The sequence below is a fragment of the Granulicella mallensis MP5ACTX8 genome, assembly GCF_000178955.2.
In the GTDB taxonomy this organism is placed as follows: Bacteria; Acidobacteriota; Terriglobia; order Terriglobales; family Acidobacteriaceae; genus Granulicella; species Granulicella mallensis.
Map to the genome: position 1 here is coordinate 461,372 of NC_016631.1, position 115,343 is coordinate 576,714.

Sequence of the window (115,343 nt, forward strand, 5' to 3'; positions counted from 1 at the left end):
TCTGCACCGGCTGCATGAAGAGTTGAATGCCGTCTACCTTGCTCAAGCTCGACTGGAGTCTGCGGATGACGTCCGAAGCGCTCAGGTTGCGCTGCTCGAGTGGCTTGAGGTTGATCGACATGCGGCCGCTGTTGAGCGTGGTGTTGGTGCCGTCGGGGCCGATAAAGGAAGACAGGCTCTCAACCGCGGGGTCCTGAAGAATGATGTTGGCCAGGTCCTGCTGCTTCTTCGCCATGGCCTTTGTGCCGATGGTGGGAGGAGCCTGCGAGATGCCCTGGATGACGCCGGTGTCCTGTACAGGGAAGAAGCCCTTGGGAATGATGATGTACAGGTAGATCGTGAGCATCAAAGTGGCGAGCGCAACGAAGAGGGTGATCGTCTGAAACCGCAGAACGAAGCTCAGCGTGCGTCCGTAGAACGCGATCATCCACTCGAAGACACGCTCTGAGGCCTGGTAGAAGCGTCCCTGGGTGGCTTCGGGATCGTGTTTCAGGATGCGCGAAGCCATCATTGGCGTGAGCGTCAGCGAAACCACGGCGGAGATCACGATGGTGACGGCCAGGGTGACGGCGAACTCGCGGAAGAGACGGCCGACGACATCGCCCATGAAGAGCAGTGGAATCAGCACGGCGATCAGCGAAACCGTCAGCGAGAGAATGGTGAAGCCGATCTGCTCGGCGCCCTTCAGCGCGGCCTGCATCGGCGAGTCGCCCTCTTCCAGGTAGCGCGAGATGTTCTCCACCATGACGATCGCGTCGTCGACGACGAAGCCCGTCGAGATGGTCAACGCCATGAGCGACAGGTTGTCGAGGCTGTATCCCAGGGCGTACATCGCCGCGAAGGTGCCGACCAGCGACAGGGGCACGGCGACGCTCGGAATGATGGTGGCGTACAGATTGCGCAGGAAGAGGAAGATGACGAGGACGACCAGTCCGATCGTCAGCATGAGTTCAAACTCAACGTCATCGACGGACGCCTGGATGGGAGTGGTCAAATCGGTGAGCGTGGTGACCTGGATGCCCTTGGGCAGGTTCGCTTCCAGTTGCGGCAGCAGGGCCTTGATGCTCTTGACGACGCTGATGGTGTTGCCGCCGGGCTGTCGCTGCACGTTGAGGATGATGGCCGGCGTCTGGTTCATCCAGGCTGCCTGCGTGGTGTTTTCCACCCCATCCACGATGGTAGCGACGTCGGTCAGCATGACCGGTGCGCCATTGCGATACGCCACTACAACTTTCTTGTAGTCGTCGCTGGTCACGAGCTGGTCGTTCGCGTCGATCTGGTAGTCCTGCCGGGGCCCATCGAAGTTGCCCTTGGCGGCGTTGACGCTGGACTGCGAGACCGCCGTGCGGAGGTCTTCGAGGTTGATTCCGTAGGAAGACAGCGCGGTCGGATTGACCTGGATACGAACGGCCGGCTTCTGGCCGCCGCTGATGCTTACAAGGCCTACACCGCTGAGCTGCGAGATCTTAGGCGCCAGCCGGGTGTCGACGAGGTCTTCCACCTGCGAGAGGGGAATCGTGTTGGAGGTAACCGCCAGCGTCAGTACGGGAGCGTCGGCGGGGTTCGTCTTGCTGTAGATCGGCGGTGCCGGCAGGTTCGCGGGGAGGAAGCTCTGCGCGGCATTGATCGCCGACTGTACTTCTTCTTCCGCGATATCGATGTTCAGGCTCAGGTTGAACTGCAGCACGATCACCGAGTTGCCGCCGGCGCTCGTGGAGGTCATCTGGCTCAGGCCCTGCATCTCGCCGAACTGCCGTTCAAGCGGAGCGGTGACCGTGGTGGCCATGACGTCCGGGCTGGCGCCCGGATAGAACGTGAGCACCTGGATCGTCGGATAATCGACCTCCGGCAACGCGGAGACGGGGAGCTGCGTATAACCGACAATGCCAACCAGCAGAATTGCCGCCATGAGCAGCGCCGTCGCAACAGGACGGAGAATAAATGGGCGTGAAGGACTCAAGGAGCGGTACTCCCAGTGGTGCCGCTGGTCGGAACCGGTTGTTTGGAGATGACGACCTTGGCCTTGTCCTGGAGCTTGTCGAAGCTGCTGTCAGCCAGAACATCTCCAGGATTGATGCCGGTGACTTCGGTAGTATCGCCGTCGGTCACACCTGCCTTGACGTTCTTCAGGTGGGCGACGTTGTCCTGGATGACATAGACAAACGCCACCTGGCCGTTATGCTGAATGGCCGAGGTCGGCACCAGCGTAGCGTTCTGCAGGGTGTTCACGAGCAGGCGGGTATTCACGAACTCGTTGGGATAGAGAACAGAGTCCTTGTTGTCGAACGAAGCGCGGGCCTTTACGGTTCCGGTCGTCGTGTCGATCTGGTTGTCCAGGGTCAGCAGGCTGCCGCTCGTAATCTGCTTCAGGCCGGTCCGGTCATAGGCATCCACGTCCAGCTTGGCCTTCTTGCGCAGCGCAGGCTGTACCTGTCCGAGATAGTCTTCGGGGATGGTGAAGATGACGGTGATCGGCTGAATCTGCGTGATCAGCGCGAGGGTCGTGCCGCCGGTCGATTGAACGACATTGCCCGGATCCACCAGCCGCAAGCCAACCCGCCCGGTGAAGGGGGCGACAATGTGGCAGTAATCTACCTGGATCTGGTCGAACTGGACCGTTCCCTGGTCGTTCTTGACGGTTCCCTGATCCTGCAGAACGATCTTTTCCTGATCGTCCAGTGTCTGTTTGGGAATGGCGTTCTTGGCCCAGGCAGCCTGATAGCGCTCCAGGTCCATCTGCGCCTGCGCGAGAACGGCCTGATCCTTCTCCAGGGTGCCTTGTGCTTCCAGCAGGGTGGCGCGATAGATCCGCGAATCGATATCGATTAGCGGATCGCCCTTGCGCACGAGCTGACCCTCTTTATAGTGCACCGCCGTGACGATGCCGTTCACCTGGCTGGTGATGGAGGAGGTGTAGACGGGCGTGACGGTTCCAATGGAATCAAGATAGACCCCGATGTTGCCCTGCCGTGCCGTGACGGTGGTGATCGTCGCGGTTCCGCCGGCGGCATGACGCCCGGTTGCTGGCTTCGGCTCATCGTGGTGACGCAGAACCAGAAAGAATCCCACACCGAAGATGAGGAGTAAAAGGACCCATACGATCAACCTCACCACTCCGCTTTGTTTGGGCTTCTCTGGTGGGGGGGCGGGTAGTTGATGATCGGTGCCGATAATCGGGCGCTCATTCGAATCAGATTGCAACGGTGTCTCCTGACCAAGGACGAAGGATCATATCGTACTACGCAGTTTTGTCTCTCATGTGAAAGACGAATGAGCCCTTTCAGCAGTTGCAAAGCCTGAATCAGTCTCAATCCGAGATTGCCAGACACCTGAGACAGGAAGCAACTTTTATCACTGACTACTGCTTCATAGGGTTGAGTTACAACGAAGGACGGTCATTCCGTGTACGTCACGACTGCGGTGGATATTTCTTAAAATGCGGGGTGAAGCAGGTTGTGGTTGCGCCAGTGCCGAAAAGCTCTTAAGAGTTGCCTGTTTTGGGCCAGCCTGCAACACTTTGATCATACTGGCAGGTATAGTGACGCAGAGGGGTAGCTGAAGGTTTCCAACGCGAAATTGCAGGAAATCGATAATCGGGCTGCGGCAATGCCTCAAGACAGGGAGCGTGGCGAAGAAGTGACGAATCAGGGAGGCAACAGGGATACGCCCCCGGTTCTGTCCGCCGGGTTGCCAGTGTGCGTCGATCTGGACGGCACGTTGGTCAGGTCTGACACGCTTGTTGACTCGGTGCTGGCCATTGCGCGCCAGCGCCCTCAGGATCTATGGCGCATTCCTGGCTGGATCGCCCAGGGAAAAGCCGCCTTCAAGCGGCAGGTGACCTCGGCGGTGGAGCTCGATGTCGAGCACCTGCCCTACAACCTTCCTCTCTTGGAGTGGCTCCGCCAGCAGGCGGCTGAAGGCCGTGAGCTCTATCTGGCTACGGCGGCCGACCGTGCCCTGGCCGATCGTGTCGCAGCGTATCTCGGGATCTTCCGGGGCGTCCTGGCCTCGGATGGCGCAACGAACCTCGCTGGCGGCAACAAGCTGGCGGCGTTTCGTGACAGCTTCGGCAGCCATTTTTGCTATATCGGCAACGCCCGGCCCGACGCCGAGGTGCTGGCAGCCTGCGAGTCGCCGATGGTCGCCAACCCGGACAGCGCCCTGGTCTCCGCGATGCGGCGAGCGGGAACCGTTCCGGTAGCAGTCTTCGACGACCGCACGCCCAGGTTCAAGAGCTGGCTGAAGGCCATACGGTTGCACCAGTGGGCCAAGAACACCTTGATCTTCGTCCCCCTGCTGCTGGCGCACGCCTGGAACGCGGATAACTTCGCGAGCACCTTCGCCGGGGCCGTTACCGCTTTCCTGAGCTTTGGTCTGTGTGCTTCCGCGACGTACATCATCAATGATTTATTGGATATAGAGGCCGACAGGAAGCATCCTCGCAAACGCCGCCGTCCCTTTGCGGCGGGTGATCTATCGGCGATCTCCGGCGCCGCGATGGTCGTGCTGATGCTGACAGCAGGATTGGCGCTGGCGATTGCCTTGCCCTTTATCGTGGACGCGGCCCCCGGGCCTTACTCGTTGGCGCAGCCCTACAGGTTTCTGGGATGGCTGATTCTTTACACGGTCACGACCCTGACGTACTCCCTGTATTTGAAGCGCAAGCTGCTCTGGGACGTCTTCGTGCTGAGCGGGCTGTACACGATCCGTATTCTTGCCGGAAGCGGTGCAACCGGAGTTCCGGTCTCGGCGTGGCTGGCGGGATTCAGTGTCTTCTTCTTCCTGTCGCTGGCCTTCGTCAAGCGCTTCAGCGAACTGGAAGGCCTGCAGGCCAGCGGGAAGGTGGTTCCCAACGGTCGAGGCTACTTCGTCACCGACCTGGAGCAATTGCGCGCGTTGGGAACTGGCGCGGCGTATGCGGCGGTTGTCGTCATGACGCTGTACATCAATAACCCTGAGAGCAAGCTGCTCTACAACCATCCCATCCGTCTCTGGCTGGTGGTTCCGGTGTTGCTGCTTTGGCTAAGCCAGGTATGGATGCTCGCCAGCCGCGGCGAAATGCACGACGATCCCGTGGTTTTTGCGATTACGGACAAGCGAAGCCTGCTGCTGGGCGTGCTGATGGCCGCCGTCATCTGGTGGGCACTATAGTGCCGGTTTAGAATGAGAGTTCGACGTAAGGAAAACCGTTGAATATTCCGCAACTTACAGATTTCACTGAGGCATCTCTGGATGCCGCCTTCGCCGCTGTTCGCAGCGAAGCTGACGCCACGGTAGCCGCTCCCGGCTTCGACGCCGAGCAGTTCCGTCTGGAATGGCTGGGCCGCAAGCAGGGTCACCTGAAGGCGATCTCCGATGCGTGGCTCAAAGCCGCGCCACCCGAGGCGAAGAAACTCATCGGCCAGCGCTTCAACGCGCTCAAGGAGCAGATCGAAGGCTCCCTGGCTTCGGCCGGCACGGCGGAGACCAAGCCTGCAGCAGCGGGGCTGGACGTCACTCTGCCCGGCAGCGCACAGCGCCTCGGGGTTGAGCATCCGCTGGTCAGGACAATGGCCGAGATCGTCGGAGTCTTCCAGCGCATGGGCTACTCCGTGGGCCTGGGGCCGGAGGTCGAGAGCGACTTCTACAACTTCGAGAGCCTGAACTTTCCGCCGAACCATCCGGCCCGCGATACGCAGGACACCCTGGTCGTCGCCGAGCAGGAGGGCAAGCCGCTACGCGAGCGTCTGCTGATGCGCACGCACACCTCCCCGGTACAGATTCGCTCCATGCTGGAGCAGGCTCCGCCGCTACGGCTGGTGATTCCGGGCAAGGTGCATCGCAACGATGCCGCCGACGCCACACACTCGCCGGTCTTCCACCAGGTCGAGGGTCTGTGTGTGGATACGAACATCACCTTCAGCGACCTGAAGGGCACGCTCGACCACGCGATGAAGGCCTTTTTCGGCTCCGCGGTCAAGACGCGCTTCTTCCCGTCGTTCTTTCCGTTCACCGAGCCCAGCGCGGACGTGCAGATCTCGTGCATCTTCTGCGGTGGCAAGGGCTGCCGCAAGTGCAAGCACTCGGGCTGGATCGAGCTGCTGGGCTGCGGCATGGTGGACCCTGCGGTATTCGAGGCAGTAAATAAGCGCCGCATCGAACTGGGCCGCGACCCGGTCTATGACACGCGCCGCATCAGCGGCTTCGCCTTTGGCATGGGCGTCGACCGCATCGCCATGATGAAGTACGGCATCTCAGACATCGGTCTCCTGTACTCCGGAGACATGCGCTTTTTGGAGCAGTTCGCTTGAGAGCGAGTCAGCGAGTCAGCGAGTCAGCAAGTCAGCGAAGGACACGGCACTTCAGAGACTTGATTGCCTGGCAGAAGGCAATGAGCCTGGCGAAGAATGTCTATACGCTGACCGCAGTCTTTCCGGACTCTGAACGATACGGCCTCATCTCTCAGATGAGACGAGCTGCTGTCTCAGTGCCAAGTAATATCGCGGAAGGCCACGGGCGTTTGACAGATCGCAGTTTTCGACTCTTCCTCGCGCAGGCGCGTGGGTCCTTGTTTGAATTAGAGACACAGTTGGAACTCGCAATCGATTTGAAGTTTTGTGTTCGGGAAGTGGCCGCCGCCCTGCTTGCAGACTGCAATGAAGTGGCACGCATTATCAATGGGCTACTGAAAACACTGGAGGAAGAAAACGGCGCAGCCGCAAACAGCTGACTTGCTGACTTGCTGACTCGCTGACTCGCTATTTATGAATATCCTGACGAAGTGGTTGCGGTCCTATCTTCCTGAACTGCCTGTTGACGACAGGCAGCTCGCTGAAGACCTTACGCTACGCGGTATTGCTGTTGAAGGTGAGTTCGACGCCTCTTGTGGCGGTGCGCGCTACGAGATGGACATCACGACCAACCGTGTCGATGCGATGAACCATTACGGCGTCGCACGCGAAGCTGCGGCAATCTACGATGTGGCGCTTGCACCGCTGAATGAAGGAACTGCCGCCCCCATCGTTGAAACCGTTGCAGGTGAAGGTTTCCCGGTACGTATCGAGGCGCGCGACCTATGCGGACGCTTTACCGCTCGCGTGATTCGCGGCGTTACGGTTGGTCCTGCAAAGGGTCTTGTCGCCGAGTACTTCGCCGCGCTGGGGCAGAAGCCGATCTCCGCTCCGGTGGATGTGACGAACTTCGGCTGGCTCGCGATGGGGCAGCCTACGCACGTATTCGATCTCGACACCCTTGAGGGCGGCATCGTCGTCCGCCGTGCGAAGGCCGGCGAGAAGCTGCGGCTGCTCGACGGCACCGAGCGCACGCTCGTGGCGGACGACCTGGTGGTTGCCGACGAAAAGAAGGCGCTGGGCTTGGCGGGTGTGATGGGTGGATGGGACTCGCGCGTAACCGAGACCACGAAGAACATCCTCGTCGAGGCCGCCTGGTTCGATCCGGCGACGATTCGCGCGAGTTCGCGCCGTCACGGGCTGCATACCGACGCGAGCCATCGCTTTGAACGCGGGGCGGACTTCAATGCCGCGCCGCTGGGAAACCATCTGGTTACACGCCTGGTCGTCGAGCAATCGGGCGGCGAGGTTGTTGGCCCGCTTGTGGATGTGATCGTCCCGGAGCTGCAGGCAAAGACCTCCGAGCGCGCTCCGATTGTGCTTCGCGTCAGCGAGGTGCAGCGGCACCTGGGCACGACACTTGAAGATGCCACGTGGAGCGGTGGTGAGAACACCTCGGGGCTAAGTGAAAACGTCGTCGAGCAATATCTCGGAGCCCTGGGTTGCGTGCTTACGCCGACGGGTGCGGTCGCAGGCGAGTACGGCGTCCAGCTGCCGAGCTGGCGTCTCGACCTCGAACGCGAGATCGACCTCATCGAAGAGGTGGCGCGCGTCTACGGCTACAACAAGTTTGCCGACACGCTGCCCACGTTTGCCGGCACGGTCGTCGAACAGCCGCACGCGGAGCAGGAGCACACGATTCGCGAGACCCTGCGCTCGCTCGGCTTCAGCGAGGCGATCTCCAGCACGTTTACCTCCGCCGAAGAGGCCGCGACGTTCGGCGATGCGAAGACCGGTGCGGTGGCGATGGGCAACCCTCTCAGCGAAGAGGCCGGAATGCTGCGGCCGTCGCTGGTGCCGGGTATGGCCACGATGCTGGCTCACAACCTGCATCGCGACGTAACGGATGTGCGGTTGTTCGAGATGGGCACGGTCTTTACCGGATCGACCGCCGAGGTGAGGGAACACACAGGACTCGCTCTGGGCGCGACCGGAGCGGCTGTTGCTACTTCGTTATACGGCGCGCAGGATGCGTTGTTCTACGAGATGAAGGGCGCCATTGAGCGTCTGCTCGCAAAGTTTGCAGGGTCTGTGCGGTTCGACGCCGAATCGCTTCCGGCATGGATCGAGCCCGGACGCGGAGCGCGAGCTCTGCTGGAGGGCGAAGTCGTCGCGGTCTTCGGAGAACTGAGCGCGGCCGAGTCGCAGCGCCGCAAGCTGCGCCAGACCTGCGTATTTGCCGAGGTCCGCGCGGAACTCCTCTTGCTCCGTACGCTGCGCCAGCCGGTCTCGCGGGAGATCTCGCGCTACCAGGCTGTCGAGCGGGACTTCTCGTTTGTCTTCCCGGACGCCGTGCGCTGGGAGCAGATCGCGGAAGCCTTGCGTGGCCTGAACATCGCCGAGACGCAGCGCATCGCGCCGGTGGAGATCTTCCGCGACGCCAAGGGCAAGGCGGTTGCTGCCGGACACTACTCGGCCCTGGTGCGAGTGGTGTTCCAGTCGAACGAGCGCACGCTGACCGAGGAAGATCTTGGCGGTTGGTCGGAGAAGACGGTGAGTGCGTTGGTTGGTTTGGGTGGAGCACAACGCGCGTAGAGGGCATAGCGCTTTTAGCTTTTGTCGTTGCCTGTTTTTCGTCGTCATCCTGAGCGGTACGCGAAGGACCCCCGCATTGCGGGTTGCCACAGAAGATCGTACCCACCAAGAATGTGCGGGTACGATCTCGTGGCCGTCCCATGCGCCTTGGTGCCACCACAAAATGTGGGGTTCCTTCGCCTACGGCTCAGGATGACGACGAAAAACGGACAACAGCTAAGGCAAATACAACATAAAGGCATTCAAAAAGGTTCCCCCTCGAATTCCATGCCTCAAATCCACTACGCAAATCGCTATACTTCGACCTGATTTACTGTAAGTTCGGAGGCAACGGAAAAGATGAGTTCATCGACCATCAGCGTGGACGAGTTCCAGGCGCTGGAACAGAAGGTACTGCAGACCGTCGAGCTCATCAAAAAAGAGCGTGAAGCTCGCGCTGTTGCCGAATCCGAACGTGACGCAGCGCGTACCGAGGCAGCTTCACTCCGCGAAAAGCTGGCTACTGCCAGCGGCGCGCAGGCCGAAGTGGAGAGCCTGAACCGCGAGCGTGAGGCTGTGAAGCTGCGCGTGGAGAAGATGCTCGCACAGATGGATGAACTTCTTTAGGAAATAAGGGTAGGAGTAGCGTTGGCGGAGATGCAACAAAGAAGTGCGGCGGAGGTTTCACGGTCCGAACTGGCGGCGCAGGCTGCAGGCGCGGTCGTGGTTGAAATCTACGACCAGGTCTATCAACTGCGGGGAACCGACCCTGCCTATATCGAGAAGCTTGCGGGCATCGTCGATGCCAAGATGCGTGCCGTATCCGCGCATGGCGCGACGGTCGATTCGTTGCGCGTAGCCGTGCTGGCGGCGCTGAACATCGCCGATGAACTGGTGGCCTTACGCGCGCGGTTCGACACCCTGAACAGCAGCCTGAACCAGGCGCAGAACTCGACGCGAACCCGCGCGGGATCGCTGATGGGCATGCTGGATGAAGTGCTGACCGAGCGCAAGGCCGGCTAAACAGCTCTTCTGTTCTCTCGTATCACACCAGAATGATCAACGGGGGAGACTCATCTCCTCACCGTTGACCTCCAGGCATCGGTATTCAGCTTCTTCGCATGATTCCGTCGTTAAAGTTGGGGCTCGAACTCGGAGCGCTCCTTTGTCGGCTTATAGGCGCTCCAGGCGTCCTTCCATTTTTTGACGGCTCCTGTTTCCGTGCCGCCCTTCGATGAGGGCATGGTCGTTTCTCTGACCGCATCATCCCAGGGCGCCCCACAAGGCAGAATTGTCCCAGCAGTATTCGACAACCAGAATTGGACGCCCTGACTTACCAGAGGATTTTTGCGGTTGCGATAAACCCATCGGAGCTCCGAATGAGTGATCGTTCGCTCTTTGTCTATGCCTCCTGGCGCTTTACCTCTTGGATCATCTTCAGCAAGAACTTTGCCGGCGGCATCAGTAAATTTGTGAGTCTTTGTCACGACTGCAGCCATATCGATATCGTCCAGAACGAAATGGATGTGACCCACATTGTTCCTCAGGGCCCAGTCCAATCCAAACTTCGATTTCGCACGCCATGCAGCGTTCAACTCCACGTCAGTCGCTTGCGGGTCATTGGCAAAACTTTCGTCGTCGAAGCCGTATTTCGCTATTTTCGAGTAGTAATCCTTATATTGGGGGTGCTTTTTATTTTTCGCCAGAAACTGCTGCCAAGAGGCCTTTGCTACGGTTGGCGCCCCCTCCGCTATAGCTACACTCTTCTTGAACATGTCGACGGTTACAGCTCGACCATCCCCAGTCGAGATCTCATTCACGAACTTCATGATAAGTCTTCTGCGCGACGGGGAAAATCCATAAACTAGATCTCCTGACGTGTAAGTGTTTTTGAACGGCGAGTTAAATGGCATAGATCTTCCTTGCTTCGACTTTCACCTGGATTGCACCCATCTTCTGGCTGCGAACGGTGTGAATATCCGCGTTATACCCGCTTCTCCATGGAAGCGATGTACGACCTCTAGCAATTGGTCACGGTCTCCTGCCAGCCGCTGCACAACTGTCCCGCCTGGAATCACTCTTGCCTCGGAACGTTGTCGACATTGTTCGTACTGTCCACCTCAGTTTGCGTGCTGAAAGTGATAACACTCGCTGCTCAGATTTATTCCTGATGACCGGGTGTGCAGGTGCAGGTCGGTAAGACGAGACGGCTCAAATCCATAAAATTTAGCTCTGACAACGAGCCATTCTGAAGAGTTCGAGAATATTCAGGAAAGTTTCTTGCGAATCGCATTCCAACGCGGGATGATGCTCACACACGGAGAGTATGTGATGAATCGGATGTTGCAAGGTCTTGTCTTGTTGTTTGCCGTTGGAACGATCTCCGCGCAGGTGCCGGACGCCGCGCAGAAACCCTTTGCCGACGGTGGAAAGTACGAGCAGGGCAAGCAGCTCTCTGCTGCCATGGACAGCTATCACGCTGCCTTGAAGGCCTCCGGTGGGCATTGCCTGCCGTGCCTGGATGCGTTGGCGCGCGTGCAGATGAACATGGAGCTGTACAAGGATTCGGCGGGCACAGCCGCGCAGATCGCAGCGCAGTCGCCGGATGCGAAGTCGAAGGCTGAAGCGGAGTTTCGCGAAGGTCTGGCCTGGTTCCGGCTGTATTTTGCCCAGACCGAGGGCGAAGGCGCGATCGACAAAGATCCCAAACACGCGGCGAATTCGTTGAAGCAGGCCGAAGCGGCATTGAAGCAGGGAGAGACGGACGATCCAGGCGATGAGGTCGTGCGCATGCTGCACGGCCACGTGCTGGCCGAGATGAAGCACGACGAAGAGGCAAGCCGCGAGTTCACGGCCTGCGCTGCCGCCAGCGGAACCAGCCCGGAAGAGTGCGCCCGCGCCCAGCGCTTTGCGAAGGACGTATCGCTGGCCCGCGGAGAGCCTGTCCCGGCCTTTGAGGCGAAGACGATGGACGGCAAGACCGTATCGCTCGACTCGCTCGCGGGCAAGGTCGTCCTGGTGGACTTTTGGGCGACGTGGTGCACCTACTGCAAACGCGACTCCGACTACATCCAGTCGATGCTCGACTCCTTCGACGACGGCCGCTTCGTGCTGTTGGAGGTCAACGTGGACGAGAGCGAAGCGGCCTGGAAGCATTACGTGGAGGACGAACGCCTGCATGGCGTGCAGACGCGCGACGACAGCAAAGAGCTGCGCTCGCTGTTTCACGTGAGCGGCTATCCGACGTACGTGATCTTCGACGGCGACGGCATCGTGCGAGAGCGTGCCGTGGGCATTGAGGGCGATCTGCGAGGCACAGTACGCAAGCTGCTGGCGACGGTTCCAGCCGTGCCTGCGGACGCGCGTACGCTGCTTCCAAAGCCGGCGGCTGAGTAAGCTCAATACCGACGAATCACATATTTCGTCCCCCACACAGAAACGTCATCCTGAGCGGAGCGCCTCGCGTTTTTTGCGAGGTGCGCAGTCGAAGGACCCCGAAGGACTTGATCTCACCCATGATCTCGGGACCTTTTCCAGCACGAAGATCCAGACTCGAACGTTCGGGGTAGAAAAGGGGCGAAGGACATGGGCAGGATTGCAACCCTCGGGGTCCTTCGACTCCGCGTCCCCAAAGGCGGGACGCTGCGCTCAGGATGACGCTTCTGTGGAAGGGGCAAGGCAAAAGCTATGTTTGGAAGAAAACATAGCCCTTCCTTCATAAATAGCGATAAAAATCAACCGGCGCGGCGCAGTTGCACATTGCCGCGCCGACCATTAGCATCCATCAGAGAGACCGGCCTGCAAAGCAGGTACACGAACAACGCAGGTTGAACCAATAATCATTGAACAGGGGTCCAGCTCGTATACATGGCTCGGTGTGCTAGGTCCGCCAGTCCGGAAAGCCTAAAGAGCCACGGCCGGGTCCCACCGTCTTAGACGGGTTCACCTGCGCTTCGATGTACGGCCCCGTGGGTCGGTCTTTGCTTTACTTCCAGCCTCCTTACGCCAATCGACCGTTGTAGACGCGTATCCTCAAGAGTGATGAATTTTCTGTTCCATGCGACGGCGATGCTCGTGCCGGGATTTCTGCGTCTCGGGCGGCTGCACCTGCCGGTCTACGGCCTCTTTGCCGCGGCAGGGCTGGTCGCGGCCCTGGCCCTGAGCCAGCGCACGGCTCGTCAGGTAGGAATTCCTGCGGAAAAGCTGTGGGACGCGGGCCTCTTCGGGATCGTCGCGGCGTTTATCGCCTCGCGGGCGCTGCTGGTGGCGATGGACCCGCATGCGTTCCTGAAGTATCCGCTGCTGGTGTTGGCGCTGCCTTCGCTGACCTATGGCGGCATGGCGCTGACCGGACTGCTGATGTTGGGCTATCTGCGCTGGAAGCGTCTGCCGCTAGGCGATGTGCTGGACGCCTGGGCTCCCTGCGCCGCGCTGCTGGCGGCGGTGCTCAGCCTGGGACACTTCGTCGAAGGCACGGAAGCCGGAATGCCGACACGGCTGCCCTGGGGCGTCATCACGCCGGGCGATACCGTGCTGGGGCACGTGCATCCGGTGCAGCTTTATGCCATGGCCATAGCGCTGGTGTTGTGCGTAGTGCTGCTGAGAGTGCTCGCACGCAGGCGTTACGCGGGTGAAGTTGCTGGTATCGGATTGCTGGTGGGCGGGGCTATCGCGTTTTTACTCGATATGCTGACCCAGCCGGTGGAAAGCCTTGGCGACGGTTGGCTCGATCCGGGACAGTGGATTGCGCTGGGCGCAATAGTCGTAGGCGCAATGATCTTCACACTGAGATCTCCTGCATCGCAGGAGAAGTTCGTTCTAGCTACTGAATCACGGATCGTCACGACGTCCGAAGGCTGAAGGCCCCGATATCGATGAAACAATCGATGAGTCGGGCTTTTAGCCCTTACAGATCTTCCCGGCCATTCTCCCTGGAGCGTCACCCCAGGCTGTATGAGCCGGGCCGTTGGCCCTGAAACATCCTGTGGCTTGGTTAGAAGCACACTTGGAATAGGGGACTCAACAGAAGGAGTTGGCCTCCATGCCATCGAAGAACATGCTGCCCAAGGGGCAGAGACGTCGCACTGTAAAACACGAGTACCGCGCACAACGCACCCTGGCCCAGGAGCGCGAAGCCGCCCTGCGCGCCGCCGGTGAGCTCGACGAGGAGGCCGCGCCCGCAACGTACGACACGGCGGAGTTCAACGCGCCCAGTTCGGCCCCCCTGCACACTTCTCCCTTTGCCAACGTGCCCGGGCTGGTGACAAGCGGCCCGAGCGGGGGCAAGCATCCGCAGGAGGAGCAATCCCCCCGGCGCTATCCCGCACCCTATGTATTCGAGGACGAGGCTCCCGAGATCCAGGTGCTCGACGACCTGGAGGCTGAAGACGGCGTACGCAGCTTCACGGTCGAGCCTGCGGCGAAGGAGATGCGCCTCGACGCCTATCTGGCAAAGGCCATTCCCGACATCAGCCGCGCCCGCGTGGTGCTGCTGATTGAAAAAGGCCAGGTGACCGTCGATGGCAATCCCGGCAAGGGCAAGCAGAAGCTCAAGGGCGGCGAGATGATCGAGATCGAAGGCGAGCCGCGTCCCGAGCCGCTGCACGCCCAGCCGGAAGATATTCCGCTGACCATCGTCTATGAAGACGACGATCTGGCCGTGGTCGATAAGGCCGCGGGCATGATGGTTCATGCGGGAGCGGGTGATTCCGAGCGCAATCGCGGAACGCTGGTCAATGCGCTGCTGTTCCACATGGGCAAGTCGCTGTCTCAGGTCAGCGGAGATCTGCGGCCGGGCATCGTGCATCGCCTGGACAAGCAGACCAGCGGGTTGATCGTCGTCGCCAAGAACGATTCGACGCACCGCAAGCTGAGCGAGATGTTCAGCGAGCGGCGGCTGCGCAAGGTGTACCTGGCGCTGGTGCATGGATGGATCGCACCCGCCACCGGAGCGCAGGACTCGGGCACGATCCAGTTGCCGATCAGCCGTGATCTCGTCCGCCGCATTCGCATGACCACACGCCGCTCGGGCGGCCGCAGCGCGGTCTCGCACTGGCGCGTGCTGGAGAAGATCTCCGGACCGTACGGCAAGTTCAGCTTGGTCGAGGTGCGCATCGAAACCGGCCGCACCCACCAGATTCGCGTTCATATGCAGGCGATCGGGCACCCGGTAGTCGGCGATTTCCTTTACGGAGCGCCGCACCGGATCAACCCGATTGGCGGCCCGCAGGCCGAAGTCGAGGGATTCGCCCTGGAGCGTAACTTCCTGCACGCCGCCGAACTGGAGTTCGTCCACCCTCGCACGGGGGAGAAGCTGGCCCTCGATGCAGCACTTCCCGAGGAACTGGTGCAGGTATTAGAGCGGGTTAGAGGCGCGAGTTGATACGATGGTTGGCATGAACATAAGCAGCAGAGCTCGCTGGGTCCTTCTTGCCCTGGCGTGCGTCACAGGCCCGCAGGCCGCAATCTCACAGACGACCACCCCGCAGCCCGCGGCTCCCCCCGTCACACCTTCCACGGCTCCTCAACAGCCGGCGACCACGCCTGCCACGACCCCGCAGTCTGCATCGCCCACACAGCCAAATTCCACAAGCCCCACAAGCCCGACAGGCTCCACGGCTGCCCCGCAGAGCTCCACGCCGACCCTGCAGCCGCGCTCCGATCAGGATGCCCAGGATGGCACCACGTTTACCCTTCACAGGAGCGTCAACGAAGTCGATCTGATCTTCACCGTGATGGGCAAGGACGGCCACTTCGTCTCCAACCTGCAGCAGCAGAACTTTGGTCTGCTCGACGATGGCAGACCGCCGCAGCACGTGCTTCGCTTCGCGCAGCAGACGAACCTTCCTCTGCGCGTCGGCATCATGCTCGACACCAGCAGCTCGATCCGGCAGCGCTTTGAGTTCGAGCAGCAGGCTGCGACCGACTTCCTGTTGCAGGTGCTGCATCCGGCTGATCGCGCCTTCGTCGAAGGCTTCGATGTGCAGATCAACATTGCGCAGGACTTCACCAACCGCATCGACATGCTGGACACCGGCATCCGCCGGCTCCGGCCAGGCGGCGGTACGGCACTCTTCGATTCGCTCTACCGGACCTGCAAGGACCAGATGCTGACGCTGCAGCAGGACGCCGAAGTGCGCAAGGCGATCGTGCTGGTGTCGGACGGCGATGACGATTACAGCCGCGTGCTCGAGACCGAAGCAATCAAGATGTGCCAGCGTGCGGAGACGATCGTTTACACCATCAGCACCAACGTCGGCCCCAGCAGGGACAAGGGCGACGATGTGCTGCAGCAGATCTCCGACGCTACCGGCGGGCAGTCGTTCTATCCCCAGCGCATCGACGATGTAGCGATCGGCTTCCGCAATATTGAAGAAGAGCTGCGCAGCCAGTATCTGCTGGTCTATGAGCCGGCGGACTTCAAACGCGACGGTTCGTTCCGCACCATCTACCTGCATTCGCTCGACCCGCGTTACGGCGTCCGCGCGAAGAAGGGGTACTTCTCTCCGCACGAGTAGTGCAGCGGCACCTGCGAAAAGGCTGAGTCCCAAAGGGGCTCAGCCTTTTCGTTTTGCTGTTGCTTTTCTTTGCCGTTATTTTTCGTGTTGTTGTTTTTCTTGTTGTCATTCCTGCAGGGAATCTGCTGTTTGCTCGTACCTGGCACTTCTTCGTGGGTGCAAACAGCTTGCGGCGGCATTGTTTCGTTAAGGGCATGGCTTCAGCCATGCCGTAAATAACAGGCCAAAGGCCATACCACTCTGCCGAAGGCGGGAGTGAAGCCCGCAGGGCGCAACGACTGAATTGCCTTCTTTGGTTGTGGCGAAACCAGTCATCCCTCGCTACGGATACATCCCTGTGAGCCTTGCACAGTCCTGGCCGCACAAATGAAAGCAATTCAGTCGTTCCGGCTGCGCCTCCACTTCAGCCTTCGGCAGAGCAGTAGGCTTTTCTGCCCAAACTTTACGGCATGATGCCCTTAACGAAACAAGCTGCCGCAAGCTATTCACATGGCTCAATCTTTATCTCGAACGGCAATTTGACGACACACCCTAGGTTGCCTCGCAAAATATCGGTCCTGCGCCGACAGAAAGCAGATTCCCTACGGGAATGACAACAAGAAGAACAAAACAGGTTAGGACATCTGTCTTGACTTCGCGCCTAGACAAGCCCCGTCAGCGCCAGCGCCTCATCCACTGTCGTCGCCACCAGCAATCTCTTGAGATTCCCCCGCAGCATGCCTTCCCGCTCGCACACATCGAGAAACTGCAGCATCGTGTCATAGAATCCCGCGACGTTCAGCAGGACGATAGGCTTCTCGTGCAGTTTCAGCGTCTGCCAGGCAAGCACCTCGAACAGCTCTTCAAACGTGCCGAAGCCGCCGGGCATCACGAGGAAGGCACTCGCCTTTTCGCCCATGAGCGCCTTGCGGGTGTGCATGGTGTCGACGACGTGCAGCTCCGAGATGCCCTCGTGTGCCACCTCGAGATCGACCAGCACATGCGGGATTACGCCAATCACGTGGCCTCCCGCAGCCAGCGTGGCGTCGGCGACCGCGCCCATCAGGCCGACCTTGGCTCCGCCATAGATCAGCCCCAGGTTGTGCGCTGCCAGTGCTCGACCCAGTTCTTCCGCAACCGCACGATACTCAGGCCGCGCGCCTTCAGCCGCCGCACAGAATACCGCAATACTTTTCTTCGCAACAGACTCCGTCATCGAGACAGAATACCGTTTTTGCAGTCGAGTATCATGGCTTTCTCGCCCTGCGGCGAGACTGGAGTCAGACGATGCGTACCTGCTTCTCTCGTTTTTCGTCTTGTGTCGTGATGCTGTTCTCCTTCGCCGCTCTGCTGGCCGCAACCAGCGCCGCAGCGCAGAACAAAGGCGAGCCGGGCAAGTTCGACTTCTATCTCATGAACCTCTCGTGGTCGCCGGAGTTCTGCTCGATACAGGGCGTCTCTCCGCAGTGCGCGGCGAAGCCCGGCTTCATTCTGCACGGACTGTGGGCGCAGAACAATGACGGCAGCTATCCTGTCTTCTGCAGCGAAGAGCACGGACCCGCAAAGCCGTCAGAGAATCTCGACCTTACGCCCGACCCCTCGCTGCTCGATCATGAGTGGGCCAAGCACGGCACCTGCTCCGCCGTTGGCCCGCAGCGTTTCTTCGCGATGGAACGCGAAGCCTATCACTCGTTGAAGATTCCGGCCGAGTTTGTCCATGTCGATCAAGAGATCAGCATGACGCCCGACAAGATTCTTGGTTTGTTTTATCGCGCCAACCCCGCGTATCCGCAAGGCAGCATTCTATTAAGCTGTGGGCGTAATCATCTGACGGCTATCGAAGCCTGCTTCAGCAAAGACCTGAAGCCGATTGTGTGCCAGGGGCTTCGCACCTGCCATGCGAACTCAGTCAAGATCACGCCACCGGGAACTGCAGCGCAATAGGAAATACGCTCCCGGCCCCTCGAAGAGCGGCGCCCAAATGGCGCACGCTCTTGCATCAACAGGATGCAACGGTATTGCAGGTTCAGTCTAGCGAAGTGCGAGTGTGGTGCCGTTCAACTGGTCCGAGACGGTCGTGATCACGGCACCGGCAGCGTAGCTGGACGAGGCTTCAACGGCAACGATCTGCTGACCTTCTGCAAGCTTTACATCCAGCGGCTTACCGGGCATCAGGGTCATCTCGCTGTCGCCGGCCTTCAGCTTCAGGGGGGCAGCGGTATCGTTGCGCAGCGTGAACTTTACGAGCTTGACCTTCGCGAAGATCGCGTTTACAGGCGTGTGGATTGCGGTGGGTGCGGCATACACAGCCTGCGCGGATACCAGCGAGGCTGCCATCAACATAACTCCAAATACAGAACGACGATTCATAACTGCTCCTTGAAAACACTTTGAGATTGGACCGTATTCTCTTGTTCAGGGAACCGGTCGCAAAGGTCAGTACGCAGCGGTTCCAGGAATGGTTCCGGTTTTTTCAGATAAAAGATCATCTTTTGCGATGCTGTCCCTTCTCCCTAACAAATAACGTTTGGCAACGGAAGATATTCCACTTCTGGGCGAAATGAAATATTGCGGCCCAGTGAATTCCTCAAGGGTGCCTCTAACGAACGATTCAATAGAGGGTCTAATTCGAGCGACAACCCCACCCCTGCAAAACTCAAAACCCCAGCCAGATAAAATAGAGATTGTGTCCGATCTTCTCGCCAATATGAATCCGCAACAGCGCGAAGGGATCACCTCGGTTGATGGGCCCGTACTGCTGCTCGCAGGCGCAGGTTCGGGTAAGACGAGGGTTATCACTCACCGCATTGCCTACTTAATCAAGGAGCGCGGAGCCGCGCCCGACAGCATTCTTGCCGTCACCTTCACCAACAAGGCCGCCAAAGAGATGGCCGAGCGCGTCGAGAAGATCCTCGGCCACTCCACGCTTGCCTCACCGACCCTCGCAACGTTCCACAGCTTCTGCGTGCGCGTACTGCGCCGCGATATCGAAGCACTGCGCGTGGGCAACGTTGGCCTCACACGTTCCTTCGCCATCTACGACGAGAACGATCAACAGGCCGTGGTGAAGCAGGCGCTCAAACGCCTGGGCATCGATGACAAGGCCTTGAAGCCGCGCGTGGCGCTGGGCCGCATCTCCTGGGCCAAGAACCACATGATCGACCCGCAGGAGTACTTCCTGGCCTCCACCAATCCGATGGAGGAGAAGATTGCGCATATCTTCGAGATCTACAAGAAGGAACTCGCCAAGGCCAACGCGCTCGACTTCGACGATCTGCTGCTTGAGACCGTGCGTCTGCTCAAGTCGTCTAGCGAGGTGCGCGAGCGCTACAACCGCAAGTACAAGTACCTGCTGATCGACGAATACCAGGACACCAACCGCCCACAGTATGAGTTGATGAAGCTGCTCGGCCGCCACGGCAACGTGTGCGTCGTCGGTGATGAAGACCAGTCGATCTACTCGTGGCGTGGCGCGGACATTCGCAACATCCTCGAGTTCGAAAAAGATTTTCCTGACGTCCGCACCATCCGGTTGGAGCAGAACTACCGCTCCACCCAGGTGATTCTCGAAGGTGCAAGCGCGGTCGTCGCGCAGAACACGCAGCGCAAGGGCAAGAATCTCTGGACGGCCCGCGAGGGCGGCTCGATGATCGGCTACTACGAGGCCCCGGACGGCGAGAACGAAGCGCTATTCATCGCCGACCGCATCAAGAAGTACCTCAAAGAAGCCGGCGCGAGCGAAGAGGAGCCTCGCTGTGCGGTGCTGTATCGCACCAACTCGCAGTCGCGACTGGTGGAAGAGGCGTTGCGCCGCTATCAGATTCAGTACCACATGGTCGGAGGCTTCAGCTTCTACGACCGCTCTGAAGTAAAGGACATCCTCAGCTACCTGAAGCTGGTGCAGAATCCGCATGACTCAGTAGCTCTCGGCCGCGTCGTGAACTCACCGCCGCGCGGCATCGGCAAGACCACGATGGACACGCTCGAGCGCATGGCGCTGACGGTGGGCATGAGCAGCTGGGATGCCATCGCGCGAGCCTCCGAGGAGAAGCTTTTGCCGGCACGAGCGCTGACAGCGCTCAACAGCTTTCGCAAGCTGATCGAAGACGCCAGGGCGATGCTTGGCCCGGACTTTGCTGCAGCCCTTACCGCGGATGCTGCAGGCTCAGAGCTCGCGACGGAGGACACACAACTGGAGGACGGAGACACAAGCTTCGATCCAGCCGCAACAGCCTCTGCCGACAGCGACACCAACTTCGACTTTGGCTTTGCCACCGAGGAGGGAACGCCGTCCACTATCGCAGCCAACGACGCGAACACCAGCTTCGATACAAGCTTCAACTTCGACTTCGACTTTGGTCCCAGCGAAGAGATCAGCACGGTCGCCCCGGAGAACGCTGCCGACTTCAATCCGTTTGCTCCCGTTCCGCTCAAGCTCTCTGCGAGCGACACGATCAAGGAACGCCTGCGTCAGCAGAACGCCGAAGCCCCGCAGGCGGAGGACGCACCCGCGCCCTTCCGCAAGCTTGGCGATCCGGCCACGCTGCCCGAGCTCATCAAGTTCCTCAACGAGCGCTCGGGCTACATCCGCGCCCTCGAAGACGAAGCCACGCCCGAGAGCTTCTCGCGCATCGAGAACCTGAAGGAACTCGCCAACGCCGCGCAGGATGCAACGTCGCGTGGCGAGACCCTGGCCGAGTTCCTGGACCACGCCGCGCTGGTCTCGGACGCCGACCAGTACTCCGCCGAGGCTCGCGTGACCCTGATGACGCTGCATGCGGCCAAGGGCCTGGAGTTTCCGCTGGTCTTTCTCACCGGCATGGAGGAGGGGCTCTTCCCGCACTCGCGTTCGGTCGTCGACCCGACGCAGATGGAAGAGGAGCGCCGGCTCTGCTACGTGGGCATGACCCGCGCGATGGACACGCTGGTCATGACGCGGGCACGCTATCGCCGCCGCTACGGCAACGACTCGCCGGAAGCCTCAATGCCGTCGCGCTTCCTCGAAGAAGTGCCCTCGAAGCTGGTCGAAGACCTCTCTCCGGCGGCCTACGGTGGAGCCTATGCAACGCCCTATCCTCAACGCGGCAAACGCTTTGGGGCAGGGGACGACGATTTTGGCGGCGAGCAGCACTATAGCTACGAGGATGAAGACCAATCAGGCGGCCGCGGTGGTTCGTCTGCGAAGTCCTATGCCTCCGAACGCTTTGGCGGCGCAAAACGAGGCACCGGCAGCGGCCCGCTGGACAACACCGCAGCCTTCTTCGGCAAGGGTGGAGCGGGCTTTAAACCGAGCGGATTGCAGTTCGGATTACGGCCCAAACCCGGGTCCGATGCCCCCGCTGGACGCACCGGAATGGGCAAAGGAGCCCGTGTGCGCCACCCCAAGTATGGGGAGGGTGTCATCTTTGCCCGCGAAGGCGATGGGGAAGATGCCAAGCTTACAGTACAATTTAGTAGCCACGGTATGAAAAAGCTGGTCGAGAAGTTCGCCCAGCTCGAGCGATTGTAAAAAGCAGGACCTCCTGTCTCGAGCGCCCGCGCCGGCAAAGATTCCAGAAAGTTCAGAGAGAAGAAGACAATTCATGGCAAACACCAAGTCCATCACCAATAAAGAAGAGCGCAAGGCCGTAAAGCGCACCGCTCGCAAGAAAGCCGCTCCCAAGGCCCCACGTACCGGAGCACGCGGCGAGAACAAGGCCAAGGTCAAGAAGGCAGCACGCGGCGCCTCCAAGCGCTAACGGCACAGAAATCAATCACGGCGGACGGAGCTTCGGCTCTGCCCGCCGTTTCTCTTGCGGAAATTCCGCGCACCTGTCCGGTTGCGCATAAAATCACCCTACGTTCATAATTTCCTGCCGATGAGGAACGAGCACCTGGCCCGCCAAATCTTCGCCACGAAGTCCATCGACAAGCTGATTCGCGAGTCGGAGCTCCCTGGGAGCGCGCTCAAGAAGACGCTTGGCCCCATCTCGCTTACGGCGCTGGGGGTCGGCGCGGTCATCGGCTCAGGCATCTTCACGGTCATCGGCACGGCCATCGGCGGCAATCCCGCCGCGCTGGCCAACTGGAAAGAATCTCCGGTCATCGATCTGCTTCTGCACCACGGGCACATCGCCGGACGCCCCGGCGCAGGCCCGGCGCTAGCGCTTTCGCTGGTCCTGGTGGCGATCGTCTGTTGCTTCACCGGCCTCTGCTATGCCGAACTGGCGAGCATGATCCCCATCGCCGGTTCGGCCTACACCTATACCTACGCGACGCTCGGCGAGCTGATCGCCTGGATCATCGGCTGGGACCTGATCCTCGAATACGCCTTCTCGAACATGAGCGTATCGGTGGGCTTTGCCGCGCACTTTGTCGACCTGCTCGACTGGCTGGGCTTTCGACTGAGCCCCAAATGGCTCTCGCCTGCGTATCTTCCGCTGGGCTTGCAGGACCTCGCGGGCAAGGACATCTACGCGCCCGGCTGGCACTTCGGCTTCAACATTCCGGCGTTCCTCATCGTCATCCTGCTGACGATGATCCTGGTGCGCGGCATCCGCGAATCGGCCCGCACCAACAACATCATGGTGCTGGTGAAGATGGTCGCGATCCTCGTGTTCATCTTCGTGGGACTGCACTTCATCCATCCTGCAAACTACGTCCCCTTCTCGCCGAACGGCTGGAGTGGCGTGCTCGCGGGCGGAAGCATCATCTTCTTCACGTACATCGGCTTTGACTCCGTCTCGACAGCCAGCGAAGAGTGCTGCAATCCGCAGCGCGATGTGCCGATCGGTATCATCGCGACGCTGATCGTCTGCACGATCCTCTACATTGGCGTGGCTCTGGTGTTGACGGGCATTGTGCCGTGGCAGACTGTCATCGGCGATGCCGCGCCGGTGGTTAACGCGCTCAAGCGGCTGACGCTCCAGACCGGCAGCCCCCTGCTGCACTGGACACGCCTCATTGTCTTGCTGGGCGCGATCATCGGCATGGTCAGCTCGATCCTGGTCTTCCAGCTTGGCCAGGCGCGCGTGTGGTTTGCGATGTCGCGTGACAGGCTGCTGCCGGACATCTTCTCAAGACTGCATCCCAAGTTTCGTACTCCGGCCTTTGCGACGTGGTTCGCGGGCATCCTCGTCGCGATCCCTGCAGGGTTGTTCGATGTGGGCACGCTGGCCGAGCTCTCGAACATCGGCACACTGTTCGCGTTTGTGCTCGTATCGATTGGAGTGCTGGTGCTGCGCCACAAACAGCCTGAACGCCGTCGCGGCTTCCGCGTCCCCGGCGGCCCGGTATTTCCTGTGCTGAGCGTGATCTTCTGCGTGCTGCTGATGGCGGGACTGCCTGTTCGGACCTGGGAACGCTTCTTTATCTGGCTTGTGATTGGGCTGGTGGTTTACTTCTTCTACAGCCGCAAGCGCAGTGAGTTCTACAAGGGCTAATAAACCACCCAAACCTTGTCATCTCGACCTTCGGTCGAGATGACAAGGTTTGGGTGATTACATCACGCCGGAATCAACTGCTCGGCCTTCAACCGCTCAAACAGATCGAAGAACGACTTCGGCGTGTCCTGGTGCGCCAGGAACCCGAGCTTCCGGCTCTTGCTCATATCGTTGACGCACTCGATCTTCCGTCCCAGGTCGCCATCCGTGTGCCACCATGAGGCCAGCCGGTTGACATTGCTCTCCACCAGCCCATACTTCGCGGCAATGGCCTTCCACGTCTCGGCCGCGCCGGACATCTTTCCTTCGAGCGGAGCGCCGCCTTCGGGTGGTCCACCAGCCTCGATTCCAAAGTAAGCGGCCAACTGCGGCCACAGCCAGCGCCAGCGGAACACATCGCCGTTGACGACATTGAACGCTTCATTCCGCGCCGCCGGAGTCGTTGCCGCCCACTCCAGGTGCTCTGCCAGCAGGCGCGCATCGGTCATATCGGTCAGCGCGTTCCACTGCTCTACCGAGCCGGGAAGATGAACTTCTCGCCACTCTCGCGGCACAGCGTCGCGTACACCGCGAGCGTCGATCCCATGTTCATCGCATTGCCCACCGCAAAGCCGACGATCGTATGCGGCCGATGCACACTCCACCCGAAGCCTCTGCGCTCTGCCGCGGCATACATCACATCTTCCTGGGTGTAGTAGAAGTTCAGCCCCGGCAGGCGCGGCGTGTCCTCGCGGAACGGAGTCTCCGCAGCCGTCTGCCCATAGGACTCGAACGGTCCCAGGTACTGCTTCGTCCCGGTCACCAGGGCTGCGTGCTGCAGGCTCTTCGCACCTTCCAGTCCGGCGAAGACGTTCTCGACGATTCCGCCGTTGACCCGCACATTCTCGGCTTCGGTATCGTGGCGCACCCACGCGCTGATGAAGACGTCCGTAACATCTACACCCTGCAGGGCCTTGCGCACGGCTTCGGCGTCGCGAAGGTCGGCCGCAAGTCCGCGCACGCCGTCTACCACCTGTGCTCCGCGAGAGAGCCCAAGGACCTCCCAGCCGTTACCGATCAATCTCTTCGCCAGGTTCTGTCCTACCACCCCTGTCGATCCCACCACCAAAGCCGTCCGCTTCTGCATTAATCCTCCTGCTCGCGAGCACTTCCGTTTGCTCCGCAAGCACTCCCTTTATAGATGCTCGACCGGGCTGGAAGCATCAGGAAGGGCGGCCTCGAAGTTCGCGACAGCCTATAACTGCGTCCAACAGAGGAGAATGCCGAAAACCTTCCTCACAGCCGAGTGGCGCAAGCTCATCATGGCGCAGTACGACGTCGCACCGGAGATGCTCGCGCCGTGGCTTCCACGCGGTCTGGAGCTCGATCTCTTCCAGGGACGGTGTTACGTCTCGCTCGTCGGCTTCCTCTTCGACCGCGTTCGCCTCAAGGGCCTGCCGATTCCTTTCCACACCCGTTTCGAAGAGGTGAACCTGCGCTTCTACGTCGCGCACACCGCGCCGGACGGCACACGCAGGCGTGGCGTCGTCTTCATCCGCGAGTTCGTACCCCGAGCGGCGATTACGTTCGTCGCCAACACCTTCTACGAAGAGCCCTATGTAACCCTGCCGACGCTCTCCAGCATCGTGAAGAGCCCGCAATCGCTCGATGTGCAGTACTCCTGGAAGCACCGCGACAGGTGGCACAGCCTTGGGGTTGAAGCTTCGTTTGCCGCCCAGCCTATCGCCGCTGGAAGCGAAGAGGAGTTCATCACCGAGCACTACTGGGGCTATACCCGTCGCGGGAATGGCAGCACGTCGGCCTACGAGGTCCAGCATCCACGCTGGGAGACCTATCCCATTCTCCGCCATACCCTTGACGTCGATTTTGGTGCGCTCTACGGCGAGGCCTTCGAGGCGCTCAATGGCCAGAAACCGGCCAGCGTGCTGCTGGCCGAAGGCTCCCCGGTGAGCGTGCTGTCGGGGAGTGGCGAAAGCATCGCCTAGCTGTAGCTATTTCGTAAGCGCGCAGCTTTTGCCTTGAAAGGGCGTGGCTTCAGCCCCGCCGTTGGGACAACCTCTAAAGCGGCTTTAGCCGCCGAGGGAATCCTCGCTCACCACCCCCAATGCGACCCCAGCGCTTTCCCAGCGTCTAATCCTGTGGAGGTTTAAGATTGTCATCATGAGAACCATCGACGCCTCACAGGGCATTCGCATCCTCGACAGCCGCACTACCGCAAGCCTTCTCAGCAAGGTGCTTTGGATCACGACTGCCGGATTTCTTTTTACCGCCTTCGGAGCCTACATCGCTCCCGACGTTCTGCCCGGCGCGGGCTTCTTCGCGGTCGTTCTGATCAACTTCGGCCTGATCTTCGGAATCAGGGCCGCCACGCGCCGCTCCACGGGGCTGGGTCTGGCGCTCTTCTACCTCTTCACCGTGCTGATGGGTGTTGAGATCGGCCCGCTGCTCAAGGCCTATCTGCATATGGCCGGCGGCCAGACCATCGTCTTCGAAGCCGCGCTGACCACCGCGATGGGCATGGCGGTCATGGCCATGATCGCGCAGATCGCCCGCTTCGACTACCGCAAGCTCGCCTCGTTTGCCTTCGCAGCCCTGATCGGGCTGGTCATCATTGGCTTCCTCTCGGCGTTTCTGCACTTCATTAGCCCCGGTGTCTATGCCTGGCTGGGCCTGGTGATCTTCAGCGTCCTGCTGCTGGTGGATTTCATGCGGCTCCGCGACAGCCCCGCAGGCACCACGCCGGTGATGCTCGCTCTTAGCATCTATCTCGACGCGCTCAACATCTTCATCTTCCTGTTGCAGATCTTTGGCAACGGCGGCGGACGGCGCGATAACCGCTGGAGTTGAGCCGGCTGACTGTCTCACGTTGTTTTTATCCCGCCATAGAATCGTCATCCTGAGCGAAGTAGCTCGCGCACTTTGCGAGCTACGCAGTCGAAGGACCCCGAGGGGTGTCATGTCGCCCATGCCTTTGGCACCTTTTCGACCTCAAGCGTTCGAGCCCGGACCTTCGTGTTGGAAAAGGTCTCGGCATCATGGGTGAGATTGCAACCCTCGGGGTCCTTCGACTCCGCATCCCCAAAGGCCGGGACGCTACGCTCAGGATGACGATTCGGGGAAGGGTCTGAACAAGAACATCTAGGGCCTCTACCTTGGTTTGTTCTAACCTACCGAACCGTTCCTCATGTGATGCGCACGAGAGTTGACTACACTACTTGAATGGCACGCCGCACCAACTCTGCGCAAGATTCGCCGACTCAACTCGATCCGCTCACCTGGCTTCGTGGTCTCCCCAAAGCCGAGCTGCATCTGCACCTCGAAGGGTCGATCACCCCTGAGACCCTCGTAGAGCTCTCGCGCACCAACGATGCCGCACCCCTGTCTCTCGAAGCGGCGAAACAGGTCTACAGCTACGCCGACTTCCCCAGCTTCCTGATGAGCTTCAAGGCAGTCACCGAGCGGCTGCACACGCCCGCCGACTACGAGACCATCACCTATGCCATGCTGCGCGATCTCGCCGCGCAGGGCGTGCGTCACGCCGAGGCTTATATCTCCATCGGCATTCTCTACCACTTCGCGCGGCTGGATGTGGACGAGGTGATGGCTGCCATCGAGCGCGGCCGCGTGCGCGGCGAAAAGGACTTCGGCGTCTCGCTGCTGTGGATCATCGACGCTGTGCGCCACTTCGGCATCGAGGAGTGCGAACGAGTCTTCCGCAAGGCCGCTGAACTGCAGCATCAGTATCCCAGCGTGGTCGGCATTGGTATCGGCGGAGATGAGGCTCGTGGGCCCGCTCAAGAGTTCCGCGAGCTCTATGCCGAGGCCAAGGACGCAGGCCTGCACCTGACCTGCCACGCGGGCGAATCGACCGGCCCGCAGAGCATCTGGGCAGCTTTGAATATAGGAGCCGAACGCATCGGCCACGCCCTCACGGCGGAGCAGGACCCTGACCTCATCGAAGTGCTGGCCCAGCGGCAGATTCCGCTCGAACTCAACATCACGAGCAATCTCCGCACCGGCTGCTGCCCGGCCCTGCCGGAGCATCCCGTGCGCCGCTACTTCGACGAAGGCCTGATGGTTACGCTCAACTCCGACGACCCGCCGTTCTTCGGAGCCAACCTGCTCGACGAGTACCTGCTCTCCCACACCCAGTTCGAGTTCACGCTGGACCAGCTTCGCGAGGTCGCGGCCAACTCCATCGAGGCCAGCTTCCTCAAGCCGGAGCGCAAGCTCGCGCTGCTCGGCGAGATCGAACGCTACGGCTGGTAGCCGCTATTCCGCATTTTGCCGGCGCCTTCTAAAGGCGGCTACCTTGTGGCGATTGCCGCAGGTAGCCATGCTGCACCATCTGCGCCGATGCGACTTCGTCTGATCGTAGAACCAGAGAACACACTCCTCGTTTTCACAGCGCCGGACCAGCTCAAAGTTGGCGGTGGTAAGAAACTCCGCCGCCGCTTCGGCGAGGGGCGCGAGAACTTCCTCGGCGCTGCGCTGCTTCCAGCGCCGCACCAGGCGTAGGCCAGTCTTCTCCGGGATGAGTTCAAGATGGCTTCGCGCCTCCGAGAGAAACTCGTTGAGCGTGGACAGTTCCAGGCGCTTCTCCGCCTTGCGCCTCTCGATCAGCGTGCGGATCGCTTCACGCAGCGTACGCGCGCCGTGGAGCAGGGAAGCGGGTTTGAGGCCGGAGAGCTCCTTTTCGACAGGCCAGCCCGCCTGGGCCAGCCACTGCCGTACGTCGCCATCACTCTGCAGAGCGTCCACCAGCTCCCCATCGACAGCCGAGACAGTGTTGAGCATCTGAATCGCGGGATGCTCGGTGAACTTGTTGGGCAGGTCTTGCAATCCTGTTCCTTCGTGCAAAACGGTTACTTTCTCCGACATTCTGGCGGCCTCCTCTTCGCTTTATTTATTGTAACCCCTAAATATCATATTGACAGGTTACCAATGCAGGGTGTAACCATTGAAGTGCGGGATAGGTGGTGTCTTGATCCGGCGAGCACTCGAGTACCAAGGAGAGAATGAAATGACACGTAGAGACTTTGTCGTACAGGGCGGCAGCCTGGTGGCTGCGGCAGGTGCAGCTTCTGCTGCTGCGGAAAAACCGTCGGTGGCAAAGACGAAGGCACTTGTTCCGGTGACGTCGATTCGCCGGGTCGAAGCGGATGGGGTTACGGTGTTCTACCGTGAGGCCGGTGCTCCGGACGCGCCGGTGGTTCTGCTGCTGCATGGCTTTCCGACCTCGTCATTTCAGTACCGCGAGCTGATTCCCCGCCTTGCCGACAAGTACCGCGTGATCGCGCCCGACTTGCCGGGATTTGGATTTACAGAGGTCCCTGAGGGACGGCAGTACAAGTACACGTTCGACGCTCTGGCGAAGACGATATTGGCCTTCACTGAGGCTCTGAACCTGAAGCACTATGCGCTGTATGTCTTTGACTATGGAGCACCCACGGGGTTCCGCCTGGCGATGGCGCACCCGGAACGGGTAACGGCCATCGTGTCGCAGAACGGCAATGCGTATGAGGAGGGCCTCGGCGACGCCTGGGCGCCCATCCAGCGCTACTGGAGAGAGCCGACAGCCGCGAACCGCGAGGTGCTTCGCGGAGCCCTGAGCCCGGAGGGCTTGCGTTCGCAGTACGTCGATGGCGTGCCGCACCCCGAGAGGATCGCTCCAGAGGGCTACACGCTGGACGCGGCGATGATCGCACGGCCGGGCAACATGGAGATCCAACTCGACCTGTTCCTCGACTATGCCAACAACGTGAAGCTCTACCCGGCATTCCAGGAGTACTTCCGGAAGTCGAAGCCGCCGCTGCTGGCGATCTGGGGCAAGAACGATCTGTTCTTCATTCCCCCAGGGGCAGAGGCCTTCCGCCGCGACAACCCCAACGCAACGGTCCAGCTTCTGGATACGGGACACTTTGCGCTGGAGACGCATGTGGAAGAGATCGCCGAAGCCATGCGGCAGCTTCTCGCCAAGACCAGCGTAGGCTGACGAAGACGCTGAACAAGAGAGTCCTGATCTTTAGGGCCAAAGGCCCGTTTCATACCAGCCTGGGGTGAAGTGCAGCAGCGAGCGTTTCTAGCTCGCTGCAAGCGTAGCCCCAGGTGAGGAGCCAACAAGAAAGCAGAGGGCTGTAAGCCCGATTCATAGGATTCTGCACAGGAGATAGGTCGGGCTTACAGCCCTCAACTTCTTCTACTGCACCTGACCTGGGGCTACGCTTCCTGAGCCACCACGCTGTCGCATGCCGGCTCGGGTTCGCTCCACCCCAGGCTGGTATGAGACGGGCTCTTGGCCCTAAACATCAAATACGAACTCTTCCGCAGCCTGTCTAGCCGCTGAGGGAATGACGCAGAGCGCGCCTCCAACATTGGTCTCGCGCTCTGCGTCCAACTCCTCCAGCCATCTCGCGCGCATACAATAAACAGAGAATGACGCTCGCGCACATCCCTCATCTTCACTACATCTGGCTGGTAGTCGCATCCACAATCGCCGGTGTAATGAATGCGATGGCCGGCGGGGGTTCGTTCGTTTCTTTTCCCGCGATGCTGGGCGTGGGGGTTGCTCCGGTACAGGCCAATGCGACGAATACCGTCGCCCTCTGGCCGGGACAGCTTACCTCGGTCGCAGCACTGCGAGATGATGTCCGTCGGGACCTGTTGCCGACGGTCGCGCTGACCTGTCTCATCGGTGGAGTAGCGGGCGCTGAAGTGCTGCTGAACACGCCGCAGAGCACCTTCTTCAGACTGGTTCCATGGTTGCTGCTGGGCGGAACGGTGCTCTTCGGCATCAGCGGGCCCATCTCGCGCCGGCTGCGGTCGCGCGCAGCGCATCCTCATGAGCAACGCCCGATCCCTAAGCTCGGTCTGGCCGCTGCGTTGTTTCCGGTGTGCTTTTACATCGGCTACTTCGGCGCGGGCGGCGGCTTTCTGGCGATGACGGTTCTTGCGCTCTTTGGCGTGGAGAACATGCATGAACTGAACGCGATGAAGGTGGTCGCGGCACTGCTGTCCAACCTGGTGGCGATCGTTACGTTTATCTTGAAGGGCGCCGTGGTGTGGCACTATTGCGTTATCTCGATGGTCTTCGCGGCGGCTGGCGGCTACGTCGGAGCGCGTTGGGCCAAACGCACCAATCCCAACGTGTTGCGAGCGGTGATCGTCGTGACCGGATGCACGATTGCGGCTTATTTTTTCTGGAAACAGGCATAAAAAGGACAACGAAACTGGTCCGGCCCAGCCCGGAGAAGCGCCGCGATAGGGATTTTGCCCTTAGGGATGAGGATATTTGTATGAGTCATGAAGGAATCCGTATCGTTAGTGCGGAAGAAGCAATGAGAGAAGAAGCCACACCGAAGCTGACGGGAGATGCGATCTCTCCCGCGAAGGTGCGTGTGGACAAGAGCGGCGGCACGGGGATGACGATCGAGTGGCGCGATGGCCACACGAGTTCGTGGAACTTCGCGTGGCTGCGCGCGGCCTGCCCCTGCGCAACCTGTCATGAAGAGCGCAACGCCGCCGATCGCGCTCCCGGCATCGCGAAGCCGAAACCCGCGTCGTTGCTGCCGATGTTCGAAGCTCCGCCGCGGCCCGTCGATGTAACGCCGGTGGGCAAGTACGCGCTGCGCTTCAAGTGGAACGATGGCCACGAGGCCGGGTTGTACTCGTGGGATTATCTGAGGAACGTGTGCGATGTCGAGGCCCGGAAGCAGTCGCAGAAGCTCTAAGAGGCGCAGAAGCTCTGAGAGCGTTCGAATTGGATCTGCGAATTCCGCAATATCGCATATGTCCTTGTTCAACTCCCCACAGAATCGTCATCCTGAGCGAAGCGCCTCGCGTTTTTTGCGAGGTGCGCAGTCGAAGGACCCCGAGGGGCCTGATCTCACCCATGATCTCCGGACCTTCTCCACCACAAAGGCCCAGGCTCGAGCGCTTGAGGTGGAAAAGCGGCGAAGGACATCGGCAAGATTGCAACTCTCGGGGTCCTTCGACTCCGCGTCCCCAAAGGCCGGGACACTACGCTCAGGATGACGTCTCTATGGCGAGATCAAGATAAAACACTTCAAGCCACCGGCAGCTCCGGTGTCGCCGCCAGCAACTGCTGCGTATAAGCCTCACGCGGCGTCTCGCAAACCTCGCTCCACGTCCCTGTCTCGACCAGACGTCCACGCTGCATCACCGCGACGCGATGACAGAGATACCGCACCAGCGGCATCGAGTGCGAGATAAACAAACACGTCAGCCCATAACGCTGCTGCAAATCCCGCAGCAGGTTGATGACCTGCGCACCCACCGAGACATCAAGCGCACTCACCGGCTCGTCGAGCACCAGCAGATCGGGCCGCAGAGCCAGGGCACGGGCGATATTGATGCGCTGCCGCTGCCCGCCGGAGAACTCGTGGGGATAGCGCCGCAGCGCGGAGCGGTCGAGGCCTACTTCACTCAACAACTCGTCGAGTCGCGCCTCCAGTCCCTGCGGAGGCCGCTCTCCATGGATGGCGAACGGCTCAGCCAGCGTCTGCTGTACCGTCATGCGCGGATCGAGCGCCGCGTAGGGGTCCTGGAAGACGATGGCGAGCCTGCGGCGCAGGCGGCGCATCTCGCGCGGAGGGATGCGCATCAGGTCGAGCGTGCGCTGCTGTCCGTCGGCCTCTGTCGCGTTGTAGAGGATCTCCCCGGCGCTGGGTTCGATCAGCCGCAGCAGCATGCGCGCGACGGTGCTCTTGCCGGAGCCCGATTCGCCGACGAGGCCCAGCGTCTCCCCGCGAAAGATCTGCAGAGACACGTGGTCGACGACGCGTGCGCTGCCGTAGTCCTTGATGAGGTCCCGGGCCTCGATAAGAGGTTCGGCTTCGTGGAGATCGTTTGACTGAAGACTCATGCCGTCCTGAATGATGATACGAGGTCAGCTACTTCGAGGGGGCGGCATCGGTGCTCGTCGAATCGTCGCGCACGATCTTCCAGCCCGCCGGAGTCTTCTCCATGACGACCATGAAATAGCCGTTCGCATTACCGACGGCAGCGCTCCGCTCCAGGTGAAAGTGCCCTGTAGCCGTTGCGAAATGCTCATCCAGTGGCTGCACTTCAAGATTGGAGAAGGTGAGCGTGCCCATCTTCTCGCGTGTGGAATAGCCCGTGCGATAAGCCTCAAGCATCTGCGCATAGCCGCGGCGTACGGTGCGGCCGATGAACAGAATATCCGGCGAGTTCTTGTAGCTTGTGGCAAAGGAGTCCAGGTCTCCGCGATTCCAGTCGGCGGCAGATTTCTGCAGCACCGCGATGATGGCAGCGTCTTCGTGCGAAGAGGCCGTCTGTGCACGAAGAGGCAGAACGAGCAGGTAAAGTGCAAGAGGCAGGGAAAGAAGACGAAGCAAACGCATAACGGGCTCCTGTAAATGAAGTGATGAAATTGTAGAACCTGCCGGCTGTTCCTGTTTCGCGATCCTCGCAGAGATACCTGTCTATTCGGTAATGTCTGATGACGCGACGATCACTCTTTTGCCGTTGTTTCTGAGATAGGTCCAGCCTTTACGGGACAGACACGAATCCCATACTTTATGCCCCCACAGGAACGTCATCCTGAGCGTAGCGCCTCGCGTTTTTTGCGAGGTGCGGAGTCGAAGGACCCCGAAGGACTTGATCTCACCCATAGTGCTGGGAGCTTTTCTACCTCAAGCGTCCAGGCTCAAGTGCTTGAGGTAGAAAAACTCCAAAGAGTCTAGGCAAGAGGTCAACCCTCGGGGTCCTTCGACTCCGCGTCCCCAAAAGCTGGGACTCTACGCTCAGGATGACGATTTTGTGGGGATACATAAAACAAAAGCCACGGGTGCAGCGAGCTTGATTTCACTCTAAACCCGGCCTTAACTCCAAGTCCTCAGACATTCTCTGGCCCAAAGCCTGCATCTCAAACTTGCAGACCCGCAAGGCGGGTGCTGGAGGATGTATGGCCAAAGATCTCTACACGCTGCAAGACCCGACGAAGCAATATCCTTTGCCCAAGTTCAAGCATCAGCCCCAGCGTGTTCCCGGGCTCGCCGCGAAGATGACGCCGAAGCCCGACCACGGCGAGACGAGCTATCGCGGCAGCGCACGGCTGCCCAATCGCAAGGCCCTCGTAACAGGCGGAGACAGCGGCATCGGCCGCGCGGCGGCGATCGCCTTTGCGCGCGAGGGTGCGGACGTCGCAATCAACTACCTGCCGAGCGAAGAGAGCGACGCGAAGGAAGTCATCGCGCTGATCGAAGCCGAAGGCCGCAAGGCCTTTGCGTTTCCGGGCGACATCAGCAACGAGAAGTTCGCACGCAAGCTGGTGAAGGAGGCGCACAGGAAGCTGGGTGGCCTCGATGTGCTGGCATGTGTCGCGGGCAAGCAGCATGCAGTGGACAAGATCGCCGACGTGACGACGAAGCAGCTCGAAGAGACCTATCGCGTGAATGTCTTTGCCCTGTTCTGGATATGCCAGGAAGCGTTGGCCTTGATGCCTCCGGGTGGCTCGATCATCACGACAGCCTCGATTCAAGCCACGCACCCCAGCCCGAGCCTGCTGGACTACGCGCCGACGAAGGCCGCGATTCTCGCCTTCACACGCGCCTTGGCGCGGCAGGTAGCGGAAGACGGTATCCGCGTGAACTGCGTGGCGCCGGGGCCGGTATGGACGCCCCTGCAGACCAGCGGCGGACAGCCGGACAAGAAGATTCCGGCGTTCGGTTCGGAGACGCCGATGAAGCGGCCGGGACAACCGGTGGAGATGGCTCCGTTGTATGTGTTGCTGGCAAGCCAGGAGTCAAGCTATGTGACCGGCGAGGTCTACGGCGCGACTGGTGGGCTCGAGGTGGGATAACGGTTGTACTTCGATCTCGCAACCGTAGAGAATTGAAGCTATGGATAGCGTACGGATGGACAAGTGGCTGTGGGCGGCGCGGTTCTTCAAGACCCGCGCCCTCGCTGCACAAAGCTGCGAGCTGGGCCGCATCACCTCGAACGATCATCAGGCAAAGGCAGCGCGCGACGTGCGCGTCGGCGATCTGCTGCGTGTGAAGAACGAAGGCGGATTATTTGAAGTCGAAGTACTTGGGCTGAGTTCCGTGCGCGGCCCGGCTGCGACGGCGCAGGCCCTCTATCGCGAGACGGAAGCCAGCAAGGTGGCACGAGCAAAGGCAGAGGAAGAGCGAAAGGCCATGGCGGAGTTCGAGCTGCCGACCGGGCGGCCGAACAAGAAGGATCGACGGACGATTAGTAAGTTTCGCGGTCGGGTGATTGGCTTTTAATACGTTTCCTCACATGTCCTTAGATTGAGGAGGACAGGCGGAGCCTTGGCCTTAGGCCCAGCCGTTTCAAGATCTTTGTACATCGGTGTCTTTCAGGTCAGATGTTGTGCCCTTTGCATACTCTGTCATCTCGACCGAAGCATGCATGACGGCTTTGTGTCATGCGTAGTGGAGAGACCTGCAGTTTGCCTATGGAGGCGATATCGCCCGTACGAGCAAACTGCAGGTCTCTCCACTGCGGCGGCAAAGAACGCCGCCTCCGGTTAAGATGACAATTCTGAGATAGGTTGGTCGCCGCGACCTCAAAGACCTTGAAGCCATTGACTTTCAGACCCTTGCTCCCCCCGCGAGAGTCAGGCCGACAAAGTCGGCGATGGTGGAATAAATTTACGCTTTGCGTGTCTTCTCATTAGACAAATATTCGGAGAGACTCCGCCTGATTTTCTAGAGCGTGACGTTGTCGCTCGCGGATAAAACATAGTCTCTCGCCAGCGGCGTGCCTCGTGAGGATAACTTCACTGCGCGAATTCGCGCAGGCATCGTCGTTCCGAAAACTGGATAGAAGCATCTTGAGCTCTCTGCTTTGTCCCACTAATTGAAGAAGGGCTTCGTAAACAGAACATGTCTTTTAGGGTTGCCGTAACAATAGTTATTCTTTTTTTCTGCTCTATCCCAACATTCGGAGAATCATGCGCAGCAGGGTTTCGTGTTGAAGGTACCGTACTGGATCCGGATGGTCTGCTGATCGAGGGCGCGCACATCACAGCGACCGATGGTTCAAGTACTCAGACCAATACCAAAGGCTATTTTGTACTGCCATGTGTCTCTTCGAGCGCAACCGATCTAACCGTAGAAGCGGGCGGCTTCGCCTCTTCGTCAGTACACGCCGAGAACACCGCAGCAGGGAGCGCTACTGTCACCGTCAAGCTTGCCCTCGCCCAGGTTGATGCAGACGTAAGCATCGCTGCCGATTCGGGGACGGACGCTCCCGTTCTGGGCAGCCAGACATTAAATACAAAACAGGTAGAGCAGCTTGCTGATGATCCGGATGATCTCACTCGCGAGCTTCAGGCACTAGCCGCAACGGCCGGCGGCGGCGCAGCCAATGCGACGATCACGGTCGATGGCTTCGAGAATGCCAGTGCTTTGCCGCCAAAGGACACCATCGCATCTGTCAATCTTGACCCGGACCTGTTTTCGCCCCAGTACGAGTTCCCACCTTTCGATGGCGGTCATATTGAGATCACGACCAAGCCGGGACTAGGCGATCTGCATGGCTCCGTGTTCTTTACCGACAGCGACGGCAGTTTTAATGCCACAGATCCTTTTTCGCTCACCGCGACCCCTGCGAGCAAGCGTCGCTATGGCTTCAGCGTCGGTGGCCCCATTGTCAAGAAGAAGAGCGGCTTCAATCTGTCTTTGGAAAAACGCGACATCAATGAGTTCAACGTCGTAAACGCCATCACGCTCGATGCCAACAACAATCAGGAAGCCCTTCAGCAGGCGGTACAGGCACCGCAGCGCCTATGGATCGCTTCGGCACGAGCAGACGCACAGATAACCCCAAGCGAGTCGATTGTCGTCTCCTTCGCTGCGAACGTAAATAATCTGGGAAATCAGGGAGTTGGCGGTCTTACTCTCGCGGAAGCCGGCTTCGACAGCCATGTGAGCGAGTTTGACCTGCGTATTGCAAATACCCTGGTTCTTGGCCCGCATCTGCTGGACCAGACCCGCATGGGTTACTCCTGGAAAGATACGGCACAGACGCCGCTCTCCACCGCGCCGCAGCTTCAGGTCGCCGGCTTTTTTACCGGCGGCGGCTCCACGGCGCAGGCCCTCAACAACCGCGAGCGCGATCTTGAGATTAATAACGATCTGTTCTACGACCACGGCAAACACACCATGAAGTTCGGCGTTCGCTCGTTGGCCTACTATGTGCACGACAATGACCCGGATACCTTCAACGGAGCATTCATCTTCGGTGGCGGAAGCGCTCCGGTGCTTGATGCCGACAACCAGCCGCTCCCGCAGACCACTAACATTACTGCGCTCGAACAGTATCGGCGCGCGAATCTAAACCTTGCAGGCGGTACCCCGACAGAGTTCCAGATTACGACTGGAGACCCATTGGTCGCCTTTACCCAGTGGAAAGTCTCAATCTTTGCCGAGGATGTCATCAAACTGACGCCACATCTGACCTTTACCACTGGCCTCCGTTATCAATTGCAGACCTCGCCCGATAACTCTCTCAACTTCGGCCCGCGAGCGGGACTTGCGTGGGCATTTGGCAAGAAGGATTCGACCGTATTGCACGCCCGGATCGGTCTTTTTAGTCAATCGTCCCCACTTAAGATTTCGACGGAAGCCTTTCGTCTCAACGGCATCCTTCAGGATCAGGCACTCGTCTACTCCCCGTCCTTTACCTCACCGTTGACCCCGACAGGGGGATCACTGCAGGTGAACACCATTCGTTCCCTACCCCACGCCTTGGGGCAGAACAGCGTCTATCTCTATCAGTTGGGGGGAGAACAAGGGCTCCCCTATGGATGGAGCGCAGAGGTCAGCTTTTTTGCGGGAGTGGGATGGAATTGGTTCCGTATACGGAATATCAATGCGCCGCTCGTTGCCGGCAGCAATGGTGTTCCGCCCGATCCTACCTCTGCACTGCTTGCGCCGCGCCCCCTCCAACCGAATCTCAATATCCTGCAGTTCCAGAACTCCGCTCACCTTTCCGGCAATGTTTTACAAGTGAGTCTCAGCCAGCAGAGTTACAAATATGCCAACTTCTCGCTGGCCTGGATTTATGAAACAACCAGGTCGGATGCCGGCAACTCTTTCGACTCGCCGCAATCCACCTACAGCGAGGCTGGCGAGGCATCCAGAGCCGACTGGCAGAACACGAATGACCTCATTCTTACCGGCAATCTGAACCTGCCGCGCAAAGTTCAGTTCTCAACAGAGATTGACGCCCAGACTGGCATCCCCTTTAACATCACCACCGGGACAGACTCCAACGGAGACGGTATCTTCAACGATCGTCCTTCATTCGCCACGGCTCCCGGCAACGGTGTCTTCGCCACGCGTTACGGTCTGCTCAGCACGAATACCGTGAATGGCAATGTTCCACGTAACTTCGGCACAATGCCCTCTACCGTGCACATCGATGCCAATCTCAGCCGGGCGTTTGCGCTCGACAGAGGCAAGGACACCCCTCGCACGCTCACGCTCAATGTTCGCAGCGCTAACCTGATCAACCATACGAACGTGACCGCCGTCGGCACAGTCGTCTCCTCTCCGAACTTTGCCCAGGGCGTTACCGCAGAAGCTGCGCGTCGCCTGGAACTGGGGGCCCGGGTCTCCTTCTGAGAAGACATCAACCTGGAGCAATTTACCCGATGTCCAGCATGGAGTCTCATCTCATGCAGGGCATCGGGCGCGCCGTTGTACCTATGGGAGAAACGTTCCAGAGCATTTTCCCTGTAGGTGTAGAGCGGCGCCTCGATCTTTATGGATGTTTTCCCCAATGAAAACACCGCTGCACGCCCGTTTCCGGATTCCCAGCAACAGGGAAAATGCTCTAAGTGCTACGCCGGTGCCTGGTGTTCGCAACGGTTAAGTTGCCTCTCGAAAACAAAAGCTACTATTTAGCCTGATAGGCCTTTAGGAAGACGTTGACTGCGGCATGGACGCGCTGGTTCTTTTCGCGAGTTGTTGCACGATCTCCAATACGCAGGACCTATCCGGGACACTCCACTCACGAATCGGCACACGCCTGGATCAGGGGACTGTCGACGGTGAAATGATGGCTCGAGTGAATGGCACGGATTTGCTCCGCCTGTTTATGGAATAAAACCTTCCGTCAGTTGTCTTTCCAACAGAGGGTTTGAATGTTTTTACCGTATTCGAAGTACGTGTGTGCAGGGGTAGTCTTTTTCTTAGCGGCAATCGCTGTTAGAGCACAAGTTCAGGTGACGGTCGAACAACATTCAGCAGATACCTACCCTGCATTTCGGTTTTCTAAAGTCCCACCTCCGCAAGCTCATGATGCAGCGGTAGATGCTGCGATCAGTGTCGTCGACGGAACGGCCGATCCACACTGCGGCGGCCTGTCTGTCCTGAAGGACGGGATTACACCGGTTCGCGCCGACCAACCTAACCTAAATTTCTTTTTTGCACCTGGAAGCAACGGAGGCAGGTTGCAGTTCGATCTCCATAGGCGTGTAAACATTCAGAACGTTAACACTTATTCATGGCATTCAAGCAGCCGAGCCCCCCAGATTTATACTCTCTACGGTAGTGACGGGCTAGGCGCGAACTTCAATCCCGAACCGAAGCGCCCTGTCGATCCATCTCGGGTTGGATGGCGAATGCTGGGCAAGGTGGATACACGCAAGACCAATGGGGCCGTGGGAGGCGCATATGGGGTCAGTATTCACGATCCTTCTCAGCCCGTTGGCCACTATCGCTATCTTCTGTTCGATATAGAAGCCGCCGAAACCAGAGATTCGATCGGCAATACCTTTTATAGTGAGATCGATGTTATTGAGACAGGCCAACCGCTCGCGGATGAGGTTGCACTGCCGGGTCTGACTTCGTATTCCATTGAAGGGGCAAATATCATTTCACGCTGGATGTTTCTCAAACGCCCGAATTGGCCGTCTGGGCCAGGGAACAATTAGTTCCAGTTGTGAAGCAGTGGTACCCGACGATCATTGCGATGCTCCCCAGCCCTCGCTATTCGCCACCACGAAGTTTCACTATCACTTTCTACAAAGATATGGGGGGTGTCGCGGTAACGTCTGGAACACACATCTCCGGCTCTGCTGCATGGTATCGAAACAACATGACTGGCGAGGGGGTTGGTTCAATCGTTCATGAAATGGTCCATGTGGTACAGCAGTTTGGTTCCGCGCGAGTGCCACTGTGGCTGACTGAGGGCTCGGCAGACTACGTACGTTTCTATCGTTTCGAACCCCAGACCCATGGAGCAGACATTCGTCCCGCCGACGCGGCCAAAGCTCGCTATGATGCCAGTTACCGCACGTCCGCCAATTTTCTTAATTGGGTGAGCAATCGGTACGATCCCAATTTGGTCCCGGAATTAAACAGTGCAATACGTCAAGGAGCATACAAGGACAATCTTTGGCAAAAATTCACTGGGCATTCATTGGAGAATTTGGGGGCAGAGTGGAAGAATTCGATTGGGCAATAGCAGAGTGCCAGAGCATGTTCACTATAGGTGTAGATTGAATCCCCGCGCTACATCCACAGGGAAAATGCTCTAGCTTAGGCCGGTGCTCTGCGCCTGTTCATGTGCGTGGTAGCTGGAGCGCACCAGCGGCCCGGACTCTACGTGACGGAAGCCCATCTGCAAGGCTTCGTGCTTGAGGAAGGCGAACTCATCCGGCGTGTAGAAGCGCGACATCGGCAGGTGATCGCGCGAGGGGCGCAGGTACTGGCCGACGGTGAGGATATCCACCTTGCGGTCCGCGAGGTCGCGGAACACCGCAAGCAGCTCGTGCATCTCTTCGCCCATGCCGACGATGATGCCGGTCTTGGTAACGATCGGGCCATCTACATGCTCAGCAGACTCGCGCTTGGCGTTGTCGAGGAAGGCCAGCGAACGTTCGTAGCGGCCGCCGGACTTGGCGACGCGGTACAGCCGTGGCACGGTCTCGATATTGTGGTTCAGAATCTCGGGCCGCGCGTTCACGACGAGGCGGCGAGCCTCATCCACGCCCTGAAAGTCGGGCGTCAGCACTTCCACCTGGCAGCCGGGGGCCTGCTTGCGAATCTCCTGGATGACGTTTACGAAGGCCCGTGCGGCGCCGAGGTTGTCGTCGTCGCGATTCACACTGGTAATGACGGCATGCTTCAGGCCCAGCTGTGCGACCGCATAGGCTACGCGCTCAGGCTCCTGGTGGTCGATCGGCTCAGGCTTTCCCTTGGGCACGGCGCAGAAGCCGCAGCGCCGCGTGCAGAGGTTGCCGAGCATCATGAAGGTCGCGGTCTTGTGGTTCCAGCACTCGCCGATGTTGGGGCAGTGGGCAGACTCGCAGACGGTGTGCAGGTTAAGCTCGCGGGCCAGCTTCTTCAGGTTGTGGAAGGTCTCGCCCATCGGCGCGCGCGCCTTGAGCCACTCGGGCTTGGGAGCGGGCTTGCGTGGAGTCAGGTCGATCTGGACGAGAGGTTCGGTCTGGAGCAGCGGGGCCATGAGCTTATTCGATTGTAGCCCTTTCAGAAAGGAGCGAGGAACGGGCGTTTATCGAGCGACGAACGGTGCACAGACGGTGTGCTGTGAAATGAATCACCCTGGAATTGTCATCTCGACCGGAGGCGGCGTTCTTTGCCGCCGTAGTGGAGAGACCTGCAGCTTGCCTGCGCAGGCGACACTGCCTCCACTAACAAGCCTGCAGGTCTCTCCGCTACGCATGACATAAAGCCGTCATGCTTCGGTCGAGATGACAAGGTATGGGTGGAGTGAAGAGCGCCACAGCACGGTTGTTACGAAAGGTGGTCCCTACCGCAGGCGCTCGCGTACTTCGGGGCGGCTCAGGTAGAGGAAGAAGACCATCGCGAAGAGTCCCTGGATGACGTATGGCGCGATGTGCGTGCGATGGAAGCCGTAGAAGTATCCGCCAGCCATCGCCAGGCAGCCGGCTGTGACCAGCGCCCAGCCCCAGCGCTGCAGGCGTAGCAGGCCGAAGACGCCGATGACCAGCAGCGTGCAGACGCCGAGGATGCTGTACTTCGCCGTGCTCAGGCCGAACTTGCCGCTCATGGCGGCGAAGGCATTGAGCATCGCCATCAGCAGCAGGTACATGCCGATCAGGGCCATGCCGGGCAGCATGCCCTTGGCCTCTCCCGCAGGAGTGCCGGGGAGGTGTCGTGAACGAAAGCCAAGATCTTGCGCCGGAGGTACGGAGGGGGTGCCGGTTGTCTGCGGATTTTCAGGGATGTCGGGCATGGTGTTCGATTTACAGCGTATGCAGATAGGCCAGCAGGTCGTAGAGATCCTGGGGGTCGGTATTGGGCTGCGCGGGCATCAGGTTGCGTCCGTGCAGAACGGTCGCGGTTACACGCTCATCGTTGGCCGGTGCGCCGCTCGGCAGGTACTGCTTCTTGAAGACGCCCCGCAGCGGCGGCCCATGCAGCGGGTCGGAGACTCGGTCGTAGTGGCACTGCGCGCAGTGAGCCTGATAGACCTGGTGACCCCGGGCCTGCTGCGGGTTGAGCTGGGTGAGCGGTATCGGGGGAGGCGTGGAGTCACACCCTGCGAGGCAGAGAAGAAAGGGCAGAGCGCAGAGGATAGAGAGGCCAAGGACCCGACGAAGCGTCTTCTTAGAATCGTTATTCACTTACTCTCTATCCTCTACTCTCTACGCTCTGTCTTTTACTTGGCTGCGCTTTGGAAGATCTGTTCCGCAAGGTAGTTTTCGACCTTGGCCTGGTCGCGGAGCATCTCCAGGTAGGAGGCCTTCAGCAACTGCGAGCGGCTCTCGTGGAGCTGCTGGCGAATGTTCTGCTGCACGCGCGGATCGTTCAGATCGCGCTGGCCCGCGGGCTCCTTGCTGATGAGCTTGTAGATCGAGTAACCGGCGACCTTGTGTGTGGTGCCGTCGAGCACCGGAAGGATGTCGGTAATCTGCCCGGCCTTGAGCTTCATGATCGCGGCATAGGCGGTGGGATCGGCCTTCATCTGTGACTCGGGGACAAAGCCTACGTCTCCGCCGTTAGGAGCGGTGTCCTGGTTCTCGGAGAAGTTCGACGCGATAGTCCCGAAGTCGTCGCCGGTATCGAGGCGATTCTTGAGCGCCTGGATCTTCTTGCGTGCTTCGTCGTCGGTGGTCGCCTTGGAGTTCTGCAGGTTGCTGGACTGCTGCGCGGGCTGGTTGGTCACCAGGATCTGCGCCAGGTGGTACCGGTTCTCGATCAGGTTGAAGCTGTCTTTGTGGGCGTTGAAGTAGTTGTTGACGTCACCGTCGGTGACGGTGATCTTGGAGTCGATCTCTTTATTGAAGAGCTTCGTCTGGGTGAGATTGCGACGGATATCGCGACGGAGTTCGTCGAGCGTCAGATTGGCCGTCTTGAGCCGTGCCTGGAACTGCTCCTCGGTGTAGGGAGCCTTCATCTCGGCCAGCTTGGCATCGACCTCGGAATCGGTTGCGATCAGATTCTGCTTGGCGGCGCGCTGCTCGACGATCTCTTCGACGATGAGTTCGTGCAGGATATTGAGGCGCAACGAATCGGCCTGGTCCGCCGACGGTGCCGTCTGCTGCGGGTTGCTGGCGAGCTGCGCGTTGTAAGCCTTATCCACTTCGGTGCGCAGGATCGGATGGCCGTTGACAGTGCCGACGACTCCATCCTGAGGGCCCTTATGGCAACCGGAAAGGAGGACGAGCGTGGAAGCGAACAACACGGCGGACGAGCGAAAGATCTTCGGCATTGGGGGAGGGTTCCTGGGCCACGCGCCTGGTATGCGCGGCTATCCGGTTCAGTTTACAGGAGGAGCAGGCTGATGGGCAGCGTTAGCGGGATCCCATGTAGCCAAACCTTCAGATTGGGCCGCCGCAAGCAGTCTTACGTCTGACCCAATGAAGATAAGATGGTCTCCCGGCATTTGAATCTAAAAAGTGAAAAATTAGTAGGAACCCCTATTGCGCAGGATGGTCTGGGACAAGGGTTCCCCTTCAATTGAGACGGGAGAAAACTTGAAAGGTTTTCTCCCGTCTCGGACAGCCTGACGAGCGTGATCAAGGAGATTGATTCGCAGCTCAGCCTTGCTGGTCAGTTCTGTTGTGGGTGGCGATGGTTTCGAATCAATGGCAGCCATAACATCCTTCCCCATTTGAATTACCTGTTCAACGGCGGACTGGTCGAGCTTTCAACTAAAGCTTTCCCAGCTCCACAATGTGCACGCTGGTAATGGACTCGACCTTCCGCAGCTCTGCAAGCGCCTGCTGCAGAGCGGGTTGCGCCTCCGCAGGCACATCGAGCTGGACGACCGCCAGGGCCTGGCTTCCGGGGAGACGCGTGCTGCGGCCCAGGGCAAAGTTGGCGATATTCAGCTTTGCTTCGCCAAGGATCGTGCCGATGCGTCCGATCACACCCGGTACATCCTGGTTGCGGATGACGACCAGCGTGCCGGTGAGCTCGGCTTCGACGTCGATGCCGTCATAGCTGAGCAGGCGGGGTGAGTGACCGTGGAGCACCGTGGCCGTCGCGGTGGAGTCGCCCTTGGCCGAGTGCAGCGCCAGCCGGAGAACCGCGCCCGTGCCGCCGGAGACGTGCTCGCGCTTGTCTTCCTGCAGACGGATGCCCCGATCGGCTGCCACCGAAGCGGCGTTGATGCGGTTGATGCCGTCCGAACCCGCGAGGACGCCGGAGATGGCAGCATTGCGGATCAGGTCGGTCTTGAGCTGGGCGAGCCGGCCGTTGTAGGTCAGCGCGATGCTTTCGATGTTGCCGCCCGTCTCCGAAGATCCGATCGCATGGGAGAGGAACTGCCCCAGCCGCGCGGCCATCTCAATGTACGGGGAGACCTCGGCGTACTCTTCCTCCGAGAGGGAGGCGACGTTAACGGCATTCTGCACGACACCGAGCTTCAGGTAGTCGCGCACCTGGTTGGCGAGCTGGATGCCGATGGCCTCCTGCGCCTCGTCGGTCGAACCGGCGATATGCGGCGAGAGCAGCACGTTCTCAAGCTCGAAGTACGGAGAGTCCTTAAGGGGCTCATGGCGGAAGACGTCCAGCGCGGCACCGGCTACATGGCCGGACTTGATCGCCTCGGCCAGCGCCTCGTCGACGATGAGCTCGCCGCGCGCGCAGTTCACGATGCGGATGCCCTTCTTCATGATCGCGAGCGAGGTCTTGTTGATCAGGCCCTCGGTCTGCGGTGTGAGGCCCACGTGCAGCGAGAGGAAGTCGGAGCTGGAGAAGATCTCGTCGATGGGAACCAGCGTAACGCCGTTCTCGCGGGCAATGACCGGAGCGACGAAGGGATCGTAGCCCAGCAGGTTCATGCCGAACGCCTTGGCGCGGCGCGCCACTTCCAGCCCAATGCGGCCCAGCCCGACGATGCCGAGCGTCTTGCCGCGCAGCTCCGAGCCCTGCAGAGACTTCTTCTCCCACTTGCCGACGTGCAGCGCGGCGTTCGCGCGGGGGATAGCGCGGCACATGGAGATCATCAGTCCAAGCGTGAGTTCGGCGACGGCGACGGCGTTTGCGCCCGGCGTGTTCATCACGACGATGCCGCGGCGTGTGGCCTCGTTGGCATCGATGTTGTCGACGCCGACACCGGCCCGGCCGATGATGCGCAGTTTGGGAGCGGCTGCGAGCAGGGCGGCGTCCGCCTGAACGGCAGAGCGCACGACCAGCGCGTCGGCATCGGCGAGTTCCGCGGGCAGGCCGCCGGGAGCGATCTTGTCAGCGGTGACGACGTTCCAGCCGGGCTCCTTCTGGAAGATGGCAAGCGTGGCGGGCGAGACTTTTTCGGCGAGAACGATCTTCAAGAGGATCTCCGGGGCGCAAATGGCGCAGCACTTTTAGTGTAGCTGTGAACAAAGGTTGAGGGGGAGCCGGGGCAAAGAGCGCGAGCGGTTACCGCTTGAGTTCGGCTACGCAGTGGTCGTCGAACTGCTGGACAAATTCTTTGAGGGTGGTGAACTGGATCTGAATGGAGGCGTTTTTTCTCAACAGGAGGACATATTCGTCGGCGGGGAGACTTCCGGGATCGTAGCCCATCTTAAAGGACGAGATTGCGTCGAAGTCCTGCACCCCAGCGGCGATCACGTTCTTGTTGACGAGGTCTTCCAGCATGTAGAGATCGGAGTACCGTTGCACTTCGTCATAGGGCATGAAGCCTAAGGCCCCGGTATCCCGCGCGGTACGCCAGGCTGCATCGTTCAGCGAGTCGAAGTTCATTGAGTTGTCGATGGACCCATGGAAGTTTTTGGGGTCGGCCATGAGCGCGTGAATAGCCTTGATATTGGCCTCCTGGCTGTCGACGTTTCGCTGCAAAAGTACAAGATCCTTTTGCGCGGCCTCATGATTGTGTTCAATCTCTTGCCGGATATTCTCCCGGGCCTCATGTACGAGATGGCGATGGTGCAGGTACTCGACGAAGGCCTCCAGGGTGAGCGCGATGAAGAGACCGATGGTCACGATCGTCAGGTGGGTAAAGAAATCTCGCCAGGTGTGAACAGGTTGGTGGGGTGCGTGGACGTCCATCAGCTTCTCCGGGGGAGGTGCGTTCTAGAGTTTTCCATTCGTGTGAGCATAGATCAGATCGAGACTGTGGCTGAGATCGCGGAGCTGATCGAGCTCTACCAACGTCTGTTGAGCGTTTGCGATCATCGTGTCGACCTCTGCCGGCTGTAGATCGGTGAGCTTGCGTCCGCCCTTCAGGGGTTCGGTAATTCTGTAAATGGAGCGGATGTAATTGCGGGCCTGATCGTTGACTACTCCCTGCTGGTTGTAGATGACGGAGTATGCCTGGGCGTACTCGTAGGACATCAGGGCGACGGCTCCGGTATCGCGCGCTGTGTTCCAGGCAGCGGAGTCCATACCGTTCCACTCCCAACCGTGGGCAAGCTGTCCGGAGGTTGGTTGATGTGTCTTTATCGCTGCGAGAAGGCTTAGATTAAACTCTATCTCCTGTTCGGTGCCGTCGAGTTGCTTCTCGTCACCCGCCAGAGTCTGCCGGTTGCTGCTTATCTCGGCGCGGAGGTTCATTTCGGCCTCGTGCAGCAGGTGACGATGGTGTGCGGCTTCGACCAGGCCTTCAAGTCCGAGTGCGATCAGCAGACCGATGGTGATGGTGGCCAGGTGGAGGAGAAAGTCCTTCCACGTGTGGATTGGTTCGTGCGGTGCGTGGACATCCATGTTTGTGCTGGCTCCGTGCAGTGAAAAGGATTATTCGCAGTCTACCGAAAGAAGTGCGGAACGAAGCTGCTGAGGTTGCCGGTAATAGGTCCCGCGTCTTCGCGAATGCCCATGCCGCAGCACTCCTGGTCGATCATCCAGAGTCCAAGCACAGGCCACCGTCCCGGATTCGGCCCGTCTGGAAAGACCGTGGCCGGCCCCAGGCGCTGGTCGATCTGCAGGCGGTTATCGTACGGCCCATCGGTAGAGATCTGCTTGCCTTCGAGGCTGGTAATCACGATATTGGAGCCCTCTCGCGAGTGCAGGGGCTTCCTCACCCAGCCGGGAGCGGGCTGCCAGTTGCTGGAGCCCGTGACGAAGTGCGCTTCCAGCAGCAGCTCGTGGTTCGGGTAGAGCTCCCACAGCACCGGCAAAATGCCCTTGTTCGAGAGCAGCATCTTCCAGATGGGTTCGATCCAGCGCATGTCTTTGTACGTGCGCAATCCCTGGGCGGCGAAGGCCTCTTCGAGCATCGTCTCCCACGGATAGAGCTTGAAGATCGTCTCGATCTGGTTCTCTTCCGGCGCAAGATCGACGAAGCACTGCCGGGGGTCGTTCCAGCCGATCTCCTCCATCAGGAGCTGGCTGGTGGGCAGCCCCGCCTGCTCGGCGGTATCGCGAAGGTAGGCGACGGTGAGCAGGTCTTCGGGATAGTCGGTGCTGGCAAAGTAGACGGGCTTGGCGAGATAGCTGTCGAGGTCTTTCCACTTGGCGATCAGCTTCTCGTGCAGCGAGTTGAACTGGTCGGCTTGCGGGTAGACGTCCTTGAGCCAATACCACTGGATGACCGCGGCTTCGAGCAGCGAGGTCGGGGTATCGGCGTTGTACTCCAGCAGCTTGGGCGCGCCCTGGCCGTTCCACAGGATGTCGAAGCGCCCATAGAGTGCCGGAGGCTCCTCGTTCCAGGCCCACTCGATCATCGGCACGGCCTCGGCTGGGATCTCCAGCTCGTCATAGCGCTGGTTATCGATGACGTTCTGCGCGGCGGCGAGGCACATCTCCTGCAGCTCGTTGCCGGCAGCCTCCAGGCGGTCGACCTCGGCTGCGGTGAACTCGTAGCAGGTGCTCTCGTCCCAGTAAGGCCGGGCGTTCGGCACGGAAGGATCGGCCTCGGGGGTATGGAAGGTGAGGCCCTGCTGTTCGACGGTCTGCTGCCAGTGGGGGCGAGGGGTAAGGGTATGGCGCTGCATGATCTATTCTCCCCCACTGCCGCCGTGCGAAGAAAAGCTGCTGCCAAAGCCTCCACGGCTGGTGCCGCTGAAGGAGTAGCTATGGCCTGAGATTGGCGAGTAACTGCCCCCGCCCACAATGCTGCCCAGGCCGAATCCTCCCCCGCCGCCGTAGTAATAGCGGTAGTAGTGCGGAATAAAGATCCCGTTGGTATAGGTGCCGCCATTGTTCAAAAGGCTTCCCGCTACGGGCTTTTGCGCGCCGGGCGGCAGGTTCTTGCAGAAGCTGGGGTCGACGACATGATTGGATTCATCGACGCAGCGCTCCACCTCGGTGTGGCGGCAACCGGTGAGCAGAGCCATGGCAGACGCAGCCAGCAAGGGGGCAATGACGTGGGTGGAACGACGCATGCTTCGAGTCCTTAGGGTTTCGAAACATGGTACCGCACCAGAACACGATGGCGACAGATCACCCTCCAGCGCCCTTACCTCTCGCTCGGATCGCCTCAACCTTGTCATCTCGACCGAAGGCGCGCTTTTGCGCCGAAGTGGAGAGGCCTGCAGCTTGCTCGTGCGGGCAATATCTCTATGGCGTGCAAGCCTGCACAGGAGACGCAACAAGATTAAATCAGGCGAGAGTCCAGCGCCAAAGGCGCGGCATATCCCAGCCTGGGGTGAAGCCCCAGGTTACGGACACACACAAATTCCAGAGGGCTGAAGGCCCGGCATATCTCGCTTGTGCAGACGAGATATGCCGGGCCTTCAGCCCTCTGGACCCTTATAGACCTTGTACCTGGGGCTCACGCCCCAGGCTGGGATATGCCGCGCCTTTGGCGCTGGACTCTCGCAGCCCCTTAAAACTGCTGCGACTTCAACCACTCGCGGAACTTCGGTCCCAGCTCATTGTGCTTCAGCGCGAAATCAACGGTCGCTTTCAGGAAGCCGAACTTATCGCCTGCATCATGACGTTTGCCTGTGTAGCAAAAACCATAGACCTTCTCATACTGCAGCAGCGCCTTGATGGCATCGGTAAGCTGTAACTCGCCGCCCGCACCGGGCTTGATATTTTCGATCATCTCGAAGATGCGCGGCGTCAGAATGTAACGGCCGATGATGGCGTTCAGGCTGGGAGCCTCTTCAGGCTTCGGCTTTTCGACCATGTCCCGAACGTCGAGCAGCCGTTTGTCCTCCGGGTCGGGCGTGCAGTCCAGGCAGCCATAGTGCGAGATCGCCTCGCGCTCCACAACCTCCGAAGCCAGGATGGAGGATTGCGTCCTATCGAAAGCCTCCACCATCTGCTTCATGCAGGGAACGGTGCAGTCCACGACATCGTCCGGAAGAATCACGGCGAAGGGCTCATCGCCGATCAGATCCTTGGCCTGCAGCACGGCATGGCCAAGCCCCAGCGGCTCGGCCTGACGGGTGTAGACGATACGCGCCAGCCGGGTGACCGATTGAGCGATCTCCAGCAATGCCGGCCGGTTGCGCGCGATCAGCGACGCCTCCAGCTCCGGTGACTTGTCGAAGTGATCCTCCATCGTCGCCTTATTGCGGCCGGTGACGATGATGATCTCCGTGCATCCGGCGGCCACAGCCTCTTCGACCGCATACTGAATCAGAGGCTTGTCCACCAGGGGCAGCATCTCCTTGGGAGTTGCCTTGGTGGCGGGAAGAAACCGGGTACCCATGCCTGCCGCAGGAATCACGGCCTTGCGGACCTTCAAGAAAGCCATCTACGCTCCAAATCCATTTGTTTCAAGCTCATAGAGCCTTGCCAATATGCTAGCAAGAGCAATTGCTCAAGCCGTGTGAACTACCTCAAAAAACCATTGCATGAATGGGGTGAAGAAGGAAACAGGCTTCAGGCCCCTGTGAGGCAAGGCGCAATTTCCGGTGGGAACACCCGAAAAATAAGATGCACAAATCCGCAAAAATACGGCCTCGGTCCGCAGTGGATAACTACTTTTTATTTGACCAGCTTTGTATTGCTCAAAGCATTTCTGGTACCGGTGTAAAGGATTTTCTCTAATACTACAGCTGTATTGATTGCAAACCTACCTCAGACCTGTCATTTCGACCGACCAACGGGAGTGGAGAAACCCCTGTATTCGCGGTTGCTCACGCTATCGAAGAAGCTAGAGCAAATTTCCTGTAGGTGTATAGCGGAACCGCGACATTTATGGCCGTTTTTCCCCAGAAAAACGGTACTGCACGCCCGATTCAACTTCCCAGTAACAGGAAATTTGCTCTAAGGGACAAGCTGTATTACCGAATAACCGTCGTCGAGGTCTAGCCTGCTTCTTGGCTTTGAAGGGGCGGGGCTTCAGCCCCGCCGTTATGTCAACACCTAAAGCGGCTTTAGCCGCGGAGGGAACGACGTCCATCCACCTGGCAGCTCTGCCTCTCCGGCGAACTGTCTATAGCACCGGAGAATCGTCATGCAGCATCGTCTTCCGGATAACCTTTACCGGGGCGAAGCCCTGGCGCATAAAGTCGTCGTGGAAGTGCTGCAGGTCGAATGCCGGACCCTGCTTCTTCTTTACGTCTTCGCGCAGCTTCATGATCTCGAGCTTGCCGAGCGTGTAGTAGAGATACAGCGCATCCGAGGTGCCGCGTTTTGTCTCCATCGTCCCGATGGCGCGCGACTGGTAGCCCTCTTTGACGAAGAAGTTCACCGCATCGTCGAAGCTCATCGCCCCGCCTGTGCCGGTGTGCATGCGGATGCTCACGACGAAGCGGGCATCGCGCAGCAGCGCGTCCTGAAGCTGGCCGAGGCGTATCAGCTTCGCTTCACGCTCCGTCTTGGCTCCGAAGCCCGGCTGGCCGTAGCCTTCGTCCAGCATCATCTGCTCGCAGTAGTGGGCCCAGCCTTCGATATTGGTATTCGCTCCGAGCAGCTTGCGGATCTTCGAGGGGAACTGCGGCTGCCAGAGGAACTGCACATAGTGGCCGGGATAGGCCTCATGCACGCCGGTCGAAACGATCGTGCCGATATTGAAGGCCGCCATATGCTCGGCGACGCGCTCCGGCGTCCAACCCTTCTCCGGCAGCGTGACATTGAAATAAGCCTTGGTGGAGTGCGTCTCGAACGCTCCCGGCGGATCCATCGAAGCCTGCGTCGTGGCGCGCATAAAGGGCGGCGTCTCTTCGAGCGTCGGCTGCACGTCGCTGGGGATCGTGATGATGTGGTGCGAGCGGATATAGGTGATCAGCGAATCGAACTCGCTGTGGAAGGCCCCCAGCAACTGGTCGGGCGCAGGATGGATCGTCGCCAGTTCGGCGAGCTCCTCCTGCGGCGTCTTTGCGGGATCGATCTCCTTGGCAACCCGTGCAAACTCGGCCTGGTTCTTGTGCAGGTCGTCCATGGCGATCTGCAGCAGGCGGTCGAGCGGGATATCGACCATCTCGTTATAGGCGAGCGCCTTCTGGAAGGTGTCTGCTCCGTAACGAAAGTCGCCATTGGAGCGGGGCAGCAGGTCGGACTTCATCCACGCGCCATAGCTCTTGAGCGCGTCGATGGCAGCCGCGTTGGTCTTGGCGAAATCGGCCTTGGCCTTGGCATCGTCGGCATCCTTGAAGGCTTCGGGCACGTCGCTCTGAAAGAAGCTGACGAGGCCGTCGATCTGTTCGAGGGCGATCTCGGTGTAGATATGCGGCGGGTTCTTGAGATTCTTGCGCGCCTCCAGCAGGGCCTGCGGAATCTGCCGCTCCCGCTCGACGGCAGCGCGCAGCCGCGTATTTACAGGGGCGTAGGGCCGTTCCATGATGCTGAAGATCGAGCTGGTCACGCCGCTGGAGTAGCTGTCGGGGTTCTTCTCCCAGCCGCGAATGACTTCGAGCTGCAACAGCGTAGCGTGGACGTTGTTCATCAGGATCTGGTAGTCCGCCGCGGGTTCCGCGTCGAGGGCTGTGGGGTCGATCTCGGCCAGCTTCTTCTCGAAGTCGTGCAGGGCCGCGGTCTCCTTCTGCACGTTCGCGGCGGAGTAGTCCTCCAGTTGGGTGTCGTACTGATGCAGCCCGGCGCCGGTGCCAGCCGTCGGCGAGAACTTGAAGTAGACCTGATCGAAGTATTGTTCGGTGAGGTAGTTGAACGTCTGCGACGCGCCGTCGGCGGAGAGGTGCTGGGCGGAGGCGGGAAGGGCAGTCAGCATGAGGGCTCCGGCGAGCGAAGCGGAGAGCAGGGTGCGCATGGGTGGAGTGTATCGAAACCGAAGGCTTCGCTGCACTTATCTGGTGTCTGTTTTTTGTCGTTGCCTGTTTTTGCCTTTCTAGTTTGTCATTCCCGTAGGGAATCTGCTTTTGTCTTTGCAGTTGCATTTGCTTTTCTGGTTGTCATTCCGACCCTCGAGCGAAGCGAAGGGGAGTGAAGGGGAGTGAACCTGCTTCCTCCCGCTCTTCGCCAGTGCTGCCACAAACATTACGCGTTAGCTCAACCAGGCCCAGCTCCAATCCCCATGCTTTCTGGGTGTTTACAGGAAATCTCCTGTTACCGGGTAGTTGAATCGGACGTACAGGCTTTGCGGAGTACCTCTTCTATGCCCGCAAGCAGGCCGGGAATAGGTTCGGGGCTGGTGTGCGTGAGATGGAGTGAGTCGTTGACTGTGACTGCTCCGAGGGTCTGCTCTCTGTCGATGCCACGCAGAGCACAGGGCGCCCAGAGGTCTGTGAGTTGTAGTGTGCCGAAGGTGCTGTCAAAGGGGAGACGGCCGAGATTCGTGAACATCACCTGTGCGTTGATCAGACTTCGCTTGAGCAGATCTGCCTGTTTGGCGGTGAGGTTCGTAGATACCACTTTAGTTTGCCGATCGATCATCATCGAGATACTCTCTGGGTTTTTAACGGTAGAGAGGCCATCTCTCGCGAACCGCGCGAGATCCCAGAATGTCATCGGACTCTCTGGCGGGATCGAGATCTCACCACTGGTGAGGGAAATCATGCATTGATCTTCGAGGCCGAGGATATCGCGAACCTCGGCGGGTGACAGGATGCGGAGCGGGTGATTACGCCAGCTTTCGTCGAGAGACCTGCCTGCAAAGGTGAGAGCCGCGGAGAGGGCGGCATGGATCGTAACACCTTCCAGACGGCTGCGGTCCTGGAGAGCGAGGGTCTGTTCCGGTGTGAATTTAATACCGTCTACATGGGGCATTGCCGGGCGCTGCGCAACGAAAGCTGGCAGGCCTGGCTCGGTGGATGTCCTCTGTTTTGCTCCGAAGAGAGTCTCGCGGGATGGCATCAATGGTAGCTTTTCGAGGTCATGGCCGCTAAGAGAGAGGAGCATGTCCCGGAGTAGAAAGATGCGGGACGAGCCATCGCAAACGGCGTGATGGGCGGAGAGGATGAAGATGCTCCGCTTCTCCTGATAGAGAAGGACTGCGCGGAAGAGAGGAGACTGATCGGGCGTGAAAGGCGCATTGATCTCTTTGGCAATCTCCTGCTGCCAGCGGGCATCGGTGGATGTGACTACACGGAGGGGGATGTGCTGGTGGGCAACGTGCCGAAAGTGTGGGACACGGTTGAAGGCTGTGTCGATGCAAACGGAGAGCAATGGGTGGCGTCGTTGTATCGCGTCCAGCGCATCGCGCCATTGCTGGACGGTTGTGTGTCCGGTGATCTCGGCGGCAAGGGCTCCGTTGACAGGAAAATGTTGGCCGAAGAGGCAGTAGAGCTCTTCAAAGGCACCGAGGGGACGGAGGAGATCGCTGGTTAGAGGATCGAGTGGTTGTATCTCCTGCGAAGTCAAAGGCATGATGCATTCCTTTCCGGTTTGCAGTAAGAGAGGTATCTCTCACTGCTGCGGAGTGAAGTGTGCGTGTCCGCAAGGAATGACACCTTAAAGAGTTGCAAAAGAGTTGCAAATGCAATATCCACTCGGTATCTAAAACACAAACAGCAACTATTTATTCCCAGAAAACATGTCGGAAATCTTGTGTCGGACCAGACGTCCGATCCTGGGTGGTCACGGGTCGAAGCCCCAAAGGGGCGGTATATCTCAGCCCAGGGTGGGGACGCAAAGCGCGTGACGAACGTTTGCGATGAAGGTAGAGACCTGAAGGGGCGACCTATTGTGGTTGCACGATATACCGCCCCTTCGGGGCTCGCTCATGCGGTCTGCAACGTGCTTTCGTTCTTGTCTTTGCCTTTGCTTTTCTGTTTGTCATTCCCGCAGGGAATCTGCTTCTGTCTTTGCTGTTGCTTGTTTTTCGTCGTCATCCTGAGGCGTAGCCGAAGGACCCCCGCATTTTGGATCACCGCAAACGGACGCCCTACGCCCCTGCGTCCAGCGCCGTCAACAACTCTCGCGTCTCCGCAATCACCACATCCGCCTGCGCACTCGTCAGCGGCCACTTCAAAATCCCCTGCGGCGTAAGCTGCGCCCCATTTTTCGCATTCCGCGAGACGAGCTTCATCAACGCCCCCACGTTGACGCCTTTCCCCTCCTGCGCCGGAGCCGTGTGCAGCTTGTCGCTGAAGGTGACATACAGCATATCGCGCATGGCCTTGATCTTTCCGGCCTGCGCCAGCGGCGCATTCGCCGGTCGCACCGCCGCCGTCTCGCGAACCGCACGCGCGACGTTGGACTCCGTGCGATTCAGCGCTGCCCGGCTGGAGAACTGCAGATTGGCTGTCTGTGGCGGCTGTCCATGACGTCCCGCCAATGGTGGCCGTGCCATCGTAGACGGAGCCCACGCTCCATAAGCAGGACGAGCCGGCGGCTTTGCCGGTGGCGCGGGCTTCTTCGCAGGCTCTTCGATCGCCGTGCGCTTGCGTTCGATCTGCGCAATGCCGAGCTGCTCGCAGGTCAGGCGGATCTCGCCCGCGGCGAGCAGGTGCAGCACATTCTCCGGCGGCGTTCCATAGCGGTCCTGCAGCTCGTCGCGAACCTCGGCCAGCTCCGCCTGGGTCTGCGATCCGGCGATGCGCTTGTACATGCGCAGCCGCTGATTCTCTTCCGCGATATACGCGTCGTCGATGCGCAGCGAGATGCCGAGGTTCACCGTCACTTGCGGCCGCTCCTCGCGTCCCTCGCCCTTCAGCCGGCTTACGGCCTCTTCAAGCATCGTCGTGTACATCTCGAAGCCGATGGCCTCGATGTGCCCGCTCTGCTCGCCGCCGAGCATGTTGCCCGCGCCGCGCAGCTCCAGATCCAGCGCCGCAATCTTGAAGCCCGCGCCGAGGTCCGAGAACTCCTTGAGCGCCGCCAGCCTGCGCCGTGCGATCTCCGTAAGCTGCTGCTCCGGCGGAATCAACAGGTACGCATACGCGCGGCGGTTGGAGCGCCCAACGCGTCCACGCAATTGGTAAAGCTCGCTCAAACCGTGCCGGTCCGCGCGGTTGATGATGATGGTGTTCGCCTTCGAGATGTCCAAGCCGTTTTCGATGATGCTTGTCGCGCAGAGCACGTCGTACTCGCCGTCCATGAACGCGAGCATCACGCGTTCCAGTTCGGCCTCGGGCATCTGTCCGTGGCCCACAACGACGCGGGCCTGCGGCACCAGCTCGCGAATCATCGAAGCCAGCTCGTAGATCGTCTCCACGCGGTTATGCACAAAGTACGTCTGCCCGCCTCGCTCCAGCTCCACCTCGACCGCAGTACGGATCAGCTTTTCGTCGAACTTCGCCACGACCGTCTGGATGGCCATGCGGTCCTTGGGCGGCGTCTCGATCACGCTCATATCGCGCAGCCCGACCAGCGACATATTCAAAGTGCGCGGGATCGGCGTTGCCGACATCGACAGCACATCGATGGCGGCGCGCATCTGCTTCAAACGCTCTTTATGGCGCACGCCGAAGCGCTGTTCCTCGTCGACGACCAGCAGGCCGAGGTCCTGGAATTGCAGGCTCTGGGAGAGGATCGCGTGGGTGCCGATCAGGATATCGACCTTGCCCTGCGCGGTGCGTTCGAGGACATCCTTCTTCTCTTTCGCGGTGCGGAAGCGCGAGATCATCTCGACGACGACTGGGAACTTGCTGAACCGCCGTTTGAAGCTCTCGAAGTGCTGGAAACAGAGCACCGTCGTCGGCGTGAGCACGGCGACCTGCTTGCCGTCCTGCACGGCCTTGAACGCCGCGCGCATGGCGACCTCGGTCTTGCCGTAACCGACGTCGCCGCAGAGCAGGCGATCCATCGGCTGCGTCGATTCCATATCGGCCTTGATGTCGGCGATGGCCCGCAACTGGTCGTCGGTCTCGTTGAAGTCGAAGGCGTCTTCGAACTCGTGCTGCATGTTGGTGTCGGGCGAAAACGCCGTGCCCACCGCGGCCTTGCGCTGCGCGTAGAGCTTCAGCAGCTCTTCGGCCATGTCCTGCATGGCCTTCTTGACCCGCGCTTTGGTCTTGGCCCACGCCGGATTGCCGAGCCGGTTCAACTGCGGCGCGGGGCCGGTCTCGGTCGAGCGATACTTCTGGATCAGGTCGAGCCGCGTGAGCGGAACATACAGCTTCGCGTCATCCGCGAAGTTGAGAATCATCAGCTCCAGCGGCGGCGCGTCGGGCTGGTCGAGCGTACGCAGACCCTCGTACCGCGCAATGCCGTGCTCCACGTGCACGACATAATCACCCACCGCCAGGTCGCGGAAGTCCGAGATAAACGCCGCCGTCTTCGACCTGCGGGCCGCGGGCCGCGCATGGACGTCGGCATCGTCGGAGAGATCGTTGGCCCCGATGACCACGAGCTGCCGCGCCGTCGCGCGGTCGAGATCGAGAATCTGCACGCCATTGGCGATAGCTGCGCGCACGATCACCGGCGTGCGCAGGTCTCCGGCCAGGTAGCTCGATTCCGAGTACACCGTCGTGGAGCCGCCCTGCTGGGGCCGCGACCCGATGCGGTAGGGCACACCGTACTCCTGCAGCAATCCCGCAAGCCGCTCGACTTCGCCCTGGTTCGCGGCGGCGATCAGCACGCGGGCCTCGTTCTCCATCAGCGACTTCAATTGGTCGACCAACGCGGGAATCGAGCCGTGGAAGCGCATGGTCGGCCGCGTCGCGAACTCGATCTCGCTGGCATCGCTGCGGTCCGCATCGAGCACATCGACGATGCCGATCTGGTCGAGCTCACAGCCGGAGTACGCGCGAACACGGTCCTGCAGCTCCCACGGCGAGAGATACAGATCTTCCGGTCGTACCAGCGAGCCGATGCCCGCGCGGTCATGCCGCTGTTCGACCTTATTCCACCAGCGCTCGCCCTGGTTGTCCACCATCGAGGGCTCTTCGATGAAGACGCGCGGGCCGTTGGCGGAGGGCGCTCCCATCAAATCGAGCAGAGAGGATTTAGCGCCGGCAACGGCTGCATAGAACTCCCAGCCGGGAAAGATGGTGGCCTCGCCGGTGCGGGTGGCCACGTGGGTGACCAGCTCGTTCGGCGTCTCGCCGCCTTCGAGCTCAGCGCCAGCAGCCGTTCCGCTGCGGGTGAGCCGCGCGTTGATGGCGGTCAGAAGCTTTTCAGTAACCGGTGTTTCGGTGAGCGGGAGCAGCAGAATCTCATCGAGCGCGGAGCTTGACCGCTGCGTATCGGGATCGAAGCGGCGCATCGACTCGATCTCATCGCCGAAGAAGTCGATGCGAACCGGCCGCTCCATCTCCGGCCCATAGACATCGAGGATGCCTCCGCGGACGGTGACCTGTCCGGGCATCTCGACGACATCTACGCGGGTATAGCCGACCGAGACCAGGTGCTCGATCAACATCTCGGGGATGTGCTCCTCGCCTGTGCGCAGGGTCAGTGCCAGGGCAGCGTAGAAGTCCCGGGCGAAGAGCTTCATGCAGACGGCTTCGACGGGCGCGATCACCAGCTTGGCGGCCCCGCTGGCGAGCTTCCATAGCGCCGCCGCGCGTTGCTCTTGAATTTCGGGATGCGGCGACAGGTTCTCGAACGGCAGCACGTCATGCGCGGGAAGCCGCAAAACCTCTTCGACGGCGAGCACGCCGGTCAGCTCGCAGGCCGCGAGCACCGCGGCGTGCAGGGCCTCGGCGGCCTTGTTGTCGGAGACGATCACCAGCGCCGGAGCCTGGGACGCACGGACGAAGTAGGGAAGATAGAGCGCTCGTGCGGTCGCGGTGAGTCCGGACACACGTCTCCGGCCCGTGCCGCCCGCCAAGTGGCGACGCGCACGCTCAAAAGCTGCGGAGTGCTCCATGTCCGCCATCAACTCGCGGACGAAGGGAAGAATCATGCAGGATTTAGTTTAGCAACCGATGCCGCTTTGGCCTCGCTCCACCGTGTTTTCAACCTTTAGGACGCCCACAAAGTGAAAGGAGTCGACGCGGTGAAAGGGGTGCCACGGGGTGAAAGAAGTGCCGCGGGATCTAGCCCCAAAGGGGCGACATATCCCAGCCCAGGGTGGAGGCGGCAGGCGAGCGCTTTTTGCTCGCCATGTCGCCGCAACCCTGGGTTACAGCCCCAATGAAGGTAGAGCCCTGAAGGGGCGCCCTATCGGTCGTGCCACAGATGTTCGAGCTTTCGGCCAGAACCGTTCGTTGAACAATGATGGTCAGTCCTCTACAGCGCGAAGCGCCAACCGTGACGCTTTAGCGTCGCGGGACGGTGGGTAAGGGAGGCAATCGCCTTTAGGCTACGGAGTAAGGGCCAAGCGAGAATGGGGCTTTAGCCCCGGGCCTTTTGATCGCAGCCGAAAGAAGGCCCGGGCCTAAAGGCCACATCTTTGCCAAGCCTCTATTTCCGTAGCCTAAGGGCTACGGCTCCCTCCGTCTCCTCGACGCTAAAGCGTCAACGAACGCGCTTCGCGCTATCCAGAACATTCTTTGTCGAAGGAACGATCCCCCACCCTTGGTAGAATCGTGGTGATTATGCCCGCAGCTACAGGTCTTTCTCCCGAAATCCTCGCCAAGTATCAGCCCGTCATCGGACTCGAGGTCCACGTCCAGCTGCTGACGCAGTCCAAAGCCTTCTGCGGCTGCCGCAACGAGTACGGCGGCGAGCCCAATACGCACACCTGCCCCACCTGCCTCGGTCTGCCCGGCGCCTTGCCTGTGCTCAACAAGCAGGCCGTGGAGTTTGCGGTGCTCGCGGCGAAGGCCATCGGGTGCGAGATTCGCGAGACCAGCATCTTCTCGCGCAAGAACTACTTCTACCCGGACTCGCCCAAGGGCTACCAGATCTCGCAGTTCGACAAGCCCATCGCGGAGAACGGCGTCATCGTCGTGCCGGACGCGCAGGGCAATCCCAAGCGCATCGGCGTCACCCGCCTGCACATGGAAGAGGACGCGGGCAAGAGCCTGCACGACGGCTTCGCCGACTCCGTCTCGCGCACCTACATCGACCTCAACCGCTGCGGCACGCCGCTGGTCGAGATCGTCAGCGAGCCCGACCTGCGCACCGCCGACGAGGTCTTCGAGTACCTGACCAAGCTCAAGGAGATCCTGCTCTACACCGCCGTCTCCGACTGCAACATGGAAGAGGGTTCGCTGCGCTGCGACGCCAACGTGAGCGTGATGCTCAAGTCTGACTGGGAGGCGCGCGGAGCCGCGGCCTACGGGACCAAGGCCGAGGTCAAGAACGTCAACTCGTTCCGCTACATTCGCTCGGCGGTGGAGTACGAGATCGAGCGCCAGATCGGTGTGATCGAAGAGGGTGGCCGCGTAGTGCAGGAGTCGCGCCTCTGGAACAGCGCCGAGGGCCGCACCTTCTCGATGCGTTCCAAGGAACAGGCCCATGACTATCGCTACTTCCCCGAGCCGGACCTTCCGCCGCTGGTCGTCGGACCGGAGTGGCAGAAGCAGATTCTCTCCGCGATGCCCGAGCTGCCCGAAGCCCGCCGCGCCCGCCTGTCCGCGGAGTATGGCCTCTCCGCGCAGGACGCCGCGACGCTGACGACGACGCGCTCGCTAGGCGACCGCTTTGAGGTAGCTGCGAAGACGGCGAAGTCTCCGAAGCGTGTGGCGTCGATCCTGCTCAGTGAGATCACGATGCGCCTGCGCGCCGCCGAGATCGAGTTCGAGCAATCTCCCGTCACGCTCGACGGCGTCGTGCTTGCCGCCGACCTTGCCGAAGCCGGAGAGATCTCGTCCAAGCAGCTCAAGCAGCTGCTCGACGCGTGCTTCGCCGAGGGCAAGGACTTCGCCTACATCTACGACCGCGACAAGCCCCAGCAGATCTCGGACACCTCGGCCATCGAGGCGATGATCGACGAGGTAATCGCCGCGAACCCCGCACAGGTAGCCCAGTTCAAGGGCGGCAAGCGCACGGTTGCCGCGTTCTTCGTCGGCCAGGTGATGCGCCTGTCGAAGGGCCAGGCAAACCCGGCAGTTCTGAATGAGCTTGTGGTGAAAAAACTGGATGCGTAACCGCTAACGCAAAGGTGTTTTTGCCTTTGCTCTTGCTTTTCTTGTTGTCATTCCCGCAGGGAATCTGCTTTTTGCTTTTGCCTTTGCTTTTCTGGTTGTCATTCCGAGCGCAGTGAGGAACCTGCTGTCTCCCGCTCTTCGCTCGTACTACCCGGAAAAGCAAAGGCCCTCTTGATAGCGACAATGTTTGCTACAGAGCGCATTTGACGACAACAACTAGCGTCTAATCCCTCCATGCGCCCCACGCACAAGCTCGCGCTCCTCTGCACTCTTATGACCTCCACCGGTTGCCGCCACCCTTACGTCGTGCCCGAAGAGCCCATGCCTCCAAACACCATCCTGCTTTCGCAGATGATGCGAGAGCTCTCCGCGCAGCCCGGCTTCACCGACGCTCTTCTCGCCCAGATCGACAAGGGCGGCAAGAAAGGTCCGGCGCTACTGACCCCAGCGCTGATCGATGAGCTGCGCAAACGCATCCTCGGCAAGGACTGGCAGGGCCTCGACCGCTTTCCCGGATGGACGATGCGCGAGATCAACCCCACCGTGCGCGTCGTCGGCCACGTAGCGGGCAAGAGCCCCAAACTCGAAGCGACAGCCGCCGTGCATCCCGGCTCACCCGCCACAACAGAAGCGGCCAAACAGTTTCTCGACCTCGGCCCCTACGCACTCGACAAGAGTGAGACGGTCGATCTCGACCGTCCATCCACCTTGCCAGGCTTCACCACCGATGGCCTCGTCACCACCCTCGGCGCAGGCGTTACACGAGGCGACGGTCCTAACGACCTGGCCCCCGAGCACGCCGAAAGCCAGAGGCTCGCCGACGTCCTGAATCGCCTGGCGGCCAATCTCCTACCGAGCTCGACACTCTTCGCCGCAAAAGTGCAGGGCCGGGTGGCAAATTCTCCGCAGGACCTGATCGCTGCGCTGCTAGCGACAGGCCACGAGGTTACGGTCGGCGATGCTCGCTACTTCGCCAACTTCGGGCACTTTCACTATCAGGGCAAAGACGTGATGATGCCCTTCTGGGTGAACTCGCAGATCGTCGTGCCGCACTCCGGTGGCCGTCCGCTGCTCATCCCCGTCTCACACGCTGAATACGAGTGGCACATCCGCGGCCCTCACCTCAACGCCGATGTCAGCTACTACTTCGGCATCGACGGCAAGAGCGAGTGGCGCACCATGGACACGCTCGATCAGCCCTGGGTGCTGAAGCGCAACGCACATGAGTATCGCGATGCCGATGCGGTGGAGGTCACGAGGCTTGCCGGGCTGCTGACCGTCGCCTACATGCACCAGCACGATGCGCGACCAGAGCTGCCCTTCGGTGGCTACTATGCTCTCGGCGTCTGTCAGGACGGCGTCTCCGCGATCGAGCACAAGATGACCGGCCGCGTTACGCTCTTTCCCAACACCGCCGACAGTTCGCTCTTCAGCGATCCACGCGATGCCGAGATCAACGCCCTGATTACCGCGATCCCGAAGGACCGCACCGGTGCGGAGCCTGAGCCCGAACGCATCTTTGGCTCTCTGCCGACAGCGCCTGCGGCTTCTGCAGATCAAGCCTTCAACGCCATTACGATTCCGGGTCTCGCTGACGATCTGAATGCGACCTACAAGGCATGGCAGAACGGAACGCTTGAGCGCACACGCTCTACATGGAGCCTGGTGCTAAAGATTCTTCTGGCGCTGGCGTTTGCAGCCGGAGCGTTTGTTGGTGTGCGAAAACTCCGGCATTGAATTTGTAGGCTGTTCAAAGGCAGGCACCCGTCTTTGCTTTTGCCTTTGCTGTTCTGGTTGTCATTCCGAGCGCAGCGAGCGAACCTGCTGTCTCCCGTTTTTCGCCATTGTTGCCACAAGCGTTATCTATTAGCGCAAACTAGCTCGTTTCAGTTCCAGCCCGCGTGTTTTCTGGGTTCTGCAACCAAAGAACGGGAGACAGCAGGTTCGCTCGCTGCGCTCGGAATGACAACTAGAAAAGCAAAGGCTTGGCAACGTAATAGCATTCCTCACGCTCCTACCGAGTGGGAGGTTTCACCCAATGGCAACCACGAAGAAAGCAGCAAAGAAGACCTCAACGAAGAAGGCAGCCAGCAAGAAAGCTCCAGCGAAGAAGACTTCGGCAAAGAAGTCCACCCGCAAGTACAGCCCATCCGCCGGCAAGCAGGTCGAGACCGAGATGCACGAGATGAAGCGCGGCAAGCTGAAGAGCGGCCGCAGCGGCAAGAAGGTCACCAGCCGCAAGCAGGCCATTGCCATCGGTCTTTCCGAAGCGCGCAAGAAAGGCGCCAAGGTGCCACCTCCCAAGAAGGGGTGATACCTCAGCCTCGCTGTTCAGAGCGAGAATCAAAAAAGAAAATCTCCTTGCAAGATTCTCCAGGTCTTCCGTTCTCACTACAGGCGGGAGAATTTGGCCGATAAGGAGATACACCATGAACGCACCCCAGAAGCACCGGAAACCCTTCGCTGTCCTTTGCGGCTCTTGTTTATTGGTTACATGCCTTGCAACGCAGGGCTGCTCTTCCGGTACGCAGGCGCACACTCTGAGCACGCACGCCATGGCGCACCGCCGCCTTTCCAACACCGTAGCCGACGTGAGTGTTGGTATCGAGACGAACGGTGCGTCTATGGCCGAGGTGGCCAGGGTACTGGCCACGCGCTCGCAAAGTCTTATGGCCTATCTCAAGCGAGAGGGCGCAGACCGGCTTACAACAGGGCAGATAAGTATCGAGCCGAAGCTGGATAATTCCAGGGGCAGTGAGGGCAGGGCAGACCGGATTGTGGGATACACGGGCACGATGTCCGTGAGCTTTCGCAGTCCTGCGGACAAAGTCTCCGATCTGATGTCTGGAGCTCTTGCGCAAGGAGCGAACACGCTGGGTGCGGTTGTCTTTACAAGCCGCGAGGAAGACGTCGACGCCGCCCGCAAGGAACTGGCAGTAGAAGCCACGCATCTTGCGATGGAGCAGGCCGCGTCGGTGGCAAAGGCTGCGGGCTCGCATATTGCAGGAATCATAGCGATCGAAGTCGATCCGCAGAATGCCACGCTGGATTTCGCAAAAGCATCGTATGCTGCTCCTGCAGCGCCTGCCATGGCCGGCCTCAGAGCGGCTCCCATCGCAACAGCTGCTGGAGATCAGGACCTATCGATTGCCGTCAATGTGCAGGTAGAAGTTGCGCAATGACCTTGGGACATATGCAAAAACGGAGCAGCCATGGCTGCTCCGTTTTGCGTTTCATCCTGTCTATCTTTCGTCTTCATCCCTCGCAACCGCACGCACTCCGTGCAGTTGGGCAAACTCGGTTCTGGGCAGCCGCATCTGCGGTGCATAGCTGCCATAGACGCTGATGTGGAAGCATGCCTGCTGGAACTCTTCTTCCACGTCCAGCTTTCCGGCCTGCATCAGCGGCAGCAGGTAGCTGCGCATCCACGCGATCTCTTCCATGCTCATGCCGTGCTTGCCGAAGTCGATGGCCTGTCCCGTGAGATGTGGCGATGCCACATCGCCTTCGATGGAGGCGGCATTGCCATTCACACGCTGCAGTCGAAGCTGATAGGCCACAGTGCGTACAGCCGAGTTCAAGTGCAGCGGTTCATGAAAGCGTGCGTAGAACGCGCGTGAGGTGTCGGTCACGAACTTCACGGTCCAGGGCCGTGCATAGCGGCGATTGTAGGGAAGCGCTTCGTTGACGGCTAGTCCCGGAGTATCGGGAAAGCCTACAAGCAGATGTTGCGCACGCATGCGGTCGAGGTCGGTGTCGTCCTGGATCCGCGAGAGCCCGGCGGCATCGGCCATGCGGTTCTGGTGGACGAGAATCTCGCGCGTACCTTTGAGCGGCGCGGGAACGATGAGCCTGCCCTCACGCGTGTAGAGCGGAACAGCCAGGGGACGGATGACTTCATCCGGCGACGGACGCTGTCCGGGGCGCTCGGCATCGGCGAGGGTCTCTGGCTTTACAGGAATATCCGAGTCGTCGGCGGAGACTTCTATCGGTGGAGTAGGGGGTAAGACACGCAGGACCGGTGCGGGTGGCTGCTGCCTCGTCGCTTCGATCGGGGCACTGTGCATGGGCAGCCGTTCATCATCGTCCGGATGCGACTCGCCCTGTGCGAAGACTTCATGTGATGAGGGCAACGCAGTCGCTACCTCATCTGTTCCACTGCTGCGTTCTCTGTGGGGTGCTGCGGGAACTTGCTTCACCGCTGTATTCGCTACGCGTACAGGTTCGCGGCGTGTCTCAACCGGATACCGCTCCGCGATCTCCGGTCTGACGGCGGTCCTGCTGTGCGTTCTCTGTCGCGATCCCGTGCGATACATCACGACGGGATCGTCCACCATCTTCGGCTCGCTCTTTCCACGGCGTCTACTCTGAGCACGAGATCTGGAGGAGGTTCCTGGTCTTTGGGTGTCCCTGGATTTAACCGAGGCTCTGTCGGAGTTTCTTCCCGTGCTCTTCGACGCGGTTGAACTACTCCGCTTTCCGGAGCGCTTGCCTGCGGACCTCTGCGATTCGAGCCTGCCCTTCGTTGCGGAGGAGCCGGCACTTTGGACGGCTGTGGAGTGGCGCAGACGTGGGGTATGCGTTGCCGCGAAGGCTGAGAGGGTACCTGCGGTAAAGGCGAGGACGAGCAGCAGCGCCTTTGCACGCGCGGAACCCCTTGCATGCGCGGAGCACGTCAGGGCAGCGAGAGAACGCTGTAAGTTCGTCATCGATCGATTTTCATAAGGTGGCCGCGAAGCCGCCGGAGCCCTTTCAGGCTATCGGTCGAGGGGCCTCGGCGGTAGTAGCGTTGTTGGTTCTCCGAGGCGGTTCCTCGAAGCGGCCAGAATTTTGGCGTCCGCATATTTTCGCGATACAGTGAGGGAGACTTACCCGGAGACCTACGCACGATGCCGACTTCGAAGACTTTGCAAGCCACCGCGCTTACTCTCGCCTTTGCTGGCCTTGTTGGGAGCGCCGCACTTTGGCGCCCGAACCCGGTCTCTGCCCATGCGGATCCCGCGCCCGATACAGAGGCCTTCTACACCCAGAAGGTGCAGCCGATCCTGCAGACCAACTGCTATCGCTGCCATGGCGGCATCAACCATCGCGGTGGGCTACAGATCGACACGAAGGCGGGTCTGCTGAAGGGTGGACACGACGGTGCTGTCATCGTTCCGGGGCATGCCGATCAATCGCTGCTGGTCAAGCTCATCAACCACGCCGGTCCCGCGAATGATCCCATGCCGATGCCGCCGAAGGATAAGCTCTCCGATGCCGATATCGCCACGGTCACGCAGTGGATCCAGGCGGGAGCAATTATGCCTGCGGAAGCAGCAAAGTAACAGGAAGACCACCGATTCGGGTGCCCCATCCTCGACGCGCGTTTTTTGCGCGGCAGGGTGGGGTATCGTTTGCGGTAGCAAACGACCGTACTCTTTGATAGAGGAACAGTCACCGCTACAAGCCGAAAGCGGTCGTGCTTTCGCACGATACCCCTGACGCAGAGCGCGCTTCGAAGATTTGTGGGATTCGCTTAGCGTCTATACCCCACCCTGCCGCGCAAAAACGCGCGTCGAGGATGGGGCACCCGGTTGTGCTTGTTTATCTCTTCAGGAAAATCTTTTTTAATACGCCCGCTGATACATCTTCGACATGCGATCATGCCAGCCCAGGCGCTCGTCGTCCAGGAAGGCCCATGCGAGCCCTATGCCCAGGGGGCAGGCTGCCAGCAGCATCGCCAGAACGCGGCGGCGCATGGCCTTGCGTGAGGGGTTGGCGTCGCCGAAGGTGCAGAGTGCGATGCGGGCGTAGCGCATGCCCGGTGTGGCTTCCGCGAGCGAGAGAAACAGTAGCTGGAAGATTACGAACAGCGCCAGCAGCACGCCTGCTGTGGTGACTCCCAGGAGCGGCAACGAGAGGGCACGGAGGTTCGGTCCAGCTATCTTGGCTACCACTGCCGCGAAGCCCAGAAAAGCGATTCCGATGCAGCCGGTGTCGATGCTGGCCGCCATGAGCCGAAGCTCCAGCGGCGCTGTCTGCGGTTGCAGCGTGAAGTGGTGCTGCGCCTCGGCGGGCGGCGCATGCGTGGCGACCTTGTTGGGGTCCAGAAATAGTCCCTGCCACTCGGGTGCACCGGAGAATTCCACTGCTTCCGGCTCGATTGAAATCTGCTCGGGCTCCACCTCGAAGATGCGCAACTGCGGCTCAACGGGAGCGTCCTCGCGCAGCGGACCTTCGGCCAGCCGGGGACGTGCCTTGCGTGAAGCTACCAACTGGCGAGGAAACTCGATCAGGTTGCCGGGGATCGGCTGGGCCTCGATGAGGTGCAGTTCGAACTCCGGCGCACGGCGAAACTCGATCTCCTGGTCCAACTGGTCGAGCTCGTCCTCGCCGTCGGCAGGGTGGACATGATGCGAGCGCGACTGCGACTGAGTCGTGACCGTCGCGGAACGGGCTGCTCCAATGTCGTCGTACATCCGTACCGTCAGACTGCCGGAGGATCTTTCCGCTACGGCTTCAATTCTTGGCTCTTCGAAGACGACTTCGCGCGGTCCTGGCCGGGATTCAATCTGTGCTTCGGCTTCGGACCGGTTCCACTGGTCGAGTTCTTCCATCAACTTCATCTGGGCTTCGGCGACGGCCCTGGCGTTCCGTGCGGCGATCTCCGCTTCGGCCTGCGCCTGCTGCGAGGCCCGTTCGGCCTCGGCGGCGAGAAATTCGCGATAACTTACGCTGTGTTCGTAGCGGGCGGCTACAGCCTCGCGGATGCGCGAAGTTCCACTGCGGGCCTGGTTCCGGATCTGGGCTGTCGCTCGCTCGCGCTCGGCTTCCAGTGCCAGTTCCTGGGCCCTGCGGCTGCGATGCGCGGCCAGCCGTTCGGCTACCACCTGTTTCAAGCCACTGACGCTATCCGTTCCCGTGGCGCGGTAGTCCAACCCTTCAGCGATCTCGTCTTGCTGCGCCGCACTGCTCATGCTCAATTTCAAACTCCCAGGGTCTAAAACGTACAATCCGCCGCCTCACCTGAACTCATCTGATGTTCATGGCAGCGACTTGCGACCATGAAATCGTCTAAGCTCAAACTTGTGGACGGTCTCACTCAAGCCCCCAGCGGCAAACGAATTCGGCAGCGCCGCCTTGCGATGCAACTGGTGCTTCTGTTCATAACTACCATTCTCGCGCCCCTGGGTCATCAACATCTAGAGGCTCAGGAGGTGGCGAGGGAGGAACCTCCTGCTGCCGCAAGTCAGGCTGTACTGCCTGAGGCGCCCACTCCACAGCAGGACGGACCGCTGGATCTGACGCAGATTCCTCACGCCACGCCGTTCTCTCCCGGCAAAGTCCCCGACCGCGTCGTGCTCGAATCCGACAATCCGCAGACCAAGACCGGAGATGTGCTTGCCGCCTCCGGCAATGTCGTCATCACCTATCGCGACCACATCATCTACGCGGACTCGGTGACCTATGACAAGGCTACCGGCGAGGTCAACGCCACAGGTCACCTGAAAGTGATCGGCGGAGAAAACGACGAGCATATCGAAGCCTCGCACGGAACCTACAACCTGCATACCGGCACCGGCCGCTTCTACGATGTCTCCGGCTCGGTCGGGTTGGGGAAAACCAATGCCAAAGAGTCTGTCGTTACCCCGGTTATTACCTCTACCTCCGCAACCGGCGGCCGAACCGGACCCCGGTCGGCTGGTTACCAGAACTCGAACCCGTTCCTCTTTGAAGGGCGCGTCGTCGTCAAGACCGGGCCGGAGAACTATGACGTCTACGACGGCGCGGTAACCTCCTGCCTTCTGCCCAACCCGGACTGGCAGCTCTTCGCCAACCACTTCAACATGGATGGCGATAAAGCGAAGGCCTACAGCTCCAACTTCAGGCTGCTGGGCATCCCTGTGTTCTATCTGCCTTACGTGACGCATCCCGTCGATGCCGACGAGCGCCAATCGGGTCTGTTGATTCCGACCATCGGCTATTCGAGCGCCAGTAAGGACACCGGCTCGAAGGGATTCACGATCGGCGAGCAGGCCTACCTTACGCTGGGCCGCTCGGCTGATTTGACGGTAGGAACGCTGTACTACTCGCTGCGCGGTTTTTCAGAGAACGGCACCTTCCGCTATCGCGGTCCGGGCGACGACTTTCTTACTGCCCACTTCTCCGCGCTGCAGGACCGTGGTTTTACCTCGGCTGCAGGCCTCTATCAGAACCAGGGCGGCCAGGACATCACCGTTGGCTACCGGAAGCAGCTCACGACAACCACCCGCGCTGTCGTCGACGCCGAGTATCTCAGCTCCTACATCTACCGCGAGGTCTTCACGGAGAACTTCAACCAGGCTGTGAGCTCCGACATTACTTCGACTCTTTACCTGATGCACGAGCGCAACGGATTCGCGCTGGATGGCCGGGTCGACCGCTATCAGGGTCTCAAGGTGGTGGCCATTGGCACCACGCCCGGAGAAGAGGTAAAGATCTTTCATGCGCCTTCGATCGATCTTTCGGCGGACGATCACCGGATCGAAGGAACCCCTCTGCTCTGGGACCTGGATACCTCGGTCGCAGCCCTGAAGCGCACGCAGCCTGACTTTGCTTCAGCCGGCATGACCGAACGCGTCGATGTACATCCAGAGCTGTCACTACCCCTGCACCTGGAAGGCTGGAACGTGATGTCGAGCCTGGGCGCGCGCGATACGTTCTACTCTCGATCGCGCCAGGCTCCCTATGGTGCCAATGCAACTCCCATCGAACTGACCCAGACGGTTAATCGCAGCGATTTCGAGGCCACTGTGGACATTCGTCCTCCTGTTCTTGAACGTACCTTCACCGTTCCGGCCCGGTTCCGGAAGCTCCTGGGCGATGAGGTTCGTCATACGATCGAGCCGGACATCACCTATCGTGATGTGCAGGGGATCAGCAACTTCCTCAACATCCTCCGCTTCGACGACATCGATCTGGCCAGCAATACCGACGAGCTCGCGTACGGCGTTACACAGCATCTCTACTTCCGCCCACGGCCTAAGCCGAAGAAGGCCGCTCCCAAGCCCGGCTGTCCTGTGCAGGAGGCTGGCACGGAGCAGTCGACAGGGGGCTCTGACGGCGGGGCGAACCTGCCCGATGTCTTCAACCCCACACCGCAGGCAGCCAATAACGATGCCAATGGGATTCCTAACGCCTGGGCCGCCGCGCCCGACGTGCCTCTACGCACGCATGGTCACCACCCCGACCCCTGTGCGCCCGACGCGGCGCCGGCCAATCCACCGCAGCAGGAGTGGTTCAGTTGGAGGCTGGAGCAGAAGCACTTCTTCAACCAGACCTTTGGCGGCGCGGTGATCGATCGCCGCCGGAATATCTTCGACAGCACCCTCTCCTTCTCCGGCGTGGCCTTTCTCACCGAGCCGCGCAGTACCTCTCCGCTGATCTCGCGCATGCGCTTTCGCACCTCCGGTCATACGGACATTGAGTACGACTTCGACTACGACACCGGCGCGACGAAGTTCACCAGCCAGAATGTCTTCCTCGATGTTCACTCCAGCCGTTTCTTCGGCGGGTTCTCCTATGCCCGCCTGAATGCGCCGGGCCGCTTCTACACCGAGGTCATCGACACCACGACCAATACCGCTACGGGATTGACCAGTTCGGCGGTCTCTGATTTTTCACAGATGCGGGTTTTGCTCGGCTATGGCACGCCCAGTAAGCCCGGACTCTCCGCGGCGGTAGGTTCAGGCATCGATCTGAAACTTGGCAGTGCCCAGTACGTTACTGTGCAGACCGGCTACAACTGGAACTGTTGCGGCCTGAGCGTGGAGTATCGCAAGTACGACTTCGGCACCATCCGTAACGAAGGCACCCCCAGCTTCAGCTTTACGCTGGCCAATATCGGCAGCGCCGGCAACCTGCGGCGTAATCAGAGCTTGTTCTAGCCGAATCTCAAAAATGCGGCAGGGAACCAGGCTCTGAGATAATCAATCATTGTGTTTAAGCCAACGCGCCTGTCCGCCGTCCTCTTCGCCACACTCCTGACTACGCTCGGCTGTCACGCGCAAAGTCCCGCTAGTCCCGCCAGTTCGCCAGCCATCGCCGCTCCTGTCGTAGGCAAGCCTCTTTCACCGGAGTTGGCCCGTCGCGTTGAGGTTCTGCTGCGCCAGAAGGCACCGCTTCCTCCTGGTTCGACCATCCAGGTCGGCGTGCCCACCGCTTCGGAGGTGCCGGGCTTTAGCCTGATCAGCGTCACTTTCTCGAATGAAGGCAAGAGCTCCCGCCCCATCAACTTCCTGATCTCGGCCGATGGCAAGACGCTGGCGCAGTTCACCAAGTTCGACATCTCCGCCGACCCGAAGAATCTCGTCTCGGCTGAAGGTCGCCCAGCCCGCGGCGGCCCGGTCACCGCGCCCGTTCTGATCGTCGGTTTCGACGACCTCGAGTGCCCCTTCTGCGCGCGGCTGCATGAGAGCATCTTTCCCGCGATGATCAATCGCTACGGGGATAAGGTTCGCATCGTCTACAAGGACTTCCCGCTGGACACGATCCATCCCTGGGCTGAGCATGCCGCTGTCGATGTGAACTGCATCGGCGCACAGTCTCCTGTGGGCTACTGGAACCTTGTGGACGGCATTCACGCACACGCCTCCGATATCGGCACCTCCGATGATCCCAAGGACACGCAGAAGACCCTGGCCAACGCGACCGTGCAACTCGATAAGCTGACTCGCGAACAGGGCAAGCTGCAGAAGGTTGATGCGGCGAAGCTGGACGCCTGCCTCGCCAAGCAGGACACTGCTTCCGTCGATGCTTCGAAGGCTGTTGGTGTTTCGCTCGGCCTTGAGGAAGCTCCGACCTTGTTCATCAACGGGGACAAGGTCAGCGGCGCTCTCCCGGTCGAGTTCATCTTCGGCATCATCGACGATGCTCTCCGTGCTCAGGGCCTGACGCCGCCTCCGACGTATGTGGCTCCGGCGACGACCGCTTCTGTGGCCGGAGGGAAGTAGAGCACTTGAGATAAGTATTTCCTGCGAGATCATGAGCGTTCAGAAATGAACAGCCCACAGCATGGTATTTGTCTCTGCCATACTTCTCGACCAACTTGAGGCTCACTGCATCTAATGGGTTCGGAGGCCTGAAGCTTGAGCGGGAAGAGAATGGCAGTCACGCATCTTTGCTTTCATCGCAGGAGGTGGGGCACCTTCTTCCTGCTGCTGACTTTGGCCGCACTCCCTGCTCCGATTCGTTCTCAGCAGCCTTCCACGACTCATGCACAGAGCTCCCAACGGACTCGCCTCATCCTCAAAGACGGAAGCTATCAGCTTGTGCTGAGCTATAAGGTCTCAGGCGATGTCGTGCAGTATCGCAGCGCCGAGCGCAATGGTGAGACAGAAGAGATCCCGCTTGCCCTGGTAGATCTTCCTGCGACAACGAAGTGGGCCCAGGAACATGGAGCAGGAGCAACGCAGGACAGGCCGGTGTTGAGTCCTGAGCTGGCCAGGGAAGAGGCTGACCGGGCGGCACGCACTCCGGAGATAGCTCCTGGTCTGCGACTGCCGGAGGAGCTCAGTGTGCTGGCCTTCGACACCTTCAATAGTGCTCCGGAGCTGATTCCCCTTGTGCAGCAGGGCGGTGATCTAAACAAGGAGACTGCGCATAATGTGCTGAAGGCGGCGATCAATCCGTCGTCCAGTCCACATCGCCTCCTGGATATTCCAGGTGATCACTCGGATGTTCAATTGCATCTGGCGGCTCCCGTCTTCTATGTCAGGCTGGGGAGCGACGATTCCGCAGATGCCGATTCGGGAACGATCACCGTCGATACGCATGGAGCCTCGGGGCGTGAGACACCTTCGGGTGGCGCAGAGAAGAGTGGCTATAAGATCGAGCGTCTGAGTGTTCTGGGCGACATGCGCGTGCTGAACAGCTTCCGTCCTGGCCTGGTGAATTCAAAGCGGCAGCCTGACGTAATCGAAGTTCATGCGGAGACGCTCACCGGCGGTCATTGGCTGAAGCTCTCACCGGCAACTCCGCTGGAGATTGGCGAGTATGCGCTGGTCGAGGTGTTGTCGGACCGGGAGGTCAACCTGGGGATATGGGACTTCGGCGTGCATCCGGCGGCGCGTGACAATGCTGAGGCGATAAGGCCTGCGCCGAAGCGGGCAGCAGTGCTGAAGGATCGGCCCTAGTTTGCAGCGTTGCTGCATAGAAAAGCCCCACGCGACAGTCGCGTGGGGCTTTTCTACAGGGGAACAGGGAAGAGAGTTTACTTCTGGTTCTGGGTCTTGATCTCGACGGTGACATTTGCCGAGACGGGACGGTTATTGAACATGGCCGGCTTGAAGCGGTACTGGTTCACAGCTTCGAGGGTCTTCGCGTCCAGCTCGGCGCCTGCCGACTTGGCAATGACCAGGTTGTGCGGGATGCCCTGTGCGTCGACGGTGAGGTGAACCTTGACGTCGCTATCGACGGAAGCCTGCTCAAGAGGTACGAGCGTTCCGACGACGTGGACGAGCACAGGAGACGCCGGCTCGATCGACTGGTTGCTGCCGTTCATCGTGTAGGAGAGCGTACCGCCCTGGCGCAATGCGGCCTCGGTGAAGCTCGGATCTACGTCTGCCTGAATGTACTCATGGGCAGGACGCACAATGTGGGTGTTGGGAGCAGGAGCGGGTGCCGGTGCAACAGCGGCTGCTGCGGCAGGGCGAACAAAGCTGATGGGCTGAACGGTGGCATTGGCCTGGAGGTTCGCCGAAGGGGTGCTGACCTGGGCGTGGGCCAAAACGGGAAGCAGGGCGAGAGACGCTACTACTAGAACTTGGCGCATGGTGAAATCTCCTTTAAGCCAAAAGTGCTCAACACCACCTTAAATTGATCGATGTACGGTTGTCAACAATTTTCTTGAAACAAATTTGCTTGCCCAACGTGATGACGTTTTGGCTGGAAATTTGGAATTGTGAGGAGAAGAGAGCTTCTTTTGAGGAGGAACAGGGACGGTGCCTTTGTCGTTGCTTGTTTTTCGCCGTCATCCTGAGCCGATGGCTCAGGATGACGACGAAAAACAAGCAACAGCAAAGACTGTCTGCAAGCTATGAATTGATTTTTTAGTAGTAACGGGTAGTGCGCAGAAACCACTCAACCGCCGATGTGCACCATGCTGCGGGAGGGTTTCAGGAAGCCGGGTTCGCCGATATGATGGCGAGCTTCCTTGCGTTCGATGACGCGGCGAATCCACGAGCGCATGTCATCATCGGAGGCGCCGCGATGCATCAATCCGATGAGATCGTGATCGCTCTGTGAGAACAGGCAGGTGCGGACCTTGCCGTCGGAGGTAAGGCGCACACGGCTGCAGTGGCCGCAGAAGGGCCGCGAGACCGGTGCGATGATGCCGATCTCGCCGCGGCCATCTTCGAAGGTGAAGCGGCGCGCTGTCTCGCTGATGTGATTGGGCGGCAGCTCGACGAGAGGACGCACGGCGTTGAGACGCGTGACGATCTCTTCCATGGGAACGACGGTCTCGGGAGCCCAGGTCCTGCCCTCTTCAAGCGGCATGAACTCGATGAAACGAACGATGACGCCTTCGTTCCGCGAGAACTCCGCGAAGGCCTCGATCTGCGAGTCGTTGAAGCCGCGCATGAGAACGCAGTTGACCTTGACGGGCCCAAGCCCGGCGTCCTGCGCCGCGCGGATGCCGTCGCGCACGCGCTCGAAGCTGCCGGGAACGCGGGTGATCCGGGTAAAGGTCTCGGGATCGACCGCGTCCATGCTCACGGTGATGCGGCTCAGGCCGGCTTCGCGCAGGGGACGGGCCAGCGGGGCTAGCAGGTGGCCGTTGGTGGTCAGGGCGATGTCTAAAGGGGCATCCGAAAAGGCGGGACGAAGCTGGGCGGTCTCGCGGATAAGATCCAGCAGGCCCTGACGCAGCAAGGGCTCGCCACCGGTAAGCCGAATCTTTTCAATGCCCAGGGAGACAAAGACCCGCAGGATGCGGGCGTAATCTGCGATCGGGAGCTCGGAGTACTGGGCACCCTCTTCGCCGGTCCGGCAATAGACGCAGCGATAGTTGCAGCGGTCCGTGACGGAGAGCCGGAGGTCGGTGATGGTGCGGTTGTGGCTATCGCGCAGACGCCCGTCGAGGAGAGCCGTAGCCAGCTGTTCAGACCCGAGGATGGGAAGCAAGCGCATACTCAACGATACGCTTTTCGCTTTGATCTCCGCTGACTGTTGCTTCCGAACTAAATGCCTACGCCGAATTCGACGTCCTGGATCTCGTCGCCGGAGTGCGCATAGAAGTCATAGGGGGTGCGGCGGTTGAACTTGTGGCGCTGACGCAGTTCGCGGCCCACCACGACTCCGATGGCCAGCGCTGTGACGCCCGCCGAAACCCAACCAATGTTGCGCAGGATGTGGTGGTCATTACGAGAGCGAAGACTCACGGTCTCTTCGACCTGGTTCCCGAGTTTGCGGAGCGAACGATACAGCCTCATGGCTTGCATGATAGCGCAGCGAGTGCCTGTTTGTGTAACGCGGTACCTGTGGCAAAACGTAGAAGTGACCCTGGAAAGTCAACAACACCAGCGAGCAGAAAGCTCATCTAGCTTTTGCTGGCGGTCGAAGGCGCGGCTGGCGCGGCGGCGGGAGCCGCTGCAGGAGCCGGGCTCGAGGCGGCAGGAGTTGCCGGAGCCGCAGAGCTCGAATCCGAGGCTGTGGCGGTTGAGGTGTCGCTGCCTGCTGCCGCGGGTTTGGCCGAGGCATAGCCGTCCTTGTACCACCCACCGCCTTTGAAGGAGATGGCCGCAGCCGTGATGGTGCGTGCGAGTGGGCCGCCGCAGTGGGGGCAGACGGTCAGTTCGGGGTCGGAGAACTTCTGGATCTTCTCGGTGCGACGGTGGCACTGGCTGCACTCGTACTCGTAAAGCGGCATTGCGGGTTTCCTTGCTGGTTCGGTTGAGTCTCTAGGATACAACTGCCTCTGTCAGGCCAATTCTAGAAGAGCGCTTCCAGCCTGCGAATCGTGGTGAGGGTTTCGCCCAGGGCTGGCTTCCCGACCTCTTTTTCGAACTCTTTTTGAAGCTTGTCGAAGGCCGCGATGACATGGAGAGCGCACTTCTTGCCCTGCGGCTTCAGGGTGAGTTGGTAGGCCCTCGCATCTTCTGGGTCAATCTTTCGCTGCAGCAATCCCTTGGCCTCCAGCGAGGAGACGCAGTGGCTCACGTTGCCGCGCGTCATGCCAAAGGTTTCGGCGAGCTCCGACGGTTTGATGGAGGCAGGCGCCTCAAAGAAGATCGCCGTGAGCACCAGGCCTTCGAGGAAGCTGAGGCCGTCGGTCGCAAGCGCCTGGGCGGCCAGGGCGTTGAACCGCCGCGCCGCGCGGCTGATCGCGAACATGGGGCTTTCGGCGAGGAAGGCATCGATGCGCATCGTAAGTGGATTTAGTTTACAGGATCAACTATCAAGGTCGATACGAAACCATCGTTGTATTGCGGGAGAGCAACAAGCAGGATGAAGAGACCTCAAGGAGTGATTGGAATTGATGATTCGCCTGCGTTACCTTCCCGTGGTTTTTGTTGCTGTACTGCCTCTGTGTGCGCAGCAGGCTCCCCAGCCGCAAACGCCTCCGGCCATTCAGCCGGTTAGCACGACCGTGGTTGTTCTCGGAGATGTAGAACCGGTAAGCCTTGGCGAATCAGCCCATACCGTTGTGACGCTTGATGCCTCGGAGCATCCGCTGGCCTCGCAGGACATCGAGGATTATCTGCGCACGGACTCTTCGGTCGACATCCAGCAGCGTGCCGGTGCTGGAGTGATGGCAGACATCTCGCTACGCGGCGCTTCGTTCGAGCAGACGCTGGTGCTGCTCAACGGGTTGCGCATGGATAGCGTGGAGACCTCGCACTTCAATCTCGATCTCCCCGTTCCGTTGGCGGCCTTGGGAAATATCGACATTCTGCACGGAGCAGGATCGACGCTCTATGGCTCGGACGCGATTGGTGGAGTCGTCGATTTCACGACCTGGGAGCCGGATGTCACCTCACTGCGCATTCGTGGGGGAGCGGGCAGCTATGGCGAAGATGAGGAGGGCCTGCTGGGATCGGTGGTGGGCAAGCGCTGGAGCGAGGTGATTGCGGGTGATCGCGAACGCTCGACGGGGTTCATCTACGACCGCGACTACAGGACCGAAGACGCGAGCACCGAGACGAGATTCAAGACCGCCCTGGGAGCGAGCGATCTGCTCTTTGCCGGGAACGACCGCGCGTACGGAGCGAACCAGTTCTATGGTAACTACAACTCGTGGGAGCGGACCAAGGGATGGTTTGCTGCGCTGACGCAGAAGTTCGACGAGCATACGGCGGCTGACGTGGCCTATCGGCGGCACTCGGACATCTATGTGCTGTTGCGTGACGATCCGGCTTACTACAAGAATCAGCACATCGACGATGGCTTCGAAGGCGATGTGCGGGAGACGCGTGAGATCTTCAAGAACACCACACTGCTCGCCGGTTTGGAAGAGACTACCGACCAGATTGCGAGCACGAACCTCGGCTACCACGGACGCAACAGCGGCGCGGGTTATGGCGAGGTGAGCTGGCGTGTCCCGGGACGCTGGTCGATCGAGGGCGGGTTACGTGAGCAGATCTTTAGCGGCGGCAGGGCGGTGGCGAGTCCGATGGCTGCGGGAACGTTCTGGCTGCCGGAATCGCTCAAACTACATGGCTCGGTAGAGCATGGGTTCCGCATTCCCACCTATCTCGATCTCTACTACAGCGACCCCACCACGTTGGGCGATCCTAACCTGAAGCCGGAGTCGGTATGGAACTACGAGGGCGGAGTGGACTGGTATCCCGCAGGCCGTGTCTCGGCTACTCTCACAGCTTTTTATTCGGCACAGAAAAATACGGTTGATTACACAAGGGCCTCTCCCGCCGATCTGTGGCAGGCGACCAATATCCCTTCGCTGCACTTTACCGGCATCGAGAGTTCGCTGAACTGGCGGCTGAATGGCAGCCAGCAGTTAAAGTTGAGCTGGACGCTGCTCAAGGGAACGCAGGGCTCGCTGCACGGATTGGAGTCGGAGTCGGTCTTCGACTATCCCGTGAATAACGGCCGTGCGGAGTGGACCTGGAGCCTGAAGCATGGGCTGCTGCTGCAATCGCGGCTTGGTGTGGTGGAGCGATACACGCAGGCGCCTGCGCCTCCGCAGGCTCCCTATGCAGTGTGGGATGTATCGGCGGTGCGCGAGGTGGGACGATTCCGGCCTTATCTCCAGATGACGAACCTGGCCAATACCGGCTACCAGGAGATCGCCAATGTGCAGATGCAGGGGCGCAGCTTTGTGGGCGGGATCGAGTTTGTGTTTTCGCGCAAGCGGTGAAGAGGAAATCTGGCAGTGAATCTGCGCAGCACGATTGCTTCCACGTGCATCTTCGCCGTATCCTCGCCTCAGATGGACTTTGCAAACAAGAAAAAGTTCGACCTGAACCAGAGCGGTCGCAAGAGTTCCGAGGCGGAGCGTCTCGTCTCGGCTGGACAGGTCGAGGACGACTCGGCCTTTGAACTGAAGCTGCGGCCCAAGTGGCTGGCGGAGTTCATTGGGCAGGAGAAGGCCAAGGAACAGTTGGCTATCGCGCTGGAAGCGGCCAAATCGCGCGGCGAGGCGCTTGACCACGTGTTGCTGTTCGGGCCTCCGGGGCTGGGCAAGACGACGCTTGCGACGATCATCGCGAACGAGCTGGGGGTTGGATACCAGCAGACCAGCGGTCCGGCGCTGCAGATCCAAGGTGATCTCACCGCAATCCTGACGAACCTGCGGGAGAGGCAGGTGCTGTTCCTGGACGAGATCCATCGCCTGCAGCCGGTGCTCGAAGAGAAGCTTTATACGGCGCTCGAGGACTACCAGATGGATATCATCATCGGGCAGGGGCCGGCGGCGCGCACACACACGCTGGAGATCAAGCCGTTCACCTTCGTCGCGGCGACGACGCGTCCCGGCCTGCTCAGCTCGCCGCTGCGTTCACGCTTCGGGATTCTGCTGCGGTTGGAGTTCTATACCGACGACGAACTGCGGTTTGTCGTCGAGCGCTCGGCCGAGGTGCTGGGTGTGCCGATCGACCGCGACGGTGCGGCGGAGATTGCGATGCGTTCGCGGGGAACACCGAGAATCGCCAACAGGCTGCTGCGGCGCGTTCGCGACTATGCGCAGGTAAGAGCGTCGGGCAAGATCGACCGTGAGACGGCGATGGCCGCGCTGAAGATGCTGGAGGTGGACGCACACGGCTTCGATGAGCTCGACCGCCGGCTGCTGCGGACCATCATCGAGAAGTACGATGGCGGGCCTGTAGGGTTGAACACGCTGGCTGCGGCGCTGGCCGAGGAGCAGGATGCGCTGGAAGAGGTCTATGAGCCGTTCCTGATTCAGATCGGATTTCTGGATCGCACGCCGCGTGGGCGTGTGGCGACGCGGTTGGCATATGAGCATCTAGGAATCGAGATGCCGCGTAAGCCGACGCTGTTTGGGTAGAGAGGCAAGAGCTAGTTGAACGAATACGCCTTTTGCTTTGCCTTTCTTGTTGTCATTCCGAGCGCAGCGAGCGAACCTGCTTGGATTCAAACTCGAAGTGCAACATTTTCTTTTCTAAGGAGGAAGATGTTGCATGGGTCGAACGTACAAGCAGTTTTCTATGGAGGAGCGCTGTCTTCTGCAGACGCAGTTATCGATGGGTTGGAGGCCGGCGGCGATAGCCGCCGGCCTCCAACGGGCGCGGTCCACGGTCACCCGGGAGATGGGTCGTAATGGCTGGCACGTTGCGCAGCCTAGTCCGAAGGGCGGTCGCCGGTTTATCGCCGGAGGCTATTCTGCGGTGACGGCAGATCGACGTGCCCGAAGGTTGCAGCGCATGCCGCGGGTTGCGCGCAAACTGGTTCCAGGCACCCTCGTGTGGGACCTTGTCGTGGCCGAGCTTGGCCGGGGCTTGAGTCCGGAGCAGGTTGGGTTCACACTCAGGCGTATGCCCGATCCGGTGCGTCTGTCGCACGAGACCATCTACACCGCGCTCTACGCCATGCCACGGGGAGAACTCCGCGCCCGCGTGATGACGATGCTGCGCCGCCGCCGGATGAGCCGCAGATCGCGCTCCAAGGCCGCTGTGGACCCCAACCGCCGTCACTTCATCGACCCCATCAAGCTCATCGACCAGCGGCCCGAGGAGGTGGGGCTTCGCCTGGTCCCGGGACACTGGGAAGGAGACCTGATCAAGGGCAGACTCAACCAGTCCCGCGTCGGAGTGCTGGTGGAGCGAACCACGCTATTCCTCGCCCTGGTCAAGCTCGAAGACGGCTCGGCAAAGACCTGCGCGGAAGGCTTCGCCCGCATCCTCAACCGCTTCGCCTCCCAGATGCGCCGTTCCATGACCTACGATCAGGGACGAGAGATGGCCCAGCACAAGTGGCTGGAACAGCAGACTGGCATCGAGGTCTACTTCGCCCATCCCCACTCGCCATGGGAGCGCGGCATCAACGAAAACACCAACGGCCTGCTCCGACAGTTCCTGCCCAAGGGACAAGACCTCGGTCACTTCTCACAACAGCAGCTCGACGATATCGCCATGCTCATGAATGCTCGCATCCGAAAATCACTCGGAAAACGAGCTCCAGCTGAACTCTTCCTCCCAGAAGGAGCCTTCGACTTCGTTGAGTTCTGGCAAAATCCTGGTATGTTCACAAATGTTGCACTTGGGGCTTGAATCCAAGCTGCTTTCTCCCGTTCTTCGTTCGCATTACCAAAAATCATGCGTAAGAACCAAGAGACCTAGCTTGTGTTGACATGGGCTAAAAGCGGGAGAAAGCAGGTTCGCTCCCCTTCGGCTACACTCAGGGTCGGAATGACGACAAGAAAAGCAAAGGCCGATTTCGGGTGCTCCTGGCACTGGAGATAAAACCGTTCTACAGCGCCTTTGCGAGCACTCCATGAACCGCCGCTAGTCGCGCCTCAGCTGCTTCACGTGAGAGCGATAGTCGCTGCATCACAATCGCTGTTTTTACATCCTCACCCGCTTCTTCCAGAAGCCTTGCAGCGCCTTCCATATCGCATCCGGTAGCTGCGGCGATGATGCGATGCGCGCGGTCGACCAGCTTCGCATTGGTGGGCCGAACGTTGACCATCAGGTTGCCGAAGGTCGCGCCAGTGCGCACCATCACACCCGTCGAAAGCATGTTGAGCACGAGCTTGGTGGCGGTGCCGGCCTTCAGTCGCGTACTGCCTGTAAGGACCTCCGGTCCGGTCGCGGGAGTAATGGGAATATCGACCGCCTGAGAGATCGCTGAGCCGGGCACACAGGTGAGTCCGACCGTCAGCGCACCGAGCTTCTTCGCGTGCGCGATAGCCCCGAGCACATAAGGAGTGCGTCCACTGGCTGCGATACCGACCAGCGTATCGTCCTGCGCAAACTTTGCTGCGGCCAAGTCGCGAGCACCCTCTTCGGGAGAGTCCTCGGAGTGTTCGCTGGAGAGCCGCAGGGCGGAGTCGCCTCCGGCAATCAGCCCCTGCACGAGATCGGCAGAGACGGAGAAGGTTGGTGGACACTCGCTGGCGTCAAGCACACCGAGCCGTCCGCTGGTCCCCGCGCCGATGTAGAAGAGCCGTCCGCTGCGGCCGAAGCGTGCTGCGACCTCATCGATGGCTCGCGCGATCTGTGGCAATTCGGCGCGCACGGCACCGGCGACCTTCGCGTCTTCGTCGTTGATGACTTCCAGCATGGCGAGTGTCGGCAGTTCGTCGAGATGCTCGGTGGCAGGATTGCGGGCCTCTGTTAAGAGGGCACCGAGGATGGGTTGGTCGGGGGCTTGCATCCCTTCCATGGTAGAGCGATTTCATTCTTCCCGGGCTCCATAAAATGATGCTGCATGGTTTTTATACGGGGAAACCACACGGGTTTTCTCCTTCGAGGAATCCGCTGGAGTCGCTTGTAAACCTCTTGTCTTGTCGATGTGTCAGCATAGAAGAGACATGGATGACGGAGAAAAACAAACTCTAAGCGCGACGGTGGCGTGGCAGTCGCGGGACTTTCGGTTTTATTCGGCGGCACGAGCTCTCGGCACGATGGGGGCAGAGGCGCAATCGGTGGGTGTGGCGTGGCAGGTGTATCAGCTCACGCACTCGGCGCTGGCGCTGGGCTATACCGGCCTCGCGCTCTTTCTCCCCGGGCTGTTCTTCGTGCTGCCTGCGGGACACGTTGCCGATCGCTACGATCGCCGCAACATCCTGCTGGCCTGTTACTTCCTACAACTAATCGCAACCGGGCTGCTGTTGTGGCTTACGCTGCATGGCATCGGCAGTATCTGGGTGGTGTATGGAATTCTCTTCCTCATCGGCACAGGAAGATGCTTCGCGGGGCCTGCGGCGAGTTCGCTGGTTCCTTCGCTGGTGCCCAGGGAACACTTCGTCAATGCCGTGACCTGGGGCGCGAGCATCTTCCAGGTTTCGAATGCTATCGGGCCGATGATGGGTGGGCTGCTGTTTACAGTGGCGCTAAGCAAGCTCTTCGGGGGACAGTTCGCGGGTTTTGCGGGAGCGCCCCTGGTCTACTGCTTCACGATCGGCGCGTTCGCGGTGTATCTCGTACTGATGAGCCTGATCCACCCGCGCGGTGCGGCGGAGAAGAAGGGGTTCACGGTCGAGACGATGCTCGCGGGCCTGCGCTATGTTGCGCAGACGCGGCTGCTGCTGGGATCGATCTCGCTGGACCTGTTTGCCGTGCTGCTGGGCGGCGCGACTTCGCTGTTGCCGATCTTCGCATCGGACATCCTGCATGAGGGGCCGCATGGGCTGGGCTTGCTGCGTGCGATGCCGAGCCTCGGTGCGCTGCTTGTTTCCCTGGGCTTGCTGGCTCTACCAATCAAGCAGCGCGCGGGCAAGACCATGCTGGTGTGTGTGGGAATCTTTGGTGCGGCGACCGTAGTCTTCGGCTTGAGCCGCAACCTGTGGCTGAGCTGCGCGGCGTTGTTTGTGATCGGGGCGTCCGACATGATCTCTGTCGTGGTGCGGTCGAGCGTTCTGCAGCTGGCCACTCCGCCGGAGATGCGTGGCCGTGTGTCGAGCGTGAACTGGTTGTTCCTCGGCGCATCTAACGAATTTGGAGAGTACGAAAGCGGCTTGACCGCACACTGGTGGGGCGCTGTCCGAGCCGTAGTCATCGGTGGCATTGGAAGCATGATGGTGACAGGGGTCTGGTCCGTGTTCTTCCCCGCGTTACGTCATGCGGATACTCTGACGGCAGAGAGCTTGATCGCGGTCGAGCAGCAGTTCAGCAGTATGGAGCCGGTGGGTTGAGCGACTTGCGAAGCCCGTTTGCATCACAGAGATAAGTAGCCAGGAGGAAGGGATGGAAAACGGTAAGAAGATTTCGATAGCGGTGACCTTGGCGTTTGTTGTCGCTATTGGTGTGCGTGTGGGGTTGATCTACAAGGCAAACCATGAAGAGATGCCGGTGGCCAAGAATCCCTATGAGAAGACGAAGCTCTCCGCCGACGATATGGTCTTTCTGCGCAAGCAGCGCCCGGATTCGCTGAAGGATGAGCGCGAGCTGATAGGCAAGACGATCTGGATGAGCGCCGGTGGGCAGATGGACTACTACCACTACACAAGCCATCACGCTGACTACGCGCACCCTGTAGGAACGCTCGAAGGGGCGGAGCCACTGCTGATCAAGGATGTCTTCGAGCAGGTCCCACCGAAGGGTCGCGCGGTGTCGCGCATCTCGGCTGGCGAGCATCATGTTCTGCTCGCGTTCACGCTGCCAAAGTCGTCCGATCCGAAGGCCGAGTATGCCGTGCCGGTGGGTAACTTCGAGAATGGCAACTACACATTCCTGAGCGACGAGATCTTCTTCTATGACGATCCTCATGTGCTTTACAAGCACTGGGGACCGGAGATGTGGGCTCATATCGACAAGCATGAGGCCGTGGTGGGCATGAGCGAGAACCAGGCCATGATGTCGCTCGGCCAGGTGATTACGCCGAGCTCGGACTCGACCGGCAATCGCACCGTAACGTACGACAACAGTGGGCATCCGATCAAGATCGAGTTCGAGGACAACAAGGCGGTCAAGGTTACACCAGTCGCGAGCTAGCTCCAGGCGCTGCCTTCAGCCGCTAAAGAATCTGACGCAAAGGGCGCTAAGAAAAGAGCCAAGTTTCGCCAAGAGGGCCGTGGCGAAACCTGGCTCTCTTGGCGACCTTTGCGTCAAGTTTGTTGTCTTTGTTCGCGCTCCGAACTTGCAAGTTGTCAGTCCGGAGATCTAAGTTGTCAGAGCGAAGAAATCTCTTCGACTACAAACAGCGAAGCAGGGAGTTCAGAATGAACAGGCGTGAGGTACTGGTCGGCGGTGCGATGCTGGGTGCCGTGGGGGTGCTGGATCGCAGCGCGCTGGCGGCTAAGGCGAAGAATCCCCTGGTTGCGAAGACGACTGCGGGCAGGGTGCGCGGCCGCGATGCCGGCGAAGGCATCGTTTGCTTCAAGGGCATCTCGTATGGGCTGGACACCGCGCAGACTCGCTTTGCTGCGCCGAAGCCTCCTGTGCCCTGGGACGACGTTCGCGATGCGTTGGAGTGGGGGCCACGCGCTCCGCAGGTCCCCGGGGCTCGTCCTCGGCGTGCGGACGCTGCCGCCGCTGCGGAGAGGCCGGGCTATCATCTGCCGCCGGACGAAGGGCCAGAGAGTGAAGATTGTCTACACCTGAATGTGTGGACGCCGAGTTTGCGCGATGGCAAGAAACGACCGGTGATGTTTTATATACACGGTGGCGCGTACTCGAACGGTACGGTGAATGCCGCGTTGTATGACGGCGCACGGCTGGCGAAGCGCGGCGACGTCGTAGTTGTTACGGTGAATCACCGCCTCAATCTCTTCGGGTATCTGTATCTCGCGCAGCTTTTGCCGGGGCAGGGCTTTGAGGATTCAGGCAATGCGGGGCAGTTGGATCTCGTGCTCGCGTTGCAATGGGTGCGCGACAACATCGTCGAGTTCGGCGGCGATCCTTCCCGTGTGATGATCTTTGGGCAGTCCGGCGGCGGAGCCAAGTGCGCGACGCTGATGGCGCAGCCGCCGGGGCATGGCCTGTTTCATCGCGTGATCTCGATGAGCGGCCAGCAAGTGACCGGAGCCCAGCCGGAACATGCCTCGGAGCGCGCCAAAGCTGTGCTCAAGGTGTTGGGACTGGATACGTCCACTCCCGAAGCCGCGGCGAAGGTGTTGCGCACAGTGCCCACGGCGACGCTGCAGGCAGCGACACACTCCGGCGGCTACTACGGCCCGGTGACCGATGGCCGGTCGCTTCCGGTCGATCCTTTTTCGCCGACCGATCCGAAGATCTCGGTGGACGTGCCGATGATCATGGGCAATATGCACGATGAGACACGGGTGCTGATCGGCGGTGGCCAGCCCGCGCTGTTCTCCCTGACGTGGGAGAGCTTACCGGGAGCGCTGGAGAAGAATGCGCCGTACCTGAAGAGCGAAACGGTTTCGTTGCCGGTGCCGGAGGTGATTGCGAAGTATCGCGAGTGGCATCCGGAGTACTCGGCGAGCGATGTGTTCTTTGCGGTGACGACGGACTCGCGCTCGTGGCGTGGACAGGTGATTGAAGCTGAACAACGTGCTGCCGATCCTGCCGCGCAGCCGCACACCTGGGTCTACCAGTTGAACTGGAAGTCTCCGGTGGAGGGTGGCCGCTTCGGTGCTCCGCACACGCTGGATATCCCTCTGGCCTTCGACAACGTGGCGGTTTCGCCCGGTATGGTGGGCAGCTCCGACGCCGACAAGGCGCAGGCTCAACAGATGGTCGAGATCGTCAGCGAGACGTACATCGCCTTCGCGCACAACGGCAATCCGAACAACGCTCATGCCCCGCAGTGGCCGGCCTATGACCTCAGCAAACGCGCGACGATGATCTTCGATCTGCCTTCGAGGATCGAGGACGATCCGCGCGGGAAAGAGCGGCGGTATCTGGGGCAGGTGCCGTATGTGCAGCCGGGGACGTAAGAGCAGGAAACAGGAAGTAGGAAACAGCTTTAGTGGTGCGGTAGAAAAGTTGTTGCTCTTGTCTTTGTTGTTGCCTTTGCCTTTCTTGTTGTCATTCCCGGAGGGAATCTGCTTCTTGCCGTAGCGCCACGATGCCAAGTTCGATTCTTCTCAGCGCGAGTGTCGTGCCACGGACGGACAGCAGATTCCCTTCGGGAATGACAAGAAAAACAATAGCAAAGGCAAAAACGGTACTTCGCTACTTCGACCGGAACAGCAACGGCGCGAAGTTACCGAGATTGTCGCGCCACGTGAGCCAAGTATGCGCTCCCGGAGTCTCGACGGTGGTTACATCGAAGCCCTTTGTCTTGGCCCAGGTTATGAACTCGCGATTCGGCGCGATGAGGTGGTCGGTGGTGCCGCAGGCGACCCAGAGCAGGCTCAGGTTCGCTTTCTTGGCGTCGAGCCCGGGGATGTGTTCGTCGAAATGCCGGCCCTCCAGGGCAGAGCTCATACCGCCGACGTAGGCAAACTGATCGGGGTGGTTCAGGCCGATGGTGAGGCTCTCCAGCCCTCCCATCGAGAGGCCTGCGATGGCGTGGTGATTGCGGCCTGCAGCGACGTTGTACTCGTGCTCGACCGCAGGAATCACCTCGGTCTCGAGTGCCTGCGAGTAGAGCGTAAGGTTCTCGTCGACCTTCGCGTCATCCTTCCAGACGGCAAAACCACTGTTCACAAAACTGAGATCTCCATACCCGAGCGGCATGACGACGATCATCGGCATAGCCTTGCCGGAGGCGATCAGGGAGTCGAGAATCAGGTCTGCATGGCCGACCGCGGTCCATCCGGTTTCGTTGTCGCTCCAGCCGTGCAGTAGGTAGAGAACGGGATAGCCGCCTTTGCGCTTGGCGTCATATCCGGGAGGGGTGTAGACCACGTAGGCGTTCTGGTTCTCAGGGAGGTTCTTGACGATGTGCGTGGTGTAAATGTGGTGATCGACCCGGCCATGCGGAATGGCGGTCAGCTCCCACGGTGCCGGAGGAGTGCTGGGCACCATGACGTTGTTGCTGAACGAGACATAGTTCGGACGCACATCGGAGTTGTAGGGATCGAGCCTGGGGGTTCCATCGACCACGAAGGTGTAGCCGTAGATCTCCGGTGGGAGGGCCGCCGTTGTGACCGACCAGAGGCCGTTCTCGTCGCGTGTGAGAGGCAGGGGCTTGGGGAGGGCGTCGATCGTAAGAGCGACCTTGGTAGCCGAGCGATCGTCGTAACGGAAGGTGATAGAGCCGTCAGGGTTGACCTGATGCGTGGACGGCTGTTGTGCGAAGACTGTGACGGAAGTGGCGAGGAGCGTGACAAGTGCGAGCAAGCGAGCCATGTGCGGAAGTGTATCGTGGCAGAGCTTTGTGTGGAGAAATTAAGCAGTTGCCGTTGTTTTTGCTTTTCTAGTTTGTCATTCCGAGCGCAGCGAGTGAACCTGCTTCCTCCCGTTCTTCGTTCGCACCACCCAGAAAACATGTGGCCAGAACTGAAAGCGCATGGCCTGGCCTAAACACTACCGTTGTGGCGGCACTGGCAAAAAACGGGAGGAAGCAGATTCACTCGCTGCGCTCGGAATGACAACCAGAAAAACAAATGCAAAAGCAACCTGCAAAGGCAAACCATCTCTTGGATCAGCCCGTATTCCTCAGTCCCGCGCTGATTCCGTTGATCGTTGCCGTGATGGCGCGGTCAAGCTCTTCGCTGCTCTCTCCGCCGCGCTTGCGGCGCAGCAGTTCGACCTGCAGCAGGCTCATCGGATCGACGTAAGGATTGCGCAGCCGGATCGAGTTGCTGAGGACCGTATCGCGCTCCAGCAGTTCGGTCTGGCTGGTGACGGCGAGCACCATGCGGCGTGTGCGGTCGAACTCGGATTCGAGTGTCGCAAAGACGCGATCGCGCAGGGCTGCGTCTTCAACCAGCGAGGCATAGAGCTTCGCGATGCCGAAGTCGGCCTTGGCCAGGGCCATCTCCACATTGCGGATCATGTCGAGAAACAGCGGGAAGCTGCGCATCATCCCGCGCAGCAGTTCGAGGCCCTTCGGGTTCTCGCCGATAAAGGCTTCCAGCGCATAGCCGACGCCGAAGTACGCCGGAACGACGTGCCGCGACTGCATCCAGCCGAAGACCCACGGAATCGCGCGGAGGTCGGCCATGCTGCGCTGTTTGGAGGCGCTGCCGTCGGTTCGCTTGGCGGGCCGCGAGCCGATGCGGGCGTGCTCCAGCTCGGCGACCGGCGTGGCCTGTTCGAAGTAGGTGAAGATCTCGGGGTTGTCGATGATGTGCTGCTTGTAGAACGCGAACGAGGTCACGCTGAGTTCGTCGAGCGCGGCCTCCCACTCGGGGAGGATCGCGCCGGTAAGGTGCGCGCTTTCGTCCTTAGCGGCGTGCAGATCGGGCCGCGCCAGGGCGTCCAGAGAAGCGGCGATCATCAGCTCAAGATTGCGCTCGGCCAGCACGACATCCGAGTACTTCCAGTTGAGTACCTCGCCCTGCTCCGTGATGCGCAGCTCGCCGGTAAAGCTGTCGAGCGGCTGCGCGTAGATGGCGCGATGCGTCGGGCCGCCGCCACGGCCTACCGTGCCGCCGCGGCCATGGAAGAGCCGCAGGGTTACGCCGCACTCTCTGGCAACTTCGTGAAGTGCGCGGTGCGCCTTCCAGATCTCCCAGGTACTGGCGATCATGCCGCCGTCCTTGTTGGAGTCCGAGTAGCCGAGCATGACCTCCTGACGGCCATGCCACGCGGCCAGCAGGGGTTTGAAGGCTTCGCTCGACCATAGTTCACGGCACACTTCCGGTGCATTGCGCAGGTCTTCGATGGACTCGAACAACGGAACGGGCTGCAGTCCGGGATCGTGTCCTTGCTCGACGTCGCCGCCTTCTACATGGACATTGCCGAGACGCGCGAGCCACAAGACCCGAAGGACATCCTGCGCGGTGCTTGCGCCGGAGATGACATATTGCGCGATGGCCTGCGGCGCACTCTGCTTGATCTCGGCAACGCCCTGGAAGGTCGCAAGTACTTCCGCTGTCTGCGGCGAAAGCGGAGCGGGGAGTTGCAACGATGCAGTGTTGTGCCACGCGCTCAACTCGTCAACGGCGACCTCATGCACGCGAGCATGCTGGCGGATGTCCAGCGTCTGCAGGTGCAGGCCGAAGGTGCGAACTTCCAGCAGCAGTGGGTCGATGAAAAGCTCAGCCAGCCGCAGGCCGCGATTGGCCGCGAGCGAGTCGCGCAGCAGCGAGAGATCGCTCAGTAACTCAGCCGCGCTGCGATAGGGCTGAAGTGTTGCCTCTTCTGTGAGGCCGAGGTTGCGATGCATCGTTGCCGGTGGCGAGCCGCCCAGACGTAGAGTGATGCACGCGATCATATGGCGCACGGCCTCGTACGAGAGGTGGTCCTGAGGGGCGGCATGGCCAGCGGCCCGCAGTTCCTGCAGGTATTCGTTGAGCCGCGATTGCAGGGCGGCCGAGATGGGCGCCTGGTTGGTGGAGGAGGCTAGTTGCTCGAAGACGTCCTGCAACTGCTTGAGGTAGCGGTCGAGCAGAAGCTGCCGCGCCATCGCCAGGGAGTCGCAGGTGGTCTGGGCGGTGACGAACGGGTTGCCGTCGCGGTCGCCGCCGATCCAGGAGCCGAAGCTGACGACCAGCGGAAGCTCGGCGATGGATGGCTGGCCTTCGTCCGAGGGGAACCCAGCCTCGGAGGGGAACTCGGCGGCGAAGGCGTTGGCGATCTCTTTGTAGAGCACGGGAATCGTGCTGAAGATGGAGGCGTCGTAGTAGTCGAGCCCCATGCGCACTTCGTCGCGCACGGTAGGCCGTGCGCTGCGCACGTCGTCGGTCTGCCAGAGCGCGGTGATCTCCGCCAGCAGTTCGTTCTCCAGGGCATCGAACTCCGAAGGGGGCAGGAGGATTCCGTCGAGCCTTTCGAGAAGGTCGGAGATGCGGCGGCGCTTGAACATCACGCTGCGGCGGGCGACCTCTGTGGGGTGCGCGGTGAAGATCGGGGTGATGCAGATGTGTCCCAGCAGCCGCAGGGCTTCGTCCCGGGTGATGCCCGTCGCGCGCAACCGGCGCAGCGTTCCGCGCAGGCTGCCGCGTTGTGGCGTTGCTGCGGCATCCAGCAGGGAGGCGCGGCGGCGGCGTTTGCGGTGGTTGGTCTCGGCGAGATTGATGAGCTCGAAGTAGGAGGCGAAGGCTCGCGCCAGCCGATAGGCCGTTGTGGGGTCGGCGGCGGTCTCGTGGGTCAGGGCCTGGGCTTCGTTCAGGTGCAGCAGGCCGGCGGCTTCATCCCCGGTGGCTTCGGCCTCGCGGCGTGCGATGGCGATGCGGCGCAGCGATTCGACGGCGTCGAACAGGGCGTCGCCGGCCTGCTCGCGCAGAACCTGGCCGAGCAGCGTGCCGAGCGAGCGGATGTCGCGGCGCAGAGGGGTTTGTTTCTCGTCGCCAGATCGCGCTTCGAGTTCAGCAAGACGTGCAGGCCAATCAGTCGGTGTCCACAGCGAGGGCATAGTTAATTATGCATGGCTTGTGCTTCGTCTAGTGGACTGATGGATTCAATACTTCCGGTCGTGAAGAGCTTGGACGTGTCATCAAATGATTGTTGGAGTGAAGTTGGATGACATGTACTAAGGCTTTTTCGTGCGCCAGGCGAACTTCAGCCCTGACCAATCGTCGTTTACCGAGCAGACTTTGTAGTCCACCAACCCGCGTGCGAGAGCGGTGTCGCGAACGTGATTCTGGTTGAAGCCAGGTTTGTGGACGGCCTTGGGATGGATGATCCAGGCAGAAGCGCCCTCCGCTAACTGCGTGCCAAGCAAATCAACTGTGGCTTCGAGATCGGCGAGCGAGCGAACAAAACATAGCGCGAGAGACGTCTTGGCGCTGAGGCGTGTGCTGAGGTGCACGTGAGCCGGCAACTCGCCTAATGTTTGTGTGAAATCTTCCGGTGCAGCCAGCAAGGCAACGGTGCGCGGCTCGATGGAAGCAGACAGAATACCCAGCTTGCGCGGCAGCGTCGTGCCGGAGTAGTCGGTATGTTTCTGCGTTGGTTGTGGCATGGCTGAGAGCGATCCGTTGAGCGTAGCACCCACGGGTATAACGTGCCAGGCGAGGTGAGGCGTCCCTGGCCTGGGCAGGTTTCTGGTGGGGGAGCGTGGAGAAGTTAAAAAAAATTCATTTATGGAGTGCAAAAGTGTGTTTGGCTGGTACGCTCATTCTGCACCGAACTACAAAGGAACGACTCATGGCAATCACTTCTCCTGCGTTTTATTTTGTTTTGATTGGTCTTTTGATTGGGGTTGCGACGCTATTGTCGCGCGGTACCAGGCAGGATGCAAAGAAGTTGAACGTTCCGCTGGAGTCGCTGCGCGGTCTGCTGGCGGTCAGTGTACTGTCCTGTCATGCTCTGGTCTCATATTTTTCCTTCAAAACAGGAAAGTGGGACCCGCCACCGTCGGCTTTCTTTTCCTATGCCGGAACGGAATCGGTGGAGATGTTCTTCTTCATGAGCGCATTTCTGTTCTGGTCGAAATGCCTGGCAAATAATGGGGTGGGAGGGTACGGCAGCTTCCTGCTAAAGCGCCTTCGCCGGCTGGCCCCGGCATACTATGTTTCGGCGCTGTTGATCGTGTTGGTGGTCCTGGTCCGCACGCACTTCCGTATTCTCATCTCTCCGCTGATGTTTCTGGGGCAGTTACTGATGTGGCTTGTATTCATTCCTACGCCGACGATGAACGGGCTGAAGGATGTGCCAAACATCAACGCCTCCGTAACGTGGACATTGTTTCTTGAGATCCTCTTTTACCTGATGCTGCCCGTGCTGTACCGCATCTTCAAGGGATACCGCATTCTGATCGGGGTCGGAGCGGCGCTGGCCATCTACGCTGCACTGGCGTTGCGTGGCGTCCGAATGTCTTCCGACCCTCACACAACCAGCCCTGTTGCGCTGGGCGTGCTCTTTCTCGATCTCCTCTTCGGCTTTGGCTTTGGATTGGGGCTGTTGCTGGCGTTCGTGTTCAAAACATGCCCCCCGGAGTGGCTTGCCGTGCTGCGGCAGAGGCGGTGGACTCCCATCGCTCTGCTGTGCCTGGCGGCTCCCATGCTTTTGAAGGTGAAGTACTACGACGCGCCGCAGTTTTTGTTTGTGATTGTCTTTTTTGCCTTTGTGGCGGCAGGAAACGACTTCTTCGGTTTCCTTTCGCTGCGTGGGGTGTTCCTGTTGGGAACGGTAAGCTACAGCTTCTACCTGACGCATGGCATTGTGCTGTACGTGCTGTCACACGGATTGAACCATTGGGTTCCGATTGTCTCTCTCTCTCCGCTGCGATATTGGGGCTTGATTGGCGTGGTCGGTATCGCGACGACCTGTCTGGCGACGCTGCTATACCACAACGTCGAAGTCAAGTTTATGCATCAGCGATCTGCTTTGGCGCATGCGGTGACGAAGGAAGAGACAGCTCAAGAAGCGGTTGTCGTGGTACAGGAGTCCGCTGCGACATAAACGGTTTCTTTTCGCGTACGACGAAGTGCAGGTCGTCATTGCGTGGCTTACCGAATTCTTGCCGGTCGGTTTACTTCTGGGATAAGGAGGCCGAATAAATGCTCAGTTGCACATACGCAGCTTCTAGCAGCGGTGCTGCGACGCCATGAGCGCGGCCTCGGGCGAGGAAGTCACCAAGGATGTGGTCGGCCTCTACCGGTGCACCCTTTTGCAGATCCCGAAACATGGAGGCCGTGAGCGCGGAGCCCGGTTCGGTCATGCGGGCGGTATGTTGCTCTAGAAAGTCCGGCTTCTGCGGATAGCCGTTGGCTGCCGAAATGGCTGCCGATTCGGCGATGATAGCGCGCACGGTCTCCACGCCGCCTGTGGCGGCTTCGATCTCTCCGATCGTCCCGCGCAGCAGGCAGGTGGTGCCGGCAAGGCTCGAAAGCATCGTCCACTTCATCCACAGAGCGGCGAGGATGTCGGGCGAAAGCATGGTTGGGAAGCCGCAGCCCTGCAGTGTAGCGCCCAGAGCCTCGATGCCCGGGGTGACACTCTTGTCGCGCTCACCGAAGACCATGTCGTGCCACGGCCCGAACTGGAGGACATGGCCTTCGGGACTGAGATCGGAGACGATGCGGGTCGAGCCGCCAAGAACGGCGCTTTCCCCGAAGCGTGCGACGAGGATGTCAAAATGGCGCATGCCGTTGAGCAGCGGAAGGATCATGGTCTGCGGGCTGACGGCTGGGGCGAAGTCCTGAATAGCGGCGTCGAGCGAGTAGGCCTTCGTGCTGAGCACGATGAGGTCGAAGGGCTCGACGATCTCGGCGGCGAGCAGCAGCTTCGGCTGGATCGAGAGGTCGCCTTGGGGGCTCTTGACGATCAGCCCTGTGCGGCGCAGTTGTTCGGCGCGGCCGGCACGGACGAGAAAGGTGACATCACGACCAGCAGCGGCGAGCCGTGCTCCAAAGTAACCGCCAACAGCTCCGGCTCCGACGATGAGAATGCGCATGAGGTTCTCCTATGACTATGCTATCGAAGTGCGGGGTGTAAGACCTTGTCTGCAGGCCATCTCTTTAGAGTGAAGGTCAGAGTTTCGTTAAGGGCACGGGTTTACCCGTGCCACAAAAAGCCCATCCCGGCACGCGGCTTTAGCCGCTGAGGGAAGCGCGATAAAATCGCGCACAGTGTCTATCCCGCCACGACCGGTTCACTCAGGAACATTCCTGGTCACCTCTGCGACCTACAATCGCAGGCGCCTGTTTCAGGTCATCGTAAACTGCGATCTTTTCGTTGAAACGCTCCAGCACTATCGACGCGAGATCGACGCGAGGGGCATTATCTTTTGCACGATTTCGTCGTGATGCCAGAACATATCCACCTTTTATTGACGCCACAAAACATCACTCTCGAACGAGCTGTAGGCCTCATCAAAGGCGGCTTTTCACACCGGTTGGGATCGAAGTTTCCAGTATGGCAACGAGGCTTCACGGATCAGAGGGTTCGCGATCGAGAAGGCTTTCTGGCGGCGCGAAGGTACATCCACATGAATCCGGTAGAGGAGCGTATGTGCGAGAACTCCGAAGACTACAAGTGGTCCTCGGCATGGAAGGGCGCGCAGAGGCCTGTAGCGAGCAAATAAAGCCTGGCGCGATGCGCCTTCCCCCAGCGGCTGAAGCCGCGTGCCGTGTCGAGTTTCTGTGGCACGGGTAAACCCGTGCCCTTAACGAAACCAAGGCTGCTAAGGCTCAAGATATTGCCTGAGAGAAAAGTCTTCTACATCAGGCCGTAGTCTGCTCTTCCAACTGCATCGCCAGCTCTTCCCACTCTGCCGTTCGTGCGGCGTGCTGTTCGCGGAGCGTATCGAGCTCCGTGGCAATTGCTCGTGCAGCTTCTGCTGTTGTGAACGCGGCCTGCTGTTGTTCGGCCGCCAGAATGCGGGCCTCGAGGTCGGGAAGTTCGTTCTCGATGGCGGCGACGCGGTCTTCGAGCTGCTTCAACTTAATCGGGTTCAGGCGCTTGACGTTGGTCTTGGGTGTCGCCGTCACGGGTGCCAGCGAGCCTTCGATCTCGTGCGTGCTGGTACTTGTCTCGATTGCTGCACTGCCTGCCTGCTTGACCGGTTTGAACATGCCGGTGGCCGCGTCGATGTGGGAGTTGGTCGCGGTATCCGTGGTGAGTTTGGCCTTGGCCTCGGCGGTGTTCGTGGGGATGCCGCCGCCCTTGCGGAAGAGGTAGTCCTCGTAGTTGCCGGGGTAGATGTGGACGCGACGGTCTTCGACCTCGAAGACACGCGTGGCCAGGCCGTCGATAAAGTAGCGGTCATGCGAGACGAAGATGACCGTGCCGCTGAACTCGCGGATCGCGTCCAGCAAAACATCCTTGGCGCGGAGGTCGAGATGGTTCGTCGGCTCGTCGAGCAGCAGGAAGTTCGCGGGTGAGACGAGCATCTTGGCCATCGCGTAGCGGTTGCGCTCTCCGCCGGAGAGCACGCCCAGCTTCTTGAAGACATCGTCGCCGGTGAACATGAAGCAGCCCAGCAGTGAGCGCAGCGTGACAACATCTACGCGTGGGTTGGAGCCGGTGATGTCGTCGAGCATCTCGGCGTTGCCGTCGAGTACTTTGTACTGGTCCTGCGCGAAGTAGTCGGCCAGAACGTTGTGGCCGAGTTTGAGTGTCCCGCTGGTGGGATCTTCCAACCCGGAGAGCATGCGGATCATCGTCGATTTACCCGCGCCGTTCGCGCCGACGAGTGCGATGCGGTCGCCGCGTTCGATGGTGAAGCTCACATTGTCGAGCACACGCTTTTCGCCGTAGTGCTTGGTCAGATTGGTGACCTCGATCACGGTGCGTCCGCTGGCGGGCGGCTGCGGGAACTTGAAGTGGATCGTCGCCTCTTCTTCCGGCACTTCGATGCGCTCGATCTTCTCCAGCTCCTTGATGCGCGACTGCACCTGCTTGGCCTTGGTGGCCTGAGCGCGGAAGCGGTTGATGAAGGCTTCGAGGGCTTCGATGCGGTCGCGTTGGTTCTTGTACGCGGCCATGATCTGCGCGCGGCGCTCTTCCTTCAGCGTCAGGTACTTCTCGTAGTTGCCGTGGTACACGTGCATCCGCTTGTTCCAGACTTCGACGATCTTGTTCACCGTGACGTCGAGGAAGTAGCGGTCATGCGAGATCAGAATGAAGGCGTTCTCGTAGTTGTGCAGGTAGTCTTCGAGCCAGTTGCGCGATTCGAGATCGAGATGGTTCGTCGGCTCGTCGAGCAGTAGCAGCGAAGGCTTCTGCAGCAGCAGCTTGGCCAGCGCGATGCGCATCTGCCAACCGCCGGAGAACTCTTCCGTCCGGCGCTGCCAGTCTTCCTTCGAGAAGCCCAGGCCGCCGAGCACCGCGCCTACCTGCGCGTCCAGCGTGTAGATGTCGTGTACGTGGAGATGGTCGGCGATCTCGGAGTAGCGGTCGGCCGCAGCGGCGTACTCGCGTGACTTGGGGTCGGCATCGGAGAGGATGTGCGTCAGCGCTTCGGACTCCTTCTCCATGTCGCGGAGCTCGTCGAAGACCGACAGGCACTCCTCGAAGACCGAGCGGCCGGAGAGTGCGAGACCATCCTGCGGCAGGTAACCGAGCGTCATCCCCCGGACATGGGTGCGCTGGCCGTAGTCGAGCGACTCCATGCCGGAGAGGATCTTGAGCAGCGTGGATTTGCCCGTGCCGTTGCCACCGACCAGGCCGGTGCGCTCATTGGGGGTAATGAGCCAGTTGACGTCTTCAAAGAGGAGTTTTTGGCCGAATCGTTTTCCGGCGCCGGAGAGTTGGAGCATCGATTTCTATTTTCTCATTACTGCTTTCTCATCCTTGCGCTTTTGCCTTTGCCTTTGTTCTTGCCTTTGCTTTTCTGGTTGTCATTCCGAGCGCAGCGAGCGAACCTGCTTCCTCCCGCTCTTTGTTCATATCTCCCAGAAGATACGCGCCAGAGCCGGAGCTTGGTTTGGGCTCACTCATGTCGCTTGTGGTAGCACTGGCAAAAAACGGGAGAAAGCAGGTTCGCTCGCTGCGCTCGGAATGACAACAAGAAAGGCAAAAACAAGAGCAACAGCAGATTCCCTGCGGGAATGACAACCAGAAAAGCAAAGACAACTGCTAGCCGTTTCACCCTTTAACTGCATCGAAAGGAAGTTGGAGCCTTGCACAAATGAACGACGATGAGACGCAGCGTGGTACCGAGCCCGAACGGGCCGCAGTGAACAGATCGCCGCGCTGGTGGCGCAGGCGATGGGTACAGGTGACACTGACGGCTGTGGTGGTCGTCCTGGTAGGGCTTGTGATCGGTGCGGCCTACGTCATCCATAATGAGGAGCCTCTCGTCCGCGGACGTGTGGTAGCGGCACTGAGCCAGCGCTTCAACTCGCCGGTTGAACTGGATAAGCTAAATATCTCCTTGCTGCAGGGGATTGAGGTGCATGGAAGAGGCCTGCGCATACGCTATATCGCGGGACCCACAGCGCCGGACCATGAAAGCAATGTGCCGATGCTTTCGGTAGCCAGCTTCACGTTCCGGACAAACTTCACGGAGCTGTTGCACCAACCGATGCGCGTCGAACATGTAAGCGTCGAAGGCATGGAACTGCACATTCCGCCTGCAAACCAGCGTGGACCCTTGATCCATCACGACGATCCAGGGGCTACGCCGACGAAGGTTACGTTCCTGGTAGACAGGATCTACTGCAAGGATGTGAAGCTCTTCATCGAGACGAGCAAGCCAGGGAAAGATCCCCTGGAGTTCGATATCCAGAAGCTCATCCTGACGGATGTCGGCGCAACTCAGCCGTTTGCGTATGAGGCAGATCTAACCAATCCCAGGCCCCTGGGGCAGATTCACGCCACCGGACACTTTGGCCCCTGGGCCAGCGCGGAGCCGCGCGACAGTCCGCTGGACGGTGACTACAGCTTCAGCCACGCCGACCTGAACACGATCAAAGGCATCGGCGGAATGCTGTCGTCAACGGGGCACTTCAGTGGACAGCTTGGGAACATCACGGCCGACGGAACGACGGATACGCCGGATTTTTCGCTGGATGTCAGCAATCATCCGGTGCCGCTGCATACGACGTTCCATGCCTATATCGACGGCTCCACAGGCGACACGACGCTCGATCCGGTGCAGGCCCATCTCCTGCACTCGGACTTTACCGCTCGGGGTAAAGTGCAGATGATTCACGGGCAGGGGCACGACATCGCGCTCGATGTGGACATGCCCCATGCGCGCATCGAGGACATGCTGGAACTCGGGGTGAAGACCGATCCTCCACTGATGCACGGTGCCCTGACGCTGAAGACGAAGCTGCACATTCCGCCCGGGCACGTGCGTGTGGCGCAGAAGGTAGAACTGGCAGGGAACTTTGCGATTCATAGCGTGGGATTCAGCAATCCCAAGGTGCAGGACCGAGTGGACTCGATGAGCATGCGCGCCCAGGGCAAGCCCCAGGAGGCCGGTGCGGCGGGCAAAGATCGTCAGGCCGAGGTGCAATCGGAGATGACCGCGCACTTCAACCTGGGGCATGGCGTGATTACCGTGAACGATCTGCACTACACGATTCCGGGAGCGTTGGTGCTGCTGAACGGCGTCTACTCCATGGATGGCAATCTGTTCGAGTTCAAGGGCCACGTCCGCACCGATGCGACGGCCTCGCAGATGGTGTCGGGCTGGAAGTCCTGGCTGTTGAAGGGAGTCGATCCGTTTTTGAAGAAGAATGGAGCCGGCCTGGAGTTGCCGATATCGATTAGCGGCACAAAGGGTGATGTAAATTTTGGGCTGGCACTGAATGGCACCTCGAATGAAACTCCCGAGCAGATGAAGGCGGATTTGAAGGCGAAGGCTGCAGCCCGGAAAGGTTTACCGCAACCTCCGAAGCATTGAGCGGTCCAAAATGAAAGACAGCGGCTGCCTTGCCCTGCTAACTTGGATGAAGAGCAATGTCTTCCCAGCAGCATCTTTTTTCCGAGACCCGGCCCGTGCAACCCGCCCAGAAGAACGAAGATCCGGCGCCCGCGCCGGTGTGGCTACAGCGGTTGAGCCTCATCGTGCTGGTTATCTTCTGCTTTTATATCGGTGGAATCCTGTCGTTGCTGCCCTGGTGGCCGCGCTATTGGGACCAGAATGGCTGGCTGCTGGCGCACCCCTCGCTTGACGCGATGCTGCAACACGGCTGGGTGCGCGGGATTGTAAGCGGAATCGGCCTGCTGGACGTGTGGATTGGTGTGAGCGAACTGCTGCACTATCGCGACTACCGGCCGTAGTTCCTGATCCCTAAGAGTCGTACACGATTCCATCCATTTTGATTTTGGAACACCAGAAACAAAAGTGAATATCTTTTCCCGGTACGAGTGTTTCAAGGTCCAACTGACGCCAGCGATGCACTCCCACACGACAGAATTGTGCCAGTAGGATGTTGGATTCATGCTCTCTGTGCGGCCACAGTTTTGCTACCTGAGTCGCAAGCCTGGAATCGGGCAATGCTGCGGTTGAGTTTGCCATGCCCGGAATGCTCTCATTGAACCTGGGAAAGGTGCAAGCCAAAACTGCACTATCCCTAGGGATCATATTTATAGGAATTCACACCCCGTTCGCGAGACAATAGCTGTCTTATGCCGAACACCCTCGATCCCAAGCACTCTGCGGAAAATCCGAACCCTCTTGAATCCGCGCCTCTCGCGTATGAGAACGACGAGTTTTTGAACTCGCCGGACGGCCGCATGCTGCGCATTATGGCCGAATACTCCGAGCCGATGGCGCGGTTTCGCCGGGAGCGCATCCAGGATACGGTCGTATTCTTCGGCTCGGCGCGGTTTCGAGCGTTTGACGAGGCCTCTCAGCAGCTCGAACTGCTGGAGAATACGGGTTCCACCAAGCTCGCTCCCCCGGAGGAGCAGCCCGCCCGCGTGGGTGAACCGGAGGAAGACACCACGGAGCTGAAGCACAAGCGCGCCGAGGCCGCGGTCGAGATGGCCCGTTACTACGAGGATGCGCGCACGCTGGCTCGGCTGATGACGGAGTGGTCGTCGAAGCTGCCGGGGCGCAGGCATCGTTTTGTGGTCACGTCGGGCGGCGGCCCAGGCATCATGGAGGCGGCCAACCGCGGCGCGTGGGAGGCCGGCGGCAAGACCATCGGGCTCAACATCAAGCTGCCTTTTGAGCAGATGCCGAACCCCTACATCACGCCCGCGTTGAACCTGAACTTCCACTACTTCTTCATGCGCAAGTATTGGTTTGCCTACCTAGCGAAGGCGCTGGTGGTCTTTCCGGGAGGCTTTGGAACGCTGGACGAGATGTTCGAGCTGCTGACCCTCGCTCAGACGCATAAGCTGGCGAAGAAGATTACGGTCGTCATCTACGGATCGAGCTACTGGAAGAACGTCATCAACCTCGAACTGCTCGCCGAAAAGGGAGCGATCGGGCTCAAGGATATGGACCTCTTCGAGTTTGCCGACACGCCGGAAGAGGCGTTCCACATTCTGCGCGATGGCCTCACGATGAACCACCTCGACGGGGAATCCTCTGGCCAGCGCGACGAGGAACCAATTCCAGCAACACCCGCTCCCAGCGCGCAGGAACTGCTTGGGCCCGATATCGCGAAGACGCAGTCTTAGAAGCAGGAAGTAGGAAACAGCTGCATTTCCTGTTTGTGTGCGTCGTTTCATCGAATCATCGTGGCAGCATGCAAACACTTCGCTGTGGCAAGGACCGGAAGGGCCTGGCTTCAGCCAGGCCGCAAAGGGATGGCTCAAGGCTCATACCGCTCTGCCGAAGGCCGGAGTGAAGGCGCAGCCGCAACGACTGAATTGCTTTCTTTTATGCACCCAAAGACTACAGGGATGGCCTCGGTTTTTCTCACGCCGAACCTGTACTTCATCGATGTTGGTCTTGATGGAGTGTGCCTCTCCAGACGTGCTGCAGAGACTCGTGCCGATGGCCAGACTGGTTCGCCTCCACCAAAGAAAGCAATTCAGTCGTTGCGGCTACGCCTTCACTCCGGCCTTCGGCAGAGCGGAGTAAGTCTTCAGCTTGACCTTATGAGGCAGGGTTGAAACCCTGCCCTTCCGGTTCTTGCCACAGCAGAATGCTTGTACACCTTAGCCTGACGCCCTAGCTTCTCGTAAGAACCCGCAGCAGAGCTCTTGGCCCCACGAGCACAAAGTCCAGCACGACGCGGGGCATCGTGCGCAGATCGTGTGCCAGGGAGGTGCCATGAACTCCGCCGAGCATGACCCCGCGGCGCATGGCGTACCAGCTAAAGCACGATGAGATGGACGCGAAGCAGAACGAGACGATAAGGCCGGTGCCCAGGTGCGGTGTTCCAGCAGCACGGTGTATCCCGAGTTGGGCCAGAAGCATCAGCGAGGGCATGCCAAGCCAGACGACCAGCGCTGTCGCCCAGACCGGCTGTGCGGAGCGCAGGCGTTGCGAGACGGCTCCCAGCAGCCCGGCGGCGAAGATGGCGAAGACAGCTTCCACCAGCATGGCGCGCAGAGCCTTGTGATGGCCTGATTTCAGGTTGCTCGCGAAGAAGGTGCTCGCACGGATCACCGCGCTGATCGCCGCCGCCTTCCAGCTCCACGTGGCGAAGAGCGTTGTGCGAGGGCGCAGTACGATATCCCGCAGGGCCGTTCCTAAAGCTATATCGAGATCGTCCGAATGCGCTGCCTGCGTCGAGTTCATAGCCAAGTTCATAGCGTCGAGTTCATAGCCAAGATAGGTGCATCATAGCGGAGAGCGTGAGTCTCTATCCTCAATCCCATAACAATTGCGTATAGGAAACTCAAGGGGGAGACCTCTGTTCTGCCGAATCTCCGCGTCGTACCTGCTTGATTGACCAGGGGGAATGGGAGAGGGAAATCACTTCTATCTCCCTGCGTTTACATCATTTACTCCAAGCGCTGATAGCATGAGGGCGATGCCGCTGCGGGTTGCGTACTTTCCGGACAGCTTTCATGAAGTCAATGGCGTTGCGCACACCAGCCGCAACTTCGTCGCCTTTGCGCAAAGGCATGGGTTGCCGTTTCTGTGCGTCCGCGCAGGCCGCCGCGCCAATGCCTTTGAGCAGGAAGGCGAACTGCGCACGCTGGAACTGGGCCGCAGCGGGCTGGCGGTGAGCCTTGAGCAGGACCTCCACTTCGACACGCTGTTCTTTCGCTATCGCGACCTGATTTCGCAGACCGTGCGCGACTTTCAGCCGGACGTGATCCATATCACGGGCCCCAGCGAACTGGGTATCTTTGGCGCGTACTTTGCCTGGAAGCTCGGCATCCCGCTGGCTGCAAGCTGGCACACGAATGTGCACGAGTACGCCGCGCGACGGATGCGCTGGCTGACGCGCCACATGGGCAATGCTGGCAAGAGTCTGGACCATGCCACCGAGACCGCTACTCTGGATGCGACCTCGCGGTTCTATCGCCTGGCCAAGGTGCTCTATGCTCCCAACCCCGAACTCTGCGCGCTGTTGGAACGCAAGACCGATCGGCCCTGTTACCTGATGCAGCGTGGAGTTGAGACGGACCTCTTTACTCCCGCGAAACGCACGCGCGGGGAGGACGGAGAGATCGTGCTCGGCTACGTCGGAAGGCTCTCGGTAGAGAAGAACGTCGCGCTGCTGCCTCGGGTCGACGCTGAGTTACGCGCCCGAGGGGTTGCTGCGAAGTGGCTCATCATCGGCCACGGTTCGGAGGAGGCTGTCCTGCGCCGTGAGCTGCCGGAGTCGACGACCTTTGCTGGAGTGCTGCGCGGCGACACGCTGGCCGAGGCCTACGCGAACATGGATCTGCTCGTATTTCCTTCGCACACCGACACCTTCGGCAATGTGGTACTGGAAGCCCTGGCGAGCGGGGTTCCTGCCATCGTGACGCCGGATGGCGGCCCCGCGCATATCGTGCGCGATGGACAGACTGGACGTGTGGCGACCGACGCCGCGTTTGCAGGCGTGATCGCCGAGACGCTCACGCAGCCCGAGCAATTTGCAGCGATGCGAACGGCCGCGCGGGAGTATGCGATGGGCTGCTCGTGGGACGCGGTCTTTGAGCGCGTCTATGCGGCGTATCCGACCAGCCGGTAAGGCGTTCGTCTGGTTCGCTCAGGCCAGGTGGTCGGGGTGCCTGGAGTTGAAGGCGGAGCGGAATTGTCGGGGCGTCTGTCCCTTCGTCTCTTTGAACTGACGATTGAAGTTCGCCAGATTTCGATACCCGACACTATCAGCGATCAGGGAGATCGGTTTATCGGTATGGATCAGGAAGGCGCAGGCGTTGCCGATCCGCAGCCTGGTGACGTATTCGGTCGTCGTCATTCCCGTCTGCAGTTTGAACAGTCGGTGCAAAGAGCTTCTGCTCAGAGCTGCGATCTGGCTGAGTTGGTGAATAGCATTCTGCTCCCGGTAGTGCTCATGCAGGTAGGAGAGAACGCGCCCGATGCGCTCTTCCAACGCATCGGGCATGGCATGGACTGGCGCCGAGGTCAGCGGTCTCGCTTGTACGTCCCGCGACAGCAGGAGCAGGAGTTGCAGCAAAGCCGGCAATCTGTCCTCGGCGGTCTGATCCAGCATGGCGCAGATCATCGGACGGGCCCTGGCTCTTACCTCTTCGGAAAACTCGATGGCCCTGGCCGAGTTTTCAAGGAGCGCCTGTAGGGGGCGTAGCTCAACATGCGGCCGGATCAGGCTCTGTACGAAGGCGTCACTGAACCACAAGACCAGCGCCTGGTGGGTGGGACCTCCTCCGCAGTCTCCGCTGGAGCACCAGGTGTGAGGGATCTTCGGGCCGATGAGGACCAGATCTCCGTCATCGTAGGCGGACATGTTGTCTCCAACAAAGCGCTGCCCGCGGCTGTTCAAGGTCAGTGTCAACTCGTACTCGCTGTTGTAGTGCCACTCGAACGGAATCGCCGGCAGGCGCCGGTCGAACAGGGTCCACGATCCTTCTTTCGAGGCCGCAATGTATTCGAGGTAGGGCTTCATCGTGGGCACCGAATGACGGAATTGTATTCGTTTCGATAGATGATGTGAGATTCCAGTACCGGTTTTTGATACAGGGCGCAAACATGGGCGAAGCCGAACTGCCTATCGTTGTCCTGTGCGCAAGAGCGCGTAAGCAGTTTCCCTGTAGGTGTAGAGTGGGTCACGGATCTGAACGCCGTTTTTTCCCAAGAAAAACGGCACTCGCATGCTCTATCCACTTCTCAGTAACAGGGAAGCTGCTTTAGGAGGCCGTGATGAACCAGACAGCAGTGATGGACGAAAAGGCAGTGGGCAAGCCCGGCGACAACAAACTCACGCCGGCAATTTCTCGGGAATCCCTTCACCTGATCCAGAAGAAGCTGCCTCTGCGGGTGCTTTCCGAGGATGACTTCGCGCACTGGCAGACCTACGGCTTCGTGGTGGTCAAACAAGCTGTGCCCAGGGCCAACGTCGAAGCCCTGAAGAAACTCCTCTGGGAGTTTCAGGAGATGGACCCGAATGACACGTCTACCTGGAACGCGGGTCAACTGCGCGATCATGCGATGAAAGAGTTGAACAACAGCGGCATGGTGGAGATCTACAACCATCAGGCCCTCTGGGATAATCGGCAGAAACAGCGCGTTTACGACGCATTTGTGGACATATGGGACGACGAAAAGCTCTGGGTCACGATCGATCGTGCCAACCTGAACACGCCCAACAGGAGTGGCCGAGCCTTCAGCGGCTTCATCCATACTGACGTCGACACGACGCTCGAACCGCTTCCCGTCAATGTGCAGGGGGTTCTCTCCCTGGTGGACGTCGATGGCGAGACGGGAGGCTTTCAGTGTGTGCCGGAGCTCTTCCACACGTTTGAGGAGTGGAAGAAGCTCCAGCCGGAGGGACGCGACGGCTTCAGGCCTAATGTCGAGGGGTTCGAGGTGTATCCCGTGCCGATGAAGGCCGGCGACCTCATGATCTTCAACAGCCTTCTGGCCCATGGTATCCGTCCGAATACTTCGGAGGACAAGGTGAGGATGGCGCAGTACATCTCGATGACACCCGCGGCGGAGAGCAATGACGAGTTGCGCGAGCGAAGGATTCAGTCGTGGAGGGAACGCCGGGCACCGGAGGGGTTTGCCTTTCCGGGGGATCCGCGCGAGTGGGAGCGGACGAAGTACGAGACAGCTGCCCTTACTCCCCTGGGTCGTAAGCTGCTTGGGCTTGATTCGTGGAGTTGAGCTGCTAATACGAGTGCAGCTCTCCAATGAAGACACTCCAGGGCGCGAGGGTCAGTTGCTGGGTCGTCTGGAAGCGCATGTTTGCTTTGTCGGAGACCAGCAGCATGCGCAGGCCGCCAGGACGCAGGTGCAGGCGCTCTATATCGTTCTGGAGCGAGAGTGTCGTGGTTTTCGACGAGAGGTTACAGGCAATAATGACGGTCCCCGTCTCGCGCACACCCGGAGCTTGGCGTACCCATACCAGGGCGTTGTCGGCGTTGTGATCGAGTACGGAGAGCGAGCCCGTCTGCAGCGCCGGACTTCCGTGGTGCAACTGGCTCAGCCTGCGATAGAAGTTCAGAAGGGAATCGGGATTTAGATCCTCGATGGCTACATTCAGCGATTCATGCCCTGGGACGGAGGCCTCTGCGGGGAGCTTTCCGGAGGTGAATCCCATCAGAGAATCCGGATCGGCGCTTGGTTCGCCCGTCCTCGGATCAATGGGCCGGGGTTTGGGCTTGGTGGGAGGAGGAACATAAGGAACGAAGGCGGTGTAGACGTCTTCGCGCTGGGGTGGCGGCGTTGGCTTGGGAGCTTCCGCCACGGGCTCAGTTGGCTTTGGAAGCGTGATGTTGCCGGGAGTCCACTGCATCGTGGAAGCGCGCTCGATTCCGATCTCCTGCCCATCATGCAGCGAGGCAGGCCCATGCGAGGCAAACAGCATCGTGGCGGCGATCTTCGCCAGCGAAGCCTCTGGTGGCGTCTGTTCATCGAGCTGCAGGACAAGAGGTATGTCCGGAGAGGCTTGCACTGCGGCCAGCTCGCTGCGGTAGTTCTCCAGAGTCGCAGCCCCTTTGCCGAGGTTGAAGTCGACCAGTTCGTGAGATGCACCGCGCTGCCCATGACGGGCTGTTGCTGCGGCGGGGTCGTTATCGGTGAGCAGGATGCGGTCGCCGGGAAAGCCGTTGACCAGCTGGCGGAGAGGCTGCAGGGGGTCTGCTGTTCCGGCCGGGCCTGCAAACAGCGAACTCTTCGCATAGAGCCCTGCCGCTCCGCGCGTCAGCCAGGATCTCGCCTCGGCCAGGGCTTGTTGTGCCCCTCCTTCGTGGTGGGGTGCAAGCTCGACGACGATTCGCACATGGCGGCTGGTCGCCTCGCTGAGCAGATCGTCGAAGCCCGCATCGTCGAAGGGCGACTCGAGTACGATGGCATCGACCCCGAGGGTCTGCAGGTAGTCCAGCCGTTGCGCAACGCCGCGCAGGTCACCTGTGCCATCTCCGTCGGAGTCCTGGAAGTTTTTGGGCTGGACGCGATAGAAGACGGCGTTCTGCCACCAGGTCTCCTGCGTAAGGCCTGAGCCCGCCCAGCCGGGGCGTGCGAGGGTCTGGGCTGCCACCGGGATAGCGGGCGGCACGCAGAGCAGGAAGACGCTACAGAGAAGGATTGTCCGTTGGTTCAGAATCTGCATAGACAAGACCATTCCTCACTTTGATGCTACGTGAGAAACGGTCCGTGGATAGGCTTGGGTTATTTGCCCAGACGTGAGTTACTTGCCCAGATAGGTACGGTAACGCGTCTCGACGACGCCGGTGTTACGCGCGAGCTGCAGCTTGGCCACGTTGTACTGGTAGAGCGCGCTCACAAGCTGTGCATTCGCGCCTGTCACCGTCGCTTGTGCGTCCACCACTTCAAGGTTCGTGTCGACGCCCGCGGTAAAGCGGTCGCGCACATCGGAGAGCTCCTGTTTGGCGAGTTCGACGTTGCTCTGCGCTACCTTTACCAGCTCATTCGCAGCGTTCACGTCGAGCATCGCCGAACGAATCTGGGAGTCGATGGCGACGCGCAGGTCAGCTTCGCGCTGCCGCAGATTCGTAATCTGGGCGCTTACCTGCTGCTCTTCTCCACGCTGTGCGGCTTCCCGGAAGATGGGGAACTTCAGGCTGCCCTGGGCCGTGAAGACGCCGTGGTACAGGCCTCCGGTTTCACCCAGAACGCCGTAGAAGCCGTTGAAGGCCAGGGTCGGCAGGCGTTGATACTTCACGGCGCGCAACTCGCGCCCGTAGACGTCGGCCTCCGCCTGCAGGCTCAGGAAGTCTTTGCGATGCTGGTAGGCCGTTGCTTTGGCCTGGTCGAGGTCCATATCCGCAAGCTGTTGGAACGGCGCCGTATCGGTGAGTTGAAGCTGCTGTCCGGCGGGCAGGCCCATGATGCGGTTGAGCTGGATGGTGTCTTCGGCTAACTGGGTTGCCGCCGAGATGCTGGATTGATCGCGCTGCTGATATTCCACCTGGGCGCGGAGAGCATCGAGACGGATGCCGACGCCGGCCTTGAGGCGATCGGTGGCCTGTTCGAAGAGCGTTTTGGCCGACTCTTCTTCAGCCTGCGCATTGGTCAGCGTGGCCTGGTCGGCGAGGACCTTTAGATAAGCGGTGCTAACGGCCAGTACGAGGTTTCCGCGACCATTCAGTGTGTTCAGGTCGACGACGGCTGCTTCGCGCTTTGCGCCGCGATAGAGCTCGTAAGCCGATAGATCGAACACCGTCTGGTCGGCGTTGATCTGCGCCTGCGTGGTGTTGACTTTGACGATAGTGGGGAACTGACTGGGATCAAAGCCAAACTGGGCAATGAGCGAAGACTTAAAACCCAGGGCCGCGAGATTGATCTGTTGCGCGCTGCTTTGGGCTGTGACGCTCAACGAGGGCAGAAGCGCATTGATGACAGTGTATTGGTCGCCGCGTACGGTGCGTTGGTTCGCGCGGTCGTACTTGATGCGCAGGTTGCGCTCCAGGCCGAACGAGATCGCATCATCCAGCGAAAGCGGCAGAGGACCGTCTTTGGGAAGCTCAACAATGATGCCGCCCGGTCCCATGGTCTTGCTGGGAGCAGTAAAGATCATTCCCGACCCAGCGGGTCGCCCTTGCGTCGTGTCTTCCAGTGCCAGCACAGCGCTGGGGGCCGAAGGCAGGCTGGCCGTCGCCGAGACCGGAGTCTGCTGCGCCGGTAGGGCGTGGCCCGTGGCCAATACAGCGGCCAGCGCTACAGCTGAAGAGAATCGATGTCGTTGCAAAGTCACTGTCATTAGAGTGCCACGCAGAGGAAGGAGATGCGAAATATCGGGAGAAAAGTTCTCAGTTGTCCGTTACCAGTTCTCCGTTGCAGACTATCGCGGTTTCGTTGAACCGAGAACTGGCAACGGAAAACTGGCAACGCTGGATATTTGGGATATCTACGGATTTTTGAGCAGGCCTGCTGCCTCAGGCAGGCTATGTGCCGGTGAGGGCTTCCAGCCGGTTTTTACCTCGTCCTCCTGGGTTCCGATGGTCTTGAAGAGTGCGTGTCCCCCGATGTGGACGTGTGTTTCGGTAATCTGCCACAGACCGGGTGCGATCTCGCGGCGTTCGATATCGAAGGTGCCGCCCTGGTTTAGCTTTCCGATGAGGCCGAAGGCGATTTTGATGTCTCCGACCAGCTTGCCGCGCAGGGTGCGGATGCGATTACCGTTCTTCACGATGACCATCTGTCCGGCCATCGTTCCCATGACATGCGATTCCATGTTCGGGGGATCGAAGGCGGGATTCGGCTGGTAGGCCAGGGTGATGGTCTCCGGGGTCTCGCTGACGATCGTCCAGAGGTAGGCTTTGGGGAGCATCTTCAGCATGGAAGAGGCCTGTTCGTCGTCGTGCGCATCTTCTTTGCGCTGTTTGGCCTGGGCGGAGCGATCGTTGGCGTACTCAGAGATACGGCTCATCTCCTCATCGCTGGCTGCACCATCCAGGGGCCGGCCCCACCGTTCCACGATGCGCTTCAACTCGCCGTCGGGTGTCTGGACAGCCTGATAGGTGACGTCTTTGCCGGGGGTCACATCGTGGCCTCGATAGATCCAGAGGCTCTTATCGGTTTGGGCGGCGGACAGTTCGGACTGCACGGCGGCTTCAACCGCCTGCTGAGCCTGAAGCTGTGAAGTCTGCGCGTGGAGGTTCTGCGGGGAATACAACGCGGCCACCAGCGTAAAAGCGACCAACGACAAATTTCCGGTGGAGCAGCGTACCAGCATCGTTTCAGATTAGATGCTGGAGGGGCCCTTGTGGTTAAAAGGCGTTATTCCGGAACAATCTTTACGAAGATGCCGTCGGGCAGGCTCGCGCTTCCGAGCAGATGCACCACCCCGTCGCGGGTAAAGCCGCGAAGCATTCCTGCCGGAGGTTTTTGCGGAGCGCTGGCTGGTGAAGCCAGACCGGGGGACTCATGTACTCCTCCAAGACTGGGGGGCTGGGACGGTGCGGTCGATTTTGAAGGGTAGGGTGTTGCACGCGGAGTTGGGGCCGTCTCACCGGCGGCGCGCGGGCGCTTCATGCCCCGGTCCATCGCTTCGTTGGCCAGGCGGTCGGCGTCCTTGTTCTTGTGGCGCAGGGCGTGGCTGATCTGGAAGCCGTCGAGCTGCGCGATACGGCGGCGGGCCTCTTCCCAGAGGGGGCGCAGGTCAGGCGAGTTCACCTTGTACTTGCCCTGGATCTGCTTGACCATCAACTCGGAGTCGGAGACGACGCGGAGATTCTTGTAGCCATTGTCCAGCGCCCATTGGAGGCAGCCAAGCAGACCGGAGTATTCGGCGTAGTTGTTGGTGCGGATGCCGAGGAACTCGCTGAGTTCGGCCAGAACCAGACCCGCCTCATCCTGGATGAGGGCTCCATAGCCGGAGGGGCCGGGATTGCCGCGGGCACCTCCGTCGCAGTGTGCAGAGATCCAGGAGGCGGTGTTCTTCCGCGGTTCAACAACGCGCGGTTCGGACGGTTCGGGGAAAAGCGAAGACATTGAGACAAGTGTAAATGGTTCGAAAAAGCGATCGATCGTAACGTAAGGCAATTCAACCCACATCCACGAAAAGGGTCAGATCTTTAGGCGGATTTGCCTTCAATGAGCGAAGACGGTCCTCAAGATTCGAGACGTGAATCTCCAGTTTGTGGCCATCCGGGTCAAGGAAGTAGAACGATGCGCCGGGGCTTCGATTGTCTTGCCAGCAGATCACTTGCGCCTTTTGTAGCTGCTCAACGAGCCTTGAGAATTCCGGGGTGGAGACTGTGAAGGCGGTGTGCGTGTATTCAGGAAGACTTGCGGTACGGGCCTCAGGGTCAAGTGTCAGGCACACCCAATCGGTTCCCGCTTCCAGATAGGCCCCTTTGTACCACTTGGCGATCGGTCGTAGGCCCAGCAGTTGGCTGTAAAAGTGAAACGATCTGTCGAGATCGCTAACCGCGAAGGTGATGTGATTGATCCCGCTTATCAAGAAACTTGTCCTCCAAAACCAGCGTAAGCGCTTCGAGATACATCCAAAGGACAGATCACGAATTTTCAGGGGCGTTTCGCTTACCTTCCGCTAACCGGCTTCGTCTATCGAGGTGTAGTCACCTGACTCCGGAGTCAGACAAGCATGAGCGTAGTAGAGGCGATCGTCCTTCCCGGCGAGACCAGCCGCCGTCGTCCCAGTCCCTTCGCCCTCGGCCTGCAGCAGGCACCAGGTAGCGCTGCAGAGGTAAAATCAGCGGCAGGTATGCCGAAAGCCGCCGCACAACCCGGTACGCGTGCCAAACTGTCCACCGAGCAACTTGAGGCACGGCAGCAGCAGCGCGCTGAAGACGACGAATTGATCCGCGCGGCCCAGAAGGGCGATCGCGCGGCCTTCGATACGCTCGTCCGCCGTTATGACCGCAGCGTGCTTCGTCTCGCGCTGCATGTGCTTGGTAATGAACAAGATGCACAGGATGTTCACCAGGACGCGTTCATCAAGGCATACCGCCACCTGTCGAACTTCCGCTTCGAGTGCTCGTTCTATACGTGGCTGTACCGCATCGTCACGAACCTGTGTCTGGACCAGCTTCGCCGCCGCAAGAGCCGCCGCGAAGACCCGTCGACCGTTCTGGATAGCTCGGGCGACGAGATCGATCTGCTGGCCAATCTGCAGGATGGCCGTGCGATGGCCAACCCGGCTCGCGAGCTGGAGCGTAAGGGCATGAACGAGGCCATCCAGAGCGCACTGGCGGAGTTGACGCCACGTGAGCGCACAGTCTTCGAGTTGAAGCACTACCAGGGGCTCAAGCTGCGCACCATCGGCGAGATGCTCTCCACGACGGAAGAGACGGCGAAGAACACGCTCTTCCGGGCAACAAGAAAGTTGCGAGCACGGCTCGCGGACGTTCGATAAGAAGTAAAAGCAGGGATTGGAAGAAGAAGTAGAGCAAGGATTGGAAGTACGGGCTCGTCGTCAGATCGTGAATTGGCAATAAATCAGTGGCCGTAGAGCCGCATGCAGCAAAGGTAATACCACTCAGAGGCTGGTTAGAGGTACGCAAACATGACGTGTGAAAACGCACAACAGAACATCATCCTCGCGCAGTATGGCGAGCTTCCGGACGAATTGCAGTTTCCGCTGGAACAGCACATCGCAGGATGCGAAGACTGCCGCCGCGAGTGGAAGGCCCTGCTGGCTCTGAACGAGGAGCTCGCGCTGACGCCGATGCAGGAGCCCTCGCCGAACCTTCTGGCGGCCTCGCGCATGCGGCTGGACGAGGCGCTCGATGCCATGCCGGCCCGCTCGCTCTCGCAAAGCTTCTTCGGCAGTGCCTTCCGCTGGCTGGGCTACGTGCAGGGAGCTCCCGCGCTCACCACGCTTCTGCTCGGAGCGGGCTTTCTGGGCGGCAACTTTATCGCGCGCTACCAGGTCGCCCATGCGCCCAAGCTGCCGACGCCGGTCATTCTTTCGAACTCGACCAACGGCGCGATCGCGAGCGTTTCGGGCATCGTGCAGACGCCCAACTCCGACCTGGTGCAGGTGAACTACAACCGGCTGGTGCCGGAGACCGTGCAGGGATCGCTCGATGACCCGCAGATTCGCCAGTTGCTAATGCTTGGCACCAAGCTCGCGACCAGCAACGATGTTCATGCCAATTCGGTGGCGCTGCTGGCCAGCGAGTGCGCGGCCGGCCATCGCTGCGACGCGGACGGTACAAGTGAGGGAGCCACCGGCATTCGCACGGCGTTGCTGGCTTCGCTGCGTAACGACAAGAGCCCGGAAGTCCGGCTCAAGGCATTGGCTGGATTGCAGCCCTATGTGGCCCAGGACGAACACGTTCGCGATGCCGTACTGGGAGCGCTGATGCATGACAAGAGCGCTGATGTCCGCACACAGGCCGTCTCGATGCTGGAGCCGGTGCAGGGAGACTCCAGCGTGCGGCAGGTGCTGCGCACGGTTTCGTCGCAGGATGCCAATCCGGCCATTCGCACCGCGTCGTTCCAGGCTCTACAAGGTGCGGCAGATATCCAGTAATGCCAGAATCGCTACAACTCGAGCTTGTGCGACTGAGCCTCTCTCCACAGAATCGAGAGGGACATCCCTTTGTGTTTTCGCGGAGGGGCGGAGCGCTCTTCTGCTTGCTTGCTCTCACGCTGACCTTCACAGTCGCGCCCCGTTTGCTGGCGCTCACCTCGCAGCAACTGCGCGGTACTGTCGGGGGGCATGAACATGTCGCCGGATATCTTGGAGTCGGGTTTCATGACATCACCGACGATCAGGTTGCAGCGCTGCATCTGCAAAAGGGACGCGGTGCCGAGATCATTCTGGTCGATCACGATGGGCCTGCGGGCAAGGCGGGGTTGCAGCCGCATGACATCGTCGTGCAGATCAACGGTCAGCCTATCGAGGGAGCAGAGGTCTTGCGGCGCATCATTCGCGATGCCGGCGCGGGGACAGCGATAGGGCTATCGGTCGTGCGCGACGGACATCCCGTCTCGCTGATCGTGCAACTGGCCGATCGCGATGAGGTCGCCCGCCGCGCCTGGCAGGAGCACATGATAGCGTCCGATCCGCCGACAGACGATACGGTCGATGGCAGCGTGGATGGCAATACGGCCGATTCCGCTCCCCGGTCAGCCCATACCCAGGGCTTTATCGGCAGCATGCTGCACATTGGGCCGTACACAGGGGTTGCGCTGGAGGCGATGGAGCCGCAGCTTGCCGGATTCTTTGGGGCTGCGCATGGCGTAGGCCTTCTGGTTCACACGGTCGAGCCCAACAGCCCGGCTGCGGTCGCAGGGCTGCGTGCGGGAGATGTCGTTTTGCGCGCGGACAGCGTTGCCATGATCTCCACAGCCGCATGGGCCAAGCACCTGCATCTGAGCAAAGGTCGCCCGATTGCGTTGACTGTGTTGCGTGATAAACGAGAGCAGACGCTGATCTTAATTCCTGACAGCAAGAAGCGGTCGGCGGTGGTGATGCCGCAGCTCTTCGATGAGCCGGTTGTGGTTGTTTCGTATCTGCAATAAGCCTGTAGCGATAGACTCGAACTCAAACGCCAAAGGTGCGTTCTATGCCAACCCCGGACATGGCCCTGGGCTGGCATAGAACGCACCTTAGCTTCGTACGTAAGTTACGACTTTACGACTGCAGCGGGCTTGCCTTCCTGCACATAGTTCTTGTTCCATGCAGGGATTTCGGCAACGTAGGCACCGGGTTTTTCGATGACGCACTGGCAGCCGAGCCGTGAGTTCAGCTGTAGGCCGGGAGCCAGGTCCAGGCGGTCGAGTTCGAGATCTTCAGCCTCGGAGACGCCCTTTTCGCCTTCCTTCAGGAAGATGTGGCAGGTCGTGCAGGCGGAGACTCCGCCGCAGGCGTGATCGAGGAAGATGCCGTAGTTTTCGGCTACGTCGAGAAAGCTCATCGGCTGGCCGTGGCCGTCGTAGGGCAGCGAGCCGAAGGGGAACTCGACGGTCTTATTTTCTGGTTGGAAGGTCACGCGGACGAGATTCTCCGCGGGTGGCTTGGAGAGGTCTACTTCAGGAAGCGGGTTTTGTGCGTGCTCGGACATGTCTTCCTCTATTTTAGTCTTCTGTCGATTCGCCCGGCGTCTCGGGATCGTTCTCGGCCGTTTCAATCTCGTTTCTGGGCTTCGAATCTTCCACTTCAGCCTTGGCGAAGGCATGCGGTGCGTTGGGTGCGGTGCCGAGGCCTTCGCCCGCGGCCTGCATGGTCTTGCCGCCGAGCGCGCCGGTGACGGCCGTGTCCATCATGATCTCGGCGAAACGGCGCGTCTTCTTATCGAGATGCTCGATCGCGTTGCGGATGACCTTATAGTCACCGCCGGAGATGGAGGCCTTGAGTTCGAGAGCGGCGGCCTTGATCTCTTCGTGTTCAAGCGAAGTGAGTTGCTGCCACGCGGCTGATTTCTCACCCTTTTCGACGGCGGCGAGGATCGTCTCCGCCTCGTTCTTGGCTTCGATCACCTGGCGCGCGGTGATGTCCTCTTCGGCGTTATCGAAGGAGTCGAGAATCATGGTCTCTACCTGCTCGTCGGTGAGTCCATAGGTGGGCTTTACTTCGACCTTTGCCTCTTGTCCGCTGCGCTGTTCGCGCGCGCTGACGTGGAGGATGCCGTTGGCGTCGATGAGGAATTTGACCTCGATGCGTGGCAGGCCGGCGACCATCGGGGGGATGTTCTTGAGGTCGAAGCGGGCCAGCGAGCGGCAGTCCTTCGCGAGTTCGCGCTCGCCCTGAAGCACGTGAATCGCGACGTTGGTCTGGCCGTCGACACCGGTGGTGAAGTGCTCGGTGGCACTGGCGGGGATCGTCGAGTTGCGCTGAATGATCTTGGCGACGACACCGCCGAGGGCTTCGATGCCCAGGGAGAGCGGTGTTACATCCAGCAACAGCAGGTCGTTGGTCGCGGCGTTTTCCGAGCCGGAGAGAATCTGCGCCTGCACGGCTGCGCCGAGTGCGACCACTTCGTCAGGGTTGAGTTCGGTATGCAGTTTCTTGCCGCGGGCTTCCAGATCGAACAGCCCGGTGACCAGCGTGCGCACGGCGGGAATGCGCGTGGAACCGCCAACCATGACGACTTCGTCGATCTGGTCGGAGGTGAGACCTGCGTCCTTCAGCGCCTGCTTGCAGGGGCCGGCAGTGCGCTCGATGACGCTCGCGATAAGCTGCTCGAACTGGGTACGGGTGATCTCGCGGAGGTACTGCTGGCCGCCCGGGAGCTCGAGAATAAGGCGCGTGGAATCTGCGGATGACAACTCGATCTTCGCCTCGATGACGGCCTTGCGCAGCGCCTGGATCGCTTCGGGATTCGTGCTGATGTCGAGCCCAAGGTCGCCCTTGATGTCGTCGAGTGCGACGGCGGTGAGCAGGTTGTCGATGTCGTCGCCGCCGAGGTGCGTATCGCCGCCGGTCGCGATGACCTCGAAGATGCCCTCGTGCAGCTTGAGGATGGAGATGTCGAAGGTGCCGCCGCCGAAGTCGTAGACGGCGATGACGCCATCGCGTTTCTTGTCGAGACCGTAGGCCAGTGCGGCGGCTGTCGGCTCGTTGACCAGACGCAGGACTTCGAGTCCGGCGATGCGGCCGGCATCCTTGGTGGCCTGGCGCTGAGCGTCGTTGAAGTATGCGGGCACGGTGATGACGGCTTTGGTCACTTCAGCGCCGAAGAAGCGTTCCGCATTCTTCTTGAGTTGCAACAGGATGTAGGCGGAGACCTCGGGCGGGGTGAGGGTGAGGCCACCGATGTTGAGCTTCAGGACCTCGCCTGCCTTGAGCCCTTCGGCAAGCTGGAAGGGGAAGAGCTTCAACTCGGGTTCGACGTCGGCGAGGTCACGGCCCATCAGCCGTTTGACGGAGTAGATAGCGTTTGCCGAGTTGGTCAGAAGGACATTACGCGCGGCGTTGCCGACTGAAAATCCCTGGGCCGTATCCTGATCGAACGCGACGACCGAGGGAACGATCGGCGAGCCGTCTTCTCCGGGAATGACGGCCGGAGTGTCACCCTGCATGAAGGCGATGAGCGAGTTGGTGGTGCCGAGATCTATACCGACGACGCGCTGCTGAGCTTGTTGCTGTTCTGACACGAAAATCCTCTTTCATGGGCGCTGTCGCGAGACAGAAGCGCCAATGACTATTGTCTTACATCGCGGACGGAGTTTGTCCTATATCGTACTGGAGACCTGCAAAATTACGGTACAAATACCAGGCGAGTGGCTTGTTCTTTTTCGTTCCAGAGAGCTTCGACTTCGCTCAGAGGCACGGTTTTGATACTGAATGCGAAGGGTTTTTGTGCAGCGGCTTGAAAGAACTCCGCAATGGCCTGGCTGATCTGGCTGAGCGACGCACTGCCGAAGCCGCTGCCGAGAAGCTCCAGTCCGGAACTGCGCAGTGTGGCCGCAGGCAGGGAGATATTGGCTCCGG

The 115,343-nt window shown here is 60.1% G+C and carries 96 protein-coding genes and 1 other RNA gene (2 of these 97 running past the window's edge); 51 read left to right on the forward strand and 46 right to left on the reverse strand.

Going from position 1 to position 115,343, the window contains the following annotated elements; translation table 11 throughout:
• Both ACIX8_RS01930 and ACIX8_RS01935 read right to left on the reverse strand, forming a co-directional pair.
• On the reverse strand, window positions 1–1,960 hold the 5' portion of the coding sequence (locus ACIX8_RS01930) for an efflux RND transporter permease subunit (RefSeq protein ID WP_014263631.1). The gene continues 1,370 nt to the left of window position 1, outside the view; only the first 1,960 of its 3,330 coding nucleotides appear in the window; the start codon lies at window positions 1,958–1,960; the stop codon falls past the left edge of the window.
• Window positions 1,957–3,201, reverse strand: a complete 1,245-nt coding sequence (locus ACIX8_RS01935) for an efflux RND transporter periplasmic adaptor subunit (protein WP_014263632.1) — start codon at window positions 3,199–3,201, stop codon at window positions 1,957–1,959. The genes ACIX8_RS01930 and ACIX8_RS01935 overlap by 4 nt, the downstream gene beginning before the upstream one ends.
• Window positions 3,202–3,636: 435 nt before the next feature.
• On the opposite strand from ACIX8_RS01935, the gene ACIX8_RS01940 reads away from it, so the two are divergent.
• From ACIX8_RS01940 to ACIX8_RS01965, 6 genes are all read left to right on the forward strand, one after another.
• Window positions 3,637–5,151: a UbiA family prenyltransferase gene (locus ACIX8_RS01940; protein WP_044177614.1), complete on the forward strand. Its 1,515-nt coding sequence runs from the start codon at window positions 3,637–3,639 to the stop codon at window positions 5,149–5,151.
• A gap of 38 nt (window positions 5,152–5,189) precedes the next feature.
• The gene (gene pheS / locus ACIX8_RS01945) at window positions 5,190–6,290 is read left to right on the forward strand and encodes a phenylalanine--tRNA ligase subunit alpha (protein WP_014263634.1); all 1,101 of its coding nucleotides are present in this window, start codon (window positions 5,190–5,192) and stop codon (window positions 6,288–6,290) included.
• The gene (locus ACIX8_RS01950) at window positions 6,287–6,709 is read left to right on the forward strand and encodes a four helix bundle protein (RefSeq protein ID WP_014263635.1); all 423 of its coding nucleotides are present in this window, start codon (window positions 6,287–6,289) and stop codon (window positions 6,707–6,709) included. The genes pheS and ACIX8_RS01950 overlap by 4 nt, the downstream gene beginning before the upstream one ends.
• 34 nt (window positions 6,710–6,743) lie before the next feature.
• Window positions 6,744–8,864, forward strand: coding sequence for a phenylalanine--tRNA ligase subunit beta (gene pheT / locus ACIX8_RS01955; RefSeq protein ID WP_014263636.1), 2,121 nt, complete (start codon window positions 6,744–6,746; stop codon window positions 8,862–8,864).
• 339 nt (window positions 8,865–9,203) lie between these two features.
• Complete coding sequence (locus ACIX8_RS01960; RefSeq protein WP_014263637.1) at window positions 9,204–9,470, forward strand: hypothetical protein; 267 nt, start codon at window positions 9,204–9,206, stop codon at window positions 9,468–9,470.
• Between the two features lie 30 nt (window positions 9,471–9,500).
• Window positions 9,501–9,866 carry a cell division protein ZapA gene (locus ACIX8_RS01965; RefSeq protein WP_044176004.1) on the forward strand — a complete coding sequence of 122 codons (366 nt, stop codon included), beginning with the start codon at window positions 9,501–9,503 and terminating at the stop codon, window positions 9,864–9,866.
• Between the two features lie 110 nt (window positions 9,867–9,976).
• Here the strand turns inward: ACIX8_RS01965 and ACIX8_RS01970 are convergent, their stop codons facing one another.
• The gene (locus ACIX8_RS01970; RefSeq protein WP_044176005.1) at window positions 9,977–10,672 is read right to left on the reverse strand and encodes a hypothetical protein; all 696 of its coding nucleotides are present in this window, start codon (window positions 10,670–10,672) and stop codon (window positions 9,977–9,979) included.
• A 451-nt stretch (window positions 10,673–11,123) separates the two neighbouring features.
• Between ACIX8_RS01970 and ACIX8_RS24300 the strand changes: the two genes are divergently transcribed.
• From ACIX8_RS24300 to ACIX8_RS01990, 5 genes are all read left to right on the forward strand, one after another.
• Window positions 11,124–12,239: a TlpA disulfide reductase family protein gene (locus ACIX8_RS24300; RefSeq protein ID WP_014263640.1), complete on the forward strand. Its 1,116-nt coding sequence runs from the start codon at window positions 11,124–11,126 to the stop codon at window positions 12,237–12,239.
• 396 nt (window positions 12,240–12,635) lie between these two features.
• Window positions 12,636–12,822, forward strand: a non-coding RNA gene (ssrS, locus tag ACIX8_RS25020) — 6S RNA.
• A 62-nt stretch (window positions 12,823–12,884) separates the two neighbouring features.
• Window positions 12,885–13,703, forward strand: coding sequence for a prolipoprotein diacylglyceryl transferase family protein (locus ACIX8_RS01980; RefSeq protein WP_014263641.1), 819 nt, complete (start codon window positions 12,885–12,887; stop codon window positions 13,701–13,703).
• A 181-nt stretch (window positions 13,704–13,884) separates the two neighbouring features.
• Window positions 13,885–15,225 carry an RluA family pseudouridine synthase gene (locus ACIX8_RS01985; protein ID WP_014263642.1) on the forward strand — a complete coding sequence of 447 codons (1,341 nt, stop codon included), beginning with the start codon at window positions 13,885–13,887 and terminating at the stop codon, window positions 15,223–15,225.
• Between the two features lie 13 nt (window positions 15,226–15,238).
• Window positions 15,239–16,360 (forward strand): VWA domain-containing protein, encoded by a 1,122-nt coding sequence (locus ACIX8_RS01990; protein WP_150110456.1) that lies wholly within the window; start codon window positions 15,239–15,241, stop codon window positions 16,358–16,360.
• A 640-nt stretch (window positions 16,361–17,000) separates the two neighbouring features.
• Here the strand turns inward: ACIX8_RS01990 and ACIX8_RS02000 are convergent.
• On the reverse strand, window positions 17,001–17,555 hold the full coding sequence (locus tag ACIX8_RS02000) for an LOG family protein (RefSeq protein ID WP_014263645.1): 555 nt from the start codon (window positions 17,553–17,555) through the stop codon (window positions 17,001–17,003).
• 71 nt (window positions 17,556–17,626) lie between these two features.
• On the opposite strand from ACIX8_RS02000, the gene ACIX8_RS02005 reads away from it, so the two are divergent.
• Window positions 17,627–18,283 carry a ribonuclease T2 family protein gene (locus ACIX8_RS02005; protein ID WP_014263646.1) on the forward strand — a complete coding sequence of 219 codons (657 nt, stop codon included), beginning with the start codon at window positions 17,627–17,629 and terminating at the stop codon, window positions 18,281–18,283.
• An 87-nt stretch (window positions 18,284–18,370) separates the two neighbouring features.
• Here ACIX8_RS02005 and ACIX8_RS02010 read toward each other — a convergent pair whose 3' ends face one another.
• Window positions 18,371–18,709, reverse strand: coding sequence for a hypothetical protein (locus ACIX8_RS02010; RefSeq protein WP_014263647.1), 339 nt, complete (start codon window positions 18,707–18,709; stop codon window positions 18,371–18,373).
• A 337-nt stretch (window positions 18,710–19,046) separates the two neighbouring features.
• On the opposite strand from ACIX8_RS02010, the gene ACIX8_RS02015 reads away from it, so the two are divergent.
• From ACIX8_RS02015 to ACIX8_RS02020, 3 genes are all read left to right on the forward strand, one after another.
• Complete coding sequence (locus ACIX8_RS02015; RefSeq protein WP_044177622.1) at window positions 19,047–21,848, forward strand: ATP-dependent helicase; 2,802 nt, start codon at window positions 19,047–19,049, stop codon at window positions 21,846–21,848.
• Between the two features lie 73 nt (window positions 21,849–21,921).
• On the forward strand, window positions 21,922–22,077 hold the full coding sequence (locus tag ACIX8_RS25810) for a hypothetical protein (RefSeq protein WP_014263649.1): 156 nt from the start codon (window positions 21,922–21,924) through the stop codon (window positions 22,075–22,077).
• 120 nt (window positions 22,078–22,197) lie between these two features.
• Window positions 22,198–23,760, forward strand: coding sequence for an amino acid permease (locus ACIX8_RS02020; protein ID WP_014263650.1), 1,563 nt, complete (start codon window positions 22,198–22,200; stop codon window positions 23,758–23,760).
• A 62-nt stretch (window positions 23,761–23,822) separates the two neighbouring features.
• Here ACIX8_RS02020 and ACIX8_RS26070 read toward each other — a convergent pair whose 3' ends face one another.
• Both ACIX8_RS26070 and ACIX8_RS26075 read right to left on the reverse strand, forming a co-directional pair.
• Complete coding sequence (locus tag ACIX8_RS26070; RefSeq protein ID WP_223295450.1) at window positions 23,823–24,314, reverse strand: Rossmann-fold NAD(P)-binding domain-containing protein; 492 nt, start codon at window positions 24,312–24,314, stop codon at window positions 23,823–23,825.
• Window positions 24,272–24,886: an NAD-dependent epimerase/dehydratase family protein gene (locus ACIX8_RS26075; RefSeq protein WP_223295451.1), complete on the reverse strand. Its 615-nt coding sequence runs from the start codon at window positions 24,884–24,886 to the stop codon at window positions 24,272–24,274. Before ACIX8_RS26075 ends, ACIX8_RS26070 begins: the two co-directional genes overlap by 43 nt.
• Before the next feature lie 133 nt (window positions 24,887–25,019).
• Between ACIX8_RS26075 and ACIX8_RS02030 the strand changes: the two genes are divergently transcribed.
• The 3 genes from ACIX8_RS02030 to add all read left to right on the forward strand — a co-directional run bounded on the left by ACIX8_RS02030 (window position 25,020) and on the right by add (window position 28,029).
• Complete coding sequence (locus tag ACIX8_RS02030) at window positions 25,020–25,745, forward strand: YqjF family protein (RefSeq protein WP_014263651.1); 726 nt, start codon at window positions 25,020–25,022, stop codon at window positions 25,743–25,745.
• 175 nt (window positions 25,746–25,920) lie between these two features.
• Window positions 25,921–26,607, forward strand: coding sequence for a Bax inhibitor-1/YccA family protein (locus ACIX8_RS02035; protein WP_014263652.1), 687 nt, complete (start codon window positions 25,921–25,923; stop codon window positions 26,605–26,607).
• A 372-nt stretch (window positions 26,608–26,979) separates the two neighbouring features.
• Window positions 26,980–28,029, forward strand: coding sequence for an adenosine deaminase (add, locus tag ACIX8_RS02040; RefSeq protein WP_014263653.1), 1,050 nt, complete (start codon window positions 26,980–26,982; stop codon window positions 28,027–28,029).
• 3 nt (window positions 28,030–28,032) lie between these two features.
• Here the strand turns inward: add and ACIX8_RS02045 are convergent, their stop codons facing one another.
• Window positions 28,033–28,641 carry a CGNR zinc finger domain-containing protein gene (locus tag ACIX8_RS02045; RefSeq protein WP_014263654.1) on the reverse strand — a complete coding sequence of 203 codons (609 nt, stop codon included), beginning with the start codon at window positions 28,639–28,641 and terminating at the stop codon, window positions 28,033–28,035.
• Window positions 28,642–28,783: 142 nt separating this feature from the next.
• On the opposite strand from ACIX8_RS02045, the gene ACIX8_RS02050 reads away from it, so the two are divergent.
• The 3 genes from ACIX8_RS02050 to ACIX8_RS02060 all read left to right on the forward strand — a co-directional run bounded on the left by ACIX8_RS02050 (window position 28,784) and on the right by ACIX8_RS02060 (window position 31,490).
• A complete protein-coding gene (locus tag ACIX8_RS02050) occupies window positions 28,784–29,755 on the forward strand; it encodes an alpha/beta fold hydrolase (RefSeq protein ID WP_014263655.1) in 972 nt (323 codons plus the stop codon).
• A 440-nt stretch (window positions 29,756–30,195) separates the two neighbouring features.
• The gene (locus ACIX8_RS02055; protein WP_014263656.1) at window positions 30,196–30,975 is read left to right on the forward strand and encodes a sulfite exporter TauE/SafE family protein; all 780 of its coding nucleotides are present in this window, start codon (window positions 30,196–30,198) and stop codon (window positions 30,973–30,975) included.
• Window positions 30,976–31,055: 80 nt separating this feature from the next.
• On the forward strand, window positions 31,056–31,490 hold the full coding sequence (locus tag ACIX8_RS02060) for a DUF971 domain-containing protein (protein WP_014263657.1): 435 nt from the start codon (window positions 31,056–31,058) through the stop codon (window positions 31,488–31,490).
• Window positions 31,491–31,825: 335 nt separating this feature from the next.
• Here ACIX8_RS02060 and ACIX8_RS02065 read toward each other — a convergent pair whose 3' ends face one another.
• Complete coding sequence (locus ACIX8_RS02065) at window positions 31,826–32,644, reverse strand: ATP-binding cassette domain-containing protein (RefSeq protein WP_014263658.1); 819 nt, start codon at window positions 32,642–32,644, stop codon at window positions 31,826–31,828.
• Window positions 32,645–32,672: 28 nt separating this feature from the next.
• Window positions 32,673–33,143: a YybH family protein gene (locus tag ACIX8_RS02070; protein WP_014263659.1), complete on the reverse strand. Its 471-nt coding sequence runs from the start codon at window positions 33,141–33,143 to the stop codon at window positions 32,673–32,675.
• 563 nt (window positions 33,144–33,706) lie between these two features.
• On the opposite strand from ACIX8_RS02070, the gene ACIX8_RS02075 reads away from it, so the two are divergent.
• The 5 genes from ACIX8_RS02075 (at window position 33,707) to ACIX8_RS02095 (ending at window position 40,242) form a co-directional block, all read left to right on the forward strand.
• Window positions 33,707–34,603 (forward strand): SDR family oxidoreductase, encoded by an 897-nt coding sequence (locus ACIX8_RS02075; protein WP_014263660.1) that lies wholly within the window; start codon window positions 33,707–33,709, stop codon window positions 34,601–34,603.
• A 40-nt stretch (window positions 34,604–34,643) separates the two neighbouring features.
• Window positions 34,644–35,030: an RNA-binding S4 domain-containing protein gene (locus ACIX8_RS02080; protein ID WP_014263661.1), complete on the forward strand. Its 387-nt coding sequence runs from the start codon at window positions 34,644–34,646 to the stop codon at window positions 35,028–35,030.
• Between the two features lie 621 nt (window positions 35,031–35,651).
• Window positions 35,652–38,396 carry a TonB-dependent receptor gene (locus ACIX8_RS02085; RefSeq protein WP_014263662.1) on the forward strand — a complete coding sequence of 915 codons (2,745 nt, stop codon included), beginning with the start codon at window positions 35,652–35,654 and terminating at the stop codon, window positions 38,394–38,396.
• 521 nt (window positions 38,397–38,917) lie between these two features.
• Window positions 38,918–39,709 (forward strand): hypothetical protein, encoded by a 792-nt coding sequence (locus ACIX8_RS02090; protein WP_150110458.1) that lies wholly within the window; start codon window positions 38,918–38,920, stop codon window positions 39,707–39,709.
• A gap of 8 nt (window positions 39,710–39,717) precedes the next feature.
• A complete protein-coding gene (locus ACIX8_RS02095) occupies window positions 39,718–40,242 on the forward strand; it encodes a basic secretory protein-like protein (protein WP_150110459.1) in 525 nt (174 codons plus the stop codon).
• A gap of 69 nt (window positions 40,243–40,311) precedes the next feature.
• Here ACIX8_RS02095 and lipA read toward each other — a convergent pair whose 3' ends face one another.
• The 13 genes from lipA to mfd form a co-directional block, all read right to left on the reverse strand.
• The gene (gene lipA / locus ACIX8_RS02100; protein WP_014263664.1) at window positions 40,312–41,244 is read right to left on the reverse strand and encodes a lipoyl synthase; all 933 of its coding nucleotides are present in this window, start codon (window positions 41,242–41,244) and stop codon (window positions 40,312–40,314) included.
• Between the two features lie 306 nt (window positions 41,245–41,550).
• Window positions 41,551–41,997: a hypothetical protein gene (locus ACIX8_RS02105; RefSeq protein ID WP_014263665.1), complete on the reverse strand. Its 447-nt coding sequence runs from the start codon at window positions 41,995–41,997 to the stop codon at window positions 41,551–41,553.
• A gap of 10 nt (window positions 41,998–42,007) precedes the next feature.
• Window positions 42,008–42,388: a c-type cytochrome gene (locus tag ACIX8_RS02110; RefSeq protein ID WP_014263666.1), complete on the reverse strand. Its 381-nt coding sequence runs from the start codon at window positions 42,386–42,388 to the stop codon at window positions 42,008–42,010.
• Window positions 42,389–42,423: 35 nt separating this feature from the next.
• Entirely contained in the window at window positions 42,424–43,476 is a 1,053-nt protein-coding gene (locus ACIX8_RS02115) for a SurA N-terminal domain-containing protein (RefSeq protein WP_014263667.1), read from the reverse strand.
• A gap of 442 nt (window positions 43,477–43,918) precedes the next feature.
• A complete protein-coding gene (gene serA / locus ACIX8_RS02120; RefSeq protein ID WP_014263669.1) occupies window positions 43,919–45,541 on the reverse strand; it encodes a phosphoglycerate dehydrogenase in 1,623 nt (540 codons plus the stop codon).
• 88 nt (window positions 45,542–45,629) lie between these two features.
• Window positions 45,630–46,259: a hypothetical protein gene (locus ACIX8_RS02125; protein WP_014263670.1), complete on the reverse strand. Its 630-nt coding sequence runs from the start codon at window positions 46,257–46,259 to the stop codon at window positions 45,630–45,632.
• 24 nt (window positions 46,260–46,283) lie between these two features.
• Window positions 46,284–46,913, reverse strand: coding sequence for a hypothetical protein (locus ACIX8_RS02130; protein ID WP_014263671.1), 630 nt, complete (start codon window positions 46,911–46,913; stop codon window positions 46,284–46,286).
• 41 nt (window positions 46,914–46,954) lie between these two features.
• Window positions 46,955–48,142 carry a glutathionylspermidine synthase family protein gene (locus ACIX8_RS02135; RefSeq protein WP_014263672.1) on the reverse strand — a complete coding sequence of 396 codons (1,188 nt, stop codon included), beginning with the start codon at window positions 48,140–48,142 and terminating at the stop codon, window positions 46,955–46,957.
• 3 nt (window positions 48,143–48,145) lie between these two features.
• Window positions 48,146–48,532, reverse strand: coding sequence for a hypothetical protein (locus ACIX8_RS02140; protein ID WP_014263673.1), 387 nt, complete (start codon window positions 48,530–48,532; stop codon window positions 48,146–48,148).
• 443 nt (window positions 48,533–48,975) lie between these two features.
• Window positions 48,976–49,854: a UTP--glucose-1-phosphate uridylyltransferase GalU gene (galU, locus tag ACIX8_RS02145; RefSeq protein WP_014263674.1), complete on the reverse strand. Its 879-nt coding sequence runs from the start codon at window positions 49,852–49,854 to the stop codon at window positions 48,976–48,978.
• 684 nt (window positions 49,855–50,538) lie between these two features.
• On the reverse strand, window positions 50,539–52,311 hold the full coding sequence (locus ACIX8_RS02150) for a DUF885 domain-containing protein (protein ID WP_014263675.1): 1,773 nt from the start codon (window positions 52,309–52,311) through the stop codon (window positions 50,539–50,541).
• 296 nt (window positions 52,312–52,607) lie between these two features.
• Window positions 52,608–53,867, reverse strand: a complete 1,260-nt coding sequence (locus ACIX8_RS02155) for a condensation domain-containing protein (RefSeq protein ID WP_014263676.1) — start codon at window positions 53,865–53,867, stop codon at window positions 52,608–52,610.
• A gap of 517 nt (window positions 53,868–54,384) precedes the next feature.
• Window positions 54,385–58,290: a transcription-repair coupling factor gene (mfd, locus tag ACIX8_RS02160; protein ID WP_014263677.1), complete on the reverse strand. Its 3,906-nt coding sequence runs from the start codon at window positions 58,288–58,290 to the stop codon at window positions 54,385–54,387.
• Between the two features lie 634 nt (window positions 58,291–58,924).
• Here mfd and gatB point away from each other — a divergent pair.
• From gatB to ACIX8_RS02180, 4 genes are all read left to right on the forward strand, one after another.
• The gene (gatB, locus tag ACIX8_RS02165) at window positions 58,925–60,421 is read left to right on the forward strand and encodes an Asp-tRNA(Asn)/Glu-tRNA(Gln) amidotransferase subunit GatB (RefSeq protein WP_014263678.1); all 1,497 of its coding nucleotides are present in this window, start codon (window positions 58,925–58,927) and stop codon (window positions 60,419–60,421) included.
• 234 nt (window positions 60,422–60,655) lie between these two features.
• Complete coding sequence (locus ACIX8_RS02170; RefSeq protein WP_014263679.1) at window positions 60,656–62,158, forward strand: hypothetical protein; 1,503 nt, start codon at window positions 60,656–60,658, stop codon at window positions 62,156–62,158.
• A gap of 301 nt (window positions 62,159–62,459) precedes the next feature.
• Window positions 62,460–62,735 carry a DUF6496 domain-containing protein gene (locus ACIX8_RS02175; RefSeq protein WP_014263680.1) on the forward strand — a complete coding sequence of 92 codons (276 nt, stop codon included), beginning with the start codon at window positions 62,460–62,462 and terminating at the stop codon, window positions 62,733–62,735.
• Between the two features lie 115 nt (window positions 62,736–62,850).
• Complete coding sequence (locus ACIX8_RS02180) at window positions 62,851–63,603, forward strand: SIMPL domain-containing protein (RefSeq protein ID WP_014263681.1); 753 nt, start codon at window positions 62,851–62,853, stop codon at window positions 63,601–63,603.
• A 60-nt stretch (window positions 63,604–63,663) separates the two neighbouring features.
• On the opposite strand, the gene ACIX8_RS02185 is transcribed toward ACIX8_RS02180, so the two are convergent.
• Window positions 63,664–64,758: a DUF5715 family protein gene (locus ACIX8_RS02185; protein WP_014263682.1), complete on the reverse strand. Its 1,095-nt coding sequence runs from the start codon at window positions 64,756–64,758 to the stop codon at window positions 63,664–63,666.
• 67 nt (window positions 64,759–64,825) lie between these two features.
• On the opposite strand from ACIX8_RS02185, the gene ACIX8_RS02190 reads away from it, so the two are divergent.
• Together ACIX8_RS02190 and ACIX8_RS02195 are read left to right on the forward strand one after the other, a co-directional pair.
• A complete protein-coding gene (locus tag ACIX8_RS02190) occupies window positions 64,826–65,146 on the forward strand; it encodes a hypothetical protein (RefSeq protein WP_044176021.1) in 321 nt (106 codons plus the stop codon).
• A 164-nt stretch (window positions 65,147–65,310) separates the two neighbouring features.
• Window positions 65,311–65,745 carry a c-type cytochrome domain-containing protein gene (locus ACIX8_RS02195; protein ID WP_014263683.1) on the forward strand — a complete coding sequence of 145 codons (435 nt, stop codon included), beginning with the start codon at window positions 65,311–65,313 and terminating at the stop codon, window positions 65,743–65,745.
• Between the two features lie 282 nt (window positions 65,746–66,027).
• Here the strand turns inward: ACIX8_RS02195 and ACIX8_RS02200 are convergent, their stop codons facing one another.
• The gene (locus ACIX8_RS02200) at window positions 66,028–67,377 is read right to left on the reverse strand and encodes an RDD family protein (RefSeq protein WP_044176025.1); all 1,350 of its coding nucleotides are present in this window, start codon (window positions 67,375–67,377) and stop codon (window positions 66,028–66,030) included.
• Window positions 67,378–67,464: 87 nt separating this feature from the next.
• Between ACIX8_RS02200 and ACIX8_RS02205 the strand changes: the two genes are divergently transcribed.
• The 3 genes from ACIX8_RS02205 (at window position 67,465) to ACIX8_RS02215 (ending at window position 72,573) form a co-directional block, all read left to right on the forward strand.
• A complete protein-coding gene (locus ACIX8_RS02205; protein WP_014263685.1) occupies window positions 67,465–70,326 on the forward strand; it encodes an LPS-assembly protein LptD in 2,862 nt (953 codons plus the stop codon).
• A 51-nt stretch (window positions 70,327–70,377) separates the two neighbouring features.
• The gene (locus ACIX8_RS02210) at window positions 70,378–71,391 is read left to right on the forward strand and encodes a DsbA family protein (RefSeq protein WP_014263686.1); all 1,014 of its coding nucleotides are present in this window, start codon (window positions 70,378–70,380) and stop codon (window positions 71,389–71,391) included.
• A gap of 150 nt (window positions 71,392–71,541) precedes the next feature.
• A complete protein-coding gene (locus ACIX8_RS02215) occupies window positions 71,542–72,573 on the forward strand; it encodes a hypothetical protein (RefSeq protein ID WP_014263687.1) in 1,032 nt (343 codons plus the stop codon).
• 77 nt (window positions 72,574–72,650) lie between these two features.
• On the opposite strand, the gene ACIX8_RS02220 is transcribed toward ACIX8_RS02215, so the two are convergent.
• From ACIX8_RS02220 to ACIX8_RS02245, 5 genes are all read right to left on the reverse strand, one after another.
• Window positions 72,651–73,211: an energy transducer TonB gene (locus tag ACIX8_RS02220; RefSeq protein WP_014263688.1), complete on the reverse strand. Its 561-nt coding sequence runs from the start codon at window positions 73,209–73,211 to the stop codon at window positions 72,651–72,653.
• A gap of 308 nt (window positions 73,212–73,519) precedes the next feature.
• Window positions 73,520–74,569 carry a GTP 3',8-cyclase MoaA gene (moaA, locus tag ACIX8_RS02230; RefSeq protein ID WP_014263689.1) on the reverse strand — a complete coding sequence of 350 codons (1,050 nt, stop codon included), beginning with the start codon at window positions 74,567–74,569 and terminating at the stop codon, window positions 73,520–73,522.
• A 50-nt stretch (window positions 74,570–74,619) separates the two neighbouring features.
• On the reverse strand, window positions 74,620–74,820 hold the full coding sequence (locus tag ACIX8_RS02235) for a hypothetical protein (protein ID WP_044177639.1): 201 nt from the start codon (window positions 74,818–74,820) through the stop codon (window positions 74,620–74,622).
• A gap of 158 nt (window positions 74,821–74,978) precedes the next feature.
• Window positions 74,979–75,308: an FmdB family zinc ribbon protein gene (locus tag ACIX8_RS02240; RefSeq protein ID WP_014263691.1), complete on the reverse strand. Its 330-nt coding sequence runs from the start codon at window positions 75,306–75,308 to the stop codon at window positions 74,979–74,981.
• 62 nt (window positions 75,309–75,370) lie between these two features.
• Window positions 75,371–75,805 (reverse strand): MarR family winged helix-turn-helix transcriptional regulator, encoded by a 435-nt coding sequence (locus tag ACIX8_RS02245; protein WP_014263692.1) that lies wholly within the window; start codon window positions 75,803–75,805, stop codon window positions 75,371–75,373.
• Window positions 75,806–75,917: 112 nt separating this feature from the next.
• Between ACIX8_RS02245 and ACIX8_RS02250 the strand changes: the two genes are divergently transcribed.
• The 3 genes from ACIX8_RS02250 (at window position 75,918) to ACIX8_RS02260 (ending at window position 80,124) form a co-directional block, all read left to right on the forward strand.
• Window positions 75,918–77,756: a TonB-dependent receptor plug domain-containing protein gene (locus ACIX8_RS02250; protein ID WP_014263693.1), complete on the forward strand. Its 1,839-nt coding sequence runs from the start codon at window positions 75,918–75,920 to the stop codon at window positions 77,754–77,756.
• A 72-nt stretch (window positions 77,757–77,828) separates the two neighbouring features.
• The gene (gene ruvB / locus ACIX8_RS02255; protein WP_044177640.1) at window positions 77,829–78,902 is read left to right on the forward strand and encodes a Holliday junction branch migration DNA helicase RuvB; all 1,074 of its coding nucleotides are present in this window, start codon (window positions 77,829–77,831) and stop codon (window positions 78,900–78,902) included.
• A gap of 133 nt (window positions 78,903–79,035) precedes the next feature.
• The gene (locus tag ACIX8_RS02260) at window positions 79,036–80,124 is read left to right on the forward strand and encodes an IS30 family transposase (RefSeq protein WP_014263695.1); all 1,089 of its coding nucleotides are present in this window, start codon (window positions 79,036–79,038) and stop codon (window positions 80,122–80,124) included.
• A 199-nt stretch (window positions 80,125–80,323) separates the two neighbouring features.
• Here ACIX8_RS02260 and murQ read toward each other — a convergent pair whose 3' ends face one another.
• Window positions 80,324–81,238: an N-acetylmuramic acid 6-phosphate etherase gene (gene murQ, locus ACIX8_RS02265; protein ID WP_014263696.1), complete on the reverse strand. Its 915-nt coding sequence runs from the start codon at window positions 81,236–81,238 to the stop codon at window positions 80,324–80,326.
• 148 nt (window positions 81,239–81,386) lie between these two features.
• On the opposite strand from murQ, the gene ACIX8_RS02270 reads away from it, so the two are divergent.
• The 3 genes from ACIX8_RS02270 (at window position 81,387) to ACIX8_RS02280 (ending at window position 85,415) form a co-directional block, all read left to right on the forward strand.
• On the forward strand, window positions 81,387–82,709 hold the full coding sequence (locus ACIX8_RS02270) for an MFS transporter (RefSeq protein ID WP_014263697.1): 1,323 nt from the start codon (window positions 81,387–81,389) through the stop codon (window positions 82,707–82,709).
• Window positions 82,710–82,761: 52 nt separating this feature from the next.
• Window positions 82,762–83,508, forward strand: coding sequence for a hypothetical protein (locus ACIX8_RS02275; protein ID WP_014263698.1), 747 nt, complete (start codon window positions 82,762–82,764; stop codon window positions 83,506–83,508).
• Between the two features lie 227 nt (window positions 83,509–83,735).
• Window positions 83,736–85,415: a carboxylesterase/lipase family protein gene (locus ACIX8_RS02280; RefSeq protein ID WP_014263699.1), complete on the forward strand. Its 1,680-nt coding sequence runs from the start codon at window positions 83,736–83,738 to the stop codon at window positions 85,413–85,415.
• Between the two features lie 238 nt (window positions 85,416–85,653).
• Here ACIX8_RS02280 and ACIX8_RS02285 read toward each other — a convergent pair whose 3' ends face one another.
• The 3 genes from ACIX8_RS02285 to ACIX8_RS24305 all read right to left on the reverse strand — a co-directional run bounded on the left by ACIX8_RS02285 (window position 85,654) and on the right by ACIX8_RS24305 (window position 90,496).
• Entirely contained in the window at window positions 85,654–86,775 is a 1,122-nt protein-coding gene (locus tag ACIX8_RS02285) for an alpha/beta hydrolase (protein WP_014263700.1), read from the reverse strand.
• A gap of 295 nt (window positions 86,776–87,070) precedes the next feature.
• On the reverse strand, window positions 87,071–89,947 hold the full coding sequence (ppc, locus tag ACIX8_RS02290; RefSeq protein WP_014263701.1) for a phosphoenolpyruvate carboxylase: 2,877 nt from the start codon (window positions 89,945–89,947) through the stop codon (window positions 87,071–87,073).
• A gap of 117 nt (window positions 89,948–90,064) precedes the next feature.
• Complete coding sequence (locus ACIX8_RS24305; RefSeq protein WP_014263702.1) at window positions 90,065–90,496, reverse strand: DUF3052 family protein; 432 nt, start codon at window positions 90,494–90,496, stop codon at window positions 90,065–90,067.
• A gap of 185 nt (window positions 90,497–90,681) precedes the next feature.
• On the opposite strand from ACIX8_RS24305, the gene ACIX8_RS02300 reads away from it, so the two are divergent.
• A complete protein-coding gene (locus ACIX8_RS02300) occupies window positions 90,682–91,938 on the forward strand; it encodes an acyltransferase family protein (protein ID WP_014263703.1) in 1,257 nt (418 codons plus the stop codon).
• A gap of 70 nt (window positions 91,939–92,008) precedes the next feature.
• Here ACIX8_RS02300 and ACIX8_RS02305 read toward each other — a convergent pair whose 3' ends face one another.
• On the reverse strand, window positions 92,009–92,932 hold the full coding sequence (locus tag ACIX8_RS02305; protein WP_014263704.1) for a ketopantoate reductase family protein: 924 nt from the start codon (window positions 92,930–92,932) through the stop codon (window positions 92,009–92,011).
• Window positions 92,933–93,265: 333 nt separating this feature from the next.
• On the opposite strand from ACIX8_RS02305, the gene ACIX8_RS25025 reads away from it, so the two are divergent.
• Complete coding sequence (locus ACIX8_RS25025; protein WP_083836601.1) at window positions 93,266–93,562, forward strand: transposase; 297 nt, start codon at window positions 93,266–93,268, stop codon at window positions 93,560–93,562.
• A gap of 139 nt (window positions 93,563–93,701) precedes the next feature.
• On the opposite strand, the gene ACIX8_RS02310 is transcribed toward ACIX8_RS25025, so the two are convergent.
• Window positions 93,702–95,738, reverse strand: a complete 2,037-nt coding sequence (locus ACIX8_RS02310; protein WP_014263705.1) for an ABC-F family ATP-binding cassette domain-containing protein — start codon at window positions 95,736–95,738, stop codon at window positions 93,702–93,704.
• A 371-nt stretch (window positions 95,739–96,109) separates the two neighbouring features.
• Between ACIX8_RS02310 and ACIX8_RS02315 the strand changes: the two genes are divergently transcribed.
• From ACIX8_RS02315 to ACIX8_RS02325, 3 genes are all read left to right on the forward strand, one after another.
• Window positions 96,110–97,834, forward strand: a complete 1,725-nt coding sequence (locus ACIX8_RS02315) for an AsmA family protein (RefSeq protein ID WP_014263706.1) — start codon at window positions 96,110–96,112, stop codon at window positions 97,832–97,834.
• Between the two features lie 56 nt (window positions 97,835–97,890).
• Window positions 97,891–98,214 (forward strand): hypothetical protein, encoded by a 324-nt coding sequence (locus ACIX8_RS02320; protein WP_014263707.1) that lies wholly within the window; start codon window positions 97,891–97,893, stop codon window positions 98,212–98,214.
• 348 nt (window positions 98,215–98,562) lie between these two features.
• Entirely contained in the window at window positions 98,563–99,564 is a 1,002-nt protein-coding gene (locus ACIX8_RS02325) for an LOG family protein (protein ID WP_014263708.1), read from the forward strand.
• Between the two features lie 496 nt (window positions 99,565–100,060).
• Here ACIX8_RS02325 and ACIX8_RS02330 read toward each other — a convergent pair whose 3' ends face one another.
• A complete protein-coding gene (locus tag ACIX8_RS02330) occupies window positions 100,061–100,645 on the reverse strand; it encodes a hypothetical protein (protein WP_223295452.1) in 585 nt (194 codons plus the stop codon).
• 223 nt (window positions 100,646–100,868) lie between these two features.
• Here ACIX8_RS02330 and ACIX8_RS02335 point away from each other — a divergent pair, with 223 nt between their 5' ends.
• Window positions 100,869–102,023: a glycosyltransferase gene (locus tag ACIX8_RS02335; protein WP_223295453.1), complete on the forward strand. Its 1,155-nt coding sequence runs from the start codon at window positions 100,869–100,871 to the stop codon at window positions 102,021–102,023.
• Between the two features lie 18 nt (window positions 102,024–102,041).
• Here the strand turns inward: ACIX8_RS02335 and ACIX8_RS02340 are convergent, their stop codons facing one another.
• Entirely contained in the window at window positions 102,042–102,917 is an 876-nt protein-coding gene (locus tag ACIX8_RS02340; RefSeq protein ID WP_014263711.1) for a helix-turn-helix domain-containing protein, read from the reverse strand.
• A gap of 254 nt (window positions 102,918–103,171) precedes the next feature.
• On the opposite strand from ACIX8_RS02340, the gene ACIX8_RS02345 reads away from it, so the two are divergent.
• Window positions 103,172–104,137 (forward strand): phytanoyl-CoA dioxygenase family protein, encoded by a 966-nt coding sequence (locus ACIX8_RS02345; RefSeq protein WP_014263712.1) that lies wholly within the window; start codon window positions 103,172–103,174, stop codon window positions 104,135–104,137.
• A 4-nt stretch (window positions 104,138–104,141) separates the two neighbouring features.
• On the opposite strand, the gene ACIX8_RS02350 is transcribed toward ACIX8_RS02345, so the two are convergent.
• The 5 genes from ACIX8_RS02350 to ACIX8_RS02370 all read right to left on the reverse strand — a co-directional run bounded on the left by ACIX8_RS02350 (window position 104,142) and on the right by ACIX8_RS02370 (window position 109,400).
• The gene (locus tag ACIX8_RS02350; RefSeq protein ID WP_014263713.1) at window positions 104,142–105,584 is read right to left on the reverse strand and encodes an alpha-amylase family glycosyl hydrolase; all 1,443 of its coding nucleotides are present in this window, start codon (window positions 105,582–105,584) and stop codon (window positions 104,142–104,144) included.
• Window positions 105,585–105,662: 78 nt separating this feature from the next.
• Window positions 105,663–107,189: a TolC family protein gene (locus ACIX8_RS02355; protein ID WP_396248591.1), complete on the reverse strand. Its 1,527-nt coding sequence runs from the start codon at window positions 107,187–107,189 to the stop codon at window positions 105,663–105,665.
• Window positions 107,190–107,342: 153 nt separating this feature from the next.
• Complete coding sequence (locus ACIX8_RS02360) at window positions 107,343–108,137, reverse strand: hypothetical protein (protein WP_150110463.1); 795 nt, start codon at window positions 108,135–108,137, stop codon at window positions 107,343–107,345.
• Between the two features lie 77 nt (window positions 108,138–108,214).
• Entirely contained in the window at window positions 108,215–108,928 is a 714-nt protein-coding gene (locus ACIX8_RS02365; protein WP_150110464.1) for a ribonuclease HI family protein, read from the reverse strand.
• Window positions 108,929–108,980: 52 nt separating this feature from the next.
• Complete coding sequence (locus tag ACIX8_RS02370) at window positions 108,981–109,400, reverse strand: fosfomycin resistance glutathione transferase (RefSeq protein ID WP_014263717.1); 420 nt, start codon at window positions 109,398–109,400, stop codon at window positions 108,981–108,983.
• A 144-nt stretch (window positions 109,401–109,544) separates the two neighbouring features.
• Between ACIX8_RS02370 and ACIX8_RS02375 the strand changes: the two genes are divergently transcribed.
• From ACIX8_RS02375 to ACIX8_RS02385, 3 genes are all read left to right on the forward strand, one after another.
• Window positions 109,545–110,315 carry an RNA polymerase sigma factor gene (locus ACIX8_RS02375; protein WP_014263718.1) on the forward strand — a complete coding sequence of 257 codons (771 nt, stop codon included), beginning with the start codon at window positions 109,545–109,547 and terminating at the stop codon, window positions 110,313–110,315.
• 150 nt (window positions 110,316–110,465) lie between these two features.
• Window positions 110,466–111,437, forward strand: a complete 972-nt coding sequence (locus ACIX8_RS02380) for a HEAT repeat domain-containing protein (protein WP_014263719.1) — start codon at window positions 110,466–110,468, stop codon at window positions 111,435–111,437.
• 104 nt (window positions 111,438–111,541) lie between these two features.
• A complete protein-coding gene (locus tag ACIX8_RS02385; RefSeq protein WP_190273739.1) occupies window positions 111,542–112,432 on the forward strand; it encodes a PDZ domain-containing protein in 891 nt (296 codons plus the stop codon).
• Window positions 112,433–112,536: 104 nt separating this feature from the next.
• Here the strand turns inward: ACIX8_RS02385 and ACIX8_RS02390 are convergent, their stop codons facing one another.
• The 3 genes from ACIX8_RS02390 to ACIX8_RS02400 form a co-directional block, all read right to left on the reverse strand.
• On the reverse strand, window positions 112,537–112,974 hold the full coding sequence (locus tag ACIX8_RS02390) for a 2Fe-2S iron-sulfur cluster-binding protein (RefSeq protein ID WP_014263721.1): 438 nt from the start codon (window positions 112,972–112,974) through the stop codon (window positions 112,537–112,539).
• A 13-nt stretch (window positions 112,975–112,987) separates the two neighbouring features.
• A complete protein-coding gene (gene hscA / locus ACIX8_RS02395; RefSeq protein WP_014263722.1) occupies window positions 112,988–115,006 on the reverse strand; it encodes a Fe-S protein assembly chaperone HscA in 2,019 nt (672 codons plus the stop codon).
• A 104-nt stretch (window positions 115,007–115,110) separates the two neighbouring features.
• Window positions 115,111–115,343: the 3' portion of a quinone oxidoreductase family protein gene (locus ACIX8_RS02400; RefSeq protein ID WP_014263723.1), read on the reverse strand. The gene runs 727 nt beyond the window's last position; only the last 233 of its 960 coding nucleotides appear in the window; its start codon lies beyond the right edge, outside the window — the gene reads right to left on this strand; its stop codon occupies window positions 115,111–115,113.

Bases quoted from the DNA above. Each gene is read 5' to 3' on its own strand.
- pheT (WP_014263636.1), top strand. From the start codon at position 6,744: ATGAATATCCTGACGAAGTGGTTGCGGTCCTATCTTCCTGAACTGCCT.
- ACIX8_RS01960 (WP_014263637.1), top strand. From the start codon at position 9,204: ATGAGTTCATCGACCATCAGCGTGGACGAGTTCCAGGCGCTGGAACAG.
- ACIX8_RS01965 (WP_044176004.1), top strand. From the start codon at position 9,501: ATGCAACAAAGAAGTGCGGCGGAGGTTTCACGGTCCGAACTGGCGGCG.
- ACIX8_RS01970 (WP_044176005.1), bottom strand. From the start codon at position 10,672: ATGAAGTTCGTGAATGAGATCTCGACTGGGGATGGTCGAGCTGTAACC.
- ACIX8_RS01980 (WP_014263641.1), top strand. From the start codon at position 12,885: ATGAATTTTCTGTTCCATGCGACGGCGATGCTCGTGCCGGGATTTCTG.
- ACIX8_RS01985 (WP_014263642.1), top strand. From the start codon at position 13,885: ATGCCATCGAAGAACATGCTGCCCAAGGGGCAGAGACGTCGCACTGTA.
- ACIX8_RS01990 (WP_150110456.1), top strand. From the start codon at position 15,239: ATGAACATAAGCAGCAGAGCTCGCTGGGTCCTTCTTGCCCTGGCGTGC.
- ACIX8_RS02000 (WP_014263645.1), bottom strand. From the start codon at position 17,555: ATGACGGAGTCTGTTGCGAAGAAAAGTATTGCGGTATTCTGTGCGGCG.
- ACIX8_RS02005 (WP_014263646.1), top strand. From the start codon at position 17,627: ATGCGTACCTGCTTCTCTCGTTTTTCGTCTTGTGTCGTGATGCTGTTC.
- ACIX8_RS02010 (WP_014263647.1), bottom strand. From the start codon at position 18,709: ATGAATCGTCGTTCTGTATTTGGAGTTATGTTGATGGCAGCCTCGCTG.
- ACIX8_RS02015 (WP_044177622.1), top strand. From the start codon at position 19,047: ATGAATCCGCAACAGCGCGAAGGGATCACCTCGGTTGATGGGCCCGTA.
- ACIX8_RS25810 (WP_014263649.1), top strand. From the start codon at position 21,922: ATGGCAAACACCAAGTCCATCACCAATAAAGAAGAGCGCAAGGCCGTA.
- ACIX8_RS02020 (WP_014263650.1), top strand. From the start codon at position 22,198: ATGAGGAACGAGCACCTGGCCCGCCAAATCTTCGCCACGAAGTCCATC.
- ACIX8_RS26075 (WP_223295451.1), bottom strand. From the start codon at position 24,886: ATGCAGAAGCGGACGGCTTTGGTGGTGGGATCGACAGGGGTGGTAGGA.
- ACIX8_RS02030 (WP_014263651.1), top strand. From the start codon at position 25,020: ATGCCGAAAACCTTCCTCACAGCCGAGTGGCGCAAGCTCATCATGGCG.
- ACIX8_RS02035 (WP_014263652.1), top strand. From the start codon at position 25,921: ATGAGAACCATCGACGCCTCACAGGGCATTCGCATCCTCGACAGCCGC.
- add (WP_014263653.1), top strand. From the start codon at position 26,980: ATGGCACGCCGCACCAACTCTGCGCAAGATTCGCCGACTCAACTCGAT.
- ACIX8_RS02045 (WP_014263654.1), bottom strand. From the start codon at position 28,641: ATGTCGGAGAAAGTAACCGTTTTGCACGAAGGAACAGGATTGCAAGAC.
- ACIX8_RS02050 (WP_014263655.1), top strand. From the start codon at position 28,784: ATGACACGTAGAGACTTTGTCGTACAGGGCGGCAGCCTGGTGGCTGCG.
- ACIX8_RS02055 (WP_014263656.1), top strand. From the start codon at position 30,196: ATGACGCTCGCGCACATCCCTCATCTTCACTACATCTGGCTGGTAGTC.
- ACIX8_RS02060 (WP_014263657.1), top strand. From the start codon at position 31,056: ATGAGTCATGAAGGAATCCGTATCGTTAGTGCGGAAGAAGCAATGAGA.
- ACIX8_RS02065 (WP_014263658.1), bottom strand. From the start codon at position 32,644: ATGAGTCTTCAGTCAAACGATCTCCACGAAGCCGAACCTCTTATCGAG.
- ACIX8_RS02070 (WP_014263659.1), bottom strand. From the start codon at position 33,143: ATGCGTTTGCTTCGTCTTCTTTCCCTGCCTCTTGCACTTTACCTGCTC.
- ACIX8_RS02075 (WP_014263660.1), top strand. From the start codon at position 33,707: ATGGCCAAAGATCTCTACACGCTGCAAGACCCGACGAAGCAATATCCT.
- ACIX8_RS02080 (WP_014263661.1), top strand. From the start codon at position 34,644: ATGGATAGCGTACGGATGGACAAGTGGCTGTGGGCGGCGCGGTTCTTC.
- ACIX8_RS02085 (WP_014263662.1), top strand. From the start codon at position 35,652: ATGTCTTTTAGGGTTGCCGTAACAATAGTTATTCTTTTTTTCTGCTCT.
- ACIX8_RS02090 (WP_150110458.1), top strand. From the start codon at position 38,918: ATGTTTTTACCGTATTCGAAGTACGTGTGTGCAGGGGTAGTCTTTTTC.
- lipA (WP_014263664.1), bottom strand. From the start codon at position 41,244: ATGGCCCCGCTGCTCCAGACCGAACCTCTCGTCCAGATCGACCTGACT.
- ACIX8_RS02105 (WP_014263665.1), bottom strand. From the start codon at position 41,997: ATGCCCGACATCCCTGAAAATCCGCAGACAACCGGCACCCCCTCCGTA.
- ACIX8_RS02115 (WP_014263667.1), bottom strand. From the start codon at position 43,476: ATGCCGAAGATCTTTCGCTCGTCCGCCGTGTTGTTCGCTTCCACGCTC.
- ACIX8_RS02125 (WP_014263670.1), bottom strand. From the start codon at position 46,259: ATGGACGTCCACGCACCCCACCAACCTGTTCACACCTGGCGAGATTTC.
- ACIX8_RS02130 (WP_014263671.1), bottom strand. From the start codon at position 46,913: ATGGATGTCCACGCACCGCACGAACCAATCCACACGTGGAAGGACTTT.
- ACIX8_RS02135 (WP_014263672.1), bottom strand. From the start codon at position 48,142: ATGCAGCGCCATACCCTTACCCCTCGCCCCCACTGGCAGCAGACCGTC.
- ACIX8_RS02140 (WP_014263673.1), bottom strand. From the start codon at position 48,532: ATGCGTCGTTCCACCCACGTCATTGCCCCCTTGCTGGCTGCGTCTGCC.
- galU (WP_014263674.1), bottom strand. From the start codon at position 49,854: ATGGCTTTCTTGAAGGTCCGCAAGGCCGTGATTCCTGCGGCAGGCATG.
- ACIX8_RS02150 (WP_014263675.1), bottom strand. From the start codon at position 52,311: ATGCGCACCCTGCTCTCCGCTTCGCTCGCCGGAGCCCTCATGCTGACT.
- ACIX8_RS02155 (WP_014263676.1), bottom strand. From the start codon at position 53,867: ATGCCTTTGACTTCGCAGGAGATACAACCACTCGATCCTCTAACCAGC.
- mfd (WP_014263677.1), bottom strand. From the start codon at position 58,290: ATGATTCTTCCCTTCGTCCGCGAGTTGATGGCGGACATGGAGCACTCC.
- gatB (WP_014263678.1), top strand. From the start codon at position 58,925: ATGCCCGCAGCTACAGGTCTTTCTCCCGAAATCCTCGCCAAGTATCAG.
- ACIX8_RS02170 (WP_014263679.1), top strand. From the start codon at position 60,656: ATGCGCCCCACGCACAAGCTCGCGCTCCTCTGCACTCTTATGACCTCC.
- ACIX8_RS02175 (WP_014263680.1), top strand. From the start codon at position 62,460: ATGGCAACCACGAAGAAAGCAGCAAAGAAGACCTCAACGAAGAAGGCA.
- ACIX8_RS02180 (WP_014263681.1), top strand. From the start codon at position 62,851: ATGAACGCACCCCAGAAGCACCGGAAACCCTTCGCTGTCCTTTGCGGC.
- ACIX8_RS02185 (WP_014263682.1), bottom strand. From the start codon at position 64,758: ATGGTGGACGATCCCGTCGTGATGTATCGCACGGGATCGCGACAGAGA.
- ACIX8_RS02195 (WP_014263683.1), top strand. From the start codon at position 65,311: ATGCCGACTTCGAAGACTTTGCAAGCCACCGCGCTTACTCTCGCCTTT.
- ACIX8_RS02200 (WP_044176025.1), bottom strand. From the start codon at position 67,377: ATGAGCAGTGCGGCGCAGCAAGACGAGATCGCTGAAGGGTTGGACTAC.
- ACIX8_RS02205 (WP_014263685.1), top strand. From the start codon at position 67,465: ATGAAATCGTCTAAGCTCAAACTTGTGGACGGTCTCACTCAAGCCCCC.
- ACIX8_RS02215 (WP_014263687.1), top strand. From the start codon at position 71,542: ATGGCAGTCACGCATCTTTGCTTTCATCGCAGGAGGTGGGGCACCTTC.
- ACIX8_RS02220 (WP_014263688.1), bottom strand. From the start codon at position 73,211: ATGCGCCAAGTTCTAGTAGTAGCGTCTCTCGCCCTGCTTCCCGTTTTG.
- moaA (WP_014263689.1), bottom strand. From the start codon at position 74,569: ATGCGCTTGCTTCCCATCCTCGGGTCTGAACAGCTGGCTACGGCTCTC.
- ACIX8_RS02240 (WP_014263691.1), bottom strand. From the start codon at position 75,308: ATGCCGCTTTACGAGTACGAGTGCAGCCAGTGCCACCGTCGCACCGAG.
- ACIX8_RS02245 (WP_014263692.1), bottom strand. From the start codon at position 75,805: ATGCGCATCGATGCCTTCCTCGCCGAAAGCCCCATGTTCGCGATCAGC.
- ACIX8_RS02250 (WP_014263693.1), top strand. From the start codon at position 75,918: ATGATTCGCCTGCGTTACCTTCCCGTGGTTTTTGTTGCTGTACTGCCT.
- ruvB (WP_044177640.1), top strand. From the start codon at position 77,829: ATGGACTTTGCAAACAAGAAAAAGTTCGACCTGAACCAGAGCGGTCGC.
- ACIX8_RS02260 (WP_014263695.1), top strand. From the start codon at position 79,036: ATGGGTCGAACGTACAAGCAGTTTTCTATGGAGGAGCGCTGTCTTCTG.
- murQ (WP_014263696.1), bottom strand. From the start codon at position 81,238: ATGGAAGGGATGCAAGCCCCCGACCAACCCATCCTCGGTGCCCTCTTA.
- ACIX8_RS02270 (WP_014263697.1), top strand. From the start codon at position 81,387: ATGGATGACGGAGAAAAACAAACTCTAAGCGCGACGGTGGCGTGGCAG.
- ACIX8_RS02275 (WP_014263698.1), top strand. From the start codon at position 82,762: ATGGAAAACGGTAAGAAGATTTCGATAGCGGTGACCTTGGCGTTTGTT.
- ACIX8_RS02280 (WP_014263699.1), top strand. From the start codon at position 83,736: ATGAACAGGCGTGAGGTACTGGTCGGCGGTGCGATGCTGGGTGCCGTG.
- ACIX8_RS02285 (WP_014263700.1), bottom strand. From the start codon at position 86,775: ATGGCTCGCTTGCTCGCACTTGTCACGCTCCTCGCCACTTCCGTCACA.
- ppc (WP_014263701.1), bottom strand. From the start codon at position 89,947: ATGCCCTCGCTGTGGACACCGACTGATTGGCCTGCACGTCTTGCTGAA.
- ACIX8_RS24305 (WP_014263702.1), bottom strand. From the start codon at position 90,496: ATGCCACAACCAACGCAGAAACATACCGACTACTCCGGCACGACGCTG.
- ACIX8_RS02300 (WP_014263703.1), top strand. From the start codon at position 90,682: ATGGCAATCACTTCTCCTGCGTTTTATTTTGTTTTGATTGGTCTTTTG.
- ACIX8_RS02305 (WP_014263704.1), bottom strand. From the start codon at position 92,932: ATGCGCATTCTCATCGTCGGAGCCGGAGCTGTTGGCGGTTACTTTGGA.
- ACIX8_RS02310 (WP_014263705.1), bottom strand. From the start codon at position 95,738: ATGCTCCAACTCTCCGGCGCCGGAAAACGATTCGGCCAAAAACTCCTC.
- ACIX8_RS02315 (WP_014263706.1), top strand. From the start codon at position 96,110: ATGAACGACGATGAGACGCAGCGTGGTACCGAGCCCGAACGGGCCGCA.
- ACIX8_RS02320 (WP_014263707.1), top strand. From the start codon at position 97,891: ATGTCTTCCCAGCAGCATCTTTTTTCCGAGACCCGGCCCGTGCAACCC.
- ACIX8_RS02325 (WP_014263708.1), top strand. From the start codon at position 98,563: ATGCCGAACACCCTCGATCCCAAGCACTCTGCGGAAAATCCGAACCCT.
- ACIX8_RS02330 (WP_223295452.1), bottom strand. From the start codon at position 100,645: ATGAACTTGGCTATGAACTCGACGCAGGCAGCGCATTCGGACGATCTC.
- ACIX8_RS02335 (WP_223295453.1), top strand. From the start codon at position 100,869: ATGCCGCTGCGGGTTGCGTACTTTCCGGACAGCTTTCATGAAGTCAAT.
- ACIX8_RS02340 (WP_014263711.1), bottom strand. From the start codon at position 102,917: ATGAAGCCCTACCTCGAATACATTGCGGCCTCGAAAGAAGGATCGTGG.
- ACIX8_RS02345 (WP_014263712.1), top strand. From the start codon at position 103,172: ATGAACCAGACAGCAGTGATGGACGAAAAGGCAGTGGGCAAGCCCGGC.
- ACIX8_RS02350 (WP_014263713.1), bottom strand. From the start codon at position 105,584: ATGCAGATTCTGAACCAACGGACAATCCTTCTCTGTAGCGTCTTCCTG.
- ACIX8_RS02365 (WP_150110464.1), bottom strand. From the start codon at position 108,928: ATGTCTTCGCTTTTCCCCGAACCGTCCGAACCGCGCGTTGTTGAACCG.
- ACIX8_RS02375 (WP_014263718.1), top strand. From the start codon at position 109,545: ATGAGCGTAGTAGAGGCGATCGTCCTTCCCGGCGAGACCAGCCGCCGT.
- ACIX8_RS02380 (WP_014263719.1), top strand. From the start codon at position 110,466: ATGACGTGTGAAAACGCACAACAGAACATCATCCTCGCGCAGTATGGC.
- ACIX8_RS02390 (WP_014263721.1), bottom strand. From the start codon at position 112,974: ATGTCCGAGCACGCACAAAACCCGCTTCCTGAAGTAGACCTCTCCAAG.